The 115,343-nt window shown below is 52.1% G+C and carries 103 protein-coding genes and 3 tRNA genes (2 of these 106 cut by a window edge); 50 read left to right on the top strand and 56 right to left on the bottom strand.

Annotation, left to right across the window (positions count from 1 at the left end):
• The 3 genes from E1N14_RS11765 to E1N14_RS11755 all read left to right on the top strand — a co-directional run.
• A protein-coding gene (locus E1N14_RS11765) for a bifunctional 4-hydroxy-2-oxoglutarate aldolase/2-dehydro-3-deoxy-phosphogluconate aldolase (protein ID WP_025010248.1) crosses the window boundary here: on the top strand, positions 1 to 596 show its 3' portion. It extends 46 nt beyond the left edge of the window; only the last 596 of its 642 coding nucleotides appear in the window; its start codon lies beyond the left edge, outside the window; the stop codon is at positions 594 to 596.
• A 228-nt stretch (positions 597 to 824) separates the two neighbouring features.
• Positions 825 to 1,061, top strand: a complete 237-nt coding sequence (locus E1N14_RS11760) for a hypothetical protein (RefSeq protein WP_139190686.1) — start codon at positions 825 to 827, stop codon at positions 1,059 to 1,061.
• 33 nt (positions 1,062 to 1,094) lie between these two features.
• Positions 1,095 to 1,511: a hypothetical protein gene (locus E1N14_RS11755; protein ID WP_025010249.1), complete on the top strand. Its 417-nt coding sequence runs from the start codon at positions 1,095 to 1,097 to the stop codon at positions 1,509 to 1,511.
• Positions 1,512 to 1,578: 67 nt separating this feature from the next.
• Here E1N14_RS11755 and E1N14_RS11750 read toward each other — a convergent pair whose 3' ends face one another.
• The 15 genes from E1N14_RS11750 to E1N14_RS11680 form a co-directional block, all read right to left on the bottom strand.
• The gene (locus E1N14_RS11750) at positions 1,579 to 1,797 is read right to left on the bottom strand and encodes a DUF2897 family protein (RefSeq protein ID WP_025010250.1); all 219 of its coding nucleotides are present in this window, start codon (positions 1,795 to 1,797) and stop codon (positions 1,579 to 1,581) included.
• Between the two features lie 21 nt (positions 1,798 to 1,818).
• Positions 1,819 to 2,556, bottom strand: a complete 738-nt coding sequence (gene kdsB, locus E1N14_RS11745; RefSeq protein WP_025010251.1) for an 8-amino-3,8-dideoxy-manno-octulosonate cytidylyltransferase KdsB — start codon at positions 2,554 to 2,556, stop codon at positions 1,819 to 1,821.
• A 68-nt stretch (positions 2,557 to 2,624) separates the two neighbouring features.
• Positions 2,625 to 3,695, bottom strand: a complete 1,071-nt coding sequence (gene kdnB / locus E1N14_RS11740; RefSeq protein WP_025010252.1) for a 3-deoxy-alpha-D-manno-octulosonate 8-oxidase KdnB — start codon at positions 3,693 to 3,695, stop codon at positions 2,625 to 2,627.
• Positions 3,696 to 3,715: 20 nt separating this feature from the next.
• The gene (kdnA, locus tag E1N14_RS11735; RefSeq protein WP_025010253.1) at positions 3,716 to 4,903 is read right to left on the bottom strand and encodes an 8-amino-3,8-dideoxy-alpha-D-manno-octulosonate transaminase KdnA; all 1,188 of its coding nucleotides are present in this window, start codon (positions 4,901 to 4,903) and stop codon (positions 3,716 to 3,718) included.
• A 237-nt stretch (positions 4,904 to 5,140) separates the two neighbouring features.
• Complete coding sequence (gene can / locus E1N14_RS11730; RefSeq protein WP_044734561.1) at positions 5,141 to 5,752, bottom strand: carbonate dehydratase; 612 nt, start codon at positions 5,750 to 5,752, stop codon at positions 5,141 to 5,143.
• Between the two features lie 103 nt (positions 5,753 to 5,855).
• Positions 5,856 to 6,689 carry an alpha/beta fold hydrolase gene (locus tag E1N14_RS11725; protein ID WP_025010254.1) on the bottom strand — a complete coding sequence of 278 codons (834 nt, stop codon included), beginning with the start codon at positions 6,687 to 6,689 and terminating at the stop codon, positions 5,856 to 5,858.
• 127 nt (positions 6,690 to 6,816) lie between these two features.
• Positions 6,817 to 7,542 (bottom strand): M15 family metallopeptidase, encoded by a 726-nt coding sequence (locus tag E1N14_RS11720; RefSeq protein WP_082813095.1) that lies wholly within the window; start codon positions 7,540 to 7,542, stop codon positions 6,817 to 6,819.
• 3 nt (positions 7,543 to 7,545) lie between these two features.
• Positions 7,546 to 8,679, bottom strand: a complete 1,134-nt coding sequence (gene dapE / locus E1N14_RS11715; RefSeq protein ID WP_062793441.1) for a succinyl-diaminopimelate desuccinylase — start codon at positions 8,677 to 8,679, stop codon at positions 7,546 to 7,548.
• Complete coding sequence (locus tag E1N14_RS11710; RefSeq protein WP_025010255.1) at positions 8,676 to 9,026, bottom strand: ArsC family reductase; 351 nt, start codon at positions 9,024 to 9,026, stop codon at positions 8,676 to 8,678. Before E1N14_RS11710 ends, dapE begins: the two co-directional genes overlap by 4 nt.
• Positions 9,027 to 9,411: 385 nt before the next feature.
• Positions 9,412 to 9,942, bottom strand: a complete 531-nt coding sequence (locus E1N14_RS11705) for a hypothetical protein (protein WP_025010256.1) — start codon at positions 9,940 to 9,942, stop codon at positions 9,412 to 9,414.
• Positions 9,943 to 10,481: 539 nt separating this feature from the next.
• Entirely contained in the window at positions 10,482 to 10,991 is a 510-nt protein-coding gene (gene crr, locus E1N14_RS11700; protein WP_025010257.1) for a PTS glucose transporter subunit IIA, read from the bottom strand.
• A 121-nt stretch (positions 10,992 to 11,112) separates the two neighbouring features.
• Complete coding sequence (gene ptsP, locus E1N14_RS11695; protein WP_062793442.1) at positions 11,113 to 12,816, bottom strand: phosphoenolpyruvate--protein phosphotransferase; 1,704 nt, start codon at positions 12,814 to 12,816, stop codon at positions 11,113 to 11,115.
• Positions 12,817 to 12,827: 11 nt separating this feature from the next.
• Entirely contained in the window at positions 12,828 to 13,085 is a 258-nt protein-coding gene (locus E1N14_RS11690) for an HPr family phosphocarrier protein (RefSeq protein WP_028779985.1), read from the bottom strand.
• 79 nt (positions 13,086 to 13,164) lie between these two features.
• Positions 13,165 to 13,554: an ACT domain-containing protein gene (locus E1N14_RS11685; RefSeq protein WP_025010258.1), complete on the bottom strand. Its 390-nt coding sequence runs from the start codon at positions 13,552 to 13,554 to the stop codon at positions 13,165 to 13,167.
• 130 nt (positions 13,555 to 13,684) lie between these two features.
• On the bottom strand, positions 13,685 to 15,319 hold the full coding sequence (locus tag E1N14_RS11680; protein ID WP_045282872.1) for a methyl-accepting chemotaxis protein: 1,635 nt from the start codon (positions 15,317 to 15,319) through the stop codon (positions 13,685 to 13,687).
• Between the two features lie 316 nt (positions 15,320 to 15,635).
• On the opposite strand from E1N14_RS11680, the gene E1N14_RS11675 reads away from it, so the two are divergent.
• From E1N14_RS11675 to E1N14_RS11650, 6 genes are all read left to right on the top strand, one after another.
• The gene (locus tag E1N14_RS11675; RefSeq protein WP_025010259.1) at positions 15,636 to 16,334 is read left to right on the top strand and encodes a DUF3334 family protein; all 699 of its coding nucleotides are present in this window, start codon (positions 15,636 to 15,638) and stop codon (positions 16,332 to 16,334) included.
• A gap of 589 nt (positions 16,335 to 16,923) precedes the next feature.
• Entirely contained in the window at positions 16,924 to 18,015 is a 1,092-nt protein-coding gene (locus E1N14_RS11670) for a PfkB family carbohydrate kinase (protein ID WP_025010260.1), read from the top strand.
• Positions 18,009 to 18,926: a pseudouridine-5'-phosphate glycosidase gene (locus tag E1N14_RS11665; RefSeq protein ID WP_025010261.1), complete on the top strand. Its 918-nt coding sequence runs from the start codon at positions 18,009 to 18,011 to the stop codon at positions 18,924 to 18,926. Before E1N14_RS11670 ends, E1N14_RS11665 begins: the two co-directional genes overlap by 7 nt.
• 728 nt (positions 18,927 to 19,654) lie before the next feature.
• Entirely contained in the window at positions 19,655 to 24,316 is a 4,662-nt protein-coding gene (locus E1N14_RS11660) for an ATP-binding protein (protein ID WP_168429405.1), read from the top strand.
• 25 nt (positions 24,317 to 24,341) lie between these two features.
• Positions 24,342 to 25,499 (top strand): response regulator, encoded by a 1,158-nt coding sequence (locus tag E1N14_RS11655; RefSeq protein WP_051472708.1) that lies wholly within the window; start codon positions 24,342 to 24,344, stop codon positions 25,497 to 25,499.
• A gap of 163 nt (positions 25,500 to 25,662) precedes the next feature.
• Positions 25,663 to 26,877, top strand: coding sequence for an RsmB/NOP family class I SAM-dependent RNA methyltransferase (locus tag E1N14_RS11650; RefSeq protein ID WP_062793444.1), 1,215 nt, complete (start codon positions 25,663 to 25,665; stop codon positions 26,875 to 26,877).
• A 130-nt stretch (positions 26,878 to 27,007) separates the two neighbouring features.
• On the opposite strand, the gene E1N14_RS11645 is transcribed toward E1N14_RS11650, so the two are convergent.
• Positions 27,008 to 27,427, bottom strand: coding sequence for a secondary thiamine-phosphate synthase enzyme YjbQ (locus E1N14_RS11645; RefSeq protein WP_025010267.1), 420 nt, complete (start codon positions 27,425 to 27,427; stop codon positions 27,008 to 27,010).
• Positions 27,428 to 27,791: 364 nt separating this feature from the next.
• Between E1N14_RS11645 and E1N14_RS11640 the strand changes: the two genes are divergently transcribed.
• Complete coding sequence (locus tag E1N14_RS11640; protein WP_025010268.1) at positions 27,792 to 28,070, top strand: peptidylprolyl isomerase; 279 nt, start codon at positions 27,792 to 27,794, stop codon at positions 28,068 to 28,070.
• On the opposite strand, the gene E1N14_RS11635 is transcribed toward E1N14_RS11640, so the two are convergent.
• Genes E1N14_RS11635 through E1N14_RS11625 form a run of 3 tightly spaced genes read right to left on the bottom strand, consistent with a single transcriptional unit; the run spans position 28,067 to position 29,129 of the window.
• Complete coding sequence (locus tag E1N14_RS11635; RefSeq protein WP_062793445.1) at positions 28,067 to 28,468, bottom strand: class I SAM-dependent methyltransferase; 402 nt, start codon at positions 28,466 to 28,468, stop codon at positions 28,067 to 28,069. The genes E1N14_RS11640 and E1N14_RS11635 overlap by 4 nt on opposite strands.
• Positions 28,465 to 28,659: a class I SAM-dependent methyltransferase gene (locus E1N14_RS11630; RefSeq protein ID WP_025010271.1), complete on the bottom strand. Its 195-nt coding sequence runs from the start codon at positions 28,657 to 28,659 to the stop codon at positions 28,465 to 28,467. Before E1N14_RS11630 ends, E1N14_RS11635 begins: the two co-directional genes overlap by 4 nt.
• Positions 28,656 to 29,129, bottom strand: a complete 474-nt coding sequence (locus tag E1N14_RS11625) for a mechanosensitive ion channel family protein (protein WP_025010272.1) — start codon at positions 29,127 to 29,129, stop codon at positions 28,656 to 28,658. Before E1N14_RS11625 ends, E1N14_RS11630 begins: the two co-directional genes overlap by 4 nt.
• Positions 29,130 to 29,404: 275 nt before the next feature.
• Here E1N14_RS11625 and E1N14_RS11620 point away from each other — a divergent pair, with 275 nt between their 5' ends.
• The 7 genes from E1N14_RS11620 to E1N14_RS11590 all read left to right on the top strand — a co-directional run bounded on the left by E1N14_RS11620 (position 29,405) and on the right by E1N14_RS11590 (position 36,679).
• Entirely contained in the window at positions 29,405 to 30,913 is a 1,509-nt protein-coding gene (locus tag E1N14_RS11620) for an EAL domain-containing protein (RefSeq protein WP_062793446.1), read from the top strand.
• Positions 30,913 to 32,781 carry a VRR-NUC domain-containing protein gene (locus E1N14_RS11615; RefSeq protein ID WP_025010273.1) on the top strand — a complete coding sequence of 623 codons (1,869 nt, stop codon included), beginning with the start codon at positions 30,913 to 30,915 and terminating at the stop codon, positions 32,779 to 32,781. Before E1N14_RS11620 ends, E1N14_RS11615 begins: the two co-directional genes overlap by 1 nt.
• A 165-nt stretch (positions 32,782 to 32,946) precedes the next feature.
• Positions 32,947 to 33,480 carry a PepSY-associated TM helix domain-containing protein gene (locus E1N14_RS11610; protein WP_371872579.1) on the top strand — a complete coding sequence of 178 codons (534 nt, stop codon included), beginning with the start codon at positions 32,947 to 32,949 and terminating at the stop codon, positions 33,478 to 33,480.
• A gap of 70 nt (positions 33,481 to 33,550) precedes the next feature.
• Positions 33,551 to 34,084: a DUF2271 domain-containing protein gene (locus tag E1N14_RS11605; RefSeq protein ID WP_025010275.1), complete on the top strand. Its 534-nt coding sequence runs from the start codon at positions 33,551 to 33,553 to the stop codon at positions 34,082 to 34,084.
• Positions 34,085 to 34,087: 3 nt separating this feature from the next.
• A complete protein-coding gene (locus E1N14_RS11600) occupies positions 34,088 to 34,912 on the top strand; it encodes a DUF4198 domain-containing protein (protein ID WP_025010276.1) in 825 nt (274 codons plus the stop codon).
• Positions 34,913 to 35,104: 192 nt separating this feature from the next.
• The gene (locus tag E1N14_RS11595; protein ID WP_025010277.1) at positions 35,105 to 36,178 is read left to right on the top strand and encodes a hypothetical protein; all 1,074 of its coding nucleotides are present in this window, start codon (positions 35,105 to 35,107) and stop codon (positions 36,176 to 36,178) included.
• Between the two features lie 189 nt (positions 36,179 to 36,367).
• On the top strand, positions 36,368 to 36,679 hold the full coding sequence (locus E1N14_RS11590) for a hypothetical protein (RefSeq protein WP_025010278.1): 312 nt from the start codon (positions 36,368 to 36,370) through the stop codon (positions 36,677 to 36,679).
• A 120-nt stretch (positions 36,680 to 36,799) separates the two neighbouring features.
• On the opposite strand, the gene E1N14_RS11585 is transcribed toward E1N14_RS11590, so the two are convergent.
• From E1N14_RS11585 to hyaA, 17 genes are all read right to left on the bottom strand, one after another.
• The gene (locus E1N14_RS11585; protein WP_144128425.1) at positions 36,800 to 37,132 is read right to left on the bottom strand and encodes a hypothetical protein; all 333 of its coding nucleotides are present in this window, start codon (positions 37,130 to 37,132) and stop codon (positions 36,800 to 36,802) included.
• Positions 37,133 to 37,351: 219 nt separating this feature from the next.
• Positions 37,352 to 38,128 carry a hypothetical protein gene (locus E1N14_RS11580; protein ID WP_025010280.1) on the bottom strand — a complete coding sequence of 259 codons (777 nt, stop codon included), beginning with the start codon at positions 38,126 to 38,128 and terminating at the stop codon, positions 37,352 to 37,354.
• Positions 38,129 to 38,500: 372 nt separating this feature from the next.
• A complete protein-coding gene (locus tag E1N14_RS11575; RefSeq protein ID WP_062793447.1) occupies positions 38,501 to 39,514 on the bottom strand; it encodes a suppressor of fused domain protein in 1,014 nt (337 codons plus the stop codon).
• Between the two features lie 210 nt (positions 39,515 to 39,724).
• Positions 39,725 to 40,363 (bottom strand): hypothetical protein, encoded by a 639-nt coding sequence (locus E1N14_RS11570; RefSeq protein WP_025010281.1) that lies wholly within the window; start codon positions 40,361 to 40,363, stop codon positions 39,725 to 39,727.
• Between the two features lie 189 nt (positions 40,364 to 40,552).
• Positions 40,553 to 40,996 (bottom strand): DUF2000 domain-containing protein, encoded by a 444-nt coding sequence (locus E1N14_RS11565; protein ID WP_025010282.1) that lies wholly within the window; start codon positions 40,994 to 40,996, stop codon positions 40,553 to 40,555.
• Positions 40,997 to 41,032: 36 nt separating this feature from the next.
• The gene (locus E1N14_RS11560) at positions 41,033 to 41,548 is read right to left on the bottom strand and encodes an SF0329 family protein (protein ID WP_025010283.1); all 516 of its coding nucleotides are present in this window, start codon (positions 41,546 to 41,548) and stop codon (positions 41,033 to 41,035) included.
• A gap of 654 nt (positions 41,549 to 42,202) precedes the next feature.
• On the bottom strand, positions 42,203 to 42,550 hold the full coding sequence (hypA, locus tag E1N14_RS11555) for a hydrogenase maturation nickel metallochaperone HypA (RefSeq protein ID WP_025010284.1): 348 nt from the start codon (positions 42,548 to 42,550) through the stop codon (positions 42,203 to 42,205).
• On the bottom strand, positions 42,550 to 43,554 hold the full coding sequence (hypE, locus tag E1N14_RS11550; RefSeq protein ID WP_062793448.1) for a hydrogenase expression/formation protein HypE: 1,005 nt from the start codon (positions 43,552 to 43,554) through the stop codon (positions 42,550 to 42,552). The genes hypA and hypE overlap by 1 nt, the downstream gene beginning before the upstream one ends.
• Positions 43,554 to 44,678 carry a hydrogenase formation protein HypD gene (gene hypD, locus E1N14_RS11545; RefSeq protein ID WP_025010285.1) on the bottom strand — a complete coding sequence of 375 codons (1,125 nt, stop codon included), beginning with the start codon at positions 44,676 to 44,678 and terminating at the stop codon, positions 43,554 to 43,556. Before hypD ends, hypE begins: the two co-directional genes overlap by 1 nt.
• The gene (locus tag E1N14_RS11540) at positions 44,665 to 44,913 is read right to left on the bottom strand and encodes a HypC/HybG/HupF family hydrogenase formation chaperone (RefSeq protein WP_025010286.1); all 249 of its coding nucleotides are present in this window, start codon (positions 44,911 to 44,913) and stop codon (positions 44,665 to 44,667) included. Before E1N14_RS11540 ends, hypD begins: the two co-directional genes overlap by 14 nt.
• A complete protein-coding gene (hypB, locus tag E1N14_RS11535; RefSeq protein WP_025010287.1) occupies positions 44,913 to 45,764 on the bottom strand; it encodes a hydrogenase nickel incorporation protein HypB in 852 nt (283 codons plus the stop codon). Before hypB ends, E1N14_RS11540 begins: the two co-directional genes overlap by 1 nt.
• A 75-nt stretch (positions 45,765 to 45,839) precedes the next feature.
• Positions 45,840 to 48,266, bottom strand: a complete 2,427-nt coding sequence (gene hypF, locus E1N14_RS11530; protein ID WP_025010288.1) for a carbamoyltransferase HypF — start codon at positions 48,264 to 48,266, stop codon at positions 45,840 to 45,842.
• Complete coding sequence (locus tag E1N14_RS11525) at positions 48,266 to 50,149, bottom strand: hypothetical protein (RefSeq protein ID WP_062793449.1); 1,884 nt, start codon at positions 50,147 to 50,149, stop codon at positions 48,266 to 48,268. Before E1N14_RS11525 ends, hypF begins: the two co-directional genes overlap by 1 nt.
• Complete coding sequence (locus E1N14_RS11520) at positions 50,136 to 50,735, bottom strand: HyaD/HybD family hydrogenase maturation endopeptidase (RefSeq protein WP_025010289.1); 600 nt, start codon at positions 50,733 to 50,735, stop codon at positions 50,136 to 50,138. The genes E1N14_RS11525 and E1N14_RS11520 overlap by 14 nt, the downstream gene beginning before the upstream one ends.
• Before the next feature lie 7 nt (positions 50,736 to 50,742).
• Positions 50,743 to 51,414 (bottom strand): Ni/Fe-hydrogenase, b-type cytochrome subunit, encoded by a 672-nt coding sequence (cybH, locus tag E1N14_RS11515; protein WP_025010290.1) that lies wholly within the window; start codon positions 51,412 to 51,414, stop codon positions 50,743 to 50,745.
• A gap of 12 nt (positions 51,415 to 51,426) precedes the next feature.
• Positions 51,427 to 53,130 (bottom strand): nickel-dependent hydrogenase large subunit, encoded by a 1,704-nt coding sequence (hyaB, locus tag E1N14_RS11510; RefSeq protein ID WP_062793450.1) that lies wholly within the window; start codon positions 53,128 to 53,130, stop codon positions 51,427 to 51,429.
• A gap of 3 nt (positions 53,131 to 53,133) precedes the next feature.
• The gene (gene hyaA / locus E1N14_RS11505) at positions 53,134 to 54,270 is read right to left on the bottom strand and encodes a nickel-dependent hydrogenase small subunit (RefSeq protein WP_062793451.1); all 1,137 of its coding nucleotides are present in this window, start codon (positions 54,268 to 54,270) and stop codon (positions 53,134 to 53,136) included.
• 320 nt (positions 54,271 to 54,590) lie between these two features.
• Here hyaA and E1N14_RS11500 point away from each other — a divergent pair, with 320 nt between their 5' ends.
• From E1N14_RS11500 to E1N14_RS11475, 6 genes are all read left to right on the top strand, one after another.
• The gene (locus E1N14_RS11500; protein ID WP_037436893.1) at positions 54,591 to 55,088 is read left to right on the top strand and encodes a TlpA disulfide reductase family protein; all 498 of its coding nucleotides are present in this window, start codon (positions 54,591 to 54,593) and stop codon (positions 55,086 to 55,088) included.
• Between the two features lie 3 nt (positions 55,089 to 55,091).
• Positions 55,092 to 55,316: a DUF4266 domain-containing protein gene (locus E1N14_RS11495; RefSeq protein WP_037436894.1), complete on the top strand. Its 225-nt coding sequence runs from the start codon at positions 55,092 to 55,094 to the stop codon at positions 55,314 to 55,316.
• Complete coding sequence (locus E1N14_RS11490) at positions 55,307 to 56,656, top strand: DUF3570 domain-containing protein (RefSeq protein WP_037436895.1); 1,350 nt, start codon at positions 55,307 to 55,309, stop codon at positions 56,654 to 56,656. The genes E1N14_RS11495 and E1N14_RS11490 overlap by 10 nt, the downstream gene beginning before the upstream one ends.
• 57 nt (positions 56,657 to 56,713) lie before the next feature.
• Positions 56,714 to 57,646, top strand: a complete 933-nt coding sequence (locus E1N14_RS11485) for an FAD:protein FMN transferase (RefSeq protein ID WP_037436896.1) — start codon at positions 56,714 to 56,716, stop codon at positions 57,644 to 57,646.
• Positions 57,647 to 57,811: 165 nt separating this feature from the next.
• Positions 57,812 to 58,471 (top strand): response regulator, encoded by a 660-nt coding sequence (locus E1N14_RS11480; RefSeq protein WP_025010295.1) that lies wholly within the window; start codon positions 57,812 to 57,814, stop codon positions 58,469 to 58,471.
• Positions 58,468 to 59,859, top strand: a complete 1,392-nt coding sequence (locus E1N14_RS11475) for an ATP-binding protein (protein ID WP_025010296.1) — start codon at positions 58,468 to 58,470, stop codon at positions 59,857 to 59,859. The genes E1N14_RS11480 and E1N14_RS11475 overlap by 4 nt, the downstream gene beginning before the upstream one ends.
• A 95-nt stretch (positions 59,860 to 59,954) precedes the next feature.
• On the opposite strand, the gene E1N14_RS11470 is transcribed toward E1N14_RS11475, so the two are convergent.
• From E1N14_RS11470 to E1N14_RS11460, 3 genes are all read right to left on the bottom strand, one after another.
• Complete coding sequence (locus E1N14_RS11470; RefSeq protein ID WP_082813096.1) at positions 59,955 to 61,904, bottom strand: TonB-dependent receptor plug domain-containing protein; 1,950 nt, start codon at positions 61,902 to 61,904, stop codon at positions 59,955 to 59,957.
• A gap of 385 nt (positions 61,905 to 62,289) precedes the next feature.
• Entirely contained in the window at positions 62,290 to 62,700 is a 411-nt protein-coding gene (gene nikR, locus E1N14_RS11465; protein ID WP_025010297.1) for a nickel-responsive transcriptional regulator NikR, read from the bottom strand.
• Positions 62,701 to 62,727: 27 nt separating this feature from the next.
• Positions 62,728 to 63,039, bottom strand: a complete 312-nt coding sequence (locus E1N14_RS11460) for a hypothetical protein (protein ID WP_025010298.1) — start codon at positions 63,037 to 63,039, stop codon at positions 62,728 to 62,730.
• 306 nt (positions 63,040 to 63,345) lie between these two features.
• Between E1N14_RS11460 and E1N14_RS11455 the strand changes: the two genes are divergently transcribed.
• From E1N14_RS11455 to E1N14_RS11440, 4 genes are all read left to right on the top strand, one after another.
• Positions 63,346 to 64,890: an ABC transporter substrate-binding protein gene (locus E1N14_RS11455; RefSeq protein ID WP_247600868.1), complete on the top strand. Its 1,545-nt coding sequence runs from the start codon at positions 63,346 to 63,348 to the stop codon at positions 64,888 to 64,890.
• Positions 64,881 to 65,942 carry an ABC transporter permease gene (locus E1N14_RS11450; RefSeq protein WP_081782911.1) on the top strand — a complete coding sequence of 354 codons (1,062 nt, stop codon included), beginning with the start codon at positions 64,881 to 64,883 and terminating at the stop codon, positions 65,940 to 65,942. The genes E1N14_RS11455 and E1N14_RS11450 overlap by 10 nt, the downstream gene beginning before the upstream one ends.
• Before the next feature lie 89 nt (positions 65,943 to 66,031).
• Positions 66,032 to 67,804: an ATP-binding cassette domain-containing protein gene (locus E1N14_RS11445; RefSeq protein ID WP_247600870.1), complete on the top strand. Its 1,773-nt coding sequence runs from the start codon at positions 66,032 to 66,034 to the stop codon at positions 67,802 to 67,804.
• The gene (locus E1N14_RS11440; protein WP_247600872.1) at positions 67,801 to 68,508 is read left to right on the top strand and encodes an ATP-binding cassette domain-containing protein; all 708 of its coding nucleotides are present in this window, start codon (positions 67,801 to 67,803) and stop codon (positions 68,506 to 68,508) included. Before E1N14_RS11445 ends, E1N14_RS11440 begins: the two co-directional genes overlap by 4 nt.
• 72 nt (positions 68,509 to 68,580) lie before the next feature.
• Here E1N14_RS11440 and asnS read toward each other — a convergent pair whose 3' ends face one another.
• Positions 68,581 to 69,981, bottom strand: a complete 1,401-nt coding sequence (asnS, locus tag E1N14_RS11435) for an asparagine--tRNA ligase (protein ID WP_025010304.1) — start codon at positions 69,979 to 69,981, stop codon at positions 68,581 to 68,583.
• 201 nt (positions 69,982 to 70,182) lie between these two features.
• Here asnS and E1N14_RS11430 point away from each other — a divergent pair, with 201 nt between their 5' ends.
• Positions 70,183 to 70,518: a hypothetical protein gene (locus E1N14_RS11430; RefSeq protein ID WP_025010305.1), complete on the top strand. Its 336-nt coding sequence runs from the start codon at positions 70,183 to 70,185 to the stop codon at positions 70,516 to 70,518.
• A gap of 17 nt (positions 70,519 to 70,535) precedes the next feature.
• Here the strand turns inward: E1N14_RS11430 and E1N14_RS11425 are convergent, their stop codons facing one another.
• A complete protein-coding gene (locus E1N14_RS11425; protein WP_025010306.1) occupies positions 70,536 to 71,105 on the bottom strand; it encodes a CoA pyrophosphatase in 570 nt (189 codons plus the stop codon).
• 96 nt (positions 71,106 to 71,201) lie between these two features.
• Positions 71,202 to 72,611 (bottom strand): aminodeoxychorismate synthase component 1, encoded by a 1,410-nt coding sequence (gene pabB, locus E1N14_RS11420; protein ID WP_025010307.1) that lies wholly within the window; start codon positions 72,609 to 72,611, stop codon positions 71,202 to 71,204.
• A 255-nt stretch (positions 72,612 to 72,866) separates the two neighbouring features.
• Between pabB and E1N14_RS11415 the strand changes: the two genes are divergently transcribed.
• The 3 genes from E1N14_RS11415 to E1N14_RS11405 all read left to right on the top strand — a co-directional run bounded on the left by E1N14_RS11415 (position 72,867) and on the right by E1N14_RS11405 (position 78,491).
• Positions 72,867 to 74,384, top strand: a complete 1,518-nt coding sequence (locus tag E1N14_RS11415) for a fumarate hydratase (RefSeq protein WP_025887332.1) — start codon at positions 72,867 to 72,869, stop codon at positions 74,382 to 74,384.
• Between the two features lie 66 nt (positions 74,385 to 74,450).
• A complete protein-coding gene (locus E1N14_RS11410; RefSeq protein WP_025010308.1) occupies positions 74,451 to 76,496 on the top strand; it encodes a dipeptidyl-peptidase 5 in 2,046 nt (681 codons plus the stop codon).
• A gap of 225 nt (positions 76,497 to 76,721) precedes the next feature.
• The gene (locus E1N14_RS11405) at positions 76,722 to 78,491 is read left to right on the top strand and encodes an acyl-CoA dehydrogenase family protein (protein WP_025010309.1); all 1,770 of its coding nucleotides are present in this window, start codon (positions 76,722 to 76,724) and stop codon (positions 78,489 to 78,491) included.
• Between the two features lie 96 nt (positions 78,492 to 78,587).
• Here the strand turns inward: E1N14_RS11405 and dacB are convergent, their stop codons facing one another.
• Together dacB and E1N14_RS11395 are read right to left on the bottom strand one after the other, a co-directional pair.
• Positions 78,588 to 80,126: a D-alanyl-D-alanine carboxypeptidase/D-alanyl-D-alanine endopeptidase gene (gene dacB, locus E1N14_RS11400; protein ID WP_082813098.1), complete on the bottom strand. Its 1,539-nt coding sequence runs from the start codon at positions 80,124 to 80,126 to the stop codon at positions 78,588 to 78,590.
• A gap of 51 nt (positions 80,127 to 80,177) precedes the next feature.
• The gene (locus tag E1N14_RS11395) at positions 80,178 to 80,342 is read right to left on the bottom strand and encodes a hypothetical protein (protein ID WP_093982798.1); all 165 of its coding nucleotides are present in this window, start codon (positions 80,340 to 80,342) and stop codon (positions 80,178 to 80,180) included.
• Between the two features lie 349 nt (positions 80,343 to 80,691).
• On the opposite strand from E1N14_RS11395, the gene pssA reads away from it, so the two are divergent.
• Complete coding sequence (gene pssA, locus E1N14_RS11390; protein WP_025010310.1) at positions 80,692 to 82,005, top strand: CDP-diacylglycerol--serine O-phosphatidyltransferase; 1,314 nt, start codon at positions 80,692 to 80,694, stop codon at positions 82,003 to 82,005.
• Between the two features lie 120 nt (positions 82,006 to 82,125).
• Positions 82,126 to 83,061, top strand: a complete 936-nt coding sequence (locus tag E1N14_RS11385; protein WP_025010311.1) for a LysR family transcriptional regulator — start codon at positions 82,126 to 82,128, stop codon at positions 83,059 to 83,061.
• Here the strand turns inward: E1N14_RS11385 and E1N14_RS11380 are convergent.
• From E1N14_RS11380 to E1N14_RS11365, 4 genes are all read right to left on the bottom strand, one after another.
• Positions 83,048 to 84,118: a YjjW family glycine radical enzyme activase gene (locus tag E1N14_RS11380; protein WP_306440228.1), complete on the bottom strand. Its 1,071-nt coding sequence runs from the start codon at positions 84,116 to 84,118 to the stop codon at positions 83,048 to 83,050. The two genes, E1N14_RS11385 and E1N14_RS11380, sit on opposite strands and share 14 nt — an antisense overlap.
• An 11-nt stretch (positions 84,119 to 84,129) precedes the next feature.
• Positions 84,130 to 85,680, bottom strand: a complete 1,551-nt coding sequence (locus E1N14_RS11375; protein ID WP_025010312.1) for a YjjI family glycine radical enzyme — start codon at positions 85,678 to 85,680, stop codon at positions 84,130 to 84,132.
• A 337-nt stretch (positions 85,681 to 86,017) separates the two neighbouring features.
• Complete coding sequence (gap, locus tag E1N14_RS11370) at positions 86,018 to 87,028, bottom strand: type I glyceraldehyde-3-phosphate dehydrogenase (protein ID WP_025010313.1); 1,011 nt, start codon at positions 87,026 to 87,028, stop codon at positions 86,018 to 86,020.
• A gap of 211 nt (positions 87,029 to 87,239) precedes the next feature.
• Positions 87,240 to 88,187 (bottom strand): DUF2989 domain-containing protein, encoded by a 948-nt coding sequence (locus E1N14_RS11365; RefSeq protein WP_082813099.1) that lies wholly within the window; start codon positions 88,185 to 88,187, stop codon positions 87,240 to 87,242.
• Positions 88,188 to 88,391: 204 nt separating this feature from the next.
• Here E1N14_RS11365 and E1N14_RS11360 point away from each other — a divergent pair, with 204 nt between their 5' ends.
• From E1N14_RS11360 to E1N14_RS11330, 7 genes are all read left to right on the top strand, one after another.
• Positions 88,392 to 89,834 carry a glyceraldehyde-3-phosphate dehydrogenase gene (locus tag E1N14_RS11360; protein ID WP_028779943.1) on the top strand — a complete coding sequence of 481 codons (1,443 nt, stop codon included), beginning with the start codon at positions 88,392 to 88,394 and terminating at the stop codon, positions 89,832 to 89,834.
• 559 nt (positions 89,835 to 90,393) lie between these two features.
• A tRNA-Gly gene (locus E1N14_RS11355) sits at positions 90,394 to 90,469 on the top strand.
• Between the two features lie 20 nt (positions 90,470 to 90,489).
• Positions 90,490 to 90,563, top strand: a tRNA-Cys gene (locus E1N14_RS11350).
• A gap of 44 nt (positions 90,564 to 90,607) precedes the next feature.
• A tRNA-Leu gene (locus E1N14_RS11345) sits at positions 90,608 to 90,694 on the top strand.
• A gap of 221 nt (positions 90,695 to 90,915) precedes the next feature.
• On the top strand, positions 90,916 to 91,785 hold the full coding sequence (locus E1N14_RS11340; RefSeq protein ID WP_045282898.1) for a CLCA_X family protein: 870 nt from the start codon (positions 90,916 to 90,918) through the stop codon (positions 91,783 to 91,785).
• A 91-nt stretch (positions 91,786 to 91,876) separates the two neighbouring features.
• On the top strand, positions 91,877 to 92,566 hold the full coding sequence (locus tag E1N14_RS11335; protein ID WP_025010442.1) for an SDR family oxidoreductase: 690 nt from the start codon (positions 91,877 to 91,879) through the stop codon (positions 92,564 to 92,566).
• 416 nt (positions 92,567 to 92,982) lie between these two features.
• Positions 92,983 to 94,863 carry a S8 family peptidase gene (locus tag E1N14_RS11330; RefSeq protein ID WP_025010441.1) on the top strand — a complete coding sequence of 627 codons (1,881 nt, stop codon included), beginning with the start codon at positions 92,983 to 92,985 and terminating at the stop codon, positions 94,861 to 94,863.
• Between the two features lie 123 nt (positions 94,864 to 94,986).
• Here the strand turns inward: E1N14_RS11330 and E1N14_RS11325 are convergent, their stop codons facing one another.
• On the bottom strand, positions 94,987 to 96,111 hold the full coding sequence (locus tag E1N14_RS11325) for a hypothetical protein (protein WP_037436989.1): 1,125 nt from the start codon (positions 96,109 to 96,111) through the stop codon (positions 94,987 to 94,989).
• A 161-nt stretch (positions 96,112 to 96,272) separates the two neighbouring features.
• On the bottom strand, positions 96,273 to 97,337 hold the full coding sequence (locus tag E1N14_RS11320; RefSeq protein WP_081782922.1) for a DUF3080 family protein: 1,065 nt from the start codon (positions 97,335 to 97,337) through the stop codon (positions 96,273 to 96,275).
• 544 nt (positions 97,338 to 97,881) lie between these two features.
• Between E1N14_RS11320 and E1N14_RS11315 the strand changes: the two genes are divergently transcribed.
• Together E1N14_RS11315 and E1N14_RS11310 are read left to right on the top strand one after the other, a co-directional pair.
• Positions 97,882 to 98,154, top strand: a complete 273-nt coding sequence (locus E1N14_RS11315; RefSeq protein WP_044734518.1) for a hypothetical protein — start codon at positions 97,882 to 97,884, stop codon at positions 98,152 to 98,154.
• A gap of 129 nt (positions 98,155 to 98,283) precedes the next feature.
• Positions 98,284 to 99,735, top strand: coding sequence for a transporter substrate-binding domain-containing diguanylate cyclase (locus E1N14_RS11310; protein WP_025010437.1), 1,452 nt, complete (start codon positions 98,284 to 98,286; stop codon positions 99,733 to 99,735).
• Between the two features lie 61 nt (positions 99,736 to 99,796).
• Here E1N14_RS11310 and dgt read toward each other — a convergent pair whose 3' ends face one another.
• Entirely contained in the window at positions 99,797 to 101,248 is a 1,452-nt protein-coding gene (gene dgt / locus E1N14_RS11305; protein ID WP_082813122.1) for a dGTPase, read from the bottom strand.
• Positions 101,249 to 101,446: 198 nt separating this feature from the next.
• Between dgt and E1N14_RS11300 the strand changes: the two genes are divergently transcribed.
• Entirely contained in the window at positions 101,447 to 101,905 is a 459-nt protein-coding gene (locus E1N14_RS11300; RefSeq protein WP_028779936.1) for a hypothetical protein, read from the top strand.
• A 297-nt stretch (positions 101,906 to 102,202) separates the two neighbouring features.
• Here the strand turns inward: E1N14_RS11300 and E1N14_RS11295 are convergent, their stop codons facing one another.
• Positions 102,203 to 103,012: a hypothetical protein gene (locus E1N14_RS11295; RefSeq protein ID WP_028779935.1), complete on the bottom strand. Its 810-nt coding sequence runs from the start codon at positions 103,010 to 103,012 to the stop codon at positions 102,203 to 102,205.
• Positions 103,013 to 103,379: 367 nt separating this feature from the next.
• Between E1N14_RS11295 and E1N14_RS11290 the strand changes: the two genes are divergently transcribed.
• The 5 genes from E1N14_RS11290 (at position 103,380) to E1N14_RS11270 (ending at position 107,963) form a co-directional block, all read left to right on the top strand.
• Positions 103,380 to 105,167, top strand: a complete 1,788-nt coding sequence (locus tag E1N14_RS11290; protein WP_062793726.1) for a DUF885 domain-containing protein — start codon at positions 103,380 to 103,382, stop codon at positions 105,165 to 105,167.
• A gap of 233 nt (positions 105,168 to 105,400) precedes the next feature.
• Entirely contained in the window at positions 105,401 to 106,081 is a 681-nt protein-coding gene (locus E1N14_RS11285) for a response regulator transcription factor (RefSeq protein ID WP_025010433.1), read from the top strand.
• A gap of 149 nt (positions 106,082 to 106,230) precedes the next feature.
• The gene (locus E1N14_RS11280; protein WP_062793725.1) at positions 106,231 to 107,358 is read left to right on the top strand and encodes a M14 family metallopeptidase; all 1,128 of its coding nucleotides are present in this window, start codon (positions 106,231 to 106,233) and stop codon (positions 107,356 to 107,358) included.
• A 9-nt stretch (positions 107,359 to 107,367) separates the two neighbouring features.
• On the top strand, positions 107,368 to 107,685 hold the full coding sequence (locus E1N14_RS11275; RefSeq protein ID WP_025010432.1) for a hypothetical protein: 318 nt from the start codon (positions 107,368 to 107,370) through the stop codon (positions 107,683 to 107,685).
• Positions 107,682 to 107,963 carry a YeaC family protein gene (locus tag E1N14_RS11270; protein ID WP_025010431.1) on the top strand — a complete coding sequence of 94 codons (282 nt, stop codon included), beginning with the start codon at positions 107,682 to 107,684 and terminating at the stop codon, positions 107,961 to 107,963. The genes E1N14_RS11275 and E1N14_RS11270 overlap by 4 nt, the downstream gene beginning before the upstream one ends.
• Positions 107,964 to 108,029: 66 nt before the next feature.
• Here the strand turns inward: E1N14_RS11270 and ansA are convergent, their stop codons facing one another.
• Complete coding sequence (gene ansA / locus E1N14_RS11265; protein ID WP_025010430.1) at positions 108,030 to 109,046, bottom strand: asparaginase; 1,017 nt, start codon at positions 109,044 to 109,046, stop codon at positions 108,030 to 108,032.
• A gap of 107 nt (positions 109,047 to 109,153) precedes the next feature.
• Positions 109,154 to 111,007 (bottom strand): signal peptide peptidase SppA, encoded by a 1,854-nt coding sequence (sppA, locus tag E1N14_RS11260; RefSeq protein ID WP_025010429.1) that lies wholly within the window; start codon positions 111,005 to 111,007, stop codon positions 109,154 to 109,156.
• A 197-nt stretch (positions 111,008 to 111,204) separates the two neighbouring features.
• Here sppA and E1N14_RS11255 point away from each other — a divergent pair, with 197 nt between their 5' ends.
• A complete protein-coding gene (locus tag E1N14_RS11255; protein ID WP_037436986.1) occupies positions 111,205 to 113,226 on the top strand; it encodes an oxidoreductase in 2,022 nt (673 codons plus the stop codon).
• A gap of 107 nt (positions 113,227 to 113,333) precedes the next feature.
• A complete protein-coding gene (locus E1N14_RS11250) occupies positions 113,334 to 113,825 on the top strand; it encodes a YciI family protein (RefSeq protein ID WP_062793724.1) in 492 nt (163 codons plus the stop codon).
• Positions 113,826 to 113,866: 41 nt separating this feature from the next.
• Here the strand turns inward: E1N14_RS11250 and E1N14_RS11245 are convergent, their stop codons facing one another.
• Both E1N14_RS11245 and E1N14_RS11240 read right to left on the bottom strand, forming a co-directional pair.
• Positions 113,867 to 114,832 carry a hypothetical protein gene (locus E1N14_RS11245; protein ID WP_025010427.1) on the bottom strand — a complete coding sequence of 322 codons (966 nt, stop codon included), beginning with the start codon at positions 114,830 to 114,832 and terminating at the stop codon, positions 113,867 to 113,869.
• Positions 114,832 to 115,343: the final stretch of a glycosyltransferase family 4 protein gene (locus E1N14_RS11240; RefSeq protein ID WP_025010426.1), read on the bottom strand. 709 nt of this gene lie beyond the right edge of the window; 512 of the gene's 1,221 nt are visible here — the last part of the coding sequence; its start codon lies off the right edge, out of view; it ends in the stop codon at positions 114,832 to 114,834. The genes E1N14_RS11245 and E1N14_RS11240 overlap by 1 nt, the downstream gene beginning before the upstream one ends.

The following is a 115,343-nucleotide window of genomic DNA, read 5'->3' as shown; positions in this document are numbered from 1 at the left end:
TGAGCCCGATCATTCCGGTAATGGTTATCAACAAGATTGAACATGCGGTGCCCCTGGCCAAGGCCCTGGTTGCCGGCGGCATTCGGGTACTGGAAGTGACGCTGCGTACCGATTGTGCCCTCGAGGCCATAGGGCGGATAGCTGCCGAGGTACCGGAAGCCTTGGTCGGTGCCGGCACCATACTGAATGAAGCGCAATTGGCGCAGGCGGCAGAGGCCGGCGCTCAGTTTGCCATCACCCCGGGGGCGACTGTGGAACTGCTCAAGGCGGGTAAAGCCGGTAAGATCCCGCTTATTCCGGGGGTGGCCAGTATCTCCGAAGTCATGGTGGGACTGGGTCTGGGCTATACCCACTTCAAGTTCTTCCCGGCAGAGGCTTCAGGCGGGGTCAATGCGCTCAAGGCTTTCAGTGGTCCACTGGCCGATGTCCGTTTCTGCCCAACCGGCGGGATCACCCCGAGCAGCTACAAAGACTACCTGGCGCTGGGGAATGTCGATTGTATCGGTGGCAGCTGGATTGCCCCGGTGGAAGCGATGGAGCAAGGCGACTGGGCCAGGATCACCAGGCTATGCCAGGAAGCCATCGCGGCGTTGTGAGCATCTGGCAGTGAATGAATAAGGCTACCCGAGGTAGCCTTTTCTTTGCTCCGGTGTTTTTATAGGCAACAAAATCAACAATTTTAGTCCTTTAGGCTGGCTTGCACTGTTATTGGCTTTAGGGTAGCTTGATTTGAAAAGGGTAGGCTATTGGTTTTTATTGGTCAGTTCTGTTGCTGCTGCAACGACTGCCGATAAATAAGCCGTATGACTCAGGGAGGAGCCTTTGTGAGACTTGAGCGCATCATCAAGCATTACAACGCCTGTCATTGTCAGGCATGTTCGTTTCAACCCCAAACCGACCATATCACTGAAGCCAAGATCATTTCTCATTTTGCCGGCAACTGGTTAGCAGTACCAGTTGGACTCTGCATCATGGTTTTACTTGGATTTCAGCCGTTACCCATTAAAATGTCTTGCCCTGTCTGTGGAAACACCTTTTTCGCCAGCGGCTTTCGTCACTAATCGTTTCAGGATCTGATTAAAAGGAGTTTTGTCATGTACGACTCAGCGGTAATTCCTTCATCTGTTTACTCATCTAAAGCCAGCAAACTGAGCGGGCTATGTTCCGGTCTCAGATATATGCTGGTTTTGGCTTTTGCCTGGCTCCTTGGTGGTTGCGGCCAGCCCTTGCCGCTGGACAAGGCCGAGTATGCCGGAGAGTGGCAGAGTGCTGACATGTATCTGCTTATTCAGCACGATGGCTCTGTGGAGTATCAGCGTTATGATGGCAACAGCCGCACCTCGATAAGTGGTGGTATCCAGAAGTTTGATGGTAACGACTTTGAAGTGGGGATCGGTTTTATCTCCAGTCGTTTTGAAGTGTCAGAGCCGCCACACAGGGTCGGAAGCGACTGGCAGATGGTGGTTGATGGTGTCCGGTTGACCCGGGTTTCCGATGTGCAGTTTTATTGAGCCTAAGCCCTGTTCAAGTCTAGGTTTAAGTAGAGATGGAAAAGGCGCCAATGGCGCCTTTTTTGTGTCAGTCTTTGTTTTTGTCCTGATGTTTTCCATCAGCCTGGGAGCTCGGGGCTTTATCCGTGTTGCCAGCGGCTTCACCCTTACGCTTTATCTGCTTGTCTTTACTGTGCTGGCCAAATTGCGGCATTTTGAACTTGGCACTGTACTTGAGCACTGCCAGGTTGCTGGCAATAACGCCTATCACCAAAATGATGATCAACCAGACTTCCAAAGATGACATTTCCATCTCTTGCTACCTGCTTCAGTCTACGGCCAGGCGCTGTTCACAGCGGCGGATATCTTCAGGTGTATCTACCTCTGGCGAGTCAAATGCGCTGATGGCGACCTTGATCTTGTGACCATATTCCAGGGCTCGCAGTTGCTCCAGTTTTTCCAGATCTTCCAGTCTGCCCAAAGGCAACTTGGCAAAGGTCTCGACAAAACGACGGGTGTAGGCATAAACCCCAAGATGCTTATAGACAGGGTAGTCGCTGACATCACGGCCGAATGGTATCCGGGCGCGGGAGAAATAAAGCGCATAGAATTCGTTGTCGAACACCATCTTCACATGCTTGGGATCGTCCAGCTCTTCCTCTTCGGTGATCTGATAGCCGAGGGTGGCCATTTCAAACTCACCGGGATGACGCTGGAACAGACTGATGATCTGCTCTATGGAGATGGGATCGATCAGGGGTTGATCCCCTTGCAGGTTGATCACCAGATCGTCATCCGCCAACCCCAATTGGGTAATGGCATCGTTAATCCTGTCGGTGCCGGAGGCCGCTTCGGCGCCGGTCATCACAACATTGCCGCCAAAGGCCTCTACAGCGTCCTTGATGCGTACATCATCGGTTGCCACATAGATGTTATCCAACCCTTTGGCCAGTCCGGCGCGCTCATAAACGTGCTGGATCATAGGTTTACCGTTAATCGGTGCCAGAGGTTTGCCGGGAAAGCGGCTGGAACCATAGCGTGCAGGGATCAACAGGGTGACTTTCATTCAATTTTCCTAGTATTCAAGAAGAAAGGGCTCATAAAGAGCCCTAATCATAGCAGTCCTGTGCCGGCTTAGATACGGCGGAACAGCTTGGTCAGCATCTCATCTGTGACTTTTTCCTGCCAGCAGTCACCATAGACGTTGGCCCACAGAGGCCCCATGCTCTTGGTGACTTTAACCATGGCGGCAATGGTTTCGTCCGGCAAGTCTTTACAGATGTTCTTCGGCAACTGGATGTTGTGCTTCTTCATCATGGCGCGGAACTCTTCAACCCCTTCAGGGTAGAATTCTTCCAGTACGTCGAAGGCGATACAGTTACCAATACCGTGGTGATAACCCAGAATATAAGACAGACCGTAAGAAACCGCGTGACAGGCACCTACCTGGCTATAGGCGATACTCATACCGCCCATGAAGGAGGCCATCATCAGCTTGTCGTCTTTCTCAGGGTGATCGCCCAGGAATACTTCACGGCACATATCCATGGACTTCTCGGCGTAGGCGCGGGAGAACTCGTTCAGGAAGGTACCTTGCAGAGACTCAACACAGTGGATATAGCAGTCCATACCTGTGTAGAACCATTGGTCTGTGGGTACGCCGGCAATCAGCTCGGAGTCCATGATGATCTGATCGAATACTGTGTAGTCAGAGTTCAGACCCAGTTTACGCTCAGGGCCGCACAGCACCGCAGTACGTGAAGCTTCGGCACCTGTGCCGGAAATGGTAGGGATACCGATATGGTGAATCGCAGGGTTCTTGATCAGATCCCAGCCTTGATACTTGGCAGAACCGCCTGGGTTGGTCAGCATCAAAGATACGGCTTTGGCCAGATCCATGGTGGCGCCGCCGCCAAGACCGACTACGCTCACAGGCAGTTTGCTGTTGAATGCCTGAACCTGTTCGGTAAGGCTGTCAACCTGCTCTGTGGTTGGCTCGTCATCGACATTGACCCACAGCAAGAAATCTTGCTCTTTCAAAGGCAAACGGCCTTCCAGTGGCTTGCCCTTGTGAACGTCATCCACTACGAAAACCACGAAATCGTTGGCTTCTTTGCGCTCGGCGGCCAGCACTTCGTCCAGTTGGACAAAAGAACCGCGACCAAAGATCATTTTGGGGACGACTTTAAAATTCTTGAAACTCATAGCAACCAGCTCCCTTTAGGTTATTGGGCAAATGCTTTCTTGATGTTGGCAATGCGCTCGGCAATCTGTTCTTCAGTCCAGGACAGCTTGATCAGCATGGAAATGGTCCGGCTCATGATAGCGTCAGATTTGGGCACAGAAACCTTAGTATAATCCGGACGATCTTCGATTAATGTGATCGGCAGGGCAGCAGGGCTCTTGAGCTGCTGAATGTGATGCCAGTTCTTCAGGTAGTGCCAGTTGTTGACATACCAGTAGAAGCAACCATCTACACCGTTGGCAGCCAGCGCCTTGCTGACTTCCTGAGTGCGCTGCTCGGTTGGCAGCATAAAGCTGAGGAAACCGGCGCTGTCGCCTTCAGGATCCGGAATTTCGCGGAAAGTAACTTCTTCAATATCGGCCATGGCGTCTTTGATAAGCTTTTTGTTGCGACGCTGGATCTCCACTATGGTGTCCAGTTTGCGCAGCTGAGCCAGACCCAGGGCGGCGTTCATCTCGCTGATACGGAAGTTGAGACCCATAATAGGGTGAGACTCGGCGCCGCGGTCATTACCTATATGATCATGGCCGTGGTCAGAGAACATGTGGGCGTGGTTGTAGATGGTTTCATCATTGGTGATCACTGCGCCACCTTCACCACAGGTGATGGTTTTAACCGAGTCGAAAGAGAAACAACCTACAGCGCCTATGGTGCCCAGTGCCTGACCTTTGTAGCTGCCGCCGATAGCCTGACAGGCATCTTCCAGCAGTACCAGATTGTGTTTTTCACAGATGGCTTTGATTTCGTCCATCTTGGCCATGGAACCGCACATGTGTACCAGGTTTACCGCCTTGGTGCGTGGAGTGATGGCGGCTTCAATTCCTTCTGGTGACAGACACAGAGTCTCATCGATTTCGGCAAATACCGGAATGGCGCCGGCCATGAATACTGCCTCAACAGAAGCGACAAAGGTGAAAGGAGGAACAATCACTTCATCCCCGGCGCCGATACCTGCGGCGGCCAGCGCGGTTTGCAGGGCGGCAGTACCGCTGGAGAGCAGGTGAGCATGCTTGACATTCATCTTGTCACATAAGAGCTGCTCCATATCGCGGGTTTTCCAGCGATCATTACGCATGGCATCAAAGTTGTAACGGAAGGTGAATCCGTTCTCCATGACGTCTGCTACTTCCTGTTTTTCTTCAGGACCAAACAATTCAAAACCGGGCATGGAAGGTGTCTCCTTAGATAGTGTTGTGCTCTGGGAGGGTCACGCCAGAAAAGGCCTTATGCCATAAGGCTGTCACGCGAAATGCGCCGGGTGACCGGATGACTGAGCACCCGTGTTAACTGCAGAATTATAACGGGGTGGCCAACATACTGCGATGCTTTCTTTCGGAAAAAATCCAACTGCGTAAAATTTCACCGATAAAGCAAGGGGCGCTGCTGCGCCCCTTGTCTGTTTGGATCATTCCACCCTTTGATGTCCGCCATCCACTGTGACGTCAAGATCGGTCAAAAGCCCATTGTCTATTCCATATATCCAGCCGTGTATCGACAGATTTTGTCCCTTGGCCCAGGCTTCCTGGACTATGTTGCTGCTGGTGACATTGGCGACCTGCTCAATCACATTGAGCTCACAGAGGCGGTCAAACTTCTGCTTGTCATTGAGGTGTTCAAGCTCCTGATGGTGCAGGCGGTAGATATCCCTGAGATGCCCCAGCCAGTTGTCGATAAGCCCGAGTCTGTCGGTACCCATGGCGGCCCTGACGCCGCCGCAGCCGTAGTGGCCCACCACCATGATATGTTTCACCTTGAGGACATCGACCGCATATTGCAGAACAGACAAACAGTTGAGATCTGTGTGGATCACCATGTTGGCGATATTGCGATGTACAAATACTTCCCCCGGCATCAGATCTATGATCTGGTTAGAGGGTACCCGGCTGTCGGAACAACCTATCCAGAGATATTCGGGGTTTTGCTGTTTGGCCAGTTGCTCGAAAAACTGTGGGTTTTCTGTGCTTATTCTGGCTGCCCAGCGGCGGTTGTTTTCAAAAAGCGGTTTCAGTATTTTCATTCAGGCTCACAAAATAGCTTATGGGAACACCACAGTGTCCGGTTTATTTCCGGCAGTGTATCAGAAAATAAAGCCGCGCTGGTCTATCCATCGCGGCCGGATTTCAGTGATGCTTTTCAAGAAACGTCAGCAGGGCTTGGTTGATAAAATCGCCCTGTTCCAACACAGAAATATGGCCGGCTGCCGGTATCTGCACCATCTCGGCGCCGTCTATGGCATCGACCATCAAAAAGGATTCCAGTACAGTGCGCGCCGTGTCTTCTACTCCTGACATGATTAAACAGGGCAGGGTCAAGTTATCGGCATCTTCCATGGCGTCGCGGCGATTGAAAATCAGTTTGCCCATGGCGACGGTATCAGGGATCCGCTCTGGTGAAATACTTTGCAGGGCGCTGGCGAAATCACTCAGCAGTTGCGGCCGTAGACTTGCTGTGGTTACGGCAAAAAACATAGGTGCTATCTGCTCGGCCATGGGCGCAGGAATTTGCCCCAATTGGCTGATGCCATCCAACATGGCCATATATTTGTTGCGGGTAACTTCGGGCTCCAAGCCGAGGAAGCTGCCCATCATCACCAACGCCTTGACTCTTGAAGGCGCCTTCAGAACCAGCTCGGCCCCCCACATGGCGCCGACCGACAAGCCGATGACAGTGAATTCATCGACGCTGAGTTTATCCATCAAGGTCAACATATCGGTGGCGATATCCGCCAGGCTCTCGGTATGCGCGGGAATCGCGCCTGACTGTCCATGGCCCCAGAGATCCGGCACTATGCAGCGGTAGTGTTTCGCCAGTACAGGCAGTTGCTGTTGCCACATGGTGGCGTCCCAAAGGTAGCTGTGGCCGAGCAGTAGCACAGGGCCCTGGCCTATATCCAAATAGCTGAGGATTTCGCCTCTGAGCTCGATTTGCTGCCGATATTGATTGAAGTCAGTCATTGTTGAAAGGTATCCCGGATTTATTGTTTGGGACACAGGATACCCCAAGTTTGCCGGCTTAGGATCTGAGCGCGAAATCGCATGATGTTTATTTAAACTCGCTTTTTCAAACGTACTTCAAAGGTACTTATTTGAATCCAACCGGATAGGGGGCAACGTGCCTGACATAAGTCTCGACCAGTTCCGGCAAACGCCGAAGCAAACCTTGCTTGAGTGTGACGTCACTGTGGTCGAGTATTTGCCGCAGACGCTCGCTATCAAACTGCTCGAGAAACCCTTTGGCCTTTGGCAGGAAACTCAAATGCCAACGCTCCGGGCTAACGCCACTGAGTCCCGCCTGAAAAGGGCGGTAGAAGCCAAAATCCAGGGCGCGCTCGTCCAGCCACAGGTCCAATTCATAGCAAGGGCCCTGGGGTTCATACTCGGCGTTAATTAACTTGAGTTCATGCTTGCTGATTTGGGCGCTGTCGAATAGATCCACGTCCGTCCCCCAGTGGTGGCGAGAGGCGCCAGGCAGCGCCGACCAAAGCAAAATAAGCGCCACTAACTCATCATCACTGAGCGCGCCGATGTCACCCACAGGGAGTGAGTCTTTATCCAGTAGAGGACGCTTCCCTGAGGCTTTGGCATTCCAAATCGCGAGTTGACGCTCAAAGCTGCGATAACCCGAGCAGATGGCCAGGGCGATGCCATCTTGCTCGGCGGCGGCCTGCATCTCAAGAAAGGCCTTGGCCGTCTCGGCTTCCAGCCAAACTTCAGCGCCTGAACCGCTTTCACTGCCGCTTAGACTAACCAGTGTCCTTTGCGGCTCTGCTTCAGTCTCAAGGCCGTAGAGAAAATCGCCCCTTGCCATCACTTACTCCAACAACAGTTTTTCCAGGATACGCTGATAACACTGGGCCAACAGCTCGAGATCCGCGACTTTAACGCACTCATTAACCTTATGAATGGTGGCATTCACCGGACCCAGCTCTATTACCTGAGCACCGGTAGGGGCAATAAAGCGCCCATCTGAAGTGCCGCCCGAGGTTTGCGGGTCGGTCTCTGAGCCTGTTACCTCTTTAATCGCTTGGCGGGTCGCTTCAAGCAGTGGGCCATCGCCGGTCAAAAATGGCAGGCCATTAAAGATCCAGCCAAGCTCATAATTCAGTCCATGGGCATCGAGGATATTCTCGACCCGCTTAATCAGCTCTTCGGCGGTGACTTCGGTGGAGTAACGGAAGTTGAACATTACCTTGAGCTCTCCCGGGATCACGTTGGACGCCCCTGTGCCGCCATTGATATTGGCTATTTGAAAACTGGTCGGCGGGAAAAACTCATTGCCTTTGTCCCACTGCATGGCGGCAAGTTCGGCCAACGCCGGCGCAGCCTTGTGCACTGGGTTATCCGCCAGGTGAGGGTAGGCCACATGTCCTTGAATACCCTTGACGACGAGATTGCCGGTGAGGCTGCCGCGGCGGCCATTTTTGACCACATCGCCCAGTTTGAGGGTACTGGATGGCTCACCCACCAAGGCCCAGGTGATCTTTTCATTGCGCGCTTCCAGGGTGTCTATCACCCGGGTGGTGCCGTTGATAAAAGGGCCCTCTTCATCGCTGGTGATCAGAAAAGCGATAGAACCTTGATGGTTCGGATGGGCGGTCACAAAACGCTCGGTGGCCACCACCATGGCCGCCAGCGAGCCTTTCATATCTGCGGCGCCGCGGCCGTGAAGATAGTCGTCGATAACCACTGGCTCGAAGGGCGGAGTATGCCAATTGGCCAAGTCCCCCGGCGGTACCACATCTGTATGGCCGGCAAAACAAAATACCGGTCCTTCAGTACCGCGGCGAGACCAGAGATTGGTGGTATCTTCAAATACCATGGACTCGTTGGCAAAGCCCAGTTTGGCGAGTCGCTCGGCCATCAATGCCTGACAGCCTTCATCCAGAGGGGTAACAGATGCCCGCGAGATCAACTCCTTGGCAAGTTCAAGCACCTGCTGACTCATAGTCCGAACCACGCTTGGTAGTCGGCTTCTTTAAAACCGGTCATCACATCTTGGCCCCGGGTCAATACAGGGCGTTTGATAAGGGTTGGATTGGCCAGCATCAGGGATATCGCCTTGGCACTATCAATATCCTGCTTATCGGCGTCATCCAGCGCACGGAAACTGGTGGAGCGTTTGTTCAGCACCGCCTCCCAGCCGATGCGCTCGACCCAGGCCTTGAGTGTGTCTTGTGATAGTTCCTGCTCACGAAAATCCACAAAAGTCACTTGCTGGCCCTTGGCCTCCAACCATTTTCGTGCTTTTTTTACCGTGTCGCAGTTTTTAATCCCATAGAGTCTATCTGTCATGACGAGTCCGTCTCTCTGTATTGCTTATAGTTCGTGATTGTCAGCGAGTATAACAAAGGCAAAACCGATGAAAAGGGCTATCTTGATGGGGCAATTCATACGTCTCGCCGGCGCTTTGTGTGACCAAGGCATAGTGACCCCGGGGTCAGTGGAAGAGGTTGACCTTTCCCCCGAATTCAGATCCCAAACCTGAGTCTGTCACCAATGAGCTGATTAGGCTGTCGTGGAAGCACCACTTGAAGCGGGCAGTTTAGAGTGAGAACCCTTCAGATAAGGAAAACGTATCTATACAACTTATTCTTCTAAATTTTGCTTTGAATTCAATCAGTTTTTGGTCAATGGTAAACCAGATGCGTTATATCGCCAGTTGTAAACTCGCTACGAATCACGACCTTTCCCATTCTATAGACCAATCGGAAGCTTTCTTATGTTTAACGTATTGCATTTCCTTAACGCTATTAAGCTTATCCATTATTGATTTGTGAAAGAAAACAACAATAGCGTCCAAAGAAGGTTTAAAGACTAACCTTTTCTCTAACGGTATATTGGATAACTTGCTAAAATCGAAGCCTATACATTCTTCTTCTATATTTATGATGTTGTAACAGTGAAGGTATATATAGTCTTTGTTGATAACTTTAGCGGGAATGAGAGAGGTTTGATATAGTTTCAACTCAGATAGAGTGGAAAGAAAGTCCAAGTCAAATAATATTTCTGTATTGACAGATACATCAAAGGGAGCCGCAATGCTTTCAAAACTCTTTAAACTAATGCATTCAAAGTTCACTGGAGTAGATGTTGATATTTTCTTGTCCATCAACAAGCTAAACTCTCGATCATCTTCCATATTGACAACGAAGTTCACCTTTAAATAGTTATTTGATAAAACATAGTATTCTTCACTGATTGCTGTCATGTTCAAGTCCTAAACTGTCAATTTTACAGATAGTTGGTGGTCAAGTTTTGTACTGGGCATTGTGCTGAATTTGCAGGTGAGCCCGCAAATTTACGGTATAAGGGATTCTAACCTGGGGGAGACAGGCTGCGACTCACTCGATAGCTAAAAGTCGACTCAGTACTTTATGGAATAATGCATTCAGTTCACCCATGGCCTGCTCACCTTTTTCTGTATTATTTGAGAAAGATTCCAATCGTTTCAGCTCAAATTCAATAGCTCAAGCGTCCACCTTTGAATTTGTTATGTCTAACATGCTGATTTTTATAGACAATAAATAGCATTTCGGGTTGATCAATCACTAGAAGGTGAGATAAGCGGAAAGATGATGCAATGTTGAGCCTTCAGGATTGGTTCGAATAAGTCTCATGGCTGCTCTACCATGGCTTGCAGACTTGGTTATCAGTACTGGAAGGGGTAGATGCGCTTTTGTGGCCTTGGAGAAGCTCAAATGCACTCGGACAAATAATGCACTTGAGCGTTATCCGTTTGCCAGCCATCTAAACCTGAACCGTAAATATCACATCTTTGCCGGCGCTGACGCTACCCTGGCGTTTTTCCAGGTACTTAACGTCTTCCATATTAGCCAGCACCACAGGGGTGAGCAGGCTGTTGACCTGATCTTTGAGAAAATCGAGGTCAAACTCCAGTATAGGTTCGCCAGCTTTAACGTCCTGGCCTTCCTGAGCCAGGCGTTTGAAGCCTTTTCCTCTAAGTTCTATGGTACCAACGCCAAAGTGAACAAACAGCTCCAACCCTTGGGGCGACTCTATGCTGAAGGCATGGTTGGTCTCAAAAATTTTGCCTATAGTGCCGTCAATCGGCGCCAGCATAAATTGGCCTTTGGGTTCTATGGCAATGCCATCGCCGACTATCTTTTCGGCGAAGACCACATCCGGGACTTTTTCAATGGCAACAATATCGCCACTGATAGGGGCATAAACTTTAATGCCGCCTTCTATGTTGGGCTGCCCCGATACCATGCGGCGGATCCGGCTTAAAAATCCCATGGGTTGTTTTGTCCTTTTTGTTTTTGGTTTCCGGATGACTTCTGGTTTCCGGTTAAACAGTCCCTCGACAACGTTCAGGTTGGGGAAGGGGATTTTTGCTTAGCATACTGAATTAACAGCCTTAATGACAGAGGGAGATCAAGGATGTCAATTCAGACAATCGAGTGCAGGCGAGTGCTTTTTTGGCCTGGTCTGCAAATTGACTGAAGTGACCCTCGCACAGCGCCGCTTTAACTTCCAGCACAGAGCCGGGGTTGACCGACAACTCGTCCAGCCCCATGCCCATCAGTATTGGCGCAATACGCGGATCGCCTGCCAGCTCTCCGCACAAAGACACCCTGATGTCGGCCGCTTTGGCGTCTGCTATTGTCATGGCAATCAGCCTGAGGATCGCCGGTGAAAATGAGGGATAATCCCGGGTTAATTCAGGGTTGGTCCTGTCCGCCGCCATGGCATATTGCGTCAAGTCATTAGTACCTATGCTGATAAAGTCCAGCTTTGGCAGCAGCGTTGGCAGGTTCATAACTGCGGCCGGGGTTTCCACCACTATGCCAAGGGTGATTTCTCCATAGCCTTTCTCGGCCTCGCTGAGCTGCTGTTTGCAGTGCTCCAGCATATCCAGTACGGCGTCCAACTCTTCAACCTGATTAACCATGGGCAGCATCAGTCGAACTGGACCATGATTGGCGGCGCGCAACACGGCCCGTAGTTGTGTCTGCAGAATTTCAGGATGTTTAAGGGTGTAGCGCACGCCGCGCATGCCAAGCGCAGGATTGTCTTCTATTGCCTGATCCAGGCAAGGCAGTTCCTTGTCTGCACCTATATCCAGAGTGCGTATGGTGAAGGGCTGGCCGTTGAGCAGCTGCAGGGCATCGCAATAAAGGTTGTACTGAGCCTTTTCATCTGGAATGCAACTGACATCCATCAGCATGAATTCGGTACGAAACAGACCTATTCCTTCTGCGCCGACCTGGGGCAGACGGGAGATCTCATTGAGGTTACCCACGTTGGCCATTAGGCTGATACGTTTGCCGTCCTGGGTCTGGGTCTGCCTGTCCCGGTATTGCTCCAGTGCGCTGCGTCTTGCCTGCTCGCGCTCAAATCTCTGCTTAAGCTCTGTGACTTCGGTTTGCTCCGGGCGAACAAATAAGGCACCTTGGTTGGCATCCAGAATGAGCGGATCGCCGGCATTGATATTGCCTGTCTGATAGTTGCAGGAAAGCAGGGCGGGGATGCCGGCGGCACGGGCCAGGATAGCCGTGTGGCTGGTGAGGCCACCGGTCTTCAGTATGATGCCTTTGATATGTTCAAGGGGCAGCAGGGCAAATTCCGCCGGTGTCAGATCCTGGGCCAACAAGATGGAGTCATGTTTGAGTTTATCCAGGCCATCGGCATCGGCGCCGTTGATACTACTGATAAGTCGTCTGCCGAGGCAACGTACGTCCTGGGCCCGGTTTGCAAGGTAAGGGTCTTCCAACGCTTCAAGTTCACTGGCCTGGTGGGCAAAGACCCGCTCTACCGCTGCTGTGGCTGAAAACTGCAGCCCACTGATGGACTCGCGAATTTGTTGAATAAGTTCGGCATCTTCCAGTAGCAGCAGATCGGCTTCCACCAATTGGAAGTTGTCTGAATCTTCGGTCAGTTTATCCAGGCTGGTTTGTAACTGTTGGCACAAGCGCTGCAATGCCTGGGTGAGCTTATTCAGCTCTTGAGGGATTTTGGCAAGTGGCAGCAGGCGGTAGTCCATGCTGTTGTCAAAGGGGTTGTAGACTACCGCTTCTCCGAAGGCGATACCCGATGAGACTGCAATTCCGGCGAGGCGCATCTGTGTTCCTCTCAACTTAAGGTGATCAACAGTTCCGACACCCGTTCAACGGCTTCGCGAGCTTGTTCACCTTCGGCAAATACTCTGACAGACACGCCTTGATAGAGCCCCAGTGTCTGCAACTTGAACAGACTCTTGGCACTGGCTTGTTTGCCCTGGCACTCAACCATCACATCACAATCGTACTGTTTCGCCTCTTTTACCAGCAGTGCTGCAGGGCGGGTATGGATCCCGTGTTTGGCGGTAATAGTGACGGTTTTTTCGTACATAGACTTCTTTGACTCATGTAATTAACTGAATAATATCCGGTAACGGCTGACGTTTTGCAATACTCCGACGACCAAGCCGTCAATTGCCATATTCAATAACCTGATATTGCTGCTTTCTGAGGGCGCGAATGGCGGTATCCAACTTATCTTTCTTCAGCAGTATATAGTCGGTATCGAAGGTTGAAACAGTAAAAATACTCACATGGGCATCGGCGAGAGTCGCCGAGACTCTGGCCATGATACCCGTCATGGAAAAGCCGAGCGGCCCTAAAAGCTCAAGACAACGCCAGTCTTCTTCCTGCTCCAGGCTATCGAGCTCCAGTTTACAATCGACGACTACCGACAGTTCCTCGCGGGTTTTGGCGATAAAAAACAGCGGCTGACTCAGTACCTCGGCCGGAACCTGGGTATCTGAGCTGAAACTGTGGATAGTGAATAGCTGCGGATAGACCGCCAATGTCATGCGCAAAGCCAATACCTCTTTTCTCGCTCGGGCGACCTAATGGGCGCCGCTGCGGCATCACCTGCCGGGTACGGCAAACTCAGTATTAGCTTATCACAATAAGAAAGGGGCAGAATACGTTCTGCCCCTCGAGATGTTAGATCTTGAATTGTCCCAGAGTGCGGCGCATGTTCTGGCTGATCTGCTCAAGCGACATTGCTGCACTTTGGTTGCTGGCATTGGCTTGCACTGAAACTTGAGTCAGCTCAGAAATGGTGCTGACATTGCGATTGATCTCTTCGGTCACCAAAGATTGCTCTTCGGTAGCGCTGGCGAGTTGGGTATTCATATCGCTTATCTGCGCTACCAGGGAAAGGATTTGATCCATGGCAGAGCCTGCCGCTTCGGCCTGTTTTTGCAACTCGGAGGATTGGCTCTGTGTTTGGCTGTTACTCTCCATAACGGCGCTGACACCGGATTGAATTTCACTGATCAGCTTGTGTATTTCGTTGGTGGAGTCCTGAGTGCGGTTGGCAAGGGCGCGCACTTCATCGGCCACTACCGCAAAGCCGCGGCCGTGAGTACCTGCGCGGGCGGCTTCGATGGCGGCGTTGAGTGCCAAAAGGTTGGTTTGTTCGGCAATGGTGCGGATAACATCGAGAATGCCGCCAATTCTGCCTGAAGCCTGACCCAGGGTTTCGGTAAGATTTTCTGCAGCCCTCAGTTCGCGCACCAGCTCCTGGCAGTTTGCCAGTGTTGCATCCATGGTCTCTTTACCGCTGAGGGCTTGTTGTTTGACGCTGGAAGCGGCATCGGCAGCCTGCTGGGTATTGTTGGCCATCTCCTGTGTGGTTGCCAGCATCTGATTCACGGCGGTAGCCACGCTGGCGGTTTCTCTGTGGATGTTATCGGCGCTGTGGTTGGACTCTTTGACTGCAACTGTCAAGTGCTCGGCGTCCTCGCCCAGCGATGCACCAAGTGGCTGCAGTTCGCTGACGGTTCTACCTATCTTCTCTACAAAACTGTTAAAGGCACGAGCGAGTGCAGCCACTTCATCACGGCCTTGACCCTCGAGCCTTTTACTGAGGTCGCCTTCACCTTGGGCAATATCCTCCATTGCGGCGATGGCGGTCTTGAGCGGTGCGGTAATGGATTGATTGAGCACCAGGAAGAAGATGAAAATCGGCGCTGAAATCAACATCATAATGATTAGATAATCGATTGAGACTGACTTCATGGTGGCGTTGACATCGCTGATATATGTGCCGGTCAGCAGGGTCCAGCCCCAATCTTTGTCATATCTGGATTCGGTGAGCTTTTCTTCGCTATTGCCACTGGCCGGGTTTCGGATCTCATAGCTGAGTTTGCCTGTGCCATTGGCCTTGGCTTGTTGTTGTAGTTGGGCCAGCGGATTGCTGCCGTCTTTGATGCGATAACCGGCAATGGCTTGACCCACCAGCGAAGGCTCGGCGCCGTGAGCGATGATCTTGCCCTGATCCGACAACAGAATAAAGTAGCCTTCACGGCCATAACGCATCTGACCGATCAAGGCGGCCGACTCCTGTTGCGCCTCTTCGAGAGTCAGTTTACCCGCCTGTGCCTGAGTGCGATGTGCGGCAACTACAGACAGGGCCGTGTTCAACTGGGCATCATTTTGCAACCATTTCTGGGTTATCAGATTGTCATACTGTTCTTTGATGGAAAAACTGGCGAAACACAGGGTGCCTATCGCGGCCAGAACCAACATAAGGATAAGGCGCTGAAGAATGGTGAGCTTCCTGAGTAATGCCATTTTGTACTCCTTTGTTATTTCTTTTTAGGTAGTTGGCAGCGACTATAACGCGATGGAAAAACCAAGTGAAACCTTTTTACCTTGCGTGTATTGCTTTGTTGATCGCGCTCATTGTTCGCGTTAAATCTTGCCAACAGAGGGGAAAACAGGCCTCATGCCTTCGAGGCTGCATTCTGGATATCGGCTCTAATATCAAAAGCTTAAGATGTGTTGGATCACACATGTCATAAGTAAAGGGCTAATTTGTTGTTTTCACTTTGATTTTTAAACAAAATCGGCTCAGAATTAACCTTATGTCTATTATTGGTCTCTCTTCATGAATACACCTCAAGTCATTAGCTCGGACGATATTTTGCTGAAACTCTGTCACTCTGTGACCCATGTCTTGTCGGCTACCACCGCCAGCACTCTGTCCCACGCAGGTATAGTGCAAAAGATAACCCGTACCCGACTCAAGCCGGACGTTGGGTGTTTCTCTATTTTTGATGGTGGCTTCTCAGGCCTGGTGGTGATCAACTTTTCAGCGGCCGCCGCGTTGGAAATCTATCGCCGCTACATGCTGCATATGGGCATGCCGGAGGAGGAGTTGGCTTTCTCTCATACCTCAGACGAGGTGGGCAATGTGATGGGCGAATTGATGAACCAGATGCTGGGGGACTTTATCGGTAAGGTGTCCAAGGAGCTGCAAACGTCCATCAGTCAGAGCCAGCCAAAGATGTTGACCATCAACAAGGAGCTGACTATCTCTATCGATGCCAACCTGGATGATCCTATAGCCCGCCGGGTGTCGTTCAAGACAGAAAACAACCATATCTTCTATCTTGAGTTTGCCATGGACAAGACAGAGTTTATCCGCCTGGCCGAGTTTGAAACCGATGAAGAGTTTGATCCGGATTTGTTGTTGGCCCGCCACGGCAATCAACAGGCGCAGGGCAAAGCGCCGGAATCGCCTTGGGTTAAGGCCGCCAATGCCGATGATGACACTGACGATCTGTTCAAAGAGCTGGGCATCTGACCATTTTCAGGCGTGATGTTATCAATCCTTTTGTCAGCGGGCGGCGTTAGCTTGTCCGCGGCCCTGCTTTTGAACAGTGCAATAACGACTGCTCTCCACACCCTATAAGGCGCTCAGTCAAGGGCGCTTTCATTCTCGCTTTCCAGGTCAGTATTTCTCTATTAACTTTGTCCCTATAGCTACTCAATCTTTTGAGTTACTTATCATTTAAGCCATCAGGCGAATAGCGGAGCAGCCTGTCTTTGTGGGTGACGTTGCAATCACTGGCACAGATGTGGCACAAGCAGGGCTGCTATTCAGCAACACTGAGCCCTGCCGTTTACGACAATACAACAGATGTTGCGCTCAAACTTACCGCAGTTAACTTCAACCATTTTAATTGTTTTTATGACAGGACACGTCTTGGTTGGTTCGGTTTATCTATTTGAATTGATAGATTTTTTATAGAAACTTCGACTTGTTAAAAATTGCTGTGTAGATCACGAAGTTGTAATTAGGGGTTAAATTCCGCTTGCCAGCCTCGGACATAGTGTTTATTGTGCAAACAAAAGTTTGTCACAAGAACAAATGTTTGCACAGGAAAGCGCCAATGACAGAACGTGAACTCGAAATTCTGGCCCTTATTAAAGCTGACCCTTTGATACCGCAGCAAAAACTTGCTGATCAGCTGGGCATAACCCGCTCTGCAGTCGCAGGTCATATCATGAACTTGACTCACAAAGGCGTGATCCGTGGCAAGGGGTATATCTTGGCGGAGAATCCCTTTGCGGTCGTGATAGGCGGCGCCAATATGGATATTCTTGGCCGGCCGGCTTCCAAGCTCAGGGTAGGGGATTCCAATCCCGGCAGCGTCAGTTGCTCACCCGGCGGTGTTGGGCGCAACATTGCCGAAAACCTGGCTCGTCTGGGTTCAGATACCCGGCTGGTGACGGCGGTAGGCAAAGACGCCTATGGTGAAATGATCACCGCCCAGTGTCGTCAGGCCGGAGTCGATATGGGCAACAGTTTGCAGTTTGAAGACGCGGTGACCTCCACCTATCTTTCGGTACTGGATGGCGACGCTGATATGCATGTAGCCATCAACGACATGGCCATTTTGGAAAGATTGGGCCCCGAAGTGCTCATGGGGCTGGAAGATATGCTGCGCCGGGCCGAACTTCTGGTGTTGGATACCAACCTTTCCGAAGCCGCTTTATCCTATCTTTTGAGCAACTTCCCTCAAGTTCCGGTATTTATTGACACGGTTTCCTGTGTCAAGGCGATGAAAATCAAGCCTTACCTCAACGCCATCCACACCCTCAAACCCAACCTCAAAGAAGCCGAGCACCTCTCCGGCATCGAAATGCGCAGCAAAGAAGACTTAAGCGCTATCGCTAACTGGTTCCATGACCAGGGCGTCAAGCGGATCTTCCTCAGTATGGGCTGTGAAGGGGTATTTGTCAGCGATAGCGGTGAGTCACAGATGGTGCCCGCCAAGCAGGTGGAAATGGTCAACGCCAATGGCGCCGGAGATGCCTTCCTGGCCGGATTGGCTCACGGTTGGCTCAAGCAGTGGCCATTGCTGGAAACCACAGAATTTGCGATGGCCGCGGCCCGGTTGGCGCTGTCTCATATCGCAACTATCAACCCCAATATGTCTGAAATCTCTGTAAACCGTATTATCAAGGAGTCGTTATGCTGAAGCAGTATCTGGATATTCATCCTGAAGTTCAAGCAGCCCTGGAACAAGGCAAGCCGGTGGTCGCGCTGGAATCGACCATTATTTCCCATGGTATGCCGTATCCGCAGAACGTTGAGACAGCGCTCAAGGTGGAGCAGATCATCCGTGATAACGGCGCTGTACCCGCAACTATCGCCATTCTCAAGGGCCGCCTCAAAGTGGGTATGAGCCAGGAAGAGATCAATTACCTGGGCAAGGCCGGTGAAGCCGTTATCAAAACCAGTCGCCGTGACATTCCCTTTATTGTTGCCAAAGGTGCAGACGGTGCCACCACAGTTGCTTCTACCATGATCCTGGCGGCAATGGCCGGTATTAAGGTGTTTGCTACCGGCGGTATCGGCGGTGTGCACCGCGGCGCTCAGCAAACTTTCGATATCTCTGCTGATTTGCAGGAGCTGGCCAACACAGATGTGGCCGTGGTTTGCGCCGGTGCCAAGTCTATTTTGGATCTGGGCCTGACCCGTGAATATCTGGAAACGCAAGGCGTGCCTGTCGTTGGTTTCCAAACTGATAAACTGCCGGCTTTCTATACCCGCGAGAGTGACTTCGGTGTCGACTATCGCTTGGAGCAGCCGGTAGAAGTGGCTGCCGCCATGAAAGCCAAGTGGGACATGGGGCTCAAGGGCGGTATGGTGATTGCCAACCCAATTCCTCACGAGCATGCTTTGGATAAAGCACTGATCGATGGCGCCATCGCCCGCGCAGTGGCTGAAATGGATGAGAAAGGCATAGGCGGTAAGGCTTCAACGCCGTTCCTGTTGGCCAAAGTTGCCGAAATTACCGAAGGTCACAGCCTGACCGCCAACATAGAGCTGGTTTACAACAATGCCAAGTTGGCGGCTGAGATTGCCCGCGAGTACGTGGCCCGCTAATCAGCTGTTTTTGAACCATTAAGCTATCTCAAGAAACCCGACACTCGTCGGGTTTCTTTTTGGAACTCAGGCACGGGAGCTATGGTATAGCGTGACGTCCAGGCTGAGTATCTTCCCTTGTCTTCGGGTTACGTTCAAATTCAGTCATCAAACAGCGCTAAACTGATGTGAATCAATTTCAATAAAAAATCAGTTATCTGTGTGAGATTTGCGGTTTTAACATTTAAAAACATGTGGATAGTGAGCATTTTTAGATCAAATAATTTGATCCCATTGTTTGAAATGCTAGGTAACGAAAGCCTCAGGCTGACTCAGGTATGCTGGTTCCAAACCATTTCAGTTGTGCTTCTTTCCTTGGCTATCCCCTTCTACTCTGCAATTGTCCCGGCCCTTAGACTATCCATATAATTCAAAGCCAGCTCAATCGCCATCTCCTCATAGGGCAAGAGTTTCCCGCTTTTTTTCAATCCATTGTCTATGCTTATCCTAAATAGCTTGCAGTTGTCGCACGCCATAGTCTTTAAGGTCATTTTACCTTCAAGACTTTGCAATAGCGGCAATAGTGAGGGCTATTCAAAGCAAAAGGGGATGTTCTGCTTCTGGCTCAATGCCCAAGGGATGGCTATGGCTGACTTCAAGGATGATCCGCTCAGTAGTTTCTGCCGGGTTTTGTATTTGTACCAGGCTTATTGGTTATTACCTATTTCCAGGAACAGCGGGAGATGGGCGTGAGTCTGTTCAAACGGCAACTGCTGGCCGCGCTGCTGGCTTGTTTGGCTATGGCCGTAATTTTAATCCTCTACCAAAATGGGCAGCAGGAACGCCATCATTCCAATCAGTTTCAACAGCTCAAGCAGCAAACCTCTGCCACTGAATTGGAACTTGAATTATTGTTGGGGCGCGCCGCCTTAACTGCCCAAAGCCAGGCTGTGCAGTTATCGAGTTACTTAAACCATCCAGAAGCTGAAGAGAAAAAGCTGCCCCAATATCTCGACGAACAACTGCTGCTAACACCGGCCTTTACCCGTTTGGTGCTCCTGTCGGAACAAGGGCAAATATTTGCCCGTACCAGCATAGATAACCAGGGATACGCATTGTCATCCCAAGCGCTTTCAACTCCCATTTTTGCTTCCGCCAATAGGCAAACCGGCCAGGAACATGAAAATGCCCCTCCAGTCCTGAGGCAACTTCAGCGCGAACTGCAGCTACAGGCCGAACCTGTGTTGTCGTTACTGCCTCAGGTGGCACTGCTGGCTCAGGACACGGTATTGAGCAGACAAGTATCCTTCCTTGCCCGGATTTCAGGCGATGGCTTGCGACTCAAAGAGCAGGAAGGCAATGCTCCAGCAGCCAAGGAAGCCGGTAACTATTACTGGCTGGCGACGCTGGATTACAAAGTTTTCGAGTCCCTGCTGGATACTACAGCCATGCGTTTACAAACAGCCGGTTTTACCCGGGTTGAAGTGATGCTTACGGACGCTCAAGGGAAGAGGCTTGCTCAGGTGGGCGAGGAAGCAGGCAACCAACCGGCCAGAGGGTATGAAACGCTAAAAACCTTGCAGTTAAGCCGTGCGGTCAATGCTGCGGGTCTTCATGGTCAGGACTGGCAACTGAGTATTGTTGCCACGCCGCCTCCTAGTGCCAATCCAGTGCTTTTGCCCGCCGCGCTGCTGACAACACTATTATTGCTCGCCCTTGTCTGGCTTTATATCGACCTTGTGAGACCGCTGGAAAAGCTGGCAAGAACACTGACTGCCCTTGGGCGCGAACAGGGAATGGAAAGCTTCAATCTTGTCGCTGTTTCATTGTCAGGCATGCGCCGCGAAATTAGCGAACTTCGTGAATATCTGGGTAATCGTTTGCAGCATTGGATGGTGATTGAGCGGCAAAATCAACAGTTGCAATTATGGCAATCCAGTCTTGAACAATTGCCAAGAACGCTTGTTATTACGGAACTGGACGATGCGGGTACCATTATTTATGCCAGTAAAAACCTGGCAGAAATCTGTGATTTTGACTCTGCGGAAACCAGGCTCACGATGGCTGCTGTTCTCGACAGGGCCGACAGCCCCGGCGGTTTTATGTCGCTGCCAAAATGGAGTCGGGGCGCGACTGTGGTACGAATGCCGGGGAGCCATGGCCGTTTTACCAGGGTTTGCAGTTATCCCATTAAGAATGACGCTGGGGAAGTGCGATTTCGCCTATTGGAACTTGAAGCGATAACAGTTACGGGTGCCTTGGCGCCAAGGGTGTCATTGGACTCGGACAGTGGTTGCTTCGTCGACAATATCCCAGGCATCAATGGCGTGGATACCGGCAATAATATAGAGCCTTACTCAGGGCTTTTCCTGTTACTCAAAGACGACCATCATATTCTTGAGGTGAGCCAGGCGCTTGCCGGGCTACTGGGCTATAGCCCTGAGGAATTGCTGCAACTGGGCTTTGGCTCTATCTCTCCGTTTTGGACTCCAGGACAACATTTGCCACAGCTTTTGATCCTCAAGCATCAAGATGGCCGCTTACTGGAGTTTCATCTGCAATGGCGTGCCAGCCATGGCCTGACGCCAAAGCTCTACTGGCTCTGGCCCAGTCCGTTAATCCAGCGGCCAGAGCATCGCACCTTGCAGGCACAGGAGCTGGGTTATAGGGCGGCCTTTTTGCAGGCTTCAGTGGGTTTTGCCCGCATAGGTATGAGTGGCGAGTGGCTTGAGGTCAACGACAAGTTCTGTGACATCTCAGGCTGTGACCGTGAGCAGATAGCGCGTATGGATCCCGAAGTGGCGCTCAATCTCAAGCAGTTTGATGGATGGCTGCGCTTCAGTGAAAAAATGCTCAACAATGAACTTAAGTTTCACGGCGATGAAAAACGCTATTTGCGCCTTGATGACAGTGTCCTTTGGTTGAATGTTTCCGTGTGCCTCATCCGCGACAGCCACGAGCAGCCCAGATATTTTTTAATGGCGTTTGAGGATATCAGTCAGCGCAAGCAGTTTGAAATCGGTCTGATGGAGGCCAAGCAACAAAGGGAGGAGTTGCTTAAGGGGCGGGATCTGGCTTCCGAGGCCGGTGGAATAGGTAACTGGTCCTGGGACATAGAGTCCGGAGAGCTTATCTGGGATAACAGGATGCGCAGCATCTATGGCCTGAATTCAGAGAAACTGACCTTCAGAGATTGGCGTGCCCGGGTACATCCCGAAGATATCGCCGATGCCGAGGCGAATGTCAACGCCTGCATCAATCACAAGGTGCCGTTTCGGGCCGAGTTTCGGGTTATCAATCAGCGCACCGGGGCGACCCATTGGGTTAAGGCTGCCGGTGACACCATACGTCGCAACGGTGTGGCGGTGAAACTCTTCGGTATTAATCAGGACATTAGCGATGAAAAAGCGCTGCAGCAGTCACTGGCGAGAGAGAGCGCCGAAGCTAATCAGGCGAGCCAGGCCAAGTCCCGCTTTCTGGCGGTGATGAGCCATGAGATCCGCACTCCCATGAATGGTGTCGTGGGCATGATAGATTTGCTGCGCGATACCGGTCTCAGTGCCGAGCAGCAGCGGATGATAGGCACCATCCGGGATTCGGCTTTCTCGCTGCTGGAGATCATCAACGACATTCTCGACTTCTCCAAGATAGAAGCCGGCAAGATGGAACTGGAGATAGAATCTGTCTCCTTGCTGTCTATTCTGGAGAAGACCATAGAAGTGCTCTGGTTCAATGCCGCCAGCAAGAACGTGTTTCTCAATATTCTGCCGGATCTGAATCTTCCGGCGCTTATCCGCCTGGATCCTGTGCGGCTCCGCCAGATAGTGCTCAATTTGGTGGGCAACGCCATCAAGTTTACCCACAGCAATCGCCAGCAGGGACTGGTTATGTTGCGAACTGAGTGTCGTCAAAGCCATGACAACCACAGTGAGATGATCCTCGAAGTGATAGACAATGGGGTTGGAATGACCAAGGCCCAGCTCAGACAATTATTTGAGCCCTTTACCCAAGCAGATTCTTCAACCACCCGTAAATATGGCGGAACGGGACTTGGGCTCAGTATCACCAAGTCTTTTGTCGATTTGATGGGCGGCAAAATAGAGGTGGAAAGCCAACCGGATGCCGGCAGTACCTTCAGGCTCCGTCTTCCCTGTGAAGCGGCCGATGAATACCGGGAAACCGAGCTGCAGCGCTACAGTGAGCTTAATATCAAACTGCTTATCTGTATCGACAACAAACAACATCTGGTGGCCGTGTTGCATCTTGTTGAACAACTCGAACTGGGGTATCAGTGCCTCGATTCCGGGCAACTGGAAGGCAGCCTATTTGAACAAGCCTGCTTGGCAGAATCCGAGCTGCTTATCAGCGACAGTTACCAAGCTTACAAACAGTATCGCAATCGGGGGGAAAAGGGGCTGCCATGTGCCTTGTTATTACTCGATGAAGACTCGATTACCTCTAAGGTTGAAGCGGATATGCGGGTCTGTATGCTTTCTTGTCATCCCCTCAAACCCACGGCTGTGCTTGCGGCTCTGGCGATGCTGAGCGGGCAGAATCCAGCGTTATGGCAAATGTTTGCTCCCGGTGAAACCACGCGGATTGGTCGTAGCGTCTCAGAGACAGATATTGCGACCGACGCCGGTTTTACCATCTTGGTGGCCGAAGATCACCAGACCAACAGAGAAGTGATCTCATTACAGTTGAAGAAGCTGGGCTGCCGTTTTGAATTGGCGGAAGATGGCCTCGAAGCACTGAAGATGTGGCTGAGTGGCGGCTTTAGTGTGCTGCTTACCGATTGCCATATGCCTGGAATGGACGGCTTTGAACTGACAACCGAAATTCGCCGCCTTGAACAGGAGCAGGACTTGCCTCATACCCTGATCATCGCCGTCACTGCAGATGCCATGTCTGGCGAACTGCAAAATTGCCTGTCGGCTGGCATGGATGATTACCTGGCCAAGCCGGTGGAATTCAAGTCCCTCAAAAGCAAACTACTGGCCTGGCATGGCCAAAATCAGTTCCGCCAGAATGAAATGATCGGCGAGTCTCCCTCGGCTCATACCGAGGCGCCTTTGGATCTCAACAAGTTAGCTGAGATTTTGGGGACAGAGGATGACGAGATAATCCAATCCATAGTGCAGTACTTTCTTACTTCACTTGAGCGGGAACTGCCGCCGCTGTTTGAGGCGCTGGAGAGCCTGGAAGCCCAGGAGCTGAGACGCCGGGCTCACGCGCTCAAGGGCGCCGCCAACTCATCCGGCGCAGTGCGTCTTGGCAAACTGTTTGCCGAGTTGGAGCAACAGGCCGCCGAAGGGCAACTGACATCTTCAACACAATATCGCCAGCAGATTGAGCACGAGGCGGCGTTGGTCAAGCGGGCCATGCCGCAGTCACAAGCTACCCAGGCTTGAATGCCTGTATGTCGGGAGAACAAGGATGAGAGACAGCGTAACTAGCCTGATACTGTTTTTTGATGATCAGGATCTGGTCGAGCCCGTGGAAGCCATAGTCAATGTCTACTTCGAGCGGGTTCTCAGAGTGGATATCCGGGTGGAGAACAAGGAACTGGCGAGTCTTTCAAAAGAGAAACATACCCGAATGCTATTGGTATATTGTTTTCAGGATGTGGCCCATGCCGAGAGTCTGAAGCGTTTTCTCCAGGGCAATGAACACTTCAATGCCCTGAGAACAGTGCCACAGGCGAGTATGTTGTTGTGTGAAAAAAGTTGTCGGGCTCAGGCGTTTGAACTGTGTCGCCGCGAAGCTTTTGACAGTTACGACACCATTCGGCCCATCTATGACAATAATAAAATCATCCTCACCCTATACAAGTTGCTTGAGATCATAGCGCTTAAATCCGAGCTCAAGCGTTTCGATCAACAGGATCTGGATATGCAGTATGAGCTGCAAAACACTGCCGATTGCCTGGAAGGACTCAACGAGTCAGTCAAAGTGGCCAGCAAGCAACAATCGTCGCTGATCACCAGCATAATGCAAGATGTTGACGGAATACTCAGTTCCATCTCTGAAAGTGCTTTCATGCAGGCTTTCAGACGGGTATTTCACTCGCTGCCGGATGAAGAGATCAACAAGTTTATTGAGGAGCTGAAACGTTACTCCATCAACCCGCAACTCAATCGCCTCAAGGAAAAGAGCGAGTCATTGTTCAACGAGCTCTCAAACCAGATGCTGCAGCAAAAGGCGGCATTGGAGAAAAAAGACAGCGGCAAGAAGGCTACCATAGTGGTGGCCGACGATCAGGATGTGGTGTTGAAAATCATAGTTACTATTCTGGAACAGCATGGTTATCGGGCTGAGAGGGCCACCAATGGGGTAGAAGTGCTGTTAAAGGCCAAGATCCTCAAGCCGGATCTCATCTTATTGGACATAGACATGCCGATACTTGACGGCATTGAAACCCTCAAAGTGTGCAAGAAAACCCCCATGCTGCAGGAAATCCCGCTGATCATGCTCACCAGCTATGCCGATGTGGATCATTTCCAAAACTCCCTATTGTTGGGCGCAGAGGATTACATTATCAAACCCACCAATGCCGACACTTTGCTGAAGAAAATTCGCAGCGTGCTTAATTGAGCTGGCTTTTTTACCTCGCCCTAGGGGGAGCGCTATAGACAGTGCGCAAATACAGCAAACTTTCAGTTAAAAACCGATTAATCCCGCCAAAGCCACTCAAGCCCCTTGCAGAGCAGGGGGCGAACTCCTATGATCCAGCGGTTTTCCATCCCGAGACCCAAATATGCTTAACTCCCCGCTTAGTGAACATGCCAGTGAGCTGGTCATTGCGATTCTCAATCAGGTACTGACCCAAGGTGCGCCGCTGGATCGAGCCTACTCAAAGCAGTTTGCACCTGAGCGCCTCAAGCCTTGGGAGCAAGCCAGAATTGCTCTGGTCACCGGTGATATTTTGCGCCGTTTAAGCTATTACAGCTTTCTGGCCGATGTTTCCGCGGATCAAATTGAGCGTGAAGGCACCAGGCTCATCAACGCCTGGCATATGGCCAATGGCCTTGAGCTGCCGAAAATGCGCTACGCGCTGCAGATGGACAGTGAACTGCTTGAGCAGCGGATGGTTGAGGCCCAGTCTATGCCTGCGCTGCTCGATGGTTGTCCGCAGTGGCTCGAAGCGCTTGGGAGTGAACAGCTGGGCGATAACTGGCCGGCCGAGCGCCATGCCTTGACCCAGGCCCCCAAACGTTATCTGCGCACCAATTTGCTTAAGTGCAGCCGGGAAGAACTCAAGGCTCGTCTTGCCAAGGAAGGGGTTGAGACTTGTGAAGTCCCCGAGGTTGGCAGCGCTCTTGAAGTGATTTCCGATTCAGCGCTGTTTCGCACCGAATGCTTCAAGTCGGGCTGGTTCGAGCAGCAGGATGCCGGCTCGCAACATGTCGCCGAAGCTCTAGGGGTTGAACCCGGGATGCGGGTCATTGATGCCTGCGCCGGTGCCGGCGGCAAGACGCTGCACCTGGCCGCTAAAATGCAGGGTAAGGGACGCCTGCTGGCGATGGATATCGAGCAGTGGAAGCTGGATAACCTCAAGCAGCGGGCCCGCCGCGCCGGCGCCCACAATGTGGAAACCCGGCTTATTGCATCCAGCAAGACCATCAAACGTTTGAAACTCAGCGCCGACAGGGTACTTTTGGATGTGCCTTGCTCAGGGCTTGGGGTGCTGAAACGCAACCCGGACACCAAATGGCGTGATACCCCTGAGCGCTTGCCGGTGCTGATGGAACTGCAGGAGCACATTCTCGGCAGTTACAGCCGCATGGTGAAGGTGGGCGGGATCCTGGTTTACGCCACTTGTTCGATCATGCCGCAGGAAAACGAGCAGCAGGTAGCGCGTTTTCTGAAGCAGCAAAGCCATTTCCGTTTACTCGATGAGGAAACCATCAGCCCGGCCAAAACCGGTTTCGATGGCTTTTATCTGGCAAGAATTGAGCGGATAGCCGAGTAACCATCAGGCCTGTTTGAGTCATATTGGCTTAAACAGGCGGTTTCACACCCGCTTCAAAAAGCATCTCAACAAAAGCATCTCAACAAAAACAGTGCCGCTCACTCTTACCGGTTTGCCAAGTTTTGCCACTTTATTCCCCCTGCAGGGTCAACAGCAGGCGGCGCCGACCGCCATTGTCTCTGTGCTCGCCAAGATAGATCCCTTGCCAAGTGCCCAGTGCCAGCTGTCCGGCGCTGACAGGCAGCAGCAAACTGGTGCCCAGCAGGCTGGATTTAATATGGGCCGGCATATCATCGGCGCCCTCATAGGTGTGGCGAAAGTAAGGTGTATCTTCGGCCACGGCGTGATTGAACCAGGCCTCAAAGTCCTGCCGCACTGTGGGATCGGCGTTTTCGTTGAGCGTCAGCGAGGCAGAGGTGTGCAGTAGTTGCAGGTGCAACAGGCCGCAACTGACGTAAGGCATATCATCAAGAGCCTTGGCAATATCATCGCTTATTAAATGAAAACCCCGCCGCTTGGCGTTTAAGGTCAGTTGTTGCTGATGCCACATAGATATTCCTTAATGCGGGTGAGACTGGCCGCCATCTGAAAGCTTGCCATTAAATCACTACGAATTTAAAAGCCGGGCCTCTGATTTTTAGGTGAGCGCCCGGCGAAACATTCTATCGTCTTTATGGGGGCTCCCCAAGATGCAAGGCGGTATTTACCCAGCGGACAGCCCATCATTAGCTGAAGATATAGTGGGCGATTCAATTATCAAGTTTGATGATAAAGCCTGCATCGGCGCCATGACCATCTCATTAGTGAGAGTGATGAAAGAGGGGGATTAGAGAGAGTGATTGCAGATAAAACACAGATTGTTTGCTAAAATACCGGCCGCGAATTTACCCCTATAGACCCAGGAGAAACACCCCATGGCCAGAGCTTGCGCCAGACACATTTTGGTTAAAACCCGTGAAGAGGCGGAAAAACTCAAGGCCCGTATCGCCAAAGGGGAAGATTTTGGCAAGCTGGCGAAACAATACTCTCAGTGTCCTTCAAAAAAACGCGGCGGCGATCTCGGGGAGTTTGGCCCAGGGCAGATGGTCAAGGCGTTCGATCAAGTGGTGTTCAAAAAGCCGGTGCTGGAAGTGCATGGCCCGGTCAAAACCCAGTTTGGTTTTCATCTGATCCAGACGATTTATCGTAATTAAGCTAAAGCCTGCTGCGGTTTTCTGACAAAGGCTTGATAGCACTGAGCCGGATCGCCGGCCAAAGTTCTACAGGCCGTGACGTTATCTTTCAGGTCGACAAAGTCTTCCAGCAGCTCCTGCAACTGCATGGGCGTGTGGTAACACATAGGAGTACCCAGCCCTGAGGTGAAACGTTTCGCCATGGGGGCGCAAAACTCACTCAGGTGGAACAAGCCTCCAGGCTTAAGCACGCGTTTAAGCTCCAATATGGCGGCTTTTTGCGCCATTTCAGATGGCATGCAGGTTAAAACGGCGCAGCTCAGCACCACATCGAATGTTTCATCGGCAAAAGGCAATGGCAGTTGTGGCAACTGAATTAAATTGATGTCCGGGTACAGACTGAGGCCGCGCTTTATCAAGCGGCTGAGGGATCAGCCCCCAGCACCTCAGGATAGCCTAACTGTTTCAGCTGCTTGGCTATCCGGCCATAACCGCATCCAAAGTCCAGTATTCTGGCATCGGGTTTCACCAAGTGGCAGAAGCGCTGCACATCGATTTCCAGATTGAAATTGACCTGGTTGGCAACCTTATCCCAAAGCTGCGCCGTCATTGCTTATCCTCATCAATAATGGAAACTTTATTGTTGAGGAACAAAGAGTTGGGCACCAGATGCGTCATGCCTTCGTCCTTCACTGTGATATAACGCAGGTTGAGATCCACCACTGTCCCCTTGGAGCCGGTAATATCGATTTTATTGCCCAGCTTTATTGGTTTATAGAGCACTATCATAATGCCGGCAATCAGGTTGGATATGGCGTCTTTGAGGGCAAAACCCAGCGCGAAACCAGTGAGTCCGAGTCCGGCAACCAGGGCGCCAACATCAAAGCCCAACTTGGATAAAGCCAAGACGGCACCAATAAATATCAGTACCACGCGCTGGGAGTTGGAGATCAAGCGAAACGATTCGCTTGCCGCCGAGTCAAAGCGGGCGGCCACTTGTTTCAGGAAACGGTCGATAATCAGGCTGACCACCACAAATGCGGCAAACACCAGGATTGCCTGAATGACATTTTCATTCATTTTCTGCTCCGAATAATAAAGTCTTAGTCGCTGAAATTTTCGGCTTGGCGCACAAAGGCATGCCAAATCCAAAGGCGTCCAAATTAACCAAAGGTTGAGATAGAGACAAGAGTCAATCAATAAATTTCAGTGGCTTACCTAAATTGCCCCAGGCCGTTTCCCCTGCTCAGACTGCAAAGGGTTTTGCCGCACAGTAGGGTATTTGCTGCCTGCGTCATTGTATCTGGCGCTCTGGCTGGGTATAAGGGAAGTGACATTCTACAAGGACGATAATCATGAAGGCTGTATCCGAGAACAAACGGGTTTTGCTGCTGTTGCTGTTACCTGTTGTTCTCTTGCTGTTGTCATCGGAGTTATTGCTAAGGCCAGTGACCTCAGTAATAGTCAAAAATCAGTTCAAACTCATGGAAGAGTATCTTAGCCAGAGACAGCGTTCCATCAATGACATTATTCTCCATCAAGTACCTGAGTTTCATTTTGATTGTGGCCCGCAAGACGCAAAATTATTGCGGGCACCTGAAAACTATAATCGCTATTTTCGGGTGATGGGGATAAAAACCAAAACCGGCATGGGCTGCAGTTCGCTTGGCTCGGATTTACTATTGCCGGATCTTCCCAGTGACACCCCCATAGGGCAGGGCTTTGGCCTAACCACTACAGGTGCCATGCATGACACCGAGCAGGAACTCTTGGTTTATTTCAGAAGTAATGGCAATACCGCTTACTGGATTTTGGACAGCAGTTGGATCCGTGAAATTATCAATCTTCCCTGCCGCGATTGTTTTTACATAGAGTTTCTGCATCATGCTCCAGGCTCCGAAGGGCTGGTATTTGAGCGCGGCAATCCCTCGGTACCCAAAGAATCCCATGTGCATTTTCTCAGTGTGATGGACACGCAGCATCAGGTGGAGCAAAAACTCTGGTTTGGAAAGAAACTCGATGATTACGCCAGAGAAAAGATCTTGGTTTACGGTTTACCCTTGAGCATTTTGCTCGGAGTGCTGCTGGCCGGGGCTTATTGGCTTTATCTGAGTTACCACAGTTCGCTCAAGAGTATGCTCCAAAGGGGAATTGCCCGGCAGGAGTTTATCCCTTTCTATCAACCCATAGTCGATATTAATCAGGGCAAAATTGTCGGTTATGAAGTCCTGGTGCGCTGGAAGAAGGGCAAGGAGTTTATCCCCCCGGCCGCCTTTGTAGAGCATGCCGAAGCCTGTGGCCTGATCATTCCCATTACCGAATCTTTGCTGCAGCAGGTACTGCAACAACTGCCGGAGCTTGAGAGCGGCACTTGGGTAAGTATCAACCTGGTGGCAGAACATCTGGAGCAGGCTCATGTCAGTCGTGTGCTGCAACAGCATAATTGGCCGGAGCCGGACAGACTTAAATTTGAGATCACCGAACGCTTGCCCATTGCAGACATTGACGCCGCCAAGCAGGAAATCGCCAAGCTGACAGAGAGGGGATACAGCTTTAAAATTGATGACTTCGGCACCGGATATGGCGGCTTTAAGTATATTCAAGCCTTGGGGATCGACAGCATCAAGATAGATAAGATGTTTACCGATACCATAGGCACCAATGATCTCAAGCGTGGTGTGCTGGATGCCATTATCGCCTTTGGTATGGAGTCAGAGCTTGAGATGATAGTCGAAGGCGTGGAGACGGCGGAGCAGGTGGAGTACCTCAAAAAGCGCGGTATATTCCTGCTGCAGGGATACTATTTCGCCCGCCCCATGCCGGTTGAAGAACTGAAAACCGTGAAATCAGACGAAGTTCCCTAATGGCAGAAACCTTAGCGGCAAAAACCTTAGTGAAACCGGCCACTCTTGAACTTGCAAGCGATTATTACCTGAGCAATTTTGAACTCTTGCTGGAGGGTAGCCGCCGCTATCTGGATATTTTGCCAAGCGAGCTTGCCAGGTTACGCGCGGCGTACCTTGCCTGCACCAAGCCTTCGCGGATGTTGCTGGTGCGTCTCTTGTCCCGCAAGGGCGAGTGGTTTCGCACCGATAAGCTTAACTACCCGGAAATAGGGGGCCTGGAGCCAGCGATAAAGGGGCTTGAGCAAGCGGAGCTCATTAGCACTTCATCATTGCCAAATACTGAAACCTGGCTCAAAGGGGTTACCCTCACAGAGCTGCGCCGGGCGCTTCTCAAACTGCAACAGAGTCGAGCCTCGGAGGGCGAGAATAGTCTTGGGGGGCTGGTCGATATTGCGCAGCATCTAGGTAAAAGCATAAATGGTGCCTCAAAGGAGACGCTGAAACGTACCTTGCTGGCGCTCGGGCCCCAAGACTCACAGTTATTGATTGGCGAACTGAACTCTGAGCTGGGCATAGAATGGATTGAGCTTAAATGCCAGCGGCTTCTCGATGGCCTATTGCTGCTCTATTTTAGCAACCGTTATCAGGATCTGAGCCAGTTTGTGCTCAGCGATCTGGGCTTGCAGCGCTTTGAAGTCACTGTGCTGGACAAGGCCCACCGCGCCTATGACAGCCCAGAGCAGCTTAACGCCGCGTTGGCATTTGGCCATATGAGTCAGCAGATAGAAGAGGCGATACTAGCCAAACAGCCGCTGGATATTCCATTGCTGCTTGAACAGCTTAATGCCATTTCAGCGATGCCCGAGGCTAACCCCTTACTCGAACGGCGCCGGCAAAAACTACTGACTCTGATAGGCCGCGAAGCCGAAAGGCAAGGGCAAACTACTCTTGCCATCAGTGTCTATTCGCAGTGCGAACATTGGCTAGCAAGGGAACGCCTGTGCCGCTGCCTGGAAAAACAGGCTCAGTGGCGGGCTCTGACTCATGCGCTGCTGCACCTTTGCGACCTTGCCGGTAATGAGAGTCAGTGGCAAATCATAGAACGTATTGGCAAACGCCTGCTTAAAAAATTGCCAAATGGCAAAGACAGCAAGTTTGCCTCACCATCAGGCCATAGTGAAGCGCCTGATTCCTTGGCGCTTGATTCTTTGATGTTAAGACTGCAAGCGCTGAAAGAAAATGTACCGGGTAGACTGGGTGCGCTGCCAGCGATAGCTCTGCAACTCACTCCCAATGGTGAACGAGTTGAAATGCGTGTCGCTGCGCACTTTGAAGCGCTCGGTTACCGGGCGTTTTTTCTCGAGAATGCCTTGCTTTGTGGCCTCTTTGGACTCGCCTTTTGGGACATTATTTTTGCCCCCGTTAAGGCGGTATTCGATAATCCATTTCAGCGCAGCCCACGGGATATGTTCACCGAGGAGTTTGTTAGTCGGCGTCAAGAGGCCATCACGGCGCGTCTTGATGAAATCGCTCGGGAGCACGGCGCTGTTATTTGGCGCCATTTTCAGCAAAAGCAAGGACTGGCAAATGATTGGGTTTACTGGGAAAACCTGCCGCAACAGGCGCTGGAACTGACGCTGACGGCACTTTCCGGCGCCAGGCTCGCTCAGGTATTTGAACGTATGCTTGGCGATCTCAAGCATTACCGCAGTGGCCATCCGGATCTTGTGTTATTTGACGCCGAAGGGCGCATCAGTTGGCTTGAAGTCAAAGGCCCGGGCGATAAGTTGGCCGATCATCAAATATACTGGCTCAACTTCCTCAGTGACTTGGGAGAGGCACGGGTTTGCTATGTCGACTGGGCAACGGCCGGCGAGTGTAAATAAGGTAAATAGCATTAAGGCAAGAATGATTGTTATTTAGTATTGGCCAATAACAGTCAATTAACAGGCAGCCCACTGGCGGCCTGTGCTATGTGGGAACCTTAATTGAAGTTCAGAGTCAGCAAGTCATCGCTCCATTTCGCCCGCGTCGTTCATATCTATGTTTCCATGGCACTGCTGCTGTTGATGCTGTTCTTTGCCTTTACCGGTATTACTCTCAATCATCCGGACTGGTTTATCCGCCAGGGCGGAGAAAGCCTGGCATCGGAAGAAGCCCTGCCGGGATTTTTGTTGCCGGTGAATAGTGAAGACCCGGATTGGCGCGAAGCCACTGCGCATTGGCTCAGTAGCCACTGGGGAGTGGATGGTCACAGTGCCGAGTTCAGTGAAGATGAAGTGGCGCTGGTGCACAAGGGGCCGGGGCGCTATCAGAGCATTACCCTGGATCTGCTGGACGGGAAAGCCTATGTCGAGCAGATAGATTATGGTCTTATCGCAGTACTCAATGATCTGCATAAGGGGCGTAACAGCGGCACCCTGTGGGTCTGGCTGCTGGATCTTTGTTCAATTCTCATCATCCTGTTTTCCCTGACCGGTGCTTTCCTGCTGTTGCCTCAGAGCCGTAGATTGAAAAAATCCTTACTGGCCATGGTCGGTGTCAGCAGTGCCTGTGCCCTTATCTATCTGCTGTTTGTTCCCTGAGTTCAAAGTGACAGACGGCAAAGCATGAACTAGTACCCCCTACCTTTGGTGTGTTGTGAATGGAGAATGTATGAGTGGCAAACCTTTGAAAACCAGATTGTCTCTGTCCTTGGCGGTATTACTGAGTAGCAGCTTAACCCTGGGGCAGGCCCAAGCCGATTCGCTGGAGATTAATCTGACACTGCCGGAAATCACCACGGGCCAATACCACAGGCCTTACACAGCCGTGTGGGTGGAAGATGCCAAAGGGCAGAGCGTGCGAACTTTGAGCCTTTGGGTTATGCAGGAAGGCGAGGGGTACAAGTGGCTGAAAGACATTCGTCGCTGGTGGCGCAAGGCCGGGCGGGATGACATGAACTTTGTCGATGCCATTGCGTCGGCAACACGGCCTGCGGGCAAGTATCCCATCAGCTGGGACCTCAAAGATGACCAAGGGGGCCAGGTTGCCAACGGTAAATATACCTTGCTGGTGGAGGTGGTACGTGAGCACGGTGGCCGGGATTTGGTACGACACAAATTTCAGCTCGACGGCAAGCCTTTCAAAGCTGAAATAGCGCCCACCATAGAAACCGGCACGATTAGCCTTCAATACCTAGTGGAGTAAAAGATGATGAAAACAAGCAAACTCTTGTTGGCCCTGGGGGCCTGTCTGTTGGCACAAACGGCGCAGGCCCATGACAGATTTATACTGCCCAGCCAGTTCAATGTCTCTGCCGATCCCGGCAAAGGTGTGTGGATCACTTCAGATGTCAGCGCCAGTAACGAAGTCTTCCTGTTTGATAAACCTTTTGGATCTGAAGATGTGCAAATCATCACGCCGTCCGGCACCAAGGAGCGACCATCCTCGAGCTACCGCGGCAGCCGTAAGTCTGTGTTTGACTATCGCCTGACCGAAGACGGTACCTACAGATTCGAGAAAGAGACCCAGCCAAGATATATGTCGCGCTATAAGCTCAAGGGCCAGCAAGACAGCGTCCGTAGCCGTACTGACAAGCAAACCACCAAGGCGATGATGCCCAAAGGGGCGTACGATCTCGAAGGGGCGCTGTATTTCTCACGAGTCGAGTCCTATGTCACCCTCAACAAGCCAAGTGACAAGGCTTTTGAAGTAAAAGGGGAATATCTGGAACTCAAACCCTTGACCCATCCGGCTGACATCGTCGAGCAGGAACCCACTGAGCTGCAATTCTATTTCCAGGGTAAGGTGATTGCCGGTGTGGAAGTTGCGATTGTGAAAGAAGGCACGCTTTACCGTAACCAGAAACAGGAATTGACGCTGACCTCAGACAAAGAAGGCAAGGTGAGTTTTGAACTGCCGAGCGCCGGCCGCTATATGTTGCATGCATCATTCGAGCAACCTAACGCCGACACTCGTCTTGCGGATAAGACAGTCAGTGAAATTTTCCTCACTTTCGAGGCCGGTCTGCAATAACCTAAATAGTCCGAAGCAGGCACTTTCAAGGCCTATCACCTTGTGAGTGCCTGTCAGCATGGGGAGTTAAGCCCAAGCGTGCGCAGCTTGCCCAGGTTCGCATTTTGCTTGAATGCCAGGTGCAAGCCATTGCTTTTCTTCGAATCATCCCCTAGGCTGCCAGCTTTCGATCATCAGGATAAGGAAACAGGGATGGCAGTCAAAACCTTTGTTTATGCTTCTGCGTTGTTAATGGCCAGCACCTGCGCCTATGCCAGTCAAGATGGCATGACCAAGCAAGAAAGCAGGCTTATGGCCGGTGTATGGCAGGGCACTTTGGGAAAGACGCAGATCCGCGCCTGCATTAACGAATATGGCGATTCAGGTAGCTATTATTATTTGAAATACTTGACGCCTATCAGCCTGGAATTCAAAGACAACCATTTCCAGGAGCAAGATGACAGCGGTCGTTGGCGACTCTCTCTTCAAGATGATCAGTTACAGGGCACTTGGTATCTGGCGCAAAGGGATAAAACCTTACCTATCAGCCTCAGCCGAGTCACTGCCGCCGATGGCGCAACAGACTGCAGCAGCGAAGCCTATAATCAGGCCTTGGAAACCCGGCCCCAAATAAAGCGCGGTGCCTGGCAAAGTTTCAACAACGCCTTGGAATTTCGTGAGCTTACCTACGGTGGTGAGATGGGGCTTGAACTTCGGGGCGCGCAAGCCGGGCTGAATAAAATCAATCATTGGCTTAAACAACGCCTTACCAGCGTTGAGTTGCTTGAACTCTATTACGAAACTCGCAGAGACTTTCTCGGGCGCATGGGCACAGCTTTCAGCGACGAAACCGGTGTAGAGCTGAGTTTTGCTAACGACACCTGGCTCAGTGTCAGATTCTACCGTTGGGCCGCAGGGCATGGCGCCAGCGGAATATCGATTAACTATACCAATTTTGATCTTAATACAGGTGAGCGTTTTCACCCTTGGCAATGGTTTTACGATACTGACCCCGATAAGCAGACACATCAGTTGCCATCTGGGCTGCAGGCCAAATGGTTCCCAACTGGTGAACAAGAGGAAGATCCCGAGTTCGATTGTGGTAGTACAGAATATGGTGCAAAGGGCTATTACCACTTAACTCTGGAAACCCAGGATGGGCTGGATGGGCTCAGATTCTGGGAATATCCTCGCGGTAACGGCTGCGAAAATGAATTCTTTTTACCTTTGAGTGACGTGGCGCCTTATCTCAATCAAACTGGTCGCCAGCAACTGGGATTGAAGTAACTGCGTGAGTCAAAGCGTAATTTCTCTGATGTTTTTTCAGGTATTGTTCAGACCAGCTTTTCCATAGGCGGGCAAACTGTGCTGAGGTTTAACGTCGTCACTCACCTTGACTCTGACCATAGGGATAGATAAAAAATAGTAAAGGTTTACGGGTAGGGAAGCCATTTCATCGAAAACAAGGAGAATGTGATGCAAGGATTAAAGGGATTTTTATTATCTTCTCTGTTGGCATTGCTGGTGGGTTGCAGTTGGGCTGCCTTGGCGGGCATTGTTGGATTACTCCTGTTGCCTTCCATGTTTCCATCCAAGAGTTGGTTGGATCTGACCTATATGGTGGTGGGGACTATTTTAATGCTACAAGCACTGATAGCCGGTTGCTGGGCAGGTTGGCTGAGGGGGAGTGGTGTACTGATTAGGCACACTTTTGCCAAAGATTCGTTCTGGAAAACCAATCTATTTAGTGCCGGAGCGATATTATTGTTGTTCCTGGTGTTGCATTAGAAGAGGTTAGAATCTCAGCAGCAATAGGTTGGCTTGATAGGATAGCTAGTAAGCACAACCTTTGACTTGATTTATCTTTATTAACTTACCGTTACGGCCAAAGAAACCCTGAAGGCAGGGTTATTGCCAGACGCAAGTATCGTCCAACTGGGATTCAGGGTCCATGTTGAATTCATAAACCTTATTTTTATTTTTCGGTTTATATTCAAAACGGTAAAAATTTGCCCCTTGAACAACAATGGTATAGTTTCCAGATGTCATTCCATCGACCTTTTCCAGGTATTTATAGGTATATTCGTAGGGTCTCCCTTCGGTGATTTCTATGCCTTCAAGACTCGTTTGCTCAAGCTTGATGACATCTGAGCCATTTTTATACCAAACCAGGGACTCTTTGCTCTCTTCATTGCCAAAGGAAAAAGCCAAGTATATTGGATGGGCTTCATCTTGAGACACGAAGCAATACCAATCAGTGGCATGTGCTTTGGTACAGGGAGTCGATATAAGGAGCATAAAAGGAACTAGCAGCTTCAGACCTTTGGGGAAGCCATTGCACTTGCTCGCTGGAGCTCTATACTTGTTGTTCATGTTGAGTTCGTTTCCAAGATAGATCTAATTGAGCCAAATAGACAATGGCTCTCTGCTTACTGATATGAGCGCTTCTTTGACAATTGTCTAATGAGAAAATATTTGCGCCGCAGCCGGCATGTTCAAATCGATGAATATAGCTTGCATCTGCTTAAAATCTATATCCAGGTTACTATTTTTTATATCATCAAGAGCTGCAAGGTAGAGGCTTTCATAGTCTTCATCTTCCAGGTAGTTTTCAGAGATATATTCCCAATACTCTTGATCATAAAGAATTGCTATATCAAAATCATCAGTGTAGAAGTATTTAGCTGCAGGAGGAACATTTTCGAAGCACTCTTGATATAACCAATCATGGTCGGACGTTCCTGGTAGATTGCAATTTACATTCAACATTTCTAGCAGGTACTTTATCAAGTAAATTTGAGTTGCATCTGTGCTGGATTCACCAAAAGAATCTGAGTTTATGATCTGATCTAGCGCTTGCTCCAAGATCTCATCAGTTACAGTAAAATGCTGAGTGATAAATTCTAGATACTCTTTCTGATTATTTCGGCAGCCCATAAGTAGGAACATGTTGTGATCTAGCGGAAATTTATTCTCAACGAGTTTTTTGAAAACATAAAAACTGTTCTCATACTGTGTTATTGTGAATATCCCTTCAGGGAAATCAACTTTGAGCTGTTCAGGGTGGAAATGATTCAGGAATGCTCCAATGCAGTCTTCCTTTAAATAATGTTCTATATCACTCATCAATAGTTGAAGAAAGATGACCTTCTTTTCTTCATTGTTTTTAAACGGGTAGTTGTTTAGTAAATACTCAAAGTCAGCTAGTACTTGCGTGGAAATAACATCGTACCACATGTCATCATAGCTATAGCACTTTAATTTATCAGCTTCTTTCTGATAGCGTTAATTAATTGTTCGTTATTCATGGTTTTTCTTTATGATATATGGATAGTGAAATATAGCAGCATCTTTAACTTGGCAACTATTGGTGGCAATGCTAAATTATTCTAACTTTGGATTTCAATGATACAGTCATCTGTGCTTCTGCAAGCGCCTCGGGGCTCAAGGCTCAAGCTTCATTCGCAGTAGGTACACTGACAACAAGCACAGGCTGTTAATAAGGTGTCCTCAATGTATCTCAATGAGAACACCTTAATTACTTTCAGTGCGGGTAGCTGGGCTGTTAACCGACTTGTGTCAAGAGTCAAATAAAGCCAGAGCTACCTATTACCACACTTCAATTCTAGTTGATATCCCGGCTTCGCCATCAGCTACAATGTCGATACTTTCCGGTATAAAACTATCTGCTTGATAATTCGGTGAGGCCGAGTAGTTACTTATGTTTCCTTGCTGGGCCAGCTCCATGACCTGTTGATCGAACACTTTTTTGCTCAGTGAGGCCGTCTTTGGTAGATAGACCACATTCATTGGGTCGTCCTGACCACCAAACTCCAATGGGAAGAGATAGGTTTTTCGTAACATACCTTGAGCTGCGAGCTCTTCTGCCTGTTCTCGATTGTCTATGTCCGAGTAGTTAATGGAAGCGGGATTTAACACCGAAGGTCTGTTAATGACACTGACTTGCTTATCGTTCGATGCAAGGAGTTTGGCTAACAGCTTGTCTCGACCGTTTTTCATTGACCAGGCCATCTCATCGTCAGTAATCACAGTCGCTATCAGTAGTTGGCCTTCACCATTAGGTAATGTGAAGCTACCTGGCAGCGGACTGTGTGCCTGGGTAATAAGTACATTGACGTAATCGCCGTCTCCCACCATGACATCTTCAATAGTTAGGCCGTTGTACTTTTTGACTCTTCCCAAAAGGTCTGCATCGTTAAGCATTTCCGCATTGACGGCCCATTGCAACAAACCTAGTGGCCAATCTGCCTCGCCTTGGGTAATTACTATAATTTCGTATCCATAACCCGGCCGCTCAGGATAGACAGGAACTGTTTCTTTTTTTGTCAGAGTCAGCTCAATGTTACCATCTGTTTGATTAATGTTTTGGGGCAAGTACTGGGTTGGCATATCCGGGTTGGTTAAACCAAAAGTGGTGTAAAGCCATAGGTCGTCACCCAATTCGCTGGCTTTAGACTTAAACAAGCCACCACCTGGCCATACACCTGTCATATGACCCAGTTTAAGGATCTCATCTGGGAACAGACCGAATTTCTTTTCGAATACAGCCGTTCTAGCGTCATATACGTTATCCCATAATATCTCTTGGTTTACTTCTGTCACTATATTACCTCCTTTTAATAAATTTTGACTTCATTTGTTATCGAAAATATCAGTCCAAAAATGTATCTTATTATCTTTTACTTTTATATGTTCAAATAGATGTTTATATTTAACCTGCCGTCTTAATTTGAACATCTATTTGCAATCGATCACTATCAAAAATAGCTCAATAGGGTTGTGGGGGATTATCTCTTAGATGCAATACTAAACTTAGCAAAAATATATTGCTGTTTTGTTTTCTATGCTCTCGCTTGCGGCCTCATATAGGGCAATCCAAACACAGTATTCCCGATAAAAGTTGCCCTCGTTGTCGGCTAATTCATTGATTTTATCTGCCTCGGAATCTGAAAGTTGACCGTCTTTCAGTATAATGTTTAACTTGGGTGCAATAAAAATGAGTTCCTCAAGGAGTTTGTAACTAGAGCCTAATGCACCACCTGGGATCCTATCCTCATCATCAAATATTATTTCATCAAACTTAATAGGTAAGTAAAACCCGTCACAGTCTGAATGGCAAAGTAAGTGACTTTCCAGCATAGAGGATACTTCTTCAATGGCAGGATCATCCGTGGGGTCTTCATCCTCCTTTACGGGAGCCGGTACCCAGTTTGGATCAGTTTCGACTTGAGCGTAGAATCTTCTTAGATAGTGAATAAAAGAGTAGGGAAATGAATCACATTGGGCTCTATTTTTCAGTTTTGTCAAAATCTTGGGCTCATGATGCAGTTCGATTCCATTCTCTGCAAGCACTTCATTTAAAGCTGCGAAAGTGTCACCTAACCACTCGGCCTGGCTTGGATCTTCTTTCAACAAGTCCGCATAAGTGCCAACTTTGATTGCCAATCCCATATTAACTTCCTTTTGTGTGTTTTCATTGATAAATAGCCTCTGATTATCCGACATTACAGAGTTGAACCGCCAAGCTTCTCAACTGTTACAGCGGGCTATTAATGTGGCTTTACGCCATGCCTGCAGGTTGTCGTGTAGTGCTCCGCACCCGATATGCTCTATTAAATTCCATATAGCTCCAAAAAACTGCTATTTGAATAAACTGAACTTACCGGTAAACTCTTTAAGCACTGTCGTATCACCGAACATACAAATACCAAAGTATTCCAGATCTTGCTCGGATGTTTCAGCCGTTGTTTTTACCTGCTCGGCGGATTTTCCTACTATCATGGTGTTTGTAAAGTCAGTGAATGGGATATTTCGTTGCAGGAGTTCTTCACGGACTTTTCTGATCTTGTTCGAATTGTCAGCCTTAAGAACGATAAATGGATAATGGGATATTGATGGATGAATACCTTCTTCCTTATCCCGATATTGCAGAAAACAGAGTCTGTCTAAGTCATTTACTTCAGCGACCAGTCCGGCTGTCATATGACCCAGCGCATTGTACAGGCGCCCCATATCAACTTTTTTATTTAGTACGGCGACAAATCGTTTTGTGTTTTCATCTGGTAGAGAGGTGAAATCAATCATGAAGTTTCCTGGTTTTTAAGGGAGGTATCTAGCTTGTTATCCGGAAATAGCTTTAAATTTTTGGGAAAGGTCAGCTGCCTCTGCCTTTATACGAAAATCTGCAAAGTAAATAACCATTGGATGAGGGTCCTTTAGCATTTCATTGACCTTAGCCTTACCTAGTTTACGATGAAGAACACCTATGACACGCAATAGCGGATGTTCAGATTTAATACAATCATGAGCGGATAGGCTCAATGACTCGAAACATATAATTTTGAAGTCATAACTGCTGAACTCACCTGCTTCATATAAACTCCCCACAGTTCTTTCTAAGCCATCTACTGATTTATGTTTCAGGCAATCTGTTGGGGTTAACTCATGAAAATATGCCCCTTGTTCCGACCAAGACTCATAATCAGTAAGACTTATGCCTTGCTTGCCATCAATGACAACCCAACTTCGAGCAACTTCACCTTGTCGTCGATAAGAAGTTGTAAATATTTCAATTCTGCCTTTGATGGATTCAGCAAAATTTTCTTCAACTCGCTTTTTAAGTTTTGACCATTGCATAATTTCTACTTTTGGCAGTTGAAAGGTGTATACGCGCTTTAAATATATTGTTTGCTAATTCAGTAAATAACGGTTTTAAGGTGTTGACTATATACTCAAAACTATTCCTTAATAGCAATAAATATAATGATTCCCTATGCAAGCAAGTGTCGGTTGCCGTGTTTCTCACGGATTAGTTAAGCCAGAGCCACACTGTTTGTTGTGTATTGGTCAAGTTAAGTTGGCCGACACAGGATGAGTTTAATCGTGTAGATTAAGGGCGTCGCGTCTGCGCTTAAATAACTATCTGCTATAAAGTTTCCGCCATAGCTACCGCACGGGCACGAAACTGACTTCGTCCCTGAATTTGCCTGAAGGCGAAATGATGCCAGCCATCCCTGTATTGGCTGTTTTTATAACTAATTGAATTATCATTAGAATAACCAAGTTGGCTTGGCGAAACAAGCCGCAAGTGCAGCCATGGTTTAGAAATGAGACTCTAAAGGCTTTTACTGACGGTAAGACAGTAATGGGGAAGGAGTGATAAAAAGGCCAAAGATATATGGCCAAAGGCATTACCGAACGCGATAGCCTTTGGCCCTAAGTTTTACAGCGTGTAGCTCAATACAGATAGCGGCGTCACACAGATAGTGGCGCCGCTTTGCCTGAGCAGGCTTAATCTGTGATTAACTCGAGTTGCATCAATAGCATATCTTCACCGTCTATGACCCGGGTATCCTGGCTGTGGCAGTGGGGGCAGATGACGGTACGTTCCTCTGGGGTACTTTGCTGCTGGCACCGATTGCAGGAGAGCGTCAGCGGCGCTATGTCGATATCAAGCACGGCTTGGTGGCAGACGCTGTGCTCACGAAAGGTGTTGAAGGCGGTGCGAACCAACTCAGGTTCAACGCCGCTCATGGCGCCTATCTTGATGGCGACCCGAGCAATGCCCTTGGCGCCGTGCTCGGCGGCGAGTTGCTGGCACTGCTCCATCAGGGCGCTGACGATAGAATACTCGTGCATCAACAGATCCTCGGCAACAGCTCGCCCTGTGGCAGATCCAAATAGCGGCGACTGCCCCAGGCCGATTCCAGTACCACTTTACCCGGATGTTGTTCGCCTACTTCGCCTATGATGCAGGCCTGGTCGCAATGACCGAAGCGGCGCATGATTTCGACCGCGCCTTCGGCGAGTTCGCGGGGCAGGGCGACGACAAAGCTGCCTTCGTTGGCGAGATCCCAGGGCTCAAAACCGTAGAGTTCACAGACGCCACGTACCTCATCACAGACGGGAATGGCGGTTTCTCTGAGGGTAATGCCCTTGTTAGAGGCCTTGGCCCACTCGTTGAGCACGGCCGACAAGCCGCCGCGGGTGGCGTCACGCATGGCGTGGATCTCAAGATTGGCGGCGATCAGTTGCTCCACCACATTCCAGAGCACGGCGCAGTCGGAGCTGAGTTCAGACTCCAGCTCCAGCCCTTCACGGGCACTCAGGATGGCGGCGCCGTGACGGCCTATGTCCCGCGAAAGCAAGATGGCATCGCCGTTTCTTAGCGCATGAGCCGAAATGCCCGGCTTGAGAATGCGGCCTACCCCTGAGGTATTGATGAAAATGCCGTCGGCGCAGCCTTTGGGCACTACCTTGGTATCGCCGCAGACGATGCGGGCTCCGCATTGAGACAGGGCATCGGCCATGCTGGCCACTATCTGTTTCAGGCGGCTGATTTCAAAGCCTTCCTCTATGATAAAACCGCAGCTTAAATATTGCGGCTCGGCGCCCATCATAGCTAAGTCGTTGACTGTGCCGGCAATGGCCAGCTTGCCGATGTCGCCGCCTTTGAAGAACAGCGGCGCCACGGTAAATGAGTCTGTAGTAAAGGCGCAATCGCCGCCAAGATGCAAACAGGCGGCGTCTTCTTCGCGTCTGAGAATGGGGTTGTCGAAGGCATCGAAAAACAGCTTGTTGATAAGCTCAGCCATTTCCCGGCCACCGCCGCCATGGCTCAGTTGTACTCGTTTATCGGACATCAGTTTACTCCGGCATATCTGTAATAGGCATTGCAGGCGCCTTCAGAGCTGACCATGCAACTGCCGAGCGGTGTTTGCGGGGTGCAGCCGCGGCCAAATACTTTGCAATCCTTGGGATTGGCCATGCCGCGCAGAATATCGCCGCATTGGCAGGCTTTGTGATCGTCTATCTGTTTCACCGGCAAGCGCTCGGCAAAGCGGCGTTCGGCATCCCTGTGACTGTATTCGGGTTTCAGCATCAGTGCCGAGTCGGCAATGGGGCCAAGGCCGCGCCAACGAAAACTGGGGCGTACCTTAAAGAACTGCTCTACCTTTTGCTGCGCTAATAGATTGCCCTGTTCGCTGACGGCGCGTTGATACTGGTTTTCCAGTTCACAGCGGCCGCTGACTTTCTGTTTGACCAGCGCGAGAATGGATTGCATGACATCCACCGGCTCGAAGCCCGAGACCACCACAGGGGTGTGATAACGTTCCACCGCCGGACGATAGATGCGGGCGCCGCTGATAACGCTGACGTGGGCCGGGCCGATAAAGGCGTTGACCTTGGTCTCGGGGTGGCTCATTACCGCATCTATTGCCGGTGGTACCAGCACATGGTTGATATGAAACAAGAGGTTACTAAGGCCCTTGGCTTCGGCTTGCTCCAGCAGTATCGCCGTCATCGGCGTGGAGGTTTCAAAGCCGATGGCAAAATAGACTATGGTCTTGTCCGGGTTTTCTGCGGCGATTTTCAGCGCATCGAGCGGGGCATAGACGGCGCGGATATCATGGCCTTCGGCGCGCACAGAGGTGAGTGAACCCTTGGAGCCGGGAACCCGGATCATATCGCCCAGGGTCACCAAGATCACATCATCGAGGCGGGCGAGGGCGGCGGCCTGATCTATCCGCTCCTTGGGCATGACACATACCGGGCAACCCGGGCCATGAATGAAATGGATATTTTCCGGCAGCAGCTGCAGCAGGCCATATTTCATTATGGTGTGGGTGTGGCCGCCGCAGACCTCCATGATATTGAGCGGCTCGGCCAGCTTGGGAGCCAGTGCGGTGATTTCCTCGGCCAGATTACGGATAGTGGCCGGGCAGCGAAAGCCGTCGTACAGTTGCCTGAGTTCAAGCTCTGCCATCTTCCGCCTCCAGTTTGGCCGCTATCTCACGGTACAGCGCCAGGCTCTCGGCGGCAGATTCGGCATCTATCTTGTTCATCACAAAGCCGATATGGATAAGCACATAGTCGCCAATGGCAAGCGGTTCATCCAACAGATGACAGCTCACAGTGCGTTTAACCCCCAGGGTTTCCACGGTAACGCTCTGGCTTTCGGGGTGCAGCTCCACTACCTGGGATGGGATAGACAAACACATCAGCAAGCCTCCGAAGTGCGCTCGGTAAAGGCGGCGAGCTGCTTATCCAGCCACTGGGCGACCCGGGTCAAACTGGCGGGATCTTTGGTAGAGACTTCCAATACCTCGGCCTTGGGGTTGAGTTTACTCACCTGGGCGCGGGCCTCGGCGACATCAAAGTCAAAGTAGGGCAGCAGATCGCACTTGGTCAGCAGCACCAGATCGGCGCGGTGGAACATCACAGGATATTTTTCAATCTTGTCGTCGCCCTCGGGGATGGAAACCAGCACAATATTCATGTGGGTGCCCACATCATAACTGGCCGGGCACACCAGGTTGCCGACGTTCTCGACAAAGCAGATATCCATGTTGTCGAGCGCTTGCTGGTGCAGGGCACCGTGCACCATAAAGGCATCCAGGTGGCAGGCGCTGCCGGTTTGGATCTGAATCGCTTCTATGCCCTTGGCCTTGAGGCGGTCGGCATCCCGCGAGGTTTCCAGATCGCCTTCAATGACGCAGTATTTTTTGTCTGTATAGGCACCGAGATGCTCCAGCAGGCTGGTTTTGCCACTGCCGGGGCTACTCATGATATTGAAGGCCATCACCCCGTGGGATTCGAAGTGTTCACGGTTGTGCTGGGCTTCGATATCGTTTTTGTCGAGGATCTTGTGGATCACCGACAGTGTCTTGCTGTCGTTCAGCTGCGGGTTGGTGTGTACTGTGCCTTGGCTATGAGAATGGCTGTGAGAGTGCTCATGGGAATGGCCATGAGAGTGACTGTGATTGTGATCGTGTCCGTGAGAATGACCATGCTCGTGAGAATGATGCCCGCCGTTGCCCCTGGGCAGTGAACATCCGCAATCTTTACACATAATGAACTCCCTTTGGTTCCTTAATCTGAGCATGCGCCGCTTTGGCGGCAGATGCCTTGATATCAATCAGTAATTTCAACGTTCGGCCAGGCTCTGTGTGAGCCCGGGTTGATGTAATCCATACCAGAGCTGCCCGAGGGCGATACCGCCATCATTGACCGGCACCAGGCCGGGTTTCAAGCGGTGAAATTCAAGCCGGGCGAGTTCCCGGTGGCAGTATTCACTGAGAAGTCTACTTTGAAACACGCCGCCGCTCAGTACCAGCGGCAGCTCGTCTATTCCTTCGGCCTTGAGCCAGTTACGGGCCTTGAGCGCCGCGGCGATAATCCCCTTGCCTATGGCCTGAATAAAGGCCAGCGCCAGCAGTTCACTGTCCGGCTCGGTGCGCCAGGCTTGCAGCAGCGCTGAAAATAACGGCGCGCTTTGCCATTGCCCAAGCACCAGCTCGGCGCGAGTGTTTGTCGGTTCGAGCTCATGTTCAAGCTTCGGCTCTAAGCCAAGCTTCTCGGCGCTTTGCTGTTTCCCGGCGGCAATGGCTCTGCGGGCAAGGGTTTCCAGGATAATCCCGGCCTGGCCTTCATATTGGCTGAGTCTCAAGCTCGCCAGCAGCGCGGCGGCGGCATCGAATAAACGGCCTATGGAGTGGCTCTTGGGGCCTATGCCACTGCTGGCGAGCTTGCCAAGGTTGGCCAGCTTGGCTGCAGGCTCGGCGGCAAAGACCGCCAATTGCTGCAACTCTTCAATGTCATGGTTTTGCAACAGCAGGCTATAGAGCAGGCGCCAAGGCTCGCGAATGGCCTGCTCGCCTCCGAGCAGTGTCATGGGACTCAGGGTTGCCAGACGCTGAAATCCCTGACAGTCGGCCAGCAGCAGTTCGCCGCCCCAGAGCTGGTTGTCATCTCCAAGCCCTGTGCCATCAAAGCTGAAGCCCAGCACCTTGCCGCTGTAATCATTGGCTGCCATCACCGCCAGCAGATGGGCGAAGTGATGCTGCACCTCAAGCTGCCGAGTACTTTGACGCTCGGCCCAGCGGCTGGACGCGTAGTCGGGGTGTTTATCGCGGATGATGGCCTCGGGCTCAAAGCGGTACAGGCGATGGAAATTCTGCAAAGTGCGCTCGAAATAGCCTTCTGCCTCAACACTGAAAAGATCGCCTATATGGGGGCTGAGATAGAGCTGATTACCGATATTGAGCGCCAGGGTGTTTTTCTGTTGTGGGCCCACGGCCAGCAGTGACGGCAGCTTGTTGGAGCTGTTGTCTCCAGAGTCCTTACTCGCCAAGCTCTTGCTTGGCAGGCTCAGCGGTGCATAACCGCGGGCGAGACGCAGTACTTGCAGTTCATCATCCAGCATCTGCACCACAGAGTCGTCACAGCCGTTGATGATGGGGCGGTTATGATCCAGTATTGCATCGACCACAGCCAGAGGTGGTTTGCCGAGTTGCCGTAGCACCTCGTCGCCGTCTGTGATAATCGGTTCGCCGGAGCGGTTGGCACTGGTGGCCACCAGCGGCCGCTGCAGGCCATCGAGCAGCAGGGTATGCAGCGGCGTATAAGGCAGGAACAAACCCAGCCGATCGATATCCGGCGCTATGGCGCTGCTGAGTGCCGGAGCGTCAGTCTGGTGTTGCTTCTTGGCCATAAGCACAATCGGCCGCTCCTGACTACTGAGCAGTTGCCATTCGGCGCTCGAGCCTTCGGCATATTGTTTGGCGAACTCGATTGAGGGCATCATCAGTGCCAGCGGCTTGGCCGGGCGGCACTTGCGGCGCCTAAGTTCAGTGACTGCGTCATGATTACCGGCATCGCAGATCAGATGAAAGCCCCCTAGGCCCTTGATGGCGAGGATTTTGCCCTGTTCGATAAGGGCAATGGTTTGCGCCAGCGCTTGCTCTCTCTTGGCGAGGATTTCGCCGCCTGCGCCACGCAGTGTCAGCTCGGGGCCACATTTGGGGCAACTGACCGGCTGGGCGTGATAGCGCCTGTCCATAGGGTCTTCATAGGCCTGGCGGCAGGCATCACAAAGGGCAAAGCCCGCCATGGCGGTATTGTGTCTGTCGTAGGGCAGGTTGCGGATAATGGTGTATCTGGGGCCGCAGTGGGTGCAGTTGGTGAAGGGGTAACCGAAGTGGCGATTGTTGGGATCGCGAATCTCGGCCAAGCAGGCATCGCAGCTGCTCTTGTCGCTGCCCACAGTGACTATGGCCGCCGCTTGCCCCGCACTGCTGTGCGCTATGGTGAAATCTTGCAAGTCCTGCACTTGGGCATGGCTGACGGTGAGCTCATCAATGCGGCACAGCGGCGGGCGCTCGGTATCGAGCGCGGCTCGAAATCCTGCCAGCGCCATCTCCGGACCTTGCACCAATATGCTGACGCCCTGGCCATCGTTGAGCACATGGCCCGTGAGCTGAAAGCGTTTTGCCAACTGGAAAATCCAGGGGCGAAAACCCACTCCCTGGACTATGCCTTTGATATTTAAGCTTTGGGCAACAAGCGCTGTCATCAGCGCCTCCTTTGCCTGAGCCAAAGTGCGCCGGCGGCGAGTAGGGCGCCATCGAGATCGAGCTGCTGACTGGCTGCCAGCGGGAAGTTTTTGCCGATGCGAATGGCGATTCTCTTGCTCAGAACCGGGTTGGCCATGGCGCTGCCGGCCAGAAAGACACAATCTATACCAACGCTGAGATCCAGATGCTCGACCCAGTTGGCCAGATAGTCGGCCAGTGAATCCTGGGCGGCGAAGCAGAGCTTGGCGGCATCTGTGTAACCGGCGAGGCGGAAACTCATGACAGTGCCCAGCGTTTTGCACCAGTTAAGGCCGCGCACCGCTTCGCCCTTGGCCAAGGGGTAATCGATTCGCGGTGCGTTGGCGCCCTTGTAACTCATGGCGGCGGCGATAAAGGCATCTTTAAGCTCAGTGGCCGACTGACCCTGCTGACCAAGCCCACTGATGATGGCGATAACGGCCCATAGCGCATCCAACCCGGGGAAGGCGGATGGCTGCTGACTGCCAAAATCCAGCAGGCGGTTATAACACTCGGGGAATTGGCTTTTGAATTTTTGCACCACAGTGCGCTGCGGGCTTTGCTCCAGTGCGTGTACTATCTCATAGCCGCTGGCGGGCAGTTGAGTCAGCTCAAAGAAGCACTCTTGTTTGCCGTCCTTATCCAGATAGCGTATTTGTGAGGGATTCGAGCCACTGAAATAGAGCAGTGCGGCTTTTTTTATACCTGAGAATTCGGCCAGCAGCGCGTTGAAGGCGCATTCGGCGCCGTGATCGGTGGCCACTTGCCAGATATTCGCGTCATTCTCCGTGGCCGCTCTCAATACAATTTGCGGCTCTTTTGGGTTGCCTGGGCTTTGAACGGTCGCCACTGATTTGCCGAACCTTGCCTCATCGTGCAGGGTTTCCGGCAAGGCATGGCCTGAGCTTGCCTTACTCAGCCGCGCCTGGTGAGCATAGAGCGGCAGATAGTGACCGGCTATCCAGCATAGCTCTACACGGGAAGGCTGGGATAACTCGACCGCAAACAGATAATCGCAGCCCTTGATACGCAAATACTCGCAGATGATCAGCAGCAGTCTGCTATCGGCAAACGCCACTGAGTACAAGGGCTGTGTGAGCCTGGGGTGCTGCGAGCAGGGTCTTAATTGCAGCGCAGGTTTTTCCATCGAAGAAAGCGCCAGCACTTCGGCATCGGTCAGCAGGAAGTGGGCGTTGAGGCTATTGGGATTGCAGCAGATAAGTGTTTGGCCGCTGGGTATGCCCTGAGGCATATCATCTTGTTTGCGACTCAGTTTTAGGCGCCGATTGCCGCTGTCGGTGAGCGTGAGCGATTTGCCCTCAAGCAGTTGCTCGGCCATGGCGCGGATATCGCTTGGTTGCAGGGCGCAGAGTTCCGGCTCAGCCAATACCGCCTCTTCGCCAAGGCAGTGGGGGCAGGGCAAACGGATATTGGCAAAATCAGGGTGTTGGTTATCGCCCAAACGAGGCTGGCAGTACTGACAAAACGCCAGGCTCGGCCGAGTGGTTGAATTGGGAAGTACGTCGGCTAAAGCCAGTGGCGTGGCGGCGCCGAGTCTTTCCTCTGCCAGTAAAATACGTGAGTCCAGCAAGCTGGTGCTCAAGAGAAAATCACCCGCAATTTCATCGGCGAGCTGCTCAAGCTCACTCTGGCTCCCCTCGGCTTCGAGAATATATCGCCAGAGGATCCTGGGCGCCTGATGATTGTGCTCTAGGGCGGCAGCAGTGCTTTGCTTGGCCGCGGATTTCAACGGCAACAGGGCGATAGTGATATTCAGCTTATCGTAATTAAGATATTGGTTACATAAATGCCCATACCAAGGCTGCTGCGAGGCGCAGTCAAATTCGAATCTAACGAGTTTCATGGGATGTTTCCGGCAGTTTGTCTTCTTCATCGACCGTTGCAGTTACAGACAGCTTTGGGCGATAGGAGTGGGGAATAAGGGCTTCTATGTCAGTGTTACCGGTTTTTTGGCATTGCCAGCCAAGGTGCTGCAGATAGTTGATAAGCGTGGTTTCCATCAAGGGCACGGCGGCGGCAATTTGCGGTGTGAGCCCAAGCGTCATGGGTTCAATCACGGTTGGGGTGATGCCAAGCACCATGGTGTGGGGCCTGTCGCCAAGCATCTCCATCATGATCAGGGTTTGCAGCATTTCCACTTCATGGGCGCTGCCTTGCCAATCGATTTCAGGCGGAGCCTTATCGAAGTCGAAGAAATAGACTTCGCCGGGTTTGGCGCCTGCGGCATTGACTGTATCGACCAAGAGCAAAGCGTCGTACTTGGCAATGATGGGGGTAAGCCCCTGTGCCAAGGTGCCGCCGTCGAGGAGATCGAGCTGGTCGCTTGGGTGAGTAAATTGATAGTTTTCATTGAGGTAATTGACAAAATGTACGCCGATACCTTCATCGGCGTACAGGACATTGCCAATACCCAGCAGCAATATCTTCATCTGACCTCTAGTGCTTGTCCGGGTGATAGTCATAACCCGAGACGATAGAGTCCACTGAGTTATGTTTGAAGCGGATACCTGTCCAGACTGCCATATAAACGTGGATAACCACGAAGATGACAAAGGCCCAGGTCAGATAATGGTGCCAGATCCTGACGATGGCCAGGCCACCCATCTGCGCCGTGATCCAGCCGGAGATATCCCACAGCCAGCCGCCCATACCTTGATGGTAGACGTTGGCATAGAGTACCAGACCGGTAATACAGATCACCGCGGCCATAACAGACACTGCCAGATAGGTCATAAATTGCAGTGGGCCATAGACACCGGCCTTGTTCAGCTTACCCATCCACAGATAGGACTTGAGCTGAACTATCCAACTTTTCACGCTCATCACATCCCGAAACGAGCGCCGCTCAATATCGCTCTTGCTGAAGAAGAACAGATAAGCTCGGGCCAGGGTAATGGCACAGAGGATAAAGCCGAAGATCAGGTGGGCAAAGCGGATCCAGCCTTGCACCAACACATCACTGGATTCGGGCGCCACCAGAAATGGCCAGGCGATATAAAAGCCTGTCATTACAAGTACCAAAATGGCCAGCGCTCTGAGCCAGTGAAATATCCGGATCGCGGCGCTGAATACTATCTCCTGTTTATAGGAAACACTCGATGTAGCCATGACGCTTCCTCCTTAGCGGGCATTGGGATCGATACGGAATTCGCCCAAGGATTGCCCCTTGTAATCCATCACGTGTACGGCGCAGGCCATACAGGGATCGAAAGAGTGAATAATGCGGATCACTTCCAGCGGCTTGGCGGGATCTTCAAGTTTCAAGCCTATCAGTGATGCCTCATAAGGTCCCATCTGTCCCTTGGCATCCACCGGTCCTGCGTTCCAGGTGGTGGGCACCACGGCCTGATAGTTTTCCACCAGTCCCCCCTTGATGCGGATCCAGTGACTGAGCATACCGCGGGGAGCTTCAATCATGGAGTGGCCGACATACTCTTTGTTGCTGTCGAGCTCAGGCTTGATATAAGTGCTGTCGTCACTCTGGATATTGGTCAGCAGGGCGTCGAAGGTGCGCAATCCCTCTTTGGCCACAATCGAGGTTTGCAACATACGCGCCGCGGTGCGGCCAAGGGTGGTGAACAGGGCTTCAATCGGCAAGCCGGTACGTTGCAGCAAACCATTGACGGCATCGACTACCACTTGATTGCCTCTGGCATAGTTCACCAGCAGGCAGGCGAGTGGGCCCACTTCCACAGGTTCACCTTGGTAACGGGGGGATTTCACCCAGCTGTATTTGTTGTCACCATCCAGGGTCGGCAGTTTGCCGTAAACCGTGTCGCGCTCTACAAAGCCGGTGTAATCAGGAATTGTGGTGCCATCGTAAGGGTGTTGCGGCTTGTCGGCCTTGTACCAGGCGTGGGTGACATCTTCGGCGATCAGATCCGGGTTGATATCGCTGACACCGGCCAGGTCGCCCTTGAGGATAACCCCTTGTTCAAACAGATACTCACCATCGGCTGTGACAAAGTCGTTGGTAGCCATAAAGCTCTTGATGTTAACGCCGCCCAGTACCGAGGCTTCGCCGCCGAAGGCTTCGGCCGCCATCACGATATCGGCCTTGTAACCACGCTCGATAAAGTCAGCCACAATGGCATGTTTTTGTTTCCACTCCTGTAATCTTGCCGGGCTTAGCATATCACGCACCGAGGTAACACCGCCGACCACCAGAGACTGAGGGTGAGGCTGCTTGCCGCCGAAAATCGCCATCATCTCTGCCGCAACCCGCTGTACTTCCAGTGCCTTGAGATAGTGCGACAGGGCAATCAGGTTCTGCTCTGGGGTGAATTTATAGGTACCGTTACCCCAATAGGCGTTGGCGAAAGGCCCAAGCTTACCGGTTTCGACAAAGCCTTTGACTCTCTCCTGAACGGCCCTGAGTTCACCTTCACCGGCGGCAATCGGCTTGTCTGTGTACTTGAGTGCTACTTGAGCCGCCTTGGCGGGATCGGCACTGAGAGCGGAAACCACATCCACCCAGTCCAGACCATGCAGATGATAGAAATGCACTATATGGTCGTGCATAAACAGTGAAGTGTGCATCAAGGAGCGCAGATAGCGGGCGTTGAGCGGAATTTTCATCCCGAGGGCATTTTCCACCGCTTCGGTGCCGCAGCGATAGTGGGAATAGGTACACACACCGCAGATCCGCTGCACGATAAGGCCCACATCCATAGGCGTACGGCCCTTGAGGATCACCTCAATACCGCGCCACAGGGTGGAGGAAGACCAGGCTTTTTGCACCACATTGTTTTCATCGACTTCCACCTCAACACGCAGGTGGCCTTCGATACGGGTAATGGGATCTATGACTACACGTTGGTTCATTGATTAATCCTCCTTCGAACCGGCAAACAGACTGGCAACCGCATGGGCGCCGATACCCACCACAGTGGCACCGAGAATGACAGCGCCTATGGTATCGGCGGTGGCATCCAGGCCATGCAGCAGTTGTCTGCCAAGAGGTTTTTCAAAGTCAGCCATATCATCCCAGAAGTTGGGCTCAGAGCAGCCCATGCAGCCATGACCGGCCAGCACAGGCCAACTGGTATGGTGATTGAAGCGCTCGGTCGGGCAGTTGTTGTAGGTGTAAGGGCCCTTACAGCCTACCTTGTAGAGGCAGTAGCCTTCTTTGGCGCCGGTATCGCCGAATTCCTCAACAAATTCACCGGCGTCGAAACGGCCACGGCGTTCGCAATTGTCGTGCACCCTGGCACCATAGGCCCACTTGGGCCGATTGAACATGTCCAGGGCAGGGAGCTTGCCAAACATGATGAAGTACATCAGGGTGCCGACAATATTCTTTTCACTCGGTGGGCAGCCACCCAGGTTAATCACTGTCTTGTTGACCACTTCATGGACGCCCTTGGCACCGGTTGGGTTGGGCGCTGCGGCCTGAACCCCGCCGAAGGAGGCACAGGTACCCACAGAAATTATCGCGGCAGCACCTTCGGCGGCGTGCTTGATGATTTCAAGCCCGGTGTGGCCCTTACAGCCGACCGTTAAGAAGGCGCCGTTGTTGGCCGTTGGCACAGCCCCTTCAACCGCCAGCAGGTAGTTGCCTTTGTAGGCTTCAAGGGCGTGCTCCAGATTCTCTTCTGCTTGCCAGCCGGCGGCAGCCATCAGGGTCTCGTGGTATTCCAGCGAGATATGATCGAAGATCAACGAATCCAGATTCGGCGTGTCGGCACGCACCAGAGATTCGGAGCAACCTGTGCACTCGGCCAGATGCAACCAAATCAGAGGTACCCGATCGGCCAGTTCGGCAGCTTCGGCCACCAGGTTGGAGAAGGGCAAGGGCAACGCCAGCATGGCGGTAACCGATGCACTCCACTTCATAAAGTCACGGCGGGTCAGGCCGTGATCCAGCATACGTTCCTGTAAAGATTTGTCCTGGCGGGCGGGCAGCTGACGCAATTTCTCCAGCCGTTGCCGTCCTTGCTCGTAAAGGGCTGCATGTGTGTCCATGGTTGAACCTTTTATTTATAAGAATGTAATAGCTTTTAACTCATACAAATCACGCCTATGAGTGTAGGTCGCAACTGACTCATTAAAGTTGATATGCATCAAGATTTCTGTCTGGGTGTGATTTTTGATATGTTTACTTTTTCATTACATGATCGGGATCAAAATGGCTATTGTTAATAGTGGACAAATTGTCCAACTATCTCTTTTTGGGCATTTAAGATTTACTGATTGGCAAACTTAAAATCCTTATCTATCCGTTTTATGGCTGTTTTTTTAAAGTAGCAGCCACAGACTGCAAGTTTACGTCGAGGAACCAACTGATGAAGGCCAAAAAATTGTCGCAACTGTCATTTGTGATACTCATGTTGCTTATTTGTGGCTTGGGACAGGCAGAAACGCTGCAGTCCCCATTGGCGCTGGCGTTAAGCCGTGATGATGGAACTCAAGTCAGCCTCAATGACTACAAGGGTAAGGTGATTTATTTGGACTTCTGGGCCTCGTGGTGTGCGCCATGTCGCAAGTCGTTCCCATGGATGCAGCATATGCATCACAAATACCGAGAGACGGACCTCGCCATAATCGCGGTGAATCTGGACACTGACTCCCAATTAGGTAGAGAGTTTCTCCAGCAACTGGATGCCGACTTTGATGTGCTTTATGACCCTGAAGGGCGACTGGCACGCAGGCTAGACTTGCAGGGGATGCCGTCAAGTTTTCTATTTGACCGGGATGGAAAACTGCTCGGTAGCCATGTTGGTTTTTTCACCGAGCGACAAAGCCAGTATGAGGCTGAACTCAAGCGTGCGTTAAAGGAGTAACAGATGCGTAGGATGCGTTTATTGGGCTTATCGCTTATTGCCACTCTTGGGTTGACAGCTTGTGCTCAACTCGGGGTTGAACCTTGGGAGCGGGATCAGTTGGCGAGAGAGGATATGTCGCTGGCACACGAAAGGCTGGACTTGGCGCTGGACGATCATATCTACTTCAGTAAAGAGGGAGCCAGTGGCGGCCGCGCATTCGCCGGAGGAGGCTGTGGATGCAATTGAAGCGGCAAAAGGGCGAAACCAATATTGCCGCAGCGCTGACACTGGCCAGCAGCTCACTGCTAGCCAGTGGTGCGACGTATGCCGGAGACAATAACCTCAGCTTCCCGGATAAAAGTGCCGACAAGGCTACCGATTGGCAGTTGGAAGCCGCGTTGATGTTTTACGGCGAGCAGGACAGGGTGACGACTCTTGAGGCGGTACTGCTGGCCAAAGGCGAATTTGATGATAGCAGCGGCCTGGATATCAAACTGGTGTTCGACAGCCTGAGCGGCGCATCGGCCACGGGCGCCGTAATGCAGCAACAGAGCCAAACCCTGACCCGGCCTTCCGGCAACGGCGAATATCAGATAGCTGCCGGTGAGCAGGTGTTGGATGACAGCTTTGATGACAAGCGGCTGCAACTGAGTGCCGCTTGGTACAAGCTCTTTGAAAATAGCTGGCAGCTGGCCGGCGGCGTTTATGGCTCACGGGAATATGATTACACTTCGCTCGGCGTCAATGGCGCCCTGGAGCATAGCTTCAACAAGAACAACAGTACCGCATCCCTGGCGTTGGCTTATGGCCTGGATACCATAGATCCGGTCGGCGGCCGACCTTTGCCGCTTGCAACCATGGCAAGAAGAGTGGACTACGACTCGGAAACGGCCTTCAGACAAGCCTTTGAGGCCAGTAGAGAAGGCGGATCGGATCATAAGCAAACCCTGGATCTGCTGCTGGGTTTTACCCAGGTGCTCAACCGTCGCTGGCTACTGCAGGGCAACTATGGTTTTTCCCTGGTTAAGGGGTACCAGACTGACCCCTACAAGGTGCTGAGCCTGGTGGACAATCTGGGTGTCACCCAGAGTTACCTTTATGAATCCAGGCCGGACTCACGGCAAAAGCAGAGCCTGTTTTTGCTGCTCAAGGGAGCGCTCGATAGGGGCGTGCTGGACCTTTCCTGGCGCTACACTTTTGATGATTGGCAGCTGGATTCCCATACGCTGGAAAGTCACTTCAGGCACTATTTCTCTGATGGCTTTTATGGCCAATTGCATCTGCGCTATTACCGCCAGAGTGCGGCATCCTTTTATCGGCCCTTGTTGCTCCAGAATGAGGGCTCAATCTCCGGCTATTCAGCTGAATTCGCCAGTGCAGACCACCGCCTTGGTGAGCTGCAAGCCTATACGCTCGGAGTTAAGCTCGGGCATAAGCTCGGCGAGGGTCGCGAGCTCAGCTACCGCCTGGAATATTATCAGCAGCAGAGTGAAAACAACGGCACCTTATTGCCCGGTGAGCTTGGCAATATGCAGCTGTTTCCAAGACTCAGGGCGGTGATTGCCCAGCTCAGCTACCGCTTTTAATCAACAGAAAGTGGAGGGAAGCAGCCTTTGACCAAGAGTCACACCTCAGCACCAGAGATGAGCCTTAGCCGTACCGACTTTGGTTTCCGAGGCCGTTTTTGCGCCATGGCCAGCCCCTGCGAGCTACTGATTGCAAGCGGTGACGAGCGTTTGGCGCTCAGCCTCACTCAAGCCGCTATCACGGAATGCCAAAGGCTTGAGCAGAAGTACAGCCGCTTTTTAGCGGGCAACTGGCTATGGCGGCTCAATCATTCAGCCGGAGCGCCTTTTATGCTGGACAGCGAGGCGGTGGCGTTGCTGCAGTTTGCCAAACGCTGCTGGCAACTGAGTGAGGGCTTATTTGATATCACCGCTGGCCCCCTGCTCGCGCTCTGGTGTTTTGAAAAGGGAAATAGGTCAGAAACTTCGTTGCCGAGCTCGACTGATATCAAAAATGCCTTGTCCCGGGTGGGCTTTCAACACCTCAAGTTCAGTCCCCATTTTGATGACAGGGCTGAAGACAAAAGCGTCCAAGAAATAACAGAGCCGCCCTGGGTTATGCTGCCAGAGGCCATGGCGTTGGACTTCGGCGGCCTGGTAAAAGAATATGCCGCCGATAGGGTTGCCGGGCTGTGCATGACCCAGGCCTCAACCACCGAGGTGCTGGTCAATCTCGGTGGCGATATCGCCGTCAGTGGTAACAGATGTTGGCAGGTGGGGATTGAAGACCCTGCCAATCTTGACCGGGCAGCGGAGCTGATATCGCTCAACATGGGCGCATTGGCCACCAGTGGTGACAGTCGCCGCTTTATTGAACATCAGGGGCGCCGCTATGGTCATATCCTGGATCCCCGTAGCGGTTACCCTGTGCAGGGCGCGCCCCGTAGTGTGACGGTTCAGGCCGCGAGCTGCATCACGGCAGGCATGTTGGCGACCCTCGCCATATTAAAGGGCGCGGCGGCAGAAGATTTTCTCAAGGCGCAGCAGCTGGAGTACAGCGTCATCAGATAACCGCTTCAATGAGGCGCGATTGCCGAAATCAGCAGCCTCCTCTTTGACTATTTGTAACTATGCTGCCATTTGAGCTTTTTTTGGGCCGCTTGATTCTTGCCTTCAGCTTGACACAGGCGCGCCGCTGCTGCGAAATAGGGGCAACCTAAACCGGATGTTATACCCATGAGAATATTGCTGATAGAAGACAATGAGTTGTTGGCTCAGGGGATATTGCTTAGCCTTGCCAAGTTGGATATGCAGGTGGATCACGTCACCAGTATCAAACAAGCCGAGGCGGCTGTGATTAATGAAACCTTCAGTGCCATAGTGCTGGATTTGGGCTTGCCTGATGGCAATGGCCGCCAACTACTGACCCAATGGCGCCGCCGCGGCATAGATACCCCGACCATAGTGTTGACCGCCAACACCGACTTTGATACCAAGCTTGCCTGCTTGGATCTCGGCGCCGATGACTATCTGGCCAAACCCTTCGATGTGCGGGAGCTGGTGGCCAGAATCAAGGCGATTGTCAGACGGCAACATGGTCTGAATCAAAACCGTTTGGAAGTGGGGGCACTGATTATCGATATGGATGCCCATCAGGTGTTGTTTCGCGGCCATCATATTCAGGTGTCGCGGCGCGAATATCAATTACTGCTAGAACTGGCCCAGTCCAGTGGCAGGGTGCTCAGCCGCAATCAGCTTGAGCAGCTGACCTATGGTTGGGACGAGGTCGGCAGTAATTCCATTGAGGTGCATATTCATCACCTGCGTAAAAAAACCGCCAATGAGCTTATCAAGACAGTGCGCGGCATAGGCTATACCTTGGTGGCAGTAGAATGAGCCGGGTATCCCTGCGTCTGGTGATGATGGCATTGATGCTGCTTGGCATCTGCCTCTCGGTAGGCATCAGCAGTTACCTCAACACCCAGGACTCTCGCCGCCAGATAGAGGAGCTGTTCGATGCCCAGATGCTGCAAAGTGCCAAGATGCTGGAGATGTTCTATGGTGCCCAGGGGCGGGGTCATCGCCTGGACATGTTGGAAAACCCACTGATCCTGAGTGTAAACCCGGGCAAGGTTAATACCTTTACCGAGCAGGCCGATGCCACTGAGCTGAGTTATGAGCTGAAACTCGCCTATCAGATGTGGACCCCGGCCAAACAACTGATGGCAAGGTCGGATAACAGCGACATTGAGCCCATGGCGCCATTTGAGCGCGGTTACCACAAGCGTTATTACCAGGGTGAGCTTTGGCATCTGCTCAGTTATTTCTCCGATGAGCTGGGCGTATGGATCATTACCGGCCAAAGAGACGATGTGCGCGGTGAGCTGGTGGAGCAGATCATGGGCAACAGCTTTATCGGCCCGGCGTTGGTGGTGCCGGCAGTGGCGTTGCTGATGGTGTTTCTCTCCTATTGGTTGCTGCAACCGCTGGAGAGCCTGGCGGCCAGGCTCAAACTCCGCAGCCCTGCGGATATGCGGCCGCTGTCCCTGCAACTGCCGAAAGAGTTGGTACCTGTGCAGGACGCGCTCAATACCTATATCACCCGCATCAGCGATAATCTGGCGCGGGAGCGGCGTTTCAGCGCCGATGCGGCGCATGAGCTCAAAACCCCGCTGGCGGTCATTAAACTGCACCGTCAGGGCTGGCAACAGGCCAAGACAGAGGCCGAGCAGCAGCTGCACCTCAATGCCATAGACACAGGCATTGGCCAGATGACCCATATGGTAGAGCAGTTGCTGTTGCTGTCTCGGGTGGAATCCCTGTCCGAGCTGGAAGTGGCGCAAACGCCGGTGGCGGTAATGGTGCAGGAAGTGCTGGATCAACTGCTGCCGCTGATTGCCGATTACAGTTGGCAGCTGGAATTGCCGGAAGAGGTGAGTGTCAGTGTCGACCCCTTCTATATGAAACTGGTGCTGAAAAACCTGCTGGAAAATGCCTGTAAGTATTCGGGCAAAGATCAGCCAATCAAAGTCAGTTGCTGGCAAGAGGGGCGCCAAGAGAGCAAACAAGTGGTTATCCAGGTGCTGGACTCAGGACCAGGCCTGCCATTGGAGCAGTGTCGGCAGTTGACTGAGCGCTTTTTCCGGATTGCCGATGAGTCAGTTCCTGGCGCGGGTCTTGGCCTGTCTATCAGTGCTCAAATTGTCGAGTTGCATAAGGGTAAGTTGAGTATTCAACCGGGCACTGAACGTGGCTTGGATGTGCGGATCATTTTGCCTGGCTAAGAGTTAGTCGAGCAAAAACAAGTAATAAGCCGAGCAGAAAGAAAAAGCCGCAGCCTCCAACGGGGCTGCGGCTCGCTTTTAAAGAAGGCAACACATCAGAACAGATAACGGTAGATTAGCTGCGCCGTACGCGGTGCGCCCAGAGTGGGGATAGGGTACTCGGCCTTGTGCCCATGTTTGAAAATAGCGCTGGTGTTGTCCTCATCAAACAGGTTATCTATCCGCAGTGTTAACTGCTGGTTTTGGCTGGCGGTCAACCACCAGTCGGCGCCTATGCCTGTCAGCAGATAGTCGCCGGCCTTGAGGCCATAATCGGTAAACTCGCCGACATAACGTCCCTGCAGATAAAGATTCAGTGAATCAGTGGCATCCCAACTGAGGCGGGCAAAGCCCATGTATTGCGGGATCCGCTCTATCTGCTGATCCTTGCCGCGCTCGCGGGCACGGTTATAACTGCCGGATAGCTCAAGTTGCCAGCCCTGTGCCGGGTTCATGATGTATTGAATATCCACCCCCTGACCCCGAACCTTGCCATCCAGGTTGGCGTACTGCCAGACATTGGTGGCGATTTCCCGTTTATCCACCAGGTTGTCGGTTTCGCGCCAGTAAGCCTCGACACTGAAAGTAAAGTTGCCTTGATAGACCAAGGTCAGATTGGTGTTGATACTCTCTTCACTCTCAAGTTCAGGGTTGCCCAGGGTACCGACCTTGGCCCAGAGCTCAGATGAAGTGGGTTGCCGAAAACCATTGCCCACGGCGGCTTTCAGTTGCCAATTTTGTCCAAGCTCCTGTTCAAGTCCCAGTGAAGCCACCCATTTATCTTCATTGTTGGCCAGGCGGTTATACCTGAGCCCCAACGCCAGCACTGTGCCGGGCAGGGCGGAAAAATGCGGCTTGTATTGCAAAAAGGCGGCCTTGGTATCGTCGGTGGGCGCTTGCAGCTCCATCACTTCATCGGCGCCATAATAGCTTTGCCACTCGATGCCGCCGAGCCAGCTGTCCCCCGAATCTGCCTGATAACGACCGCTGACCTTGGCGCCCTTGTCGGTAAAGCCCCAGTAGGCATCCCGGTAGGGGATAGTCATGCTGCCATCCGGCTCCAGGGTGATTTCAGAGTAATAGGAGTCCCAGTTTTGATAGTGAAGCCGGGTCTCCAGGCTCAGCTTATCAGTTGCCTGATATTGCCAACCGAGCCAGGCCAGTGTCTGTTTGCGCTCGTTCTCCGAGACGATGGCACTGTAGGCCAAAGGCCGCTCCAGCACGCCATTATTGTATTGGCCGAACAGGGTGATTTTGTGCTGGGCAGAAGGTTGCCAATTGAGCTTGCCGCCTATATTCATCATGCGATAACCCCGGTCTTTATCCTCTGCGGCTACCGGCGAGTACTCGTCATCTTCCCAGAATGCGTAACCGTCCGATTGACTGGAGCTGCCGCTGAGGCTGTAGCTTAGAGTATCGCTGCCGCCGCTGACATAAGCGCCGAGATCATAGCTGGTGAGGGTATCGGCGCTCAAGTTGACTTCGCCACCTTGCTCGCCATGACTGTCGCGGGTGATGATGTTGACCACTCCGGCGATGGCATCCGAGCCGTAGATCAAACCCTGAGCGCCTTTGATCACCTCAATACGTTCTATCATCATGGGGTTAATGCTGTCGGTATAGGTGGAGCCATAGAGGCGGTTATTGAGGCGGTTGCCGTCCAATAGCCAGAGTATATCCACAGGGCGACTGCCCTGAAGCGAGTAGTCGGTATCGGTGTGGCGGCCATTGCGACCGTTGGCAAAGAGCCCTGGCACAAACTGGTTGAGGATTTCGTTGATGTCCACCGCACCGGCCGACACTATCATGTCGCGGCTGATAACCGTCAGACTCTGGCCTGTATGGCTGAGGGCCAACACAGAATCATCCTGATAGCGGGTGCCGTTGACGGCGATGATCTCCATGGCTTCATCGGCCTGGCCAACCGGCACCAGCAGTGTATTGGCGGCAATAATACCAAAGGGCAACCAAGGCAGTGCCCGCTTAAAAGAGTAACTTATAAACATCTCAATAGTCCCTAAAAAGACTGAGTGAAGATTTGGCAACAGTTAACAGGGTTAACTTTCCATTGCCGCGCATTCAAAAAGGTGTGATTTGTATGAGTGCGCTAAGTTACATCGCTTATTAATACGGCGATGATTATAGAAACTCAGCCAAGGTATTTGTTGAGGCAGATCAAATTCTCAACAATGAGTATGAAAAATTTTATATTCGTAATACTCAGACCTTGCCGTCAGCGTTGCAAGATTCGGTTGCAAGTTGCTGCCATGTCAGGCTTATGGTTTAACGGGTGGAAAGGGTTGGGTTTTCAGTGTCGCTGACGTTTCTGCCGGGCATGAAGTTTTGCCCGGCGTTAGGGAAAAGTGTCTGGAGAAGGTCCAAGAGGTGAAACTAGATGATGCCCGCGCGGCTCAAACGGGCAAGGTTAACGCCTTTCAGGGCGGCGATTTGGTTGACCAGTTTATTCACCTCAGAGGCTTGCCCTTTGAGGATAATGGTTTCCAAACATCTGTGGTGATCTATATGGACATGGGTGCTGCAGAGCACATGCACCAGATGGTGGTGTTGGATCTCAATCAGTTTTTCAGTCAGGCCTCTTTGGTGATGGTCAAACACCAGAGTCAGTACGCCGACAACGTCTTCCACGCTGTTGTTCCACTGCTTATCGACTATCCTGTCGCGAAACAGATCGCGGATATACTCGGAGCGGGATTGATAGCCACGCTCGCGGCTGTCAGTTTCTATCTCTTCAAATAACGACTGGGGGAGGGAAACGGTAAAGCGTTGGGTTTCATCTGTCATGGCTGTCTCTTTGAAAAACACCTTTAATCAATAGAGCTTACACAAGCTTTGCCACAAAATGTCTTTTTCCTTCTCGGCGGGTGTGATCTGAAGCAAACTTTTTGCTTTTGGCGTTTTTTTATGCTGTTGCACCGGGGGGAATGGGAGTAGTGTTACGAAAAAATTATTCGTAATATTTGGCCGGATCCAGACCGTAATCTCCAGATCCTGATAGCCAAAAGCCCATGGTACCCGGAGTTGAAGTTGCACATAACCCGCACAGTCACCGGCTGTCTTGTATGTGAGCAAACCTTCTTGATAAAGAGACTCTAATAAAAAGGTACTTTTGAGCAAGGTCATCGCAGCTTATCCAACTTACGGTCGTGCAAATTCGGCTTGGGCCGTGTCCAGGCTGCCAGCCTTAACCTTTGTTACACCTATATGATTGAGTAACAACAAGCCGGTTTTACCGGTTTGGGTGATAACAACAAGCCAAGGCTCCAGCCAATCAACAAGCGTCACTGGCAGGGTTTCACCATTTTCGGGGAGTCTCAGGTGTTGTTTTCATCTCTTTCAAGCAATTCCCAACGCAATCAAGGCAAGCCTCCTCTATGGCACGGGCAGCCATTGTCAAAGCCTGGTCGTTTACTTGGTTTGGGCGCTTTATTGTGCACTTCGCTGCTTGCTGTATTGCCTTCCTCTGTAGATGCTTCCAATAGCCCAAAGCCTTTGGTTATGGTGCTGGGCGCCGAGCCTGATGGTGGCTTTGACCCCATCCTTGGCTGGGGGCGTTACAATAATCCGCTTATTCAATCAGCCTTGCTGCGCCGCGCCGGCGGTGGTGAGTTTATCGGCGATCTCGCCAGTGATTGGACCCTGAGCCCGGACAGGCTCAAATGGACAGTAACCCTGAGGCCCAATCTGGTGTTCAGTGACGGCAGCCCGCTTAATGCAGAGGATGTCGCCTTTACCTTTGAGCTCGCCAGAAAAGGAGCAGGCATGCAGGACTTGTCCAATCTTGCCTGGGTGGAGCAAAAGTCTGAACTGCAAGTCGAATTCACCCTCAAGCAGGCTGATATTGGCTTTATCGATACCTTGGCAGAGTTGGCGATAGTGCCAAGCGACAGTTACGGCCCGGATTATGGTCAGCATCCCATAGGCTCGGGGCCCTATAAAATGCGCCGCTGGGATAAGGGGCAGCAGTTGATCCTGGAAGCCAACCCCAGATATCAGAGTGCCGATCCCGACAACCCGTTGCTGAAAAAACCCTTTTTCGACAAATTGGTCATCGTCTTTGCCGACGAAGACAGCCGCTTTGCCATGCTCAGAACCGGGCAGTTGCAACTCTCGGCGCTGGCACCCAGATATGCCGATGCCCTGATGGAGCAGGGCAATTATCGCCTGTGGTCACAAACCAGCGTCGATAACCGCGGCATTGCCTGGCCGATGCGAGCAGAAGATAACCCGGTCACCAGTGAATTGGCGGTGCGCCAAGCCTTCGATATGGTGATCGACCGCCAGCAACTTGTCGATGGCTTGCTGGGAGGGTATGCAAGACCTGCCTGGTCAATTGCCGATGACTTGCCATGGGGCGGCGCGGTTCCTGGTTGGGCCGACTGGGATTTGAAGCAGCGTTTACTCAAAGCGTCTGAACTCTTGGCCAATGCCGGTTGGTTACCGGGAGCAGACGGCATTCGCGAAAAGAATGGGCGACGGCTGACATTCCCGCTCTACTATCTGGCCGGTGACAGCATTCGCGAGCAGTTGGCGCAGGCCAGTGCCCAGATGGCCAGAATGGCCGGGTTCGAGGTGGAGCCCAAGGCGGACAGCTGGGAAAACATCTATCGAGTGATGCATCAGGCGCCGGTACTCTTTGGCTTTGGTAGCCTTTCTGCCAATGAGATGGCGCTTATCTACGACAGTCGCAATGCCGGCAAAGGCTATTTCAATTCAGGCTACTATCAAAATCCGCTGGTGGATAAGGCGCTGGAAAAGGCTCGCGAGGCAGATTCTGTTGATAGCGCAATTGCATTCTGGCAGCAGGCGCAGCAGCAGATAATCCAGGATGTGCCCTGGAGCTGGTTGGTTAATCTGCAGCATCTGTATGCCGCCAATCCGTGTTTGTACCTGGGGCAGCCCTTGGTTGAGCCCCATGGCCATGGCTGGCCGATCACCAATAATATCAACCAGTGGCGCTGGCAATGTCCGTGAAATCACCAGCGTCAGCCTGCAAGCCGATAGTGGCTCAAAAGTGGTCGTCAGTCTACTGGCGTGGCGCCTTGCTGCGTTCAATACGGCTTGCACTGTTGTTACTGTTTGCTTGTTTGTTGGCGTTTGTGCTCTTGTCATTATCGCCGCTCGATCCCTTAATCCACTACCTTGGCGGTAACCTGCTGGCGGTATCCGATGGCCAGCGCACCCAGATGATCCGCGAGCTGGGGTTGGACACCGGACTCTGGCAGCAGATCACCAGCTACTTTTCCGCGCTGCTGAGTGGCGATATGGGACAGAGCCTGGTGTTTCGCCAGAGCGTTTCTGAGGTGATTGCCGAGCGCTTGCCGCTGTCTCTGCTGTTGATGGCGCTTTCCTGGGGACTGGCTCTGCTGCTCGGTTATGACCTAGGACTGCTGTGTGCAATCACCGAAGGGAGTTTCTGCGATCGCTGGCTACGACGCTTTGCCTGGCTGCTTTCGAGCATTCCTTCATTTTGGTTGGCGATGATAATGATAAGCCTGTTCTCTGTCACTCTGGCCTGGACGCCCGTGTGCTGCGCTGCGCCGCTTGGGCTGAGTTTTACCGAGCAGAGCCTTGGCAGCATGTTGTTGCATCTTGCTTTGCCGTTGACTGTCCTGACGCTGAGCCAGCTATCGCCCTTGGTGCTGCACACCCGGGAAAAGGTACTGGATCTCTACCACAGCGAATATGTGGGATATGCCCAAAGTCACGGTAAAGGTCGTCTTGCGGTATTCAAGAAGCATATCTTTGCCAATAGTTTGAAACCTGCGATTGTGCTGCACTTTGCCTCTTTTGCCGAGCTTTTCGGCGGCTCTATTCTCGCCGAAACCGTGTTCAACTTCCCAGGACTCGGTAGTGCTTTGGTCAAGGCAGGACTCGGCAACGATGCGCCCTTGCTGATGGGGATCACCCTGTTTTCGGCGCTGTTTGTGTTTTGCGGTAACCTGGCCGCCGAGCTTATCAGCGCCAGATTGCAGCGCGGCAGGCTCAGTGGGGGGGCGACTCATGCCGCTGGGGTGCAGGCATGATGGGCGGTTTAACGCTCTGCTTGAAAAGCCTTCAGACAAAGGATGCCCGCCGCGTCGCCATCTGGATTTGGCCGGTTTGCGGACTTCTCTTGCTGACGGCACTATGCTTGCTATTTGGCAACCATGCCAGTGAGCTTAACCTGCTGGCCAAGAGTCAGGGGCCATCCTGGACTCATCCCATGGGGACGGACTGGCTTGGGCGTGATATGGCCGAGCGCAGCGGCGCGGCCATGCTCAAAAGTCTGTGGATAGGCGCGCTGGCGGTATTGCTCAGCAGCTCGCTGGCACTGCTGCTGGCCTTGCTGGCGCAAACCGGATCCAGATGGCGCCAGGCTATATTGCTCAGCTGCGATCTCTGTATGTCGCTGCCACATCTGTTGCTGCTGATTTTACTTGCGCTGGCCTTTGGTGGCCAGGAATATGGGGTGATAGCGGCCCTGGCTTTGAGCCACTGGCCGAGACTGACCCGTTTACTCTTGCTGGAAATGGATGAAATCCTGGCTCAGCCCTATGTCAGTCTGGCGCTGGGTTTCGGCGGCTCCAGGTTCAGCACCCGCATGCGCCACTTATGGCCTCACATTATGCCACAGTGGCTGATTGGCGGGCTCAACTTGTTTCCGCATGCCTTGCTCCATGTCGCGGCGCTGAGCTTTCTTGGCTTTGGCCTCGACAGCAACGCGCCCTCCATGGGCGAACTGCTGGCTGAGGCCAATCGCTATCTGTTGCTTGGCCAATGGTGGCTGGCGCTGTTCCCCGGGCTCTTGCTGCTGAGCTTTATTCTGCTGCTGTCTAAGCTTGCCGAAAATCTGATCCAGTTTGCCAGAGACGGTATGGCCGCGCCTAAGTTGCCGGGCACCAATGCCCTGGAGTCTAAAAGCGATTTATTTTCCTCAAACTATGTTAAACCAGCCGCCGCTATTCATACCCAAGTGACAGATTTAACCCTGAAGGATAGCAATGGCAGAACCTTGCTGGATGGCCTCAATATTGAGGTGGTTCCAGGACAGGTTACCGCAGTGCTGGGGGAGAGCGGTGCCGGTAAGAGCTTGCTGGCGCTGGCTATCATGGGCAGTTTGCCAAAGGGGATAGTCATGCAATGTGCTGGCTTGATGCGGCCACAGAAGACGGCGCTTTGCGCTCAAAGCACCCAGGTGCTGGACGCCAACATTAAGATAAGCGAATTGCTCGACTGGTACTGTGATGATGCCATGCGTCCTTATCGACAGGCTCTGTACGGTGAGCTGGGTATCACAGCTGAGATCCTGGCGGCTTATCCTCCCATGCTCTCCGGCGGTATGGCCCGGCGGGTGTTGCTGGCGCAGGCCCTGCTGCAGGCGCCGGATCTACTGCTGGCCGATGAGCCTTGTTGCGGCCTGGATGAGCTTGCTGCCACCGAGCTTTACGCCTTGCTCAATGACGTTGCCAGTGGCGCCTTGCAGCTACGACTGGGTTTAGACGCCGGCCCCAAGGCGGTGCTGGTTATCAGTCATAACCTCAGGGCCGTGCTGGCCTTGGATGCCGGGCTGTATCTGCTGCGCCGCGGCCGGCTCGCCGAGGTGACGGATAGTGCCAGTCTGCGGGTGAGTCTTGCCGGGCATAAGCTGGGAGATAAGTGTGAAAGTGAAGGCTGCTACAGCCACTCCTTGCTGGCGGCATTGCCGGAAAACTGGCCTGCCAGCAGCTGTCGCTTGGCTGATGCTGAATCGAATGGCGAGCCCAAGAGTCAACTCAATAGCCGACTCGATAACCAGTCTACTAGTCAATTCGCTGGCCAATCTGCTAGTCAAGCCGCTAGTCAACAAAAGCCCCATGGTGACAGCCTGGATAGTTTCAACAACTCGCCTTGTCGGAGGCGCGCATGAGTCTAAATTCTTTGCAAACAAAACCGGCTCAATCCGGCTCTGCTTTAGAGCTTGAAAGCGCACCTTTGTCGTCTGCATCATTATCGCCGCTGCTTTCACTCAGTGGTGGCTTGGCTTACCGGGGCAGTAAGGTGATTGAGCTGCCTGAGATAGCCATTAATCGCGCCGAAATTCTCGGGATCTGGGGTGACAGTGGCTGCGGCAAGTCTACCATGGCGACGATACTCACAGGCTTGATGCCGCTTGCGGCGGGAAAGCTTGAATGCTGTCGGCAGCTCAGGCAGGTTCGCGGTCGCCCTTCACCCATTCAGTGGGTTATCCAGCAGCCGGAGCAGGCGTTCAACCCCAGATTGACCCTGGCGCAATCCTTGAATGAGAGTTGGCAGGGGCGTGATTATGCTCATCTCTTGCCCATGCTCGGCGTGGCCGAGTCTGAACTCAGACGCTGGTTGGCATCTCGCCCCGGCGGCCTTTCCGGCGGTGAGCTGCAAAGGCTCAATATTTTAAGGGCACTGGTGCCGGAAACCAGGCTGCTTATCTGTGATGAAATCACGGCCCAGCTCGATATGGTGAGTCAGCAAAGGCTTTGGCAGCAACTATTGCAGATAGCCCATGATAGGCAATTGACCTTGCTGGTGATCTCTCACGACAAACCTTTGCTCGGCGCGGTTTGCGACAGAGTGCAGCCCTTTAAGCCGGCGTAAAAATCTGTAGCTAAACCGATATTCAGCCAAAAAAAAACGCGCCCTGAAGCGCGTTTTTTGGATAAGAGTTCGTTAGAAGTTGGCGCTTCTTGGGGCGCGAGGGAAGGGGATCACATCGCGGATGTTGGAAACACCGGTAACGTAAGACACCAGACGCTCGAAGCCCAGACCGAAACCTGAGTGAGGCACAGTGCCATAACGGCGCAGATCTCTATACCACCAGTAATCTTCCTTGTTGAGGTTCATCTCGGCCAGGCGCATATCCAGTACATCCAGGCGCTCTTCACGCTGTGAACCACCGATAATTTCACCTATACCGGGGGCCAATACGTCCATCGCCGCCACTGTCTTGCCATCTTCGTTGAGACGCATGTAGAAGGCCTTGATATCTTTAGGATAGTTTTTCACTACCACAGGAGCCTTGAAGTGCTCTTCGGCCAGATAACGCTCATGCTCGGATTGCAGATCTATGCCCCACTCGACATCGTACTCAAACTGCTTACCGCAGTTTTTGAGGATCTCAACGGCATCTGTGTAATCCACCTGGGCAAAGTCACTGCTGACAAAGTTCTCCAGACGCTCAATCACGCCTTTATCGACGCGCTGGGCAAAGAACTGCAGGTCGTCCATCCGCTCTTCCAGCACCGCCTTGAAGGCGTACTTGAGCATGGCTTCGGCCAGACCGGCAATGTCGTTCAGATCGGCAAAGGCCACTTCCGGCTCAACCATCCAGAACTCAGCCAGATGACGGCTGGTGTTGGAGTTTTCGGCGCGGAAAGTAGGGCCAAAGGTGTAAATCTTCGATAGGGCACAGGCGTAGGTTTCGCCGTTGAGCTGGCCGGATACGGTCAGAAACGCCTCTTTGCCGAAGAAGTCTTCGTCATAGTTCACCTTGCCATCGGCAGTGCGTGGCAGGTTTTCCATGTCCAGCGTCGATACCCGGAACATTTCACCGGCGCCTTCACAGTCTGAGGCGGTGATCAGTGGGGTAGAGACCCAGATAAAGCCATTTTCGTGATAGAAACGGTGAATCGCCTGTGACAGGCAGTTACGTACCCGGGCAACTGCGCCAATGATGTTGGTACGTGGACGCAGGTGTGCCAGTTCCCTCAGGTGTTCAACCGAGTGACGCTTGGCGGCCATAGGGTAGGTATCAGGATCTTCAACCCAGCCAGTGACTTCCACTTGGGTCACTTGCAGTTCAAAGTCCTGGCCTGAGCCTGGGCTTTCAACCACTTCACCTGTGACAATCACGGAGCAGCCGGCAGTGAGCTTCAGCACTTCGTCATTGTAATTGGGTAAGCTATTTGGCACCACGCCCTGGATAGGATCGAAACAGGAACCATCATAGACGGCAAGAAACGAGATGCCGGCCTTGGAATCACGACGGGTTCTAACCCAGCCACGTACAGTGACCTGTGAACCGACCGCATGCTCACCTTTAAATACAGATGCGACAGATGCAATGCTCATTATTGCTTAGTTCTCCAATGAAACGTTTTATGCTTCAACTCGGCCCCGAAAATAGTTCGAGAGCAGAAATCAGGCAAATCCCTGACTATATTGATGACACAGGAAAAAATTTGGAGGTTTATATTACCTTGCTGGTGGCTTTTCTCAAGCTGAAAAAGGTATTCTGGGGGTAATATCCCCCTTCAGACGGAAGGAGTTCGGATGAAGAAGGTGAAAATCTTTCAATATCTGTTGGCAAGCCTATCGATTATAGGCTGGTCACTGGCAATTTATGCCCTGCTGGTATTCGATAAGGCGAGGCCGGACAGGGCCGTAGGCTACTTCTTCAGCAAAGGGGCGCCGGTGCGTTTGTACTGGGACCCTCAGCAAACCATGCTATTGGAATACATCATCTGGGCTTGCGCCGCCATCAGTTTCCTCAGTCTGGCTTTTAACTGGTATGTGGCCCATCACAGCCGTTTGGGTTACTGGTTCAATATTCCACTGTTGCTGCTCTCATCCACCGCCGCCGGCTTGTATCTGCGTTTCTTTATCTAAGCCTTCATGTTGTGTTGTCAGCGCAGTTGTCGACAGAGCATATCGATAATCGCCGCGGTGGCGCCCCAAATAAAGTGCCTGCGATAGGGAATAAAGGTGACTGGGTAGAAATGGCCGCGGCGCTCGAACATTGCCGTGTGACGATTTTCCTCTTCGAGTAAAAAAGCCAGCGGCACCCGAAACAGCTCCTGCACTTCGGCCGGGTCAATTTTGGCCTCAAAGGGTGACTTTACCCAGCCAAGTACAGGGGTGATCTCAAAGCCGGTAAAGGTGGGGTGATTGGGAAGTTGACCTATGATTTCGACATTGTCCGGTGCCAAACCTATCTCTTCTTCGGCCTCCCTGAGGGCTGTCATGATAAGGTTCTGATCTTCGGCTTCCGGTTTGCCGCCTGGAAAGCTCACCTGACCGGGATGAGCCTTAAGATGCTTCGGCCTCTGGGTCAGGATAAGCTCCGGTCCCTGCAAACCCGGCTCCAAAGCGATAAGTACCGCCGCGGCTCTGAGTTTGGCCGGGGTCAAAGGGCTAGAATGGTATCGACTCAGGGCTCTGAGTTGAAAACGGGTTAACAGCTCGTCTTTATCCATAGCGTCCTTGAAGTCGATTGAACTAATCAATAACCCAAGCCATTATTGTCCTGTCTTCGCAAAGAACTCTCAACCAGCTTGAATGCAGGTATCAGGCTAAGGTGAGTCGGGCTCCGGGGCTAATAGCGGCAGTATTCGACTCACTTTATCATAGGTTTCCTGGTATTCGGCATCCACATCTGAGTCGGCTACTATGCCGCCGCCGGCCCAGCAATAGAGCTGCCCGGAATCGGCAACCAGGGTTCGAATGGTGATGCTGCTGTCCATTTTACCATCCTGGCTCAGATACCCGATGGCGCCGCAGTAGAGTGAGCGGCGACTGGGTTCCAGCTCTTCGATAATTTCCATGGCGCGGATCTTGGGCGCGCCTGTGATAGAGCCGCCGGGGAAGGCGGCCCTCAGCAAGTCTGTGGCCTGATAACCCGCTGCCAGTTCGGCGGTTACCGTGCTGACCAGATGGTGCACCGCCGGAAAGCTTTCTATGGCAAATAGATGCGGTACGGCCACACTACCTGGGCTGGCGACCTTGCCAATATCGTTGCGCAGCAGATCCACTATCATCAGGTTTTCGGCTCTGTCTTTTTCCGACCCCGCCAGCTGTTTGGCAAGTTCCCTGTCTTGCTGTTCATCGGCACTTCGGGGCAGGGTACCCTTGATGGGCTTGGTTTCAATATGGCGATTGGAATCCAGGGCAATAAAACGCTCGGGTGAGATTGACAGAATGCAGTTATGCTCCAGGCGAATAAAGGCAGAAAAGGGCGCGCCATTGGCTTGTCTGAGCTTACGATAGGCTTGCCACTCATCACCTTGATAGTCGGCCTGGAATCTTTGGGTCAGATTGATCTGATAACAATCGCCGCTGTGAAGATATTGCTGCACTTTGGCAAACTTGTCGCCATATTGCTCGCGGCTGAGCTGCGAGCGCCACTCACCGCTGAGTCGGAACGCTTTCTGGTCAAGGTGCTTATTGGGGCTGTTTGTGACTTTGGACGTTAGCCACGACAGGGTTGCTGTCAGCGCCTTTTCGCCGCGGTAGTGCACCAATTGCCAGCACTCTAATTGCTTATCGCGAATAAGAGCCCAGTCATAAAGACCGACATTCATCTCCGGCAGAGCGATATCGGCTGCGGCCAGTTTTGGCAGTTTTTCCAGTCTGCGGCCAAGATCGTAACTGAAGGCGCCCACCGCGCCGCCGCTGAAAGGCAGATTGACCTGCATGGCATTGGGAAAATACTGTTGCAGCAGTTGTTGCAGCAAGGCAAAAGGATCGTCACTTGAGCATCGTACGCCGCTCGCCTCAGAGATTTGGGTGGTTTCAGCCATGGTCACCAGTCTGGCTATTGGCTCGGCAACTATGATGTCGTATCTGGCGTCATTGTGCTGGGCATCGGCCGAATCCAGCAGCATGGCCCAAGGCTCACCGCTGAAGTGGGAAAACAGCTCTAAGGTTGAGAGTTGCCAGTCAAGAACGCGAATGGCGGGAGGGCAAATAGCCTGCTGGTACATCGAACGACCCTATCTGAAAATGTGATGTAGCCCAAAAAGGAACGAAAGAGTATCATAACGGCCACAAAAAACTAATAAAACCACCCCTGGCCCTTGGTGAAAACGCGTTGTATCACGGCTTTGCTGTCGTTTTGAGCATTTTTGTGTCGCAAAACCGACAAGCGGAGCCTGAAATTCAAGGCTTTGGCTTGAATCTCTGTTGAGCGTTGATCCTGAGCTGAAGGGGCGGATCCTTAGGCTAATGGAGCGCCAAACATGTCTGTAATCAAGCAAGCTGACTTTATCGACAGCATCAGTGATGCCCTGCAATATATCTCCTATTACCATCCCAAAGATTTTATCGATGCCATGGCCGCCGCCTATGAGCGTGAGCAGAGCCAGGCTGCCAAGGATGCAATTGCCCAGATTTTGATCAACTCGCGCATGTCTGCCGAAGGACACAGACCCTTATGCCAGGATACCGGTATTGTGACCTGTTATGTCTATCTGGGAATGGGCGTGCAGTGGGACAAGACAGATATGACAGTGCAGCAGATGGTGGATGAAGGCGTGCGCCGCGCTTATACCAATCCTGATAACCCGCTGCGGGCCTCAATAGTGGCCGACCCGGCTGGCAGCCGCAAGAATACCCGCGATAACACACCTTCCGTGGTGCATATTCAGATGGTTCCCGGCGATCATATCGAAGTGGCCATTGCCGCCAAGGGCGGCGGCAGTGAAAACAAGGCCAAGATGGTGATGCTCAATCCATCTGACGATATCGCCGCCTGGGTTGAGAAGACACTGCCAACCATGGGCGCCGGCTGGTGTCCTCCGGGTATGCTGGGAATAGGTATTGGCGGCACCGCCGAGAAAGCCGCTGTGCTTGCCAAGGAAGCCTTGATGGAGAGCGTGGATATTCACGAGTTGATGGAACGCGGCGCCGAAACCACGGAAGAGAAGCTGCGTTTGGATATCTTCGAGCGCGCCAACAACTTAGGCATTGGTGCCCAGGGCCTGGGCGGTTTGACTACTGTACTGGACGTTAAAATCAAGACAGCGCCAACCCACGCTGCCTCCAAGCCTGTGGTGATGATCCCAAACTGCGCCGCCACCCGCCATGTGCATTTCCATCTTGATGGCAGCGGCCCAGCCGAGTTGACTCCGCCAAGCCTTGATGACTGGCCGGAAATCACCTGGGAAGTGGGTGAGAGCGTGCGCAGGGTCAATCTCGATACCGTTACCCAGGAAGAGATTGAAAGCTGGAACAGCGGCGATACTCTGCTGCTCTCGGGTAAGATGCTCACCGGCCGTGACGCGGCTCACAAACGGATCCAGAGCCTGATTGAAAGCGGTGAAGGCTTACCTGAAGGAGTTGATTTCACTGGTAAATTCATCTATTACGTAGGTCCAGTCGATCCAGTAGGTGATGAAGTGGTTGGCCCGGCCGGCCCGACAACCGCTACCCGTATGGATAAGTTTACCGATCTTATGCTGGATAAGACGGGTCTAATGGGCATGATAGGCAAGGCAGAACGTGGTCCGGCCACAGTCGAATCTATCCGCAAGCACAAGGCGGTATATTTGATGGCCGTCGGCGGCGCCGCTTATCTGGTGTCCAAGGCGATTAAGCAATCCCGTGTGGTGGCGTTTGAAGATCTCGGGATGGAAGCCATCTATGAGTTTGACGTCAAGGATATGCCTGTTACTGTAGCGGTTGACTCCAACGGGGTGAATGCGCACGAAACCGGCCCGGCAATCTGGAAGGTGAATATCCAGAACGCCAAGGCTTAAGCTGAACCTTGAGGGGCCTGTTGGCCCCTTTTGCATTGCAATCAACAACCAATAAGAAGATTTATAATGAAAACCAACCCACTATTGATGGCGCTGCTCGCCGCAGGTCTGGCTCTGCCGGCGCTGGCTGCCGATAAGGCACCTTTTACTGTCCAGGATCTGGTCAAGCTCAACAAACTCCATTCTGCCGCTGTATCCAATGACGGTACCAAGCTTATCTATGGCCTGAAGAAGGTCACCGATGAAGGCAGCGGCTCAGATCTCTATCTGTTGGATCTCAGTGACAAGAACGCGGCTCCCAAGCAGCTGACTTCTGCACCGGGTACTGAGCACGATGTGGCCTTCAGCAGCGACGACAAGCAAGTCTATTTTATCGCCGCCCGTGATGGCAGCAGCCAACTGTATCGCTTGCCGCTGGATGGTGGTGAAGCACAGGCCGTATCTGATTTGCCTCTGGGTATCGACGGCTACAAATTATCGGCCGATGGCAAGCAGGTAGTGATGAGCATTCGTGTTTTTCCCGAGTGCGACACCCTGGAATGTTCAAAAGCCAAGTTTGATAAAGAAGCCGAGCGCAAGAGTACAGGTCGTGAATACGATCAGTTGATGGTGCGTCACTGGGACACCTGGTCTGACCATGCCCGTAATCACCTGTTTGTGGCGCAGCTTGAAAACGGCAAGCTAGGTAAGCCGGTGGATGTGACCAAGGGCCTGGATACCGAAACCCCACCCAAGCCATTTTCCGGCATGGAAGAGGTGACATTCAGCCCGGATGGTAAATATATTGTCTACAGTGCCAAGGCACCGAGTAAAGATCAGGCCTGGACCACCAACTACGATCTCTGGCAAGTGCCGGTCACAGGTGGTAAGGCCAAGAATCTCACCGAAGATAACCAGGCCTGGGATGCTCAGCCGGTGTTTTCCGCCGATGGCCGCTATCTGGCCTATCTGGCGATGAAAAAGCCCGGATTCGAGGCCGACAGATACCGCATCATGCTCAAAGACACAGTCACGGGTCAGGGCAAGGAAGTGGCGCCCATGTGGGACAGAAGCCCGGCCTCGCTGAGCTTTGGTAAAGATAACAACACCCTGTATGTGACCGCTCAGGATCTGGGGCAGGTGTCTGTATTTGCCATCAACACCCAGTTTGGTGATGTGCGCGCCATTTACAACGATGGCAGCAACAGCCTGGTGGGTCTGGCGGGCGATCGTTTGATCATCAATCATAAGTCTTTGGTGGAACCGGGCGATCTCTACTCCATCAACATGGAAGGGCAAAACCTGACCCGTTTGACTGAAGTCAACAAGGCCAAGCTGGACAAGGTCAAGTTCGGTGAGTTCGAGCAGTTCAGCTTCAAGGGCTGGAACAACGAAGAGGTTTATGGTTACTGGCTCAAGCCGGCCAACTTCAAGAAAGGCAAGCAGTATCCGGTGGCCTTCCTGGTACACGGCGGCCCACAAGGTTCATTCGGCAACAGTTTCAGCTTCCGCTGGAATCCTCAGCTGTGGGCCGGTGCCGGATATGCTGTGGTGATGGTGGATTTCCACGGCTCTACCGGCTATGGTCAGGCCTTTACCGATTCCATCAGCCTGGACTGGGGCGGTAAGCCTTTGGAAGATTTGCAAAAAGGTCTGGCTGCGGTTGCCAAACAGCAGAAGTGGATCGATGCCGATAACGTCTGTGCCCTCGGCGGCTCCTACGGTGGTTACATGATGAACTGGATCCAGGGCAACTGGAACGACGGTTTCAAGTGCCTGGTTAACCACGCTGGCTTGTTTGATATGCGCTCCATGTATCATGTGACCGAGGAACTCTGGTTCCCTGAGCATGAGTTTGGCGGCAGCTACGAGCAGGCCAAGGATCTTTATGAGAAGTTCAATCCGGCCAACTATGTGGAAAACTGGAAGACTCCTATGTTGGTGATCCACGGTGAGAAAGACTTCCGGGTACCTTACGGTCAGGGTTTGGCGGCGTTCAGCTATATGCAGCGCAATAATATCCCTTCGGAGTTGCTGATCTATCCGGACGAAAACCACTGGATCCTCAACCCCAATAACCTTGAGCAGTGGTACGCCAAGGTACTGGGCTGGATGGACCGCTGGACCAAATAAAGACCAGCGAGAGCGTTTAGTCAACAAAACCGGCCTGATGGCCGGTTTTTTCATAGCTTGAATAAAGGTGTTTTGCAGCCGAAGAGTCCCACTCGTTAATGGGCTGGCGGAAGGCGTTTTTTGTGGTCGCTGTCTTGCTAATTCTACCTTTGGCGCATTGTATTGCGGTGACATCTGGGTTAGATTGAAACAAGTGTTTAAATCTAACGTTTAAAGAGTCTGCTGATGAATCCCTACCAAGCTCCGTTAACCGATATGCGCTTTTTGCTTGAGCACGTCTTTGATGCCGAACAAACCTGGTCTTCATTGCCTGCGATGGCCGATGCGGTCGATCTCGATACTGCCGCTGCCATCCTCGAAGAAAGCGCCAAACTGTGTCGCGACCTTATCCATCCTATAAACCGCAATGGTGATGAACAAGGAGTAAGTTTCGAGGCTGCCAGGGTGATCACACCCGATGGCTATAAAGAGGCCTATGCAGAGTTTGCCGCCGGTGGTTGGGTAGGGCTGTGCGGCGATCCTGAGCTGGGGGGAATGGGGATGCCGAAAATGCTCGGTGTCATGGTCGATGAAATGGGTTATAGCGCCTGTAACGCCTTTACACTTTACAGCGCACTGACCGCAGGTGCTGCACTGTGTATTCATGCCCACGGCAGTGAGGAGCTCAAGGCCAAATATCTGCCTAAACTCTACTCAGGCGAATGGGCCGGCGCCATGGATATGACAGAGCCTCAGGCAGGTTCGGACCTGCGTAATATCCGCACTCGCGCCGAACCGACCGACAGCGGCAGTTTCCTTATCAGTGGTTCAAAAATTTTCATCACAGGTGGCGATCAGGACTTGACTGAGAACCTGGTGCATCTGGTGCTGGCCAAAATCAGCGGCAGCAAAGGCATTTCGCTGTTCCTGGTACCTAAGTTCAAGGTGGCCGATGACGGCAGTTTGGGCGAAGCCAACGGTGTAACCGTCGGTGCCATAGAGCACAAGATGGGCCTCAAGGGCTCGGCGACTTGTGTGATGAATTTTGATGATGCCGAGGGTTACCTTATCGGCGAGCCCAACCGTGGCCTGGTGTGCATGTTCACCATGATGAACTATGAACGTCTGTCCATAGGTATTCAGGGGCTTGGCAGTGCTCAGGGCGCATATCAAATGGCGGCCGACTATGCCAAAGAGCGCCTCCAGGGCGTAGCTGCCGGCGGCTCACCAACCGGCAGCGATTCCGATCCTATTTTGGTACACGGCGACGTGCGCCGCATGCTGCTGAATATTCGCGCCATGACAGAAGCGGGTAGGGCCTTGGCCATGCTCACAGGTAAACAGCTGGATCTGGCCAAGTTTGCCGAAGATGAAGCGGTTAAAGTCAAAGCCAGTCGTTACGTGGGCCTCCTGACTCCTGTCGCCAAGGCGTTCCTGACCGATCGCGGTCTGGACGCCACCATATTGGCGCAGCAGGTATTCGGTGGCCACGGCTATATTCGTGAGACAGGCATAGAACAGTTGGTGCGTGATACCCGTATCGCCCAGATTTATGAGGGCACCAATGGTATTCAGGCCATCGACTTTTTGGGACGCAAGCTCACAGGTGACCGCTTGGCGACCCTGAATGAGTTTATCGCCGATATCAAGGCCGATATGGCGACTTTTGGACAAGTATCAAATGAGCAGAAACAGCGTGTTGAAAGCCTGTTTGACCAGTTTGCCAGCGCGATTGCCGCCATTAACGAGCAAAAAGGCGATAAGCCTGCGCTCATTAACGCCTTGGCGGTTGAAGCCTTGGATGCCTTTGGTTACATACTCTACGGTTACCTGTGGCTGTTGATGGCAGATAAGGCACTTGCTGCAACCGATGCGCTCGAGCCGGGCTTTGCCGAGGTCAAGAACCAACTGAAGGAGTTCTACGTTGCCAAGTTGTTGGCCAAAGCCGATTTCCACTTGAGTCAGCTGGTCAGTGGTGATGACAGTGTGATGGCCCTTGCGCCCGAGCTGTTCTGAGAACGCAGAAGTATTCAAGCTAAATTGAAAGAGCCGCGATAAGCGGCTCTTTTCTTATGGCTTTATTACTGTTTTAAGAGCTTTGAAGGTGCTTCACTAACGAGCGCTGACATTAAGCTCTGTCTGTGCTTTTTCCTGCTGTGTTGGTTTGGGCTTGTCTTGCTCTTTTGCCGCCAGTTGGCTTTCTGCGCGGCTGTTTGCACGGTAATCTGTCAGCCCCTGCAGCAAAAGTGTGGCAAAGGGTGCGGCTTCAAGCTCCTTACTCTGGGGGCTCAAACCATTTTCCAGTATCACAAACAGGTATCTGGGCACTTGCTTGTCACTGTCATCGGTAACATACCCGGCCAGATTCACCACACCCTGCATACTGCCTGTCTTGGCCCAGACTCTGCCTTTGAGCGGTTTGTTGGCGTAGCGCTTGCGGTACTTCAAGGTGCCGCTGTGGCCGGAAACCGGCAGCTTGTGCATCAACCACTGGTAATCCGGGGTATCGGCAATCAATCGCAGCAACTGCGCCAGTTGTCTGGCATTGAGCAGGTTGTAGCGTGACAGCCCAGAGCCATCTATCAGTTGGGCTCTTTCCAACACTACGCCTTTTTCCGCCAGCACTTCCCTGATGGCCTTGGCACCGGCACTGAAACTGGCGCCATCACCATAATAGTGTTTACCCAGCTGTTTAAGCAGGCTGTCGGCAATCAGGTTGTCAGATTCCAGCAGCATGGTTTCCAAAAGCTCGGGCAGGGCATCCGAGGCATGACTGGCCACCACCCTTGAGCTGGCCGGTAGCTGATTGGAGGTCAGTATCTTGCCTTTGATACTGAGTTTGCCCTTGATAATGCCGGCGACGCTGTCGATGGCATATTGGCCGGGGTCGTTGACCGCCAGCGCCAACGGCAATACCTGGGAGCCCGGGAAACAGCCACTGAAATGAAAGTGGTTGCCGGGTAATCGGTCGAGTTGCAGTTCGCAAAAGCCCTGCTTGTGGCCTTTGTCGAAGATGGCGTTGGTGGTCAGTTTGACTGGCAGATAAACCGGCGCGGAAATTTTGGCTTTGTCCGAGGCGAGTGTGGGCTCGAGTTTGCCATGGACACAGTTTTGGTTGATCACATAGCTGGAGACGGGCGCCGCGTAGCAGATCCCCAAATCATCCCATACCCAACCGGGAGCCCTTAGCTGCTCATGGGTTTCTCCTATCAAGATAAGATTGCCCTGCACCTGGCTAATGCCGGCTTCGGTGACACGCTTGAACAGCTCGGTCAGATCCCGGCGCGTTAGGGTAGGATCGCCACTGAACAGCAAATAGAGATCGCCTTTAAGCACGCCGCTTTTTGGCGAGCCGGTACTGAGAATACTGGTGTGATAGCGAAACTCTTCTCCCAGCAGCTCGGTGGCTGTTACCGCGGTCAGCAGTTTTTGGGTACTGGCCGGGATCATCAGGGTTTCACTGTTGTGGCTCAGCAGTTGCTCGCTGCTTTGCAAATCTTCTATCCAGACGGCAGTTTGCGATGAGGCCGGGGTAATCAGATTTAAAAGATCATCGAGAGAGGTATTATCGGCCTTCAAAGGGGAAGACAGCGCCATGGCGCTCAATAATAACAGTGGACGTGCCAAGCCCTGCAAGGACAGCTGTGGCATGGAAAAGCCTCCGGTTCCGTGAATGCTTTTGTGAGTATAACCTGCAGGACTTCAGCTGTCGTCCTTGTCCATCAGCGAATAAAGTTTCAATGTGACTATCAACACCAGACCGATAAACAGTGGCAGTACCAAAGGGCCGAGATAGGTTTTGAAGTGAAACAGGGCCCAGGCCGCGAGCAGGGTGCCAATAAGAGTGAACCAGAATTGTTTGTTCATTGTCGTCCAGTTTGAGTTCAGTAAGTGAGAGGCTCAAGGGCATATTAGTGTATAAGGCTAATGCGCTGATAACAGGGCTGCCATCACAAAAGCGTGATCTGGGTCGGCTTAAGAGTGCGAGCCGCATTATAGAGAGCGCTTTTTGGGTTAAATAGCGCCGAAATCGTGAACCAATAGCGACTGTTGGCGAGAAAAGGCTTGCCCGGGCCGGGACAAGTGGGTAATTTCTATTGCCTTATTCGCCCCGCAGCGGATCTTTGTCGATCTCGCCATACAGGGGAAGGACATTCTTGCCGGGAAACACAGGGAGCGAGTGGATTGCCGGAACATACAGTGACAGGAGGATACCTTGCTGGATAAGCTGGGTGGAATTGCCATAGCGCCGGATGCATTGCACTGGTTGCTGACCCCAAGTAACTTCAAACAGACCTTGATTGAGCGGATCCGTAGCGCCAAAGAGGCTATCTATATTGCGGCACTCTATCTGGAAGACGATGAGGCCGGACGCGAAATACTTGCCGAACTGCTGGCGGCCAAGGCAGCCAGACCCGAACTCGAAATTAAGGTGTTGGTGGATTTTCACCGTGCCCGTCGCGGCCTTATTGGCCACAAGGGCGATGGCGGCAACAACCTGATGTACCGTCAGGTGATGGCGCAAGCACAGCAGCGTTTCAACATTTATGGTGTGCCGGTGAAATCCCGCGAGTTTATGGGAGTACTGCACCTCAAGGGCTTTATTGTCGATGATGCCGTGATATACAGTGGCGCCAGCCTCAATAATATCTACCTGCAGCAGAAAGACAGATACCGTTTCGATCGCTACCATGTGCTGGAGTCGACCGAGCTGGCTGCCAGCATGCGAGAGATGATTGACAGTGCCATTTTGAGCGACAAAGCGGTCAGTTGCCTGAGCTGTCCGGAAGAAGAGGAAGTACTGCCGGAAAAAATTGATGTCAGAAGCTTTAAACAGCGACTGTCGGCGGCAAGCTATCAATTCAAGGGCGTTGAAGAGGGATTGCGGGTCACGCCGCTTTTGGGCCTCGGACGCAAGCGCAATCCGCTCAACAAGGCGGTACTCGCCATGGTGGAGGAGTCCAAGGAATCGCTTTTTATTTGCACTCCCTATTTTAACCCGCCCTATGCTTTGGTGCGGGCGCTGGTTAAACACCTGCGCAACGGAAAGCGCCTGGATATTCTGGTGGGTGACAAGACGGCCAATGACTTTTATATCCCACCGGAGCAGGATTTTTCCACCATAGGTGCCTTGCCGTATCTCTATGAGCAGTCGCTGCGCAAGTTTGTCAAACGCCAGCAGTGGGCGGTGGATCAGGGGCTACTCAATATCCATCTGTGGAAGCATGACAACAACAGCTATCACCTCAAAGGGGTGAGCATGGATGGTCGCAAACACCTGCTCACCGGCAGCAATCTCAATCCGCGGGCCTGGGCCCTGGATCTGGAAAATGGTTTGCTGCTGCATGATGACCAACAAGAGCTGGCCGAGTCTTTTGTCAAAGAGCAGCAACATCTGCTGCTGCACAGCCAGCGTTTGTATCATTACAGCCAGATAGATACCTTGCAGAGTTACCCCAAGCCGGTAAAGAAAATCATGAACCGCATTCGCAGGCTCAAGGCCGACTTTCTGCTGCGGCGTATTCTCTGATAGCGCTTTCCCCAAGCTCTTGGCCGAATGAGAGCATGATTGCAGAACTTCATTCCGTTATGGTTTAACCTTGGCTTATTCAGTCAAGGTTAAATCCAGCCAAGGTTAAACATAGCCAGAATGAGTGATATCGTCCGCTTATCCCGCATCAATTTCCGTCATCTTCTGGTGCTCAGGCAACTGCTGGAAGAGCAAAGCGTCACCCAGGCGGCCACGCGTCTGTGTTTGAGCCCTTCGGCGGTCAGCAAAATACTCTCCCAGCTCAGGGATTGCCTCGACGATGAGCTCTTCTACCGCCAGGGTAACCAGCTGTTGCCGACTGCCAAGGCCAAACGACTCGGGCCGGTTATCAGCGCCATGCTCAGAGAGATGGACAACCTGTTTACCGAAGAGGGCTTTCGCCCTGAAGGATTTCAAGGACGGATGAATTTGGCGCTGAGGGAAAGCAGCTTCGAACTGCTTGCGAGCGCTATCGCCAGCGTGCAGCAGCAGGCACCGGGAATGACATTGGCGGTGCATGCCAAAGAGAGCACGGGTTTTCAGTCCCTGTGTGAAGGACGGGTGGACTTGCTGGTTCTGCCACACGACTTGGGACAGCCGCCAACTGGTCGCAACGAACTGATTTGGGAGCGCTTGGCAGAGGACGAGATGTGTTGCCTGATGCGAGCCGAGCACCCGCTGGCAGCAAAAGAGCTGACGCTGGATGCCTATCTGAGCTTCGCCCATGTGGGTATTTTGGATGCCGATCTGCAGCAACCCTTTTTCGAGCAATCATTGGCACAATTGAGCCGCAGGCGGAATCTGGCGATGGAAGTCGCCGACTTCGGCGCCGCCGCCAGTATCTGTCGTCACTCGGACTTGCTGTTTACCTGCTCGGCGCTGTGGGCTTCAATGGCGGCGCAGGCAAGCGGTATGGTGGTTAAGCCATTGCCCTTTGCCTATGGCAAGGTGGGCTATAGCATGGTGCATCATCAAAGTGGCAGCCGGGATCCGGCGCTGCAATGGCTAAAAGCGACGCTGCTCAGTGGCTTTAAGCAGTCCATCAGCCAAGGTTAACCGGTGGCAGACTGATATTGGCTATGCCGGCACGGCTGAGCGCCTTGGCCAGATCATCAATCTGCTGTTGGCTCGCCTTGGGCCAGCGCAAGGCCTCGCCTTTGACACCATGATGATTGTAACCGTTTAGGCGTAGCCGCATCGGCTCACCCTTCAGCGCTTGCCGGCGTTGCAAGTCCAGCAAAAACGACGCCAGGGCGTCAAAGTGTTGCCAATAATCACTCTTTCCGGGTACTTCCAGTAGCCTGACTTCCGCCAGTTTCCCTGCTTCGGCCAGCAGTTGCAGGCTCTGCTTGACCTTGATGTTGCCACGGCCTGTCAGTCGTCGGTGAGCCGGCTCATCCCAGGCTTTCAGGTCAACCATGGCGCCATCAAGCCAAGGGAGCAGACGTTGCCAACCACTTTCTCCCAGGCTGCCATTGGTATCCAAAAGGCAAGTCAGGTGTTTGAGCTCTGGGCTTTGTTTAATGGCCTTAAACAGGTTACTGACGAACTTCAGCTGCAAGCTGGCTTCTCCGCCACTCAAGGTGATACCGCGGATAAAGGCTTGCTGCCTTTTAATCAGCGCCAACGCTTTTCCGACTGACAGGCGTTGGGTCTTGGGCTGGCTGCTCGAAGGGCAAACATCGAGACAGGTGTCGCAGCCGATGCAGCTTGTACTATCCCAGGCAAGCCTGAGAGATGCCTTGCTATTGGGAACTGCTTGAGTGTCAGTCGCAGTTGATTTAAGGCTCAAGGCGCCTGCCGGGCAGTGCGCAATACACTCTCGGCAGGCGTCACACAGAGTGATGGTTTCCGGATTATGGCAACCCGGGCAGCGAAAATTGCAACCCTGAAGGAAAAATACCATGCGATTGCCCGGGCCATCTACGGTCGAGAAGGGCAGCACCCTGGCGACTTCGGCACTGGTAACCTCGGAGCCCATAGCCAATGCCGAAGCATCGGTATCGCCGCTACTTAACTCACGGCTATTCGACTCACACCCACTCAGCTTATAGCGATTAAGCTCAGAATGATTGAACGGGTTATCAAACACTCCGGGAGCTGCACTCTTCATAAGTTACGCCCTTACACCGGGGACTTGCCGGCGGCATGGAACTCGGCGCTCACTACCCGCGGTGCCCTTTGGGTCACGGCCGTGGTTTCACTGGCCTCTGTGCCCAGGAAGGTGGTGTTGGTACGTGAGCCTTGTTGCCGGTAACTGGCGATCTGCGACTTTTTCACCATATAACCTGTGATGCGCACCAGATCGGTATCGGCGGTATTGGCGGTAAATTCACGAAAGCCGGCATTCAGCGCGCCGATACACAGCTCAAGCAGGGCTTCAGGATTGGCCTTGATGGTTTCATCCAGAGTCAGGATCTCGCTGATCCCGGAAGGATAGAAAGCGTGTTGAGGCGCCAGCGCCAACACATGAGTGACAGGATCCGGCTCTTGACCATAGGCTATTCTGACTCCCGGAGTGGTGCCTTTGTCGATGGAAAGCCCCCCCTGGGCATGAAGTAAGGCGCGGCCATTAAAGCCGAAACTGACTTGGGTCGTGGTCACTCTATCACTGAGCGCGCGGGTAATGGCTAAACCGAGCGCATTGGCCTGCTCACTGTGACCATATTCGCCCCTCATACCTGCCAACTGCTGCAGATGATTGACGGCTTCGGCCATGGCATAAACGCCGAACATGGGTGCAAAGCGGGATTCGTCAATGAGGCCTTCTTTTACCAGGAATGAGTCGAAGAAATGGGACCGGCGGTGTAAAAACTCACAGCGCAGCTCAATCAGTTCATACATCAGGTTGCAGTAATGGGGCAGGGTGCGCTCGAGCATTTCCTCCAGGGTACCGGCTTCTTCGGCGACGGCTTTTAGGTTAAGTCTGACCAGCGTATTGGCGCCGCCTCGGGTGGGGAGCGCGTTATAACAGCTGACAATGCCGAACGTTTGATTTGGCGCCTCACCGGGAGCACTGGCAAAGGTTTGGGCATGTATCGGCCAGTTGCCGATGTGAGGTTTACTGCAGGCAATGATATTGTCTGTTGCCAGTCGCAGCAGCGCTTTGGGGGTGCGCTTGGGGTCATACATAAAGGTTAGATTGGGAGCCACCTGCTTGAGCTCGGCATCAATGCGCAAAATAGTGCGGCAGACACGGTTGTCCTCTGGGCCTATGTTGGCATGCATAAAGGCGTCCGGCAGGGTGCGATCCAACTGGATCCAGAAGCGTTTCAGTTTCTGATACAAGGCGTCATCACTGACGTTCTGGCAGTAAGGCAACAATAAACTATCGAGATAGCCAATAAACACCGGGATATTGGTGACTGACGGTACATGGTGATACAGCACCATCAGCTTCATCAGGGCATCATCCAGATCTTCGGCCGGTGTCAACTCCAGGTACTCGGAGCCTTGCTCGAGAAAACGTTGGTAATCGGGCAAAACATATCTGGGTTTGAACGGGGCATGACCCTCAAACATATCGCAGATAATGCCTTTATCCATGGCTTGGGTCAGTGCTTCACTGCGAGGCAGATAGGGAATACTGGCATCGGCGGCACCGGCCAGCGCCAGGGTCTTTTGCTTGGGGTCAAGCAGGGGATCGGTAATAAGACTGAGAAATTGATTGTCCATAATGAGACTCCGCTAAAGGCAAGGCGCTAACCGGCGCAATGGCCGAATTGGCTTTCAAACACAATAATTGAAACGGCTTTTAACCTGAGTCTAAGTAGGGGCTTTATTTTCCGGAAGTGAAATGTGCTTGATGGTGCTTGTCGAAAATGGAAATCCGCTGCTTTGCATCAAGTATTGCAAAGGCAATGAAGAAGCAAGGAGATATGGAGTGAAAGCACTGTTGAGAGACGGATAAAAACGGGCTATGGTTGCTTGAGAAAGACCTCGGCCTTGGCAAGACAGAGTAACTGGCATAAAAAACGCCTGCATTTGGCAGGCGTTTGGCTTTGAACTCGGATTACTTGGCTGTCATCAAGGCAACGGCGTTGTCCAGCATACGGTTGCTGAAACCCCATTCGTTGTCGTACCAGGCCATGACTTTCACCAGACGTCCCTTGACGCGAGTCTGGGTGGCGTCGAAGTTGGACGAGAAGGCGTTGTGGTTGAAGTCGATGGAAACCAGAGGCTCCTTGTTTACCGCCAGCACTTCGTTCATGGGGGAAGTCTTGGCTGCCGCTTCTATGATGGCGTTAACTTCTTCCACAGTGGTGTCGCGGGAAGCGATAAAGGACAGGTCAACCAGAGACACGTTGACAGTCGGAACCCGAACCGCCAGGCCGTCGAATTTGCCCTGAAGCTCAGGTACAACCAAACCAACAGCCGCCGCTGCACCTGTTTTGGTTGGGATCATCGACAGAGCCGCCGCGCGGGCACGACGCATATCGCTGTGATACACATCAGACAGACGCTGGTCATTGGTGTAGGCGTGAATGGTGGTCATCAGGCCGGATTCAATGCCGATAGCATCGTTCAATGGCTTGGCCACAGGCGCCAGACAGTTAGTGGTACAGGAAGCATTGGAGATAACAGTCATCTCTTTGGTGATTTCCTGGTTGTTAACCCCGTATACCACAGTGGCATCAACATTCTTGCCGGGAGCTGAGATGATAACCTTCTTGGCGCCGGCATCCAGGTGTGGTTGTACCGCTTCTTTGGAAGTGAAGATACCGGTACATTCGAAGACTACGTCTACCTGCAGCTCAGCCCATGGCAGCTTAGATGGATCGCGCTCCTGGAAGGTTGGGATCTTGTCGCCGTTGACATAAATAGCTTCGTCGTCGTGTTCTACTTTGGCGTTGAAGCGGCCGTGAACAGAGTCATACTTGGTCAGGTGAGCGTTGATGGAAGCGTCTCCGAGATCGTTGATGGCAACGATTTGAATTGGATAGTCTTTCTCGCTCTCGTATAGAGCACGCAGAACATTGCGTCCGATACGGCCATAACCGTTAATTGCTACGCGGATAGTCATCTCATATCCCTCTGGTGAATGTAAAAACAGTAATTGGTAGTAAAATTACAAAAATGACGCGGGTCGTCAAGTTAAATCACGCTGTAACTGGCTATTCCGTTAACAAATTAGGTGTTTTTATTACAGCGATCGCGAAACAATGCTTTTATTGTGCGACCGGCAGGCGTAAATTACAAACTGGCAAGTAATTTGCCGCCCGGAGAATACATCATCAGTTTTGTTTGGCCCCTTCGGTGCTTTTCTCGAGCTTGCTGTCGCTATCAATGGGTTTGCTATCAGCGGCTTGCTTTGTTACCGGCTCAGTCTCAGCTTGTTTCCCATCATCTTTCCCCTCATTGCCTTGCAGGCGTTTTGGCCAATCACTCTCAAGGTAATCACCGCCTTTCAGAGCGTCCGCCAGACTACTTGCCTGTTGATCCAAATGAGTACTCAACTGACTATTGTTGCCTATCATGGCTTTCAGTTGAACCTCATCGACCGGGTTGTCGGTCAAAAGCAGATTGGTTCTCGAGAGCAGATATGCCTGCTCCATATCCTGCAACTGCCTGGAAGCACTTGCCAGCCCCAACAACCAATCGGGGTCGAAGTTCTCTTTGGTGCTCTTTGCCAACACCTTAAGATAGAGTTGTTTCGCTTTGATGGCATCAAACTTGAGATAATAGCCCGCGAGTCCGGCAAGGATCTCGGGCGAATCTATCTGTTGCTGTTTCTCTGCCTCCAGTAATACCTTGAGTGCTGCATCGTCACCCAAATGTGCCCAGTGATAGAAGGCAATATAGATGTCATTGCTGCCCTTGGTAGAGGCTTGCAGCTCAGACAAGCTTTGCGCGCTCAAACCATAGGCTCTGGCTCTGTCATTGGTACGTTCAGGATTGAGAATGTGCTGTACTCCGGCGGCAAGCCCCACACAGCGGTTGTAGTTTTCCAGATTAACGAGCAAGCGATAGACTTGTTCGCCTGAGGGCTCCGGCGTGGTTTTGACCTGATAGCGCTGAATGATCAGGCTGGCCTTTTCCCGTCTGCACCAGCTGTCCTTATGCAAATCGTCACAAAGTTCAGGATTATTCTTACAAATAGTGGCGGGGTTACCGCCATTATCACAGCCACTAACCCCGGCTAAAAGGATAAATGATGTAATTATTACTAGATTACGCGTCAAAATACGCTCCAATTGACTAAATCTGTAATTTAATTAGAGATTTAGCGAAAATCTCCTACTAGCCTGACGCAGCAGTTTTCATTACAATAGCGCCGACCAAAAGGGGCAGGTTTAGCTGTCATAAATATGATTATTGGTCTTTTCTTTTTGTTACTCAAACCTTTCCCGACAATAAAGTGGAAAAGTGAGATAAAGGATCTGTAAATGAGCGCTGATAAACACCTACAAAGTTGGCAAGAACGCTTCGAACTGGCGGAGGCTATGCAGCCCCTGTTGGGCAAGTTGTATCGCAATCAGGGCGTAGAAGTGGTGGTTTATGGTAAACCCCTGCTGATCGCCTCCACCATCGATATTATCAAGGCCCATCGTCTGGTTCGTCGCCATGTGGGCGATAAGCTGCGCTTGCGTGAGAGCTTCCCCTTCGTAGAAGCCCTGAGCAAACTGGATGTCAAACAGTGCAAAGTGGATATAGGTAAACTGGCGGTTAAGTATTGGCGTAACCACACCGACGGCAGCGAAATCGAAGCTTATATGAGCCGCGAGCTGGCCAGTGCCATTGAAAGCAAAGATGAAGTTGAGCCACGTAACGTTGTACTCTACGGTTTTGGCCGCATCGGTCGTCTGCTGGCCCGTTTGTTGATTGAAAAAACCGGCCGCAGCAACAAGTTGCGCCTGCGCGCTATCGTTCTGCGCGGTGGCCGTAAGGGCGATCTGGAAAAGCGTGCCAGCCTGCTGCGCCGTGATTCAGTACACGGACCTTTCAACGGCTCTGTCGAGGTGGATGAAGAGAACAACGCCATCATCGCCAACGGTACTTATATTCAGGTGATTTACGCCAACTCACCCGATGAAGTGGATTACACCAAGTACGGTATTACCGATGCCCTGGTGGTCGACAACACAGGCATCTGGAAAGATGAAGACGGTTTGGGTCTGCACCTCAAGAGCCCAGGTGCGTCCAAGGTTCTGCTGACTGCCCCTGCCAAGGGCAGCATCAAGAACATAGTCTATGGTGTTAACGACAGCGATATTCTGCCGGAAGATGTTATTGTTTCTGCCGCCAGCTGTACCACCAACGCCATTACGCCTGTACTGAAGGCCGTTAATGACAAGTACGGTATCGAAAATGGTCACGTGGAAACTATCCACTCTTATACCAATGACCAGAACCTGATCGACAACTACCACAAAGCAGACCGTCGCGGTCGCAGTGCACCGCTGAACATGGTGATCACTGAAACCGGCGCCGCCAAAGCGGTTGCCAAGGCGTTGCCGGTACTTTCCGGTAAGCTGACAGGTAACGCGATTCGGGTGCCAACTCCGAACGTGTCCATGGCCATCATCAGCCTGAACCTGAACGCCGAAACCAGCAAAGAAGATATGAACGCTTATCTGCGTGATATCGCGCTGCACTCTGAGCTGCAGAACCAGGTAGACTTCACCGAGTCTACTGAAATTGTGTCCTGTGACCTGGTGGGCTCACGCTACGCCGGTGTGGTTGATTCTCAAGCCACTATCGCCGACGGCAAGCGCGCCATCCTCTACGTGTGGTACGACAACGAGTTTGGTTACAGCTGTCAGGTGGTTGGCGTGATGCAGAAGATGCTGGGGCTTAACTACCTGTCTCTGCCTCTGTCTGAAGAGTAATTTCGACTCTTGCTATCAAGGCCCGGTCTGAGTATCGGGCCTTGTTGTATTCAAGTCTTGTGTAGCTAAGGAAGGTGCGAACAAGTCCCATGCGTGCTCTGCGTCGGCTTACGGGCCTGGATGCAAGGCGTGGTTCGCAGCAAATGGCCTTAGTCCTTTGTAAGATTCCCTAAGCCTCAATACGCTCATTTTACTGGAATCCTTATCAAATATTTTGATAAGGGCCTCGATAAGGGTGTTTTACAACGGCTTTTGTGATGGTATTCGGTGGGAGAGGGCGCTGACAAGCTACTGAATCGGATTGTATTTTAATCATGATAATGAAAATTTGACCCGCTTTGAGCAAATTGCCAGCATCCGAGTGATTTTGGCATAAAAATGCCAATTTGCCGATTGACTCCCTGCCTCAAATCGGTAGAATGCCAATCCGCAGTCAGGGGATAACACTCTGGCTTCCGCTTCAATAGCGGAACAGGTATGCGACATTAGCTCAGTTGGTAAAACAGAAGGTTGGTACCTTTGTTGATTGTCAACTCGGAAGATGAAGCAAACAAGTGATGCGACATTAGCTCAGTTGGTAGAGCGGTACCTTGCCAAGGTACAGGTCATCGGTTCGAACCCGATATGTCGCTCCAATCCCAGCCTTATGGCTCGGGGCGCGATGGCAGAATGGCTATGCTGCGGATTGCAAATCCGTCGATCTCGGTTCGACTCCGGGTCGCGCCTCCACTCTATCAAGTGACAATGGGTAATATCTCCTTGTTACACAGTTTGCCCGAGTGGTGGAATCGGTAGACACAAGGGATTTAAAATCCCTCGCTGGTAACAGCGTGACGGTTCAAGTCCGTCCTCGGGTACCATTCTAAATGGTGCAAAAAAGGCTCCCACGAGGAGCCTTTTTTGTGTCCCAACCCAGATGCTTTCTCTTGCTATATTTCCATAGCATTGCCATTCTGCCGTTTGCTATTTATCTCTGAGTCGTTCCAAAAACGATATAGCCAATGATTTCAAGCATGATGGGACATTTACGTTCCTCGGGTATACACTCGTTTTGTTTGAAATCGATTGGGAGCCAAGAGTTTTGCTGACAAGCCGCCACTATTTGCGCGAAGGACCGGATTATCGTTTCGACGAGCAGGTCAGTTTTCTCGATATCAAGCAACAGTTCGGCTTTGCCAATGTGCGGGTAGGCAAGTGGGTCAGCGCTGAAGAATCACGGCTGGCTGCCAATCTGATATTTGATTCTCTGGCGGACCTGGCTTTTATACTCAAGTTGCCGCCGGACGCCATTGGACTTAGACAAACCCTGAATCTGGACTTTGGTCTCGGCGGTCAGAAAGGTGTCCAGGCGCACTACGCCCCCCATGAAAGGATATTGGCGCTGGCGAAAAATGCCGGTGCCGGCGCCTTGGCCCATGAGTTTTGGCACGCCTTTGATCACTATATTGCCAAAGCAGCCTTTGGCATTCATTCAAGTGTCGACCAGCTAGCCTGCTGCAACGATTCCGGTTTGGCGTATAGTGTTGGCACTGCTATTGGTTTTGGCAGTGACCTCTATCTTAAAGATGTTGAGCTTAGACCCCATCCACTCAACCGTCATTTGGCATTCCTTTATCAAACCGTGCTTATAAGCCCGGATGGCCTTGAGCCGAGTGACTATGTGCGCCGGGCCATTGCCTTGGATAAACATTATGGCAGGTGCTATTTTTCGCTCCCTACGGAGTTGATGGCCCGGGCCTTTGAAGCCGCTATCGAGTCTTTTACCGATATACGGAACCAATATCTGGTGTCGGGTACGACTTTCTCACATCTCAATGATTCAGGGGCCTATCCTGATGAGGCTCATAGAAAAGCGATTCTCAACGCGCTGACAAATTACTTTGGCATGCTCGGTGAAGCGCTTATCCGCCAGAGTCATCGTGAAAGTAACAAGAAGCCAAACGGAAGTTAACTGGCTTATGATAAGCTCGATCGTGCGTCATTTAGCTAATGAGTGACGACAACCTAAGCCCGAAATTCTCAAGTAAAAGGAGATTAACCCTATGCCACAACTATTGATAACCGGTGCCAACCGCGGCATAGGATTGGCGTTGACCCAAGTCTATCTTGCCGCCGGTTGGGACGTATTGGCCTGTTGTCGCGATCCGGAAACGGCCGACGAACTGCTGGATCTGGTCAACGAGTTTCAGGGGCTGGAGGTGTTTGCTCTGGATGTGACCGACTATGAGGCGGTGGCTGATCTGGCTGCAGAGCTTGAGGGACGGGGCTTGGATCTGCTGCTCAACAATGCAGGCTATTATGGCCCCAAAGGCTTGCAGTTAGGACAATTGCCTGTGGATGAATGGCGCACAGTGTTTGAAGTAAACAGCATAGCGCCTTGTAAGCTTGCTGAAGCTTTCCTGCCTCATCTTATCCAAGCAAAAGGCATCATAGCCAATATCTCATCCAAGGTCGGTAGTATGGCCGACAACCAGAGTGGTGGTGGTTATCTGTATCGTTCATCCAAGGCCGCGCTCAACTCGATCACCAAGAGTCTTGCCTTAGATTTGGCCGATGTCGGTGTCAAAGCGGTAGCCTTGCATCCCGGTTGGGTGCAAACCAGCATGGGCGGCCCCAATGCGCTTATTGATGTAGATACCTCGGCGGCCGGTATGAAACAACTGCTGGATAAACTCAGCCAGGCACAAAGTGGCGGATTTTATGATTACTGCGGCAACAGTATACCCTGGTAACCAGATCCTTTTTATCTATGGCGCTTATTTTGCGCTTGGCCGGTAATTTGCTGAAAGGCAAGAGGAAAAAGGGCGAGAAGCTAAGCCTGAGTTTAAAATCATACTTTGGGTTGATAGCTTGCAATTCATCCGGCCCAAAAGTGTTAGTGCTGGGTGGGTTGCTGGTCAAGCAATAGAATAAAATAATTGATTTTATTAGTATAACTGGTTCATTTGTCGATACGGGCCCCCGTTTTGTATCGGTTATACTCTTGGCGGATCTTTCTGCTACTTTAGGCGGGGTAATGTAACGTTGTTGTTACATTTGCAATATCGGTTTCCGGCACAGTGCAACGCTGCAATTTAGATGCTGCTTAAAAAATGTCCTAGGTTAAAACGGCCCTCGAGGCAAAATCATAATAACCAAGGAAATCATTATGCAAAGGAAACATTTCATTGCGATTGCAGTTGCTGCAGCCCTGAGCAGCCCGCTCGTTCTGGCACAGGACTATCAAGCCCAGTTACATGCGGTCAATCCTGCCAAAGCCATCAAAGATCAGTACATAGTGGTGTTCAATACCCCGGCGGTTATCAACCTTAATGACCCGAATGGCGTCAGCGCCTACGCCAGCAGTATGGGCGCAAGGCTCGCCAACGAACACGGCATTGAAGTCAGACAAAACTTTGGCAACAGCCTCAACGGGGTATTGGTCAAGGCCAATGCGGCTCAGATCCAGAGTCTGCTTAAAGATCCCAACATCAAATATGTTGAGCAGGATCAAAGGGTGTCTATTGAACCCATGGTGGAAGCCGCCGGCGATCAAGGCGGGGCTACCTGGGGGCTTGACCGGATAGATCAGCGGGATCTGCCGCTCAACAGTAACTACCATTACGACTATGACGGCTCCGGCGTCACCGCCTTTGTCATAGACACAGGTGTACGTAACACCCACAATGAGTTTGGCGGCCGTGCCAGCAGTGGCTATGACTTTATCGATAACGATAACGACAGCAGTGACTGTAACGGTCATGGTACTCATGTTGCCGGGACTATAGGCGGCAGCACTTACGGGGTTGCCAAGAATGTCAATATTGTCGGGGTCAGGGTACTTAACTGCTCGGGCTCAGGTACCAACTCCGGAGTGATTTCCGGGATCAACTGGGTGAAAAACAACGCCCAAGGGCCTTCGGTTGCCAACATGAGTTTGGGCGGCGGCGCCTCCCAGGCGCTGGATGATGCGGTAAATGCGGCCGTAGCGGCCGGGATAAGCTTTGTTGTGGCAGCAGGCAATGACAACAGTAATGCCTGTAACTATTCACCGGCGCGGGCCGCCAATGCGGTGACTGTGGGTTCTACCACCAGCACCGACAGTCGCTCAAGTTTCTCCAACTACGGCACCTGTCTGGACATCTATGCTCCGGGTTCGTCAATCACCTCTGCCTGGTACAACTCCAACAGCGCAACTAATACCATTAGTGGTACTTCCATGGCATCCCCCCATGTTGCCGGGGTGGCGGCACTTTATCTGGCGGAAAACCCAGCCTTGAGCCCGACTCAGCTGACTAACTTGCTGGTAAGCCGCGCCTCATCCGGCAAAGTGGGCGATGCCAAGACAGGTTCACCCAACAAGCTGCTCTATTCTCTGGCAGGTGATGACGGCGGTTGTGGCAATGATTGTCCATCGGATGATACTCCATTGGATAACGGCGTGGGGATCAGTGTCAGCGGTGTCCAGGGTTCATCCAACTATTTCTATATCGATGTCCCTGCGGGCGCTGCCGACTTGAACATAGATCTGGCTGGCGGCAGTGGTGATGCCGATCTCTATGTCAGCCAAGGTAGCAAACCCACGTTAAACAGCTACCAATGCCGCCCCTACAAGAGTGGCAACAATGAGAGCTGCAGCTTCAGCTCGCCGGCAGAAGGGCGCTGGTACGTGATGCTGCAGGGTTACAGTGCCTACAGCGGCGCCACATTAACGGCAACACACAGCGCCGGCGGTGGTTGTGGCAGCGATTGTCTGGAAAATGGCGTGCCGAAGAGCAACTTGAGTGGCAGTGCGGGTTCAGAGCAGCATTTCACTGTCCAGGTTCCGGCGGGTGTTAGCCTGAATATTGCTACCAGCGGCGGCAGTGGTGACGCCGATCTCTATGTTCGCGCCGGGGCTGCACCTTCTACGTCTGTGTATGATTGCCGTCCGTACAAGAATGGCAACAGTGAAAGCTGCAGCTTTCAAGTCACCCAGGCGGCGACCTATCATGTGATGATCCGCGGATACTCCGCCTTCTCGGGCATGCAACTCTTGGCAAGCTTCTGACTATAAAAGGATAAAAAGCCGCCTTCAGGCGGCTTTTTTACTGACGCTATGGTACTCATTCACATATAGAGAACATCCACTTAAAAGATCATCCACTTCAGAGACTGGATTTGCATACCAGGATTAATCGCTCGGCAGTGAAGAAGGCCTCCCCAGAGTTCGCGGAAATGCAGCCGAGACACAGGGAATAACCTCAAAACGATAGCCATAAAGCTCGCCGGCGTCGGGCAAGATCTGCAACAGCTCGTAATCATTGAGTTCAACGCCGGTCGCATTGGCAGACATCTGGCAACGACTGCGGCCATCGGCTTCCATGCCAAAAGCGAAGTCGGCCACAAGCTGCCTGACTTTGTGCCTGTAGGCGGCGGTGAAACGGGCGTATACCAAAGCATCATCTTCCGCTTTTGTTGCGTTATTTTCCGTTTCTTGCGCTTGTGATTTCTGTCCTGCTGGATCCTGGCGTTCAGTATTCAGCTTGTTTGTCTCTTGCTCAGCGCTTAAGACATCTTTTCCTTGGGCGGTGTCCGGGACATGCAAAGGGGGGAGGTTTGCATTTGCTTTATCCTCGTTTGGCTTAAACTGACCATTAAAGGAGAAGCTGACGCCCTTGTCATCGACTCTGAAGCGGCTCTCCATGAAACGCTCCATATCGACCAGCAGCATCAGATGATGCAGGATTAAAAACGATAACATGAGCCTGAGAAAGGTTGTGCTCACAGGATAGGCGTACTTGGGCTGCCACTTGAAGCCGATAAGCCCCACCAGCTTGAGCAGCAGCAGTCCTACCAGGTAGATGGGCAGTAACATCTGCAGCAGCAACAGGGCAATACTGCTGGTGATCACCATCCAAACCGGAAGCTCCAGTAACAGGGCGAAGTTATGGGTATAGTTGAAATGCGCTGCCGAGACGCCGGTGACTTCATTGACTATGGCACCGCTACTGGCCAGCGAAAAGTTGGCTATGGTGGCATAAAACAGCAAAATGACCGCCTTGCCTGCCAAAGAGTGCCACAGTTTGTTGAATAACGGCCAGAACTCAATAACCAACGCGCTGACTGTGAGCAGGGTTGTCAACGAAGGGTGTTGTTCATAAAACGGCAGACTGAATAGCGCCAACAGGTAGAGCTTTTGGGCCGTGCTCAGCTTGGCGAGCCGTTGACTTATACCTGTGCGAAACCTCTGAAGAGAGGTTGAGATCTTATGATACGGCTGCAGGATTGCCTGCCGGATGAGTTCGGCTGTTCCCATTGAAACCCGATGAATTATTGATTTGAAATATGAGCTTATTGTCACCAAAAGATAACCTGCTGGCAACATGCTTATCCATTGATATACAAGGGCTGAGTCGGTAAATAGTGGCAGAAGACAATAGGGGAGCAAGCTGCCAGAGCCTGCGGCATCACAATGGATTATGCTCCAGGTGCAGTTCCGCTACAGGAGTCGCGTAGCTTTTGCCACCAATTCACGTGGCGTTTGAGTTCCTTGTCGAGCCGGATATTTAAGCTGTCTTTGTTAGCGGTTTCGGCAAAGAAGTACGCGACACGACTCTCCACCGCGGTTCCCTGATAGAGTTGCTGCAGCAAATCGCCCAAACGGCGTTGAATGTGGCGACTCTGGCTAAGTTGCCGTTGTATTTGCCCGATGAAGTTTTTTACCAATATTCGCTGCAATATCTCCTGACGCTGATTGTTATGGCCTGGGCGGCACAGCAGGCCATCGAGCCGAGGCTCCAGCCAATCGTTGAGGCTCGAAAGCCAGCGCAGGCTGACCGCCTGACTGCGCATATTGCGGGCAATAATCCGACTGCGCGCCAATTCAGCCAGTGCCGCATCCAGAGTCTGGGTGTCCAATGCTTGCCAGGAGAGTTGCCCGACTTGTGCTTTCACTATGTCCGTTTTGAGTTTCACCAGGGCGGCCAGTGCTAATTCTGTTTCGATTAGGCCGGCAAGCGGGGATTCGCTGGATAGAGACTCAGTGCCGATAAACAGCAGTTTGTCCAATGCCCTGTCTTGCAGAAGCATCCAATCGAACCAGTCCAGCGCATCTTGTTGCTTTTGCAATAGGGCTTCTGTCAGCAACTGTTTGGTCTGACTTTCTAGCCTGGCGTCTATAAGACAAATCGGCGCGGCTTGAATAAAGGCAAGCTGATACTTAAGCAGCTCGCTGGGCTCTGCGACTCTGCCAAGGCTGGAGTTATGTGCGGCAATTAACTCCCCGAGCCTGCAATGCATTAAGCCAAGGCTTTCCAGCAGTGGCAGTCTGGCTTCCAAAGCTTCAGGTCTATTTGCTGCATTCAGGTTTTGGTCGACTTCAGGTCGATAGTCCGGAGCGATAAAGTTTTGTGCTGTGACTCTCTCAAGCCTTGCGCTGTAATCTTGCCATAGCGATTCGGTATTATCCCGACATGCTGGCAGGGTGAGCAGTATAAGCACTGCAGCAAGGCTGCGATAGACTGTTGAAGGAAAAGGTGTCATGGCAAGCCTTATTGGGAAAAGGGATTGAGCCGGGCGCAAGTAATGTTCTCATACAGTTACTTGACCATAAGTTTTATAGATTGTGATCCAAGAGGCTAAGCCCTGCCAAGCTGTCGTAACTAATACAACATAGCGTTACGCAGAGTCGTGCAGAGTTGCGCTTGCTGCTATCAGTTGTTTTTGAGCGCAGTTTAACCTTGTGTAAAGCCTCGTTGGCTTTTTCACCAAGATCTTTCTGTGCAAATTTGCTACAATGATTGCTCGCTTTTTATTGACCTTCCCCCGGAAATTTTTTGCCCGGGGATGATCTGCTTACCCAGACACGACTGCATAGCTACCGCCAATCTGCCGCGGCCGGGGAACTTTTCCCTCAGCAAAAGGCTTTTGAGTAAGACGGTACTCTACAGTCTGACCTTCTGTACTTGCTTGCGGCAAGAGGTTGATCAAGAAGGCGAAGCTACTGCCCGGGCTGCCACGGGCAAGGTCGGGCCCGTCAGGACCTTGGATTCATAGTCAGAAGCGACCCATCGGAGGTAAATGCATTATGACAATAGCTGACGTATTGACAGAGAAACACTCACCACTTTATCACACCGAAGACAAGACAGTTGTCTCCCACACTCAGCGGGATGAAGGCGACTGGATCCAACATACTCTGATGCTGGAAAATTGTGATGCGCCTTTTCGCTTCAAACGCCCTAAAAAATACCGTTCATTGAAAGGTTCCCGAGTGTCGGTCGACTATTACCCGCAAACAACCATAGTAGCCGGTTTTGAGATGGAAACCATGAAGGTGGTGCGGATCCGTCGCTGCTGAAAAAAAACTGCTGGAAGTTCTCTACAAATGTTAATATTTGGTGTGTTTCCGGTGGATGTTCTCTGAACCCGGGGCTATAACCCGGGTAGAACCCACCCAAATCATGCTTTGTAAGGATATTCCGGCCACATGAAGCTCGCTGCAACAGCCTACGTTAACTCCTTGCTCCAGCTGTCGTTGACCACCCTCTGCCGACTTTTTGTCATTTTACCCTTGTTCCTGCTGACAGCGGGCCAAAGCCAGGCCGCTGAAGATACGCACTCGGATACCGCTCAGCAACCCGCAAGAGAACTGGTTATTGCCAACTCCAATTCCTGGAAACCCTTTTCATACTTGAATGATGCCGGTGAACCGGCCGGGATCCTGGTGGATATCTGGCAGGAATATGCCAAGGCCAATAGGGTCGAAGTCCGCTTTATATTGACAGATTGGCAAGGTTCGCTGGATCTGGTTCGCAGTGGTCAGGCCGATATCCACGCCGGGCTGCTTTGGTCTCAGGACAGGGAACATTACCTGGATTATGCTCAGGGTTTGCTGGGGATCGAGAGTCAACTGTTTTTCAGTCAAGGGTTACTCGGTACCGAGCCGGACGGCTACCTGCTCAACGGCGGTGAAGTCGGCGTTGTCCGTGGTGGCTATGAAGAGACGTTTGTACGTCAGAAATACCCGAAGGCCAGCGTGCTGACTTATGCCAGCAACGATCTAATGTTAAAGGCCGCCTTTGCCGGCAGGTTAAAGGCATTTGTTGCCGATCTGCAGGTCGCCAACTTCTATCTCTATACCTCACGCGAGCCGGCGCGTTTTATTCCAGTCCGCCATCTTTACAGTGCCCAAATTCGTCCGGCTGTCAAAGAGGGGCAGAGCGCCTTGCTGGAAGAGATCCGCCAGGGACTGGCCCGGATCCCAGATTCCGAATACCAAAGGATCCTCAATCGCTGGATGTATGTGGAAACTGTCTATCCACGCTATCTGCTGCAAGGCTTGCTTGGGATACTTCTGCTCTGGATCCTGGTGTATGTGTTTATGCTGCGCCGTACCGTGGCGGCGCGCACAGCCGAGCTTGAGGCTGCCAATACCGAGCTGGCTCACCTGGCGGCTACAGATGGGCTTACCGGTATCGCCAATCGGCGGGCATTTATGGATGCGCTCGAACAAGCCTGTGATGGCCGTGGTTATGACAGTCTGACCTTGTTACTGTTTGATATAGATGATTTCAAGCGGATTAATGACAGTTATGGTCATCATGTGGGTGATGAGGTCATTTGCCAATTGACGCAAATGGTAGTGGCCATCTTGCCGGAGGGAAGCGTATTTGGCCGCATAGGCGGTGAGGAGTTTTGTATTCTGCAGCTGGGCATGACAGAAGCCGAGGCCAAGACCCTGGCCACCCGGCTGCTTTTGTCGGTAGACAGAGAGCCATTTGCCACCAAGGCCGGCAAATTGCCCCTCAGTATTAGCATAGGTGCTGTGTATGCCAAACCCGGTGCCCGGGATGCCCAGTCTGTGCTGGCCGACGCCGACCGCTTGATGTATCAGGTCAAGGCGTCCGGGCGTAACGATCTCCTGTTTAGGCGGATCTGATAGTAATGGCATTCCAGGCTCGTATCCCGAGCCTTAGTTAGTAAACAACTCTCTTTAAGAGTCAGTCAAGTACCATAAGTAGTCTGTACTCATCCAAAGCGTATTGGTCTGTCATGCCGCTGATATAATCCTGCAGCAAACGACACCTGTGGTAAAACTCAGGATACTGATTGGCTTCAATGGCTCTTTTATAGGTGGCCAGGTGCTTGCCAGGCAGCTTATGGAACAGCCGGGTTTCGATAAGAGCTGTCTTGGGCAGGCCTTGTACCAGTTTGCTAAACTCATCTTCGCTCAATGCCAGCAGGGAGAGATAGTTATCCAGTAAGCCGATGATGATCCTGTATCCCTGCAGCTCAAGTTTCTCCACTTCCCGATGGCAAAATACCTGCTTGATAGCAACTTGCTTGAGGGTTTCTGTAATGGCGTGTTCGTAGCCGCCATCTTCAAGCAGCGACTCGTTCAAGTTGCCGTGGTACACAGCCTCAATATTGTCGATAAAGCGCTTGGCGGCGTGATTGACCAAAGGGTGGATCAGTCGAACGCGGAGGAAGGTAAAAAATTGGCTTTGTTGGTTGATTGCCAGATGGCGGGCGCTGCTGTCCGCCGCCTCAATCGATTTGCTCATAAAGTCTTTTTGTCCGAGAGCGCCTTGCTTGACCCCAATTTGCCGTTGGTACTCGGCTATCAGACTCTGTTTTAGGGTGTCCAGCTCTATGATGCCCTTTTCCACAGCGTCTTCAATGTCGGCCAGGCAATATGAGATGTCATCGGCGGCCTCCATGATGTAGCTCACCGGGTGGCGACAACCGGAGGCCATCTCCATGGCTTGAGTCAGTTCGGCAACAAACCTGGACTCACTGGCGTAATAACCGACTTTTTTCATCAGATAGCTTTGCTCAGGATTGGCTTTATCTTTCACAAGCGTACCCGGACGGGTGTATTTCAAAATGCCGGCCAGTTGACTGTAGGTGAGATTGAGCCCGAGCAAGGTGTGGATCAAACGAATGCCTTGGGCATTGCCTTCAAAATGGGATAAGTCTTGGATCAACTCAGGATACCCGGAATCGAAACCCGAAGGCGCCAGAGAAACAAGGTTGCGCTTGAACCAATCACTGATCGCGGCCTCACCGAAGTGACCAAAGGGTGGATTGCCCACATCGTGCATCAGGCAGCTCATCTCCACCAGGGTTTCCAATTGCCGTTCCAGATATTGCAGGCCCCAGCGTTCGGCACCTGGCCCCAAGAGCTTGAATATCTTCTGTGCAATAAAGCGGCCTACCTGCTGAACTTCCATCGAGTGTGTCAAACGGCTTCGTACAGCGGCATTGCGTTCAAGCGGAAACACCTGGGTCTTTTGCTGCAGACGACGGATGGCGGCCGAGTTAATGATGCGGCCACGATCGCTTTCCAGCGCCAGCTGCAATTTTTCTGGATTATCTACCCGAGTGTCTTCCGGTTTACCAAAGGGGCGCTGCGCAGTAATTTTGCGGCGAAAATCTATCTCAGAATGCATGTCAGACACCGAGAGAACCTCCAACAAGTAGTTGCCTAAGCAAGAAAATGACTTGGAATCCGTATGTTACTCCAATGTGCCACAGTTTATCCCATGGGGCCAATTTGTGACACTCTATGTAAATTTGCGATGAGTACGATAGCGTCTTCAGTCATCGCAGAGTACTATCCTGAAAAATCCTTTCTCAGAGATGTGTTAATGCTCAAGTCCTTAAGTGTGATGTTGCTGCTTATTTTGGCGGCAACGCTCGGTTTTCTGATGTTCCATGGCGATGATGCCATGCCGGACAGGCTCAAAGGGGAGTGGACCACAGGTTGTCTCGGTGACGGTAAACTGGGTAAAGAGTTTGTCATGCGCTTTGAGGAAAACCGCTACCACAGTGTCGCCAATCTTTATGACAACAACCAATGTACAGGGGCGCCGCTGAGCCAAATCAAGGGCAGTGCCTATATCGAGTCCATAGGCGGCAAAGTCACCACTTGTGAAGGCCAGGAAGCGGATGAGGCGATGCTGTATTGGGATGAACTCGGTGATGCCAAAGCTTTTGTCTATTACATCAATGAGCAAGGTGAGCTGTTAACCGGCCGCCCTAACGAAGACAAGAGTGCTAAGGCTCACTGGTGTCTCGATAAGGACGCCAAGTTTCACCGCCGTTGATAGCAGATTTAGGGGGCGAGTATTTGGAAGCGCCCCCAATGATTTGAGCTTCATTGGCTTTACACCATTCTCGATAACAACCCTTTTCAGCCATCCGTCAGGCTATGCCGATGTTGGGCAATATCTAGCTCCCATTAACCAATTCATTCACTGCCGCACGGCCAGTGCACCCTAGTGGGCCAAACTTGGGGCTGTACTGTTATATCGGATATATCAGAGGGTTCGGGTCCATTCAACTTAGAGTGACGTTTTCCGCCTCTGCCAGAGTAAAACTCTGGCAGAGGCGGCTATCTTTGCTTAATCGTATGACGATAGCTGTAATAAGTCCGCATGATTCATCATAGGCACCATTACGCCTTTGATATTGACGCGAACCCGGCGTTGGTAGGCGTCTTCAAACTCATGATTATAGAGCTTGGTCTTTCTTACACAGTTACCTTGCCGTATGACGCGGGCACCCTTTTGGTAGTTGGCTATACCACCAGGATTACCTGTTACCCGGCCAACAGCTTTGCGCGCCTGTTTAGGGTTTTCGCCCTCTGTGTCGGTCCACAAATGTAGCATTTCGGAGTTGCGGGCTGATTTATCTTTGCGCACCGCTCTGTTGAAAACCAAATACCGTACCTGAAATAGTTCCATAGAGGCGCAGAGTTTCAGCCATTCATCGGAAAAGCTGTCAGCGATTGCCTTGGTGAGGGGATCTATATCAGCCACTTGAGTGCAGCGATGGGCGATAACATCCAGGTCGACATTGTTGCAAACAACCCCCAAGCGTTCTTGCCAGGCTCGCTCAAAGGTCATTCTGTCTACCAGTGTCATTTTGACCAAAGTGGCCTTGAGTTCGTTGTAGCAACTATCGGAAAAATCGAGCTTCACTTGCGTCTTAACATCTTCCCATGGCTGCGCACTATCTTTCCAAAGGGAATAATGTTGTTTTTGGAACTTATTCAGTTGCTTGACTTCGATTTCTGTCAGCGGCTCGGGCAGCCAAAGTTGTAAATAATGCTCGTTTAGTTCGTCGTATTGATCGTCCACCAAACAGCGTATTCCCTGTTGCTTTAACAATTCCAGTACGTGTTGATGGGCAGCATTAAACTTCAGATTCATATTGAATTACGTCCTGTGTAATTTGGCCGCACACGCTAGCGAGTTTTTCGATGCAAATCAAGTGGTCATGCCTATTTGAACCTTCTGCAATGCCATGCAACCGGCCTTCCAAAAATCATAATTGAGCAGGGGTTATCGTTCTGCCTTCTCAACAAAAGCCGTATTTTATCTGGCAATGGGAGCTATCAAGCGAACATGGAGGATTTAACCAGAGGCTTAAAGCGGGCTGCAAACTGTAACAAAGCATGTCTCTTTAGCAACAATTGCTGAAAAGTCGTCGCGTCCATGATTTACTTGCGCACTATGCACCCGAAAAACCGATAAGAATTCAAATTTCCAACAAACGGGTGCCGGGAAGGAAAATAATATGAAAAAACTCACCCTTTGCCTGGCGGTGTCATTGGCGCTGACAGGGCTGTCTGCATGCCAAACCCAAGGCTCTCCCGAGGCGATGGCGTCCAAAGTCTCTGCTGCTGTAAAACAAGATCAGAACCAAGCGTTCAGTGCGTTCAGTCAAAGCTTTATCGATTCGCTATGGCAGGTTGCGCCGACCTGGGCACTCTATAACGGCTTTCATCAATACGATGGCAAACTCCTGGTACCGGATGCGAACAGCCGCACCGCGACGTTGAACTTTATTCAGCAACAGCGCGCCAAGATGGCGAGCTTTGATTTTGCGGCGCTGACAGCGGCCAACCTGATTGACTATCGTTTGATTGAAAATGTCCTCGGCAGCATGGAGTGGGAAATCAAGCGCTTCAAGTCCTGGCAGTGGGACCCATCCAGTTACAATGTGGCCGGTGGTTTTGCGCAAATCATCAGTGAGGACTTTGCACCTTTGGATCAAAGGTTGCGCTCTGCATTGGGCCGATTGGAAAATGTGCCGGCCTATTACCTGGCGGCGCAGCAAAACATAGATAATCCTACTCTGGAGCATACAGAGTTGGCCATAATGCAAAATCAGGGTGCCTTTACCGTATTGTCCGATGAGCTGCTCGCCAAGGTGAACGCCTCCGGCCTGAACGCTGATGAAAAGGCGTTATTCAAGCAAAGAATGGATAAAGCCGTAGCGGCCATCGAAGGGCATATCCAATTTCTAAAACAGCTGGAGCAGCAGCTCAAGCGCGAAGGCAGCCGTAGTTTCCGGATAGGTGAAGCGCTTTATGAGGAGAAGTTTGCCTTCGATATTCAGGCTGGTATGAGCGCCAAGGCCCTCTATGAAAAAGCGCTGGCCGATAAGGCCAGGGTTCAGGGCGAAATGGCGAAAATTACCGATAAGCTCTGGAGCAAGTATTTCCAGGAGCCCAAGCCGCAAGACGAGAAGAAGGCTATCAGGCAGTTGATCGACAAGCTTTCGGCCCGGCATGTAAAGCGGGAAGATTTTGTGGCCGAGGTGAGGGCGCAGATCCCCGAGCTGGTGAAGTTTGTCAATCAACACGACTTGGTGACTCTGGATCCGAAAAAGCCTTTGGTGGTCAGGGAAACACCTGAATATATGCGGGGTTTTGCCGGAGCCTCCATCAGTGCTCCCGGTCCTTATGAGAAGGGCGGCAACACCTATTACAACGTGACTCCCCTCGATGACATGACCGACGAGCAGGCCGAAAGTTACTTGCGCGAATATAACCACTGGATATTGCAGGTACTGAACATACATGAGGCGATCCCCGGCCATTACACCCAGCTGGTGTATTCCAATGAGTCACCGAGCCTGGTCAAGAGCCTGTTTGGCAACGGTGCCATGGTGGAAGGTTGGGCCGTTTATGCCGAGCGTATGATGCTGGAACAGGGCTATGGCAACTTTGAGCCGGAAATGTGGCTGATGTACTACAAGTGGAACCTCAGGGTGATTTGCAACACCATTCTGGACTACAGCATTCAGGTCAAGGGGATGACTGAAGAGCAGGCCATCAAGCTGATGACGGAAGAAGCCTTCCAGCAGCAAGCCGAGGCGGAAGGTAAATGGCGCCGGGCAACACTGAGCCAGGTACAGTTGACCAGCTATTACGCCGGATATCGTGAAATTTACGACTTAAGGGAAGAGCTCAAACAGCAGCAAGGCAAGGCGTTTGATCTCAAGAGGTTCCACGAAAGCTTCCTCAGCTATGGCAGTGCCCCGGTCAAGTACATCAGCCAATTGATGCAAGACAAGTAGCAAAGGCCGGCGTAAGCCTTGTACTGCATGGCTTACGTCAGAAGAGAGGGCCTGATCGCCGCTTGCCCAATTGCCTATAGGGACAGTTTGACCATCTGTCCCTTTTTCATTATTCCTTCTGTGTGATCCTGCGCACTTTAGCCAGTACTAAAGGAGGATTTTGCTAGCTCGGTTAGGTTAACTATGTTAACGTAAATGGTAATGGTTCTTATTTGAGAATTGTGTTGACGGAAATGACGAAAATTTTATTAGTGGATGATGACCTGGAGTTCAGGGACTTGCTCAAAGAAGCACTGGAGGGCGAGGGGCACGATGTTGTTTGTGCCGCTGATGGTTTGGATGCGCTGATGAGACTCGACACTTTTACTCCGGATGTTATCTTGCTCGACTTAATGATGCCCAAACTCAATGGCTTTGAGATGTTGCTTGCCCGTAAGGACAACACTCCTGTCATAGTGATCTCGGCTATCGACAGTGAAGAAGAAAGGATCAAAGGTTATGAACTGGGGGCAGACGATTTTCTGAGCAAGCCATTTAGTGTCAAAGAACTGCTGGTGCGGATTCAGGCGCTCATAAGAAGGATCAATATCAGTAAAGGGCAGGACACCGCCGATCTTACGCTCAACAAACATATTCAGTTTGACGAAACTGATTACACTGTGGCCATTGCCGATCAGCAGCTATCCTTGACCCAGACAGAATTTCGCCTGTTTAAGTACCTGTTTGAACGCAAGGGACAAGTGGTTACCAAGCAGGAGCTGCAGCGACGAGTGCTGAAAAAAGAACTGGGGCGGTTTGACCGTAATCTGGATATGCATATCTCCAATACCCGGCGAAAACTGGAACAGACCCGTTTGCCAAGAAGCCTTATCAATACGGTGCGCGGTCAGGGATACAGCTTCAGCCTTTGGTAAGATGCTTTAAACCCCACTGATTTCCCCCTCGAATACCAGAGCCTATTTCGGCCGCGTTTTCAAGCGCGGCCGATTTGGTTTATCCTATAGCCCACTTGCGTGAGCCTTCCCAGGCTCCACACCCTATAAAAGCAATGAAGGAAAACATCATGCGGATCAGCGCGAATTTTGATGGTGGCAATATTCAGGTCATCAGTCTTGATAACAAGGACGACATCAGACTGGCGATCCGCCCGGATCAGGGCGGAGAGTTCTACCAGTGGTTCAATTTCCGTTTTGAAGGCCAGGTAGGAAACAGCTACACCCTCAATATCATCAATGCCGGCAGCGCTTCCTATCCCAAAGGTTGGGAGAACTATCAGGCCGTTGCCAGCTATGATCGCCAGCACTGGTTCCGCCTGCCGACCAAGTATGATGACGGCAAATTGAGTATCAATGTGGAATTGGACGCCGATGCGATTCAGATAGCCTATTTTGCACCTTACAGTTATGAACGCCACCTGGACCTGCTCAGTGCAGTACAGGTGCATCCTGAAGTGAGCCTGGAGCACCTGGGTCTGACCTTGGATGGTCGCGATCTGACGCTGGTCAAGGTGGGTGACGGCGATAACAGCAAGCGCAATATCTGGATCACAGCCCGTCAGCACCCAGGGGAAACCATGGCCGAATGGCTGGTGGAAGGTTTGCTGTATCGATTGCTGGACTCGGATGACCCTGTCTCCAAACAGTTGCTGGATAAGGCCAATTTCTATGTTGTACCCAACATGAATCCGGACGGCAGCGTCAGAGGCCATCTGCGTACCAATGCCGCCGGTGTTAACCTAAATCGTGAGTGGCAAACGCCAAGCCTTGAGAAGAGCCCCGAGGTGTACCATGTGGTACAAAAGATGAAAGAAACCGGCGTGGACCTCTTCTATGACGTCCACGGTGATGAAGGTCTGCCTTATGTGTTCCTGGCAGGCTGTGAAGGCATTCCTTGTTGGGATGAGCGCTTGACTCAGCTGCAGCAGGAATTTGCCTCGGCGCTCTTGCTGGTTAGCCCGGATTTCCAGAGCGAACATGGCTATGAAAATGACGAACCAGGCAAGGCCAACCTGACCATAGGTTCCAACTGGGTCGGCGAAACCTTCAACTGCCTGTCAAATACTCTGGAAATGCCTTTTAAAGACAATGATAATCTGGCCGATCCGCTGGTGGGCTGGTCCCCCGAGCGTTGCCTGTACCTGGGTGAAGCCTCTTTGACCGCCATGCTGGCCGTCGTGGACAAACTCAGGTAAGGAGCAGCTATGGCACTGGTTGAATGCCCTTTATGCCACAAGCGGATCTCCAGTAAGGCACCCAGTTGCCCACACTGCAGTTCCAAACTGGGACCCAACACCGAGTCGCTGTCGAGGATCAGCCATATTCAGCAGTCGACCAAACTGATGAACCAGAGCTTTTTGGCCTTGACCCTGTTTATCGCCGGGGTGGTCATCTGGTTTTGGGGGGGAGAAGTCGCCGAAGGCAATCGAGCTATCGCCGGTGCCGTCTGCTTTACGTTCGGTTTTGTGGGTTACCTGATAACCCGGGTACGTATTATTTTGCACAAGCGGAAAAGTGTATGACAGATATCAACAAAGTGATTGAAGAGATGCCGGTTGAAGTCTATGAAAGACTGCGCAGAGCCGCCGAGATAGGTAAGTGGGAAGATGGTACTGTGCTGACCGAGGAGCAGCGGGAAAACACGCTGCAACTGGTGATGCTCTACCAAGCCAGGCGTTTGGATCAAACCGAGCACTTCACCATAGGCGCCGGTGGGCAGATCAACGAGCTGTCCAAGGCGCAGCTGAAAAAGCAGTTTCGCGGTGAGAGTATTGCTGAATTCAAAGAATCTGATCTTTAATTAATTACTAGGATTCTATTTATAAAAAAGCCCTGTATATACAGGGCTTTTTGCTATCAATTAAATTCAGTCTGCCGTGAGTTCGCCACAGAGGTTTTGCTGCATCTGCCGTCTTATCTCTTCTGTGCCCAGCCCTTGGGAGAGCAGGTAGTGCAACTTGGTCAAGGCGGCTTCCGTAGTCATATCGGCGCCACTGATAACGCCTGCCTTGGCCAGGGCGTTGCCTGTGGCATAACCGCCCATATTGACTTTTCCCTGCAGACACTGGGTCAGATTAATAAGCACAGTGCCCTTGTCGTTGGCCCGTTTGAGGGTTTCCAGCAAGGCGGGATCCTGCGGTGCATTGCCGACACCATAGGTCAGTAATATCAGGGCTTTTACCGGTTGCTGCAGTATGTTGTTGAATACCTCGGTGGAGATCCCGGGATACAGAGTGACCACACCTATGGGATGAGGAGTAATGGGCGCCACTTTCAAGGGCTTATCGCAGAGCGGCGCAATTTTTCCGGCCCGCAGGCGAATTTTGATCCCGGCTTCCAGCAATAAAGGGAAGTTCGGCGAGGCAAAGGCATCGAAGCCGTCGGCATGGGCCTTGGTAGTGCGGTTGCCGCGGAATAGTTTATTGTTGAAGAACAGGCAAACCTCGGCAACCGGATAATTGGCCGCGATATACAAGGCATTGAGCAGATTGGTCTGGCCGTCTGAGCGCAGCTGTGACAGCGGAATTTGCGAGCCGGTGACGATAACCGGCTTACCGAGATCCTGCAGCATGAAAGACAGTGCCGATGCGGTAAACGCCATGGTGTCGGTGCCGTGAAGAATGACAAAGCCATCATACTTGTCATAGTTGGCCTGAATGTCGTCGGCTATCATCTGCCAGTGGCTGGGGGCCATATTGGAAGAGTCTATCAGCGGACAATATTCCTGGATCACGAACGTCGGCATCTCTTCATGAAAAAACTCCGGCATGGAGTTGACGCATTCTGTCAGGAAGCCGGCGACCGGGGCAAAGCCGTTACTGGTTTTTTGCATCCCTATGGTGCCGCCCGTGTATGCGACATAGATGGACTTTTTTTTGTTCATAATCTGGCTTTCGTTTTCACTGGGGCAAAAGAGAGGCCGGATTATAGCAAATCAAGCCCGGCAGCATAAGGCACAAAAAAGCCCGGCGAGCCGGGCTTTCAGGATTATCAGTAACTGCAGTTATCGCAGTAGAGATAGACGCCGTTAGGGTCGTCAAAGGCGGCAAACTCTTCCAGTACCTTGCTCCATTGAGTCAGCAGTTTTTCCAGCACGCTGGACTGCTTGACGCTGTGTGGCAGATAAGCGGAGACACTGGCGAACATCTCCTGAATGAAGAGTTGCTCAGGTGTCAGCTCCTGCTCTATCACTCGGCTATCGAACTTATCCAGTCCGGCCATTTCGGCGGCCTTGGCGATGGCGCTATCGAGATCGCCCAGTTCATCCACTAGACCCAGCTCCAGGGCTTTCTTGCCGGACCAGACGCGGCCCTGGGCAATCTTATCCACCTGCTCCAGCGTCATATTGCGCTCGTTGGCGACCAGCGAGATAAAGTCTTTGTAGCCGCGCTCGATATGACGTTGAATCACCGCCTTGACGCCATCGGAAAGTGGCCGGGTAACAGAGAGACCGGCCCAGTCGGAGGTGGCCACCCCATCAGTATTGACACCGATTGAAGACAGAGAGTCCTCGAAGGTGGTTATCATGCCGAAAATGCCGATGGATCCGGTCAGGGTAGTGGGGTTGGCATAGATATAATCGGCGCTGGCCGAAATCCAGTAACCACCGGAGGCCGCCATGCTGCTCATGCTGACTACCACAGGCTTACCGGCTTTCTTCAATGCCAGCACTTCCTGACGAATTTGCTCGGAAGCAAAGGCGCTGCCGCCGGGGCTGTCGACCCTGAGCACTACGGCCTTGATAGTGTCATCGAAGCGGGCCTTACGCAGCAGGGCAGAGGTACTTTCACCGCCGATATCACCGGCAGGTTGACTGCCGTTGAGAATATTACCCTTGGCCACTATGATGCCTACTCCTTCGGTGGGTACCAGCGCCGGCAGTGGTGCCATCAGCTTGGCATAGTCGTAGTAGCTGACCTGCTTGAAGCTATCTCCTTCCTTGCTTTTGCCTACCAGGTCCAACATCGCCAGGCGGAAATCTTCAGCGCTGGCCAGTTTATCAACCCACTTGAGGTTAACCGCCATGGTTCCGGAATCGCCATCGGCTTGTTCCAGCTCTGCCAAATAAGCTGTGGCATTAAGGCCCAGGCTGGATTTGTCTATGCCGCGATTGGCGGCCACAGTGTCTGTGTAACTGCCCCAGATGTCGTTGAGCAGTACAGAGTTGGCTTCCTTGGCCGCCTCTGACATGTCATCACGGATAAAAGGCTCAACCGCTGACTTGAAAGTGCCGACACGGAAAATGTGCGCCTTGATTTTTAACTTATCCAGGGCCGATTTATAGTATTGGCGATAGCGGCTCAGGCCATCTACCGCCACCATGCCCTCAGGGTTGAGGTAAACAGTATCGGCAAAACTCGCCAGGAAATACTGATTCTGATCATAATAGTTACCTATGGCAACCACAGGCTTGCCACTATCTTTGAATTCGTTGAGTGCTTGGCCTATGGCGCTGAGCTTACTCAGACCACCGTATTGCAACTCGGACAGATCCAATACCAGAGCCTTGATCCGCTTGTCATTGGTGGCGCTGTTAATGGTATAGAGCACATCACTCAATAAGATTTCGCCGTTGACATCGGGTCCTTTGCTTTGGCTTAACATCGCCTCGAACGGGTCAACCTGGCGCTTTTGATCCACTATGCCGCCGGCCAGGTTCAGTACCAGCGCCGAGCCATCCTCAACTTGGATTTCATCACTGCTGACCATGGCGATGACCACGGCTATCAAAGCGATGAAGAATAGCGGGAAGAACACTATGTTCAACACCAGCTTGCGAATGAAGTTGATCACATTCCAGATCAACATCAGGGTATTCTTGGTTGTCAGGGGTTTTGCGGACATAGCCACTCCATTTTTCCATGCATTCCGTTAATGCTAACTGAAAATAGCTGCAACGGGAAAATACATTTGTAAGTGATTTTATTCCTGAGCTTTCACTGCGTTAGCTGATGAGGCGCCGGCGGCCAATGCTTTATGTTGAGCTTGATGGCGGCTCAGGTTATGCTGATTTAAATCACTTGTTTAAAAAGGATGTTTTAATGTCGGGCTTTCCTCACTTATTAGAACCCTTGGATCTGGGGTTTACCCAGCTGAGAAACCGGGTACTCATGGGTTCCATGCATACCGGGTTGGAAGAAGAAAAGGGTGGTTTTGAGAAACTGGCACACTTCTACAAGGAGCGGGCGCTGGGTGGTGTGGGGTTGATTGTCACCGGCGGCATAGCGCCAAACTTTCGCGGTCGTTTGGCCCCCAATGCCTGTCAGCTGAGCTTTCCCTGGCAAGTGGGCAAACACAAAATCGTTACCCGCGCTGTACATGAGGGCGGCGCCAAGATCTGTATGCAGATCCTTCATGCCGGCCGTTACGGCTATCATCCTTTTTCGCTGGCACCGAGCAAGGTCAAGTCACCCATTACCCCATTTACGCCGAGCGCCATGTCTTTGCGGCAAATCCGCGGCACCATAAAGGATTATGCCACCTCTGCCGAACTGGCCAAACGGGCCGGTTATGATGGCGTGGAGGTGATGGGCTCTGAAGGCTATCTCATCAATCAGTTCATCTGTGAGCGGGTCAATCAGCGCAGCGATGATTACGGCGGCAGTTTTGCCAACCGTATTCGCCTGCCACTGGAAATTGTTCGCGCTATCCGCGCCAAGGTTGGGCCCGAGTTCATCATTATCTTTCGTCTGTCTATGTTGGATCTGGTCGACAAGGGCTCAAGCCTTGAGGAGGTCATTGAGCTCGGCAAAGCGCTGGAACAAGCCGGTGTCACTATCATCAATACCGGCATAGGTTGGCATGAAGCCAGGATCCCGACCATAGCCACCAGCGTACCCAGAGGCGCCTTTGCCTGGGTCACAGAACGTTTGAAAAAAGAACTCAGTGTTCCTTTGGTGGCTACCAACAGGATCAATACGCCTGAGATAGCCGAGCAGATCCTCGCCTCGGGGCAGGCGGGTATGGTGTCTATGGCCAGGCCTTTCCTGGCCGATCCTGAGTTTGTCAACAAAGCCGCGGCCAATCAAAGCGAAGCCATCAATACCTGCATCGGCTGTAATCAGGCTTGTCTCGATCATACCTTCTCGCTCAAGCGTGCTACTTGCCTGGTTAATCCAAGAGCCTGCTATGAGACAGAAATTAATTTCCCCAAGACTGAGTCACCCAAACGCCTGGCTGTGATGGGCGCGGGCCCGGCTGGGATGGCATTTGCTGTCTACGCCGCTGAGCGGGGGCACAAGGTGACCTTGTTTGAAGCCCGAGATGAAGTCGGTGGCCAGTTTAACCTGGCGCGCAAGATCCCAGGTAAAGAGGAATTCAACGAAACCATACGCTACTTCAAGAATCGCCTCGCACATTTTAAGGTGGACTTGCGTTTGAATACGCCGCTCAACGCCTCGGTGCTCAGGGATGAACCTTTTGATGAGTTGGTGGTTGCCAGTGGTGTCGTGCCAAGAGAGCTCAACTTGCCCGGGTTTGATTCTCCCAAGGTGGTCAGCTATCAACAGGTGCTGCGGGGAGAGGTGGAAGTCGGCCAGCGAGTGGCACTTATCGGCGCCGGCGGCATAGGTTTTGACTTGGCGCATTTCCTCGGCGAGCAGGAGTCCAGCACGCTGGAGCCGGAGCGCTGGTATCGTCAGTGGGGCATAGACACAAGTTACGCCGAGCGCGGCGGACTGGCCAAACAAGCCCAGGCGCATGCCCCGGCCAGAGAGCTGTATTTGTTGCAACGCAAGAAGAGCAAGCTGGGTAAAGGCTTAGGTAAGACCACGGGCTGGATCCATCGCATGGTGCTTAAGCAGCACAAGGTGACAGAGCTCAGTGGGGTCAGCTATGAGCGCTTTGATGACCAGGGATTGCACATACTGATTGATGACAAGCCGCAGCTGCTGCCTGTGGATACTGTGGTGATCTGCGCTGGTCAGGAATCCAACCGTGTGCTGTTGCCGGAATTGGAAGAGTGCGGCTTGCCAATGCACCTCATTGGCGGCGTGGATGTCGCTGCCGAGTTGGATGCCAAACGCGCCATTCGTCAGGGTGCAGAATTGGCGATGAGGATCTAGTCTCTAACCGGGCTTAACTCCCCGCCACGGCGGGGATTTTTTTGCTTTACTTATAACCTTATTGTCGAAAAGCTGACACACAACAGCATCGGATTGGAGAGATATCAATGATGAAAACTACCATGGCGAGTTGCTGCGCGCTGTCGCTGTTGACCGGCTCGAGTTTAGTGGCAACCGCCGCTGGTGCAGATAATCCGGTTTCCGTTGAAACGCCTCCCTATGATAAGGCGCTGGCCCATGCACTCGGTGCCGATCAATATGGTATGAAACGTTATGTGATGGCGTTTTTAAAGGCGGGGCCCAATCGAAGTGGCAGCAAAGAACAGCGCGCCGAGCTTCAAAGAGCGCACATGAACCATATTCAGCGCTTGGTGCATGAGGGCAAACTCGTGTTAGCCGGGCCCTTTATCGATGGCGGCGAGTGGCGGGGGATTTATATCTTTGATGTCGCCAGTCTGGCTGAGGCTGAAGCCTTGACGGCCAGCGATCCTGCGGTTCAGGCCGGTAGCCTTACCATGGAACTTAAAGCCTGGTACGGCAGTGCAGCTTTGCTGGAGGTCAACCGTATTCACGCCCGGATAGCCGAGTCACAGCCTTGAGTGACAAGCTCCGCTAGCACCACTATATGAGTATGAGCGTTTCAAAGCCGCTTGAGAATATCTTTCGGCACTGAGCTCAACCCGGGCGGCGGTAAAAAACCGCCCAAGCCGCGTTCGATGCGCAGCCGCTGCAAATCCAGTGCTCGGGTCAGGGGCACGAAGAGGGCGCCGGGATGAAGGATATATTCGCTCACCAGGTTGAAGCCACCGCCACAGATAACCCTTTGATACTGCCAGCCGATATCTGAGGCCGGGTACAGCTGCAGCCGGGTTAATCCGGGTTTGTGTTCTTTGTTGTTGCAGTTGTTGAAGTCGCTCAGAGCACTCTTATCAAGGGGTTTGCTATCAATGGGTTTGTTATTAAAGCATGCATCGGCGCTTGGGCGCGGCGGCGCAATAATATCTATCTCTTCCCCCGCCTTTGCGGCGTGTTCAAGCAGCAAAGCCTGCTCGGCAAGGCTTCCCGAGTGGATCACCAGAGTCTGTTTAGGCTTTTCAAGACCATTTGGGGTTGCATCTTGGGACTTGTCTTCGCCGAGTAACGGCAGCCAGAAGCGTTGGCCCGTTTGATTGGAGAGCGCCTGTTCCTGCTCCGGGGTCGGCCATTCACAAAACCAGATTTGCTGAAAACGGGGAATATGGGCAACGCGCTGGCGATAGACATTCCAGTTGAGCAATCTGGCGATATAGACAAGTTTGCCAGGCAAGGGGATATCACCAAGCTCGCCCCAAATGCCCCCGGGAAAGGCATCTATCAGCATGAGCCGACACGCTTGTTGCTTGTTGAGCGATGCGAGTAACTGCTTGAGCCAGGTGCTGAGTTCAGCTCGGCTTTGAAGCCTGGTAGGCAGGCTTATGTGTTGAATGCCCTTTGGTAACAGCGTGTCGACCGCTAACGGCAGCGGACTTGTGATCACCAACGCTTGCTGCGCCTTGATAAAGCCGAGCACTTTCAGCGCCCGGCTCAAGTGCCCGAGCCCGCCGCCGGGGGCGTAATAGATAAGCATCAGTGACTCGCCGTTTGAGCGACCAGCGTCTTGATGGCAGCCAAATAACGCTCGGCTTCAGCCTCGGCGCTGCATTGACTCAGTACTGTTTGGTACAAGGCCTGGCTCTTGGCGGCGCGAATCGAAGCCGTATCGGTTTGCCAACGCACCAACGCATCCAAAAGCGATTCCGCCGAAGTTGGATGAAACAGATAACCTGAGTCCGTTTGGCCGCGGAGATTATGGGCCGCGTCACTGTCAGTCAAACGGCCATCAAAGACATGCTTTTCGCGCTGATGCAGGCTGTCGAAGATAAGATCGGCCATACCGCCGCAGCAGGCGCCGAGCACAGGGATGTTAAGCGCCGCCGCCTCCAGCAGCACATTGGGGGTTCCCTCATAGAAAGAGGGAATAGCGATAAGGTCGCATACCAGATAACGGCTTATCAGCTGATACCTGTCAAGAAACGGCTCCAGGGTGTAACTGCCCTCGGGCAGTGTCTGCAACAGCTCGGCGGCGCTTTCATCCAGCT

It is taken from the genome of Shewanella algae (genome assembly GCF_009183365.2).
GTDB lineage: Bacteria > Pseudomonadota > Gammaproteobacteria > Enterobacterales > Shewanellaceae > Shewanella > Shewanella algae.
This window is presented reverse-complemented; position numbering and strand designations above follow the sequence as displayed.

What these genes read in the sequence shown, in the direction of transcription:
- E1N14_RS11750 (WP_025010250.1), bottom strand. Translation starts at nt 1,797, where the DNA reads ATGTCATCTTTGGAAGTCTGGTTGATCATCATTTTGGTGATAGGCGTT.
- E1N14_RS11720 (WP_082813095.1), bottom strand. Translation starts at nt 7,542, where the DNA reads ATGGCAAGGGGCGATTTTCTCTACGGCCTTGAGACTGAAGCAGAGCCG.
- E1N14_RS11425 (WP_025010306.1), bottom strand. Translation starts at nt 71,105, where the DNA reads ATGGATAAAGACGAGCTGTTAACCCGTTTTCAACTCAGAGCCCTGAGT.
- E1N14_RS11560 (WP_025010283.1), bottom strand. Translation starts at nt 41,548, where the DNA reads ATGCAATGGTCAAAACTTAAAAAGCGAGTTGAAGAAAATTTTGCTGAA.
- hyaA (WP_062793451.1), bottom strand. Translation starts at nt 54,270, where the DNA reads ATGGACACACATGCAGCCCTTTACGAGCAAGGACGGCAACGGCTGGAG.
- E1N14_RS11460 (WP_025010298.1), bottom strand. Translation starts at nt 63,039, where the DNA reads ATGACCTTGCTCAAAAGTACCTTTTTATTAGAGTCTCTTTATCAAGAA.
- E1N14_RS11600 (WP_025010276.1), top strand. Translation starts at nt 34,088, where the DNA reads ATGATGAAAACAAGCAAACTCTTGTTGGCCCTGGGGGCCTGTCTGTTG.
- can (WP_044734561.1), bottom strand. Translation starts at nt 5,752, where the DNA reads ATGAAAATACTGAAACCGCTTTTTGAAAACAACCGCCGCTGGGCAGCC.
- hypB (WP_025010287.1), bottom strand. Translation starts at nt 45,764, where the DNA reads ATGTGTAAAGATTGCGGATGTTCACTGCCCAGGGGCAACGGCGGGCAT.
- E1N14_RS11590 (WP_025010278.1), top strand. Translation starts at nt 36,368, where the DNA reads ATGCAAGGATTAAAGGGATTTTTATTATCTTCTCTGTTGGCATTGCTG.
- E1N14_RS11410 (WP_025010308.1), top strand. Translation starts at nt 74,451, where the DNA reads ATGAAAACCAACCCACTATTGATGGCGCTGCTCGCCGCAGGTCTGGCT.
- E1N14_RS11655 (WP_051472708.1), top strand. Translation starts at nt 24,342, where the DNA reads ATGAGAGACAGCGTAACTAGCCTGATACTGTTTTTTGATGATCAGGAT.
- E1N14_RS11255 (WP_037436986.1), top strand. Translation starts at nt 111,205, where the DNA reads ATGTCGGGCTTTCCTCACTTATTAGAACCCTTGGATCTGGGGTTTACC.
- crr (WP_025010257.1), bottom strand. Translation starts at nt 10,991, where the DNA reads ATGGGATTTTTAAGCCGGATCCGCCGCATGGTATCGGGGCAGCCCAAC.
- E1N14_RS11470 (WP_082813096.1), bottom strand. Translation starts at nt 61,904, where the DNA reads ATGTTTATAAGTTACTCTTTTAAGCGGGCACTGCCTTGGTTGCCCTTT.
- E1N14_RS11615 (WP_025010273.1), top strand. Translation starts at nt 30,913, where the DNA reads ATGGCAGAAACCTTAGCGGCAAAAACCTTAGTGAAACCGGCCACTCTT.
- E1N14_RS11315 (WP_044734518.1), top strand. Translation starts at nt 97,882, where the DNA reads ATGACAATAGCTGACGTATTGACAGAGAAACACTCACCACTTTATCAC.
- dapE (WP_062793441.1), bottom strand. Translation starts at nt 8,679, where the DNA reads ATGAGTCAGCAGGTGCTTGAACTTGCCAAGGAGTTGATCTCGCGGGCA.
- E1N14_RS11320 (WP_081782922.1), bottom strand. Translation starts at nt 97,337, where the DNA reads ATGACACCTTTTCCTTCAACAGTCTATCGCAGCCTTGCTGCAGTGCTT.
- asnS (WP_025010304.1), bottom strand. Translation starts at nt 69,981, where the DNA reads ATGAGCATTGCATCTGTCGCATCTGTATTTAAAGGTGAGCATGCGGTC.
- hypD (WP_025010285.1), bottom strand. Translation starts at nt 44,678, where the DNA reads ATGGCAGAGCTTGAACTCAGGCAACTGTACGACGGCTTTCGCTGCCCG.
- hypE (WP_062793448.1), bottom strand. Translation starts at nt 43,554, where the DNA reads ATGTCCGATAAACGAGTACAACTGAGCCATGGCGGCGGTGGCCGGGAA.
- E1N14_RS11680 (WP_045282872.1), bottom strand. Translation starts at nt 15,319, where the DNA reads ATGGCATTACTCAGGAAGCTCACCATTCTTCAGCGCCTTATCCTTATG.
- ansA (WP_025010430.1), bottom strand. Translation starts at nt 109,046, where the DNA reads ATGAACAAAAAAAAGTCCATCTATGTCGCATACACGGGCGGCACCATA.
- nikR (WP_025010297.1), bottom strand. Translation starts at nt 62,700, where the DNA reads ATGACAGATGAAACCCAACGCTTTACCGTTTCCCTCCCCCAGTCGTTA.
- E1N14_RS11755 (WP_025010249.1), top strand. Translation starts at nt 1,095, where the DNA reads ATGTACGACTCAGCGGTAATTCCTTCATCTGTTTACTCATCTAAAGCC.
- hyaB (WP_062793450.1), bottom strand. Translation starts at nt 53,130, where the DNA reads ATGAACCAACGTGTAGTCATAGATCCCATTACCCGTATCGAAGGCCAC.
- E1N14_RS11385 (WP_025010311.1), top strand. Translation starts at nt 82,126, where the DNA reads ATGAGTGATATCGTCCGCTTATCCCGCATCAATTTCCGTCATCTTCTG.
- E1N14_RS11290 (WP_062793726.1), top strand. Translation starts at nt 103,380, where the DNA reads ATGAAAAAACTCACCCTTTGCCTGGCGGTGTCATTGGCGCTGACAGGG.
- E1N14_RS11280 (WP_062793725.1), top strand. Translation starts at nt 106,231, where the DNA reads ATGCGGATCAGCGCGAATTTTGATGGTGGCAATATTCAGGTCATCAGT.
- E1N14_RS11625 (WP_025010272.1), bottom strand. Translation starts at nt 29,129, where the DNA reads ATGAATGAAAATGTCATTCAGGCAATCCTGGTGTTTGCCGCATTTGTG.
- E1N14_RS11520 (WP_025010289.1), bottom strand. Translation starts at nt 50,735, where the DNA reads ATGAAGATATTGCTGCTGGGTATTGGCAATGTCCTGTACGCCGATGAA.
- E1N14_RS11690 (WP_028779985.1), bottom strand. Translation starts at nt 13,085, where the DNA reads ATGTACGAAAAAACCGTCACTATTACCGCCAAACACGGGATCCATACC.
- pabB (WP_025010307.1), bottom strand. Translation starts at nt 72,611, where the DNA reads ATGTACCAGCAGGCTATTTGCCCTCCCGCCATTCGCGTTCTTGACTGG.
- E1N14_RS11525 (WP_062793449.1), bottom strand. Translation starts at nt 50,149, where the DNA reads ATGAAACTCGTTAGATTCGAATTTGACTGCGCCTCGCAGCAGCCTTGG.
- dgt (WP_082813122.1), bottom strand. Translation starts at nt 101,248, where the DNA reads ATGCATTCTGAGATAGATTTTCGCCGCAAAATTACTGCGCAGCGCCCC.
- kdnA (WP_025010253.1), bottom strand. Translation starts at nt 4,903, where the DNA reads ATGCCCGGTTTTGAATTGTTTGGTCCTGAAGAAAAACAGGAAGTAGCA.
- E1N14_RS11395 (WP_093982798.1), bottom strand. Translation starts at nt 80,342, where the DNA reads ATGAACAAACAATTCTGGTTCACTCTTATTGGCACCCTGCTCGCGGCC.
- E1N14_RS11605 (WP_025010275.1), top strand. Translation starts at nt 33,551, where the DNA reads ATGAGTGGCAAACCTTTGAAAACCAGATTGTCTCTGTCCTTGGCGGTA.
- ptsP (WP_062793442.1), bottom strand. Translation starts at nt 12,816, where the DNA reads ATGCGCCTCGCCGGAATTGCAGTCTCATCGGGTATCGCCTTCGGAGAA.
- E1N14_RS11570 (WP_025010281.1), bottom strand. Translation starts at nt 40,363, where the DNA reads ATGGGATTGGCAATCAAAGTTGGCACTTATGCGGACTTGTTGAAAGAA.
- E1N14_RS11595 (WP_025010277.1), top strand. Translation starts at nt 35,105, where the DNA reads ATGGCAGTCAAAACCTTTGTTTATGCTTCTGCGTTGTTAATGGCCAGC.
- E1N14_RS11285 (WP_025010433.1), top strand. Translation starts at nt 105,401, where the DNA reads ATGACGAAAATTTTATTAGTGGATGATGACCTGGAGTTCAGGGACTTG.
- E1N14_RS11650 (WP_062793444.1), top strand. Translation starts at nt 25,663, where the DNA reads ATGCTTAACTCCCCGCTTAGTGAACATGCCAGTGAGCTGGTCATTGCG.
- E1N14_RS11440 (WP_247600872.1), top strand. Translation starts at nt 67,801, where the DNA reads ATGAGTCTAAATTCTTTGCAAACAAAACCGGCTCAATCCGGCTCTGCT.
- dacB (WP_082813098.1), bottom strand. Translation starts at nt 80,126, where the DNA reads ATGCCACAGCTGTCCTTGCAGGGCTTGGCACGTCCACTGTTATTATTG.
- E1N14_RS11565 (WP_025010282.1), bottom strand. Translation starts at nt 40,996, where the DNA reads ATGATTGATTTCACCTCTCTACCAGATGAAAACACAAAACGATTTGTC.
- E1N14_RS11620 (WP_062793446.1), top strand. Translation starts at nt 29,405, where the DNA reads ATGAAGGCTGTATCCGAGAACAAACGGGTTTTGCTGCTGTTGCTGTTA.
- E1N14_RS11325 (WP_037436989.1), bottom strand. Translation starts at nt 96,111, where the DNA reads ATGGGAACAGCCGAACTCATCCGGCAGGCAATCCTGCAGCCGTATCAT.
- kdsB (WP_025010251.1), bottom strand. Translation starts at nt 2,556, where the DNA reads ATGAAAGTCACCCTGTTGATCCCTGCACGCTATGGTTCCAGCCGCTTT.
- E1N14_RS11270 (WP_025010431.1), top strand. Translation starts at nt 107,682, where the DNA reads ATGACAGATATCAACAAAGTGATTGAAGAGATGCCGGTTGAAGTCTAT.
- E1N14_RS11630 (WP_025010271.1), bottom strand. Translation starts at nt 28,659, where the DNA reads ATGACGGCGCAGCTTTGGGATAAGGTTGCCAACCAGGTCAATTTCAAT.
- E1N14_RS11475 (WP_025010296.1), top strand. Translation starts at nt 58,468, where the DNA reads ATGAGCCGGGTATCCCTGCGTCTGGTGATGATGGCATTGATGCTGCTT.
- E1N14_RS11375 (WP_025010312.1), bottom strand. Translation starts at nt 85,680, where the DNA reads ATGGACAATCAATTTCTCAGTCTTATTACCGATCCCCTGCTTGACCCC.
- E1N14_RS11705 (WP_025010256.1), bottom strand. Translation starts at nt 9,942, where the DNA reads ATGACAGCAATCAGTGAAGAATACTATGTTTTATCAAATAACTATTTA.
- gap (WP_025010313.1), bottom strand. Translation starts at nt 87,028, where the DNA reads ATGACTATCCGCGTAGCAATTAACGGTTATGGCCGTATCGGACGCAAT.
- E1N14_RS11275 (WP_025010432.1), top strand. Translation starts at nt 107,368, where the DNA reads ATGGCACTGGTTGAATGCCCTTTATGCCACAAGCGGATCTCCAGTAAG.
- E1N14_RS11310 (WP_025010437.1), top strand. Translation starts at nt 98,284, where the DNA reads ATGAAGCTCGCTGCAACAGCCTACGTTAACTCCTTGCTCCAGCTGTCG.
- E1N14_RS11500 (WP_037436893.1), top strand. Translation starts at nt 54,591, where the DNA reads ATGAAGGCCAAAAAATTGTCGCAACTGTCATTTGTGATACTCATGTTG.
- E1N14_RS11645 (WP_025010267.1), bottom strand. Translation starts at nt 27,427, where the DNA reads ATGTGGCATCAGCAACAACTGACCTTAAACGCCAAGCGGCGGGGTTTT.
- hypA (WP_025010284.1), bottom strand. Translation starts at nt 42,550, where the DNA reads ATGCACGAGTATTCTATCGTCAGCGCCCTGATGGAGCAGTGCCAGCAA.
- E1N14_RS11540 (WP_025010286.1), bottom strand. Translation starts at nt 44,913, where the DNA reads ATGTGTTTGTCTATCCCATCCCAGGTAGTGGAGCTGCACCCCGAAAGC.
- E1N14_RS11430 (WP_025010305.1), top strand. Translation starts at nt 70,183, where the DNA reads ATGAAGAAGGTGAAAATCTTTCAATATCTGTTGGCAAGCCTATCGATT.
- hypF (WP_025010288.1), bottom strand. Translation starts at nt 48,266, where the DNA reads ATGACAGCGCTTGTTGCCCAAAGCTTAAATATCAAAGGCATAGTCCAG.
- kdnB (WP_025010252.1), bottom strand. Translation starts at nt 3,695, where the DNA reads ATGAGTTTCAAGAATTTTAAAGTCGTCCCCAAAATGATCTTTGGTCGC.
- sppA (WP_025010429.1), bottom strand. Translation starts at nt 111,007, where the DNA reads ATGTCCGCAAAACCCCTGACAACCAAGAATACCCTGATGTTGATCTGG.
- E1N14_RS11485 (WP_037436896.1), top strand. Translation starts at nt 56,714, where the DNA reads ATGAGCCTTAGCCGTACCGACTTTGGTTTCCGAGGCCGTTTTTGCGCC.
- E1N14_RS11295 (WP_028779935.1), bottom strand. Translation starts at nt 103,012, where the DNA reads ATGAATCTGAAGTTTAATGCTGCCCATCAACACGTACTGGAATTGTTA.
- E1N14_RS11450 (WP_081782911.1), top strand. Translation starts at nt 64,881, where the DNA reads ATGTCCGTGAAATCACCAGCGTCAGCCTGCAAGCCGATAGTGGCTCAA.
- E1N14_RS11330 (WP_025010441.1), top strand. Translation starts at nt 92,983, where the DNA reads ATGCAAAGGAAACATTTCATTGCGATTGCAGTTGCTGCAGCCCTGAGC.
- E1N14_RS11360 (WP_028779943.1), top strand. Translation starts at nt 88,392, where the DNA reads ATGAGCGCTGATAAACACCTACAAAGTTGGCAAGAACGCTTCGAACTG.
- E1N14_RS11710 (WP_025010255.1), bottom strand. Translation starts at nt 9,026, where the DNA reads ATGACAGATAGACTCTATGGGATTAAAAACTGCGACACGGTAAAAAAA.
- E1N14_RS11725 (WP_025010254.1), bottom strand. Translation starts at nt 6,689, where the DNA reads ATGACTGACTTCAATCAATATCGGCAGCAAATCGAGCTCAGAGGCGAA.
- E1N14_RS11480 (WP_025010295.1), top strand. Translation starts at nt 57,812, where the DNA reads ATGAGAATATTGCTGATAGAAGACAATGAGTTGTTGGCTCAGGGGATA.
- E1N14_RS11405 (WP_025010309.1), top strand. Translation starts at nt 76,722, where the DNA reads ATGAATCCCTACCAAGCTCCGTTAACCGATATGCGCTTTTTGCTTGAG.
- E1N14_RS11245 (WP_025010427.1), bottom strand. Translation starts at nt 114,832, where the DNA reads ATGCTTATCTATTACGCCCCCGGCGGCGGGCTCGGGCACTTGAGCCGG.
- E1N14_RS11335 (WP_025010442.1), top strand. Translation starts at nt 91,877, where the DNA reads ATGCCACAACTATTGATAACCGGTGCCAACCGCGGCATAGGATTGGCG.
- cybH (WP_025010290.1), bottom strand. Translation starts at nt 51,414, where the DNA reads ATGGCTACATCGAGTGTTTCCTATAAACAGGAGATAGTATTCAGCGCC.
- E1N14_RS11250 (WP_062793724.1), top strand. Translation starts at nt 113,334, where the DNA reads ATGATGAAAACTACCATGGCGAGTTGCTGCGCGCTGTCGCTGTTGACC.
- E1N14_RS11675 (WP_025010259.1), top strand. Translation starts at nt 15,636, where the DNA reads ATGAATACACCTCAAGTCATTAGCTCGGACGATATTTTGCTGAAACTC.
- E1N14_RS11495 (WP_037436894.1), top strand. Translation starts at nt 55,092, where the DNA reads ATGCGTAGGATGCGTTTATTGGGCTTATCGCTTATTGCCACTCTTGGG.
- E1N14_RS11640 (WP_025010268.1), top strand. Translation starts at nt 27,792, where the DNA reads ATGGCCAGAGCTTGCGCCAGACACATTTTGGTTAAAACCCGTGAAGAG.
- E1N14_RS11610 (WP_371872579.1), top strand. Translation starts at nt 32,947, where the DNA reads ATGGCACTGCTGCTGTTGATGCTGTTCTTTGCCTTTACCGGTATTACT.
- E1N14_RS11415 (WP_025887332.1), top strand. Translation starts at nt 72,867, where the DNA reads ATGTCTGTAATCAAGCAAGCTGACTTTATCGACAGCATCAGTGATGCC.
- E1N14_RS11580 (WP_025010280.1), bottom strand. Translation starts at nt 38,128, where the DNA reads ATGTGGTACGATGTTATTTCCACGCAAGTACTAGCTGACTTTGAGTAT.
- E1N14_RS11670 (WP_025010260.1), top strand. Translation starts at nt 16,924, where the DNA reads ATGACAGAACGTGAACTCGAAATTCTGGCCCTTATTAAAGCTGACCCT.
- E1N14_RS11665 (WP_025010261.1), top strand. Translation starts at nt 18,009, where the DNA reads ATGCTGAAGCAGTATCTGGATATTCATCCTGAAGTTCAAGCAGCCCTG.
- E1N14_RS11300 (WP_028779936.1), top strand. Translation starts at nt 101,447, where the DNA reads ATGCTCAAGTCCTTAAGTGTGATGTTGCTGCTTATTTTGGCGGCAACG.
- E1N14_RS11380 (WP_306440228.1), bottom strand. Translation starts at nt 84,118, where the DNA reads ATGAAGAGTGCAGCTCCCGGAGTGTTTGATAACCCGTTCAATCATTCT.
- E1N14_RS11490 (WP_037436895.1), top strand. Translation starts at nt 55,307, where the DNA reads ATGCAATTGAAGCGGCAAAAGGGCGAAACCAATATTGCCGCAGCGCTG.